This is a genomic window from Pseudomonas putida (assembly GCF_016406145.1).
In the GTDB taxonomy this organism is placed as follows: Bacteria; Pseudomonadota; Gammaproteobacteria; order Pseudomonadales; family Pseudomonadaceae; genus Aquipseudomonas; species Aquipseudomonas putida_E.
Genome location: NZ_CP066306.1, coordinates 4,625,409 through 4,739,886, shown reverse-complemented (window position 1 = coordinate 4,739,886; position 114,478 = coordinate 4,625,409). Strand labels below are relative to the sequence as shown.

Annotated in this window: 105 protein-coding genes and 1 pseudogene (2 of these 106 only partly in view); 53 read left to right on the top strand and 53 right to left on the bottom strand. The window is 62.4% G+C overall.

Going from position 1 to position 114,478, the window contains the following annotated elements:
* From JET17_RS21855 to JET17_RS21820, 8 genes are all read right to left on the bottom strand, one after another.
* On the bottom strand, positions 1–408 hold the 5' end (the start) of the coding sequence (locus tag JET17_RS21855; protein ID WP_012316110.1) for an ABC transporter ATP-binding protein. It extends 561 nt beyond the left edge of the window; only the first 408 of its 969 coding nucleotides appear in the window; its start codon is at positions 406–408; the stop codon falls past the left edge of the window.
* A 10-nt stretch (positions 409–418) separates the two neighbouring features.
* Entirely contained in the window at positions 419–1,345 is a 927-nt protein-coding gene (locus JET17_RS21850; RefSeq protein ID WP_012316109.1) for an ABC transporter permease subunit, read from the bottom strand.
* Positions 1,346–1,355: 10 nt separating this feature from the next.
* Positions 1,356–2,366: an ABC transporter permease subunit gene (locus JET17_RS21845; RefSeq protein ID WP_012316108.1), complete on the bottom strand. Its 1,011-nt coding sequence runs from the start codon at positions 2,364–2,366 to the stop codon at positions 1,356–1,358.
* 76 nt (positions 2,367–2,442) lie between these two features.
* Entirely contained in the window at positions 2,443–4,038 is a 1,596-nt protein-coding gene (locus tag JET17_RS21840) for an ABC transporter substrate-binding protein (protein ID WP_012316107.1), read from the bottom strand.
* Between the two features lie 73 nt (positions 4,039–4,111).
* On the bottom strand, positions 4,112–5,491 hold the full coding sequence (locus tag JET17_RS21835; protein ID WP_012316106.1) for an OprD family porin: 1,380 nt from the start codon (positions 5,489–5,491) through the stop codon (positions 4,112–4,114).
* A gap of 221 nt (positions 5,492–5,712) precedes the next feature.
* Positions 5,713–7,305 carry an ABC transporter substrate-binding protein gene (locus JET17_RS21830; protein ID WP_012316105.1) on the bottom strand — a complete coding sequence of 531 codons (1,593 nt, stop codon included), beginning with the start codon at positions 7,303–7,305 and terminating at the stop codon, positions 5,713–5,715.
* 135 nt (positions 7,306–7,440) lie between these two features.
* Positions 7,441–9,066 carry an ABC transporter substrate-binding protein gene (locus JET17_RS21825; RefSeq protein WP_012316104.1) on the bottom strand — a complete coding sequence of 542 codons (1,626 nt, stop codon included), beginning with the start codon at positions 9,064–9,066 and terminating at the stop codon, positions 7,441–7,443.
* A gap of 309 nt (positions 9,067–9,375) precedes the next feature.
* Positions 9,376–10,092: an SIMPL domain-containing protein gene (locus JET17_RS21820; protein ID WP_012316103.1), complete on the bottom strand. Its 717-nt coding sequence runs from the start codon at positions 10,090–10,092 to the stop codon at positions 9,376–9,378.
* A 202-nt stretch (positions 10,093–10,294) separates the two neighbouring features.
* Here JET17_RS21820 and JET17_RS21815 point away from each other — a divergent pair, with 202 nt between their 5' ends.
* The 4 genes from JET17_RS21815 (at position 10,295) to JET17_RS21800 (ending at position 14,674) form a co-directional block, all read left to right on the top strand.
* A complete protein-coding gene (locus tag JET17_RS21815; RefSeq protein WP_012316102.1) occupies positions 10,295–11,551 on the top strand; it encodes an ATP-binding protein in 1,257 nt (418 codons plus the stop codon).
* Positions 11,551–12,111: a response regulator transcription factor gene (locus tag JET17_RS21810; RefSeq protein WP_042111723.1), complete on the top strand. Its 561-nt coding sequence runs from the start codon at positions 11,551–11,553 to the stop codon at positions 12,109–12,111. Before JET17_RS21815 ends, JET17_RS21810 begins: the two co-directional genes overlap by 1 nt.
* 210 nt (positions 12,112–12,321) lie before the next feature.
* On the top strand, positions 12,322–13,263 hold the full coding sequence (locus JET17_RS21805) for an AEC family transporter (protein WP_012316100.1): 942 nt from the start codon (positions 12,322–12,324) through the stop codon (positions 13,261–13,263).
* A gap of 55 nt (positions 13,264–13,318) precedes the next feature.
* Positions 13,319–14,674 (top strand): amino acid permease, encoded by a 1,356-nt coding sequence (locus tag JET17_RS21800; RefSeq protein ID WP_012316099.1) that lies wholly within the window; start codon positions 13,319–13,321, stop codon positions 14,672–14,674.
* Between the two features lie 76 nt (positions 14,675–14,750).
* Here JET17_RS21800 and JET17_RS21795 read toward each other — a convergent pair whose 3' ends face one another.
* The 5 genes from JET17_RS21795 to gatC form a co-directional block, all read right to left on the bottom strand.
* Positions 14,751–15,794 (bottom strand): calcium/sodium antiporter, encoded by a 1,044-nt coding sequence (locus JET17_RS21795; RefSeq protein WP_039604108.1) that lies wholly within the window; start codon positions 15,792–15,794, stop codon positions 14,751–14,753.
* A gap of 60 nt (positions 15,795–15,854) precedes the next feature.
* Entirely contained in the window at positions 15,855–16,229 is a 375-nt protein-coding gene (locus JET17_RS21790; protein ID WP_042112109.1) for a septal ring lytic transglycosylase RlpA family protein, read from the bottom strand.
* A gap of 165 nt (positions 16,230–16,394) precedes the next feature.
* A complete protein-coding gene (gatB, locus tag JET17_RS21785; RefSeq protein WP_012316096.1) occupies positions 16,395–17,840 on the bottom strand; it encodes an Asp-tRNA(Asn)/Glu-tRNA(Gln) amidotransferase subunit GatB in 1,446 nt (481 codons plus the stop codon).
* Between the two features lie 11 nt (positions 17,841–17,851).
* Positions 17,852–19,303, bottom strand: a complete 1,452-nt coding sequence (gene gatA, locus JET17_RS21780; RefSeq protein ID WP_012316095.1) for an Asp-tRNA(Asn)/Glu-tRNA(Gln) amidotransferase subunit GatA — start codon at positions 19,301–19,303, stop codon at positions 17,852–17,854.
* A gap of 15 nt (positions 19,304–19,318) precedes the next feature.
* A complete protein-coding gene (gatC, locus tag JET17_RS21775) occupies positions 19,319–19,606 on the bottom strand; it encodes an Asp-tRNA(Asn)/Glu-tRNA(Gln) amidotransferase subunit GatC (RefSeq protein WP_012316094.1) in 288 nt (95 codons plus the stop codon).
* Positions 19,607–19,810: 204 nt separating this feature from the next.
* On the opposite strand from gatC, the gene mreB reads away from it, so the two are divergent.
* The 8 genes from mreB (at position 19,811) to tldD (ending at position 30,926) form a co-directional block, all read left to right on the top strand.
* Positions 19,811–20,848, top strand: coding sequence for a rod shape-determining protein MreB (mreB, locus tag JET17_RS21770; protein WP_003255163.1), 1,038 nt, complete (start codon positions 19,811–19,813; stop codon positions 20,846–20,848).
* 180 nt (positions 20,849–21,028) lie between these two features.
* On the top strand, positions 21,029–22,075 hold the full coding sequence (gene mreC / locus JET17_RS21765) for a rod shape-determining protein MreC (RefSeq protein WP_233100455.1): 1,047 nt from the start codon (positions 21,029–21,031) through the stop codon (positions 22,073–22,075).
* Positions 22,075–22,563, top strand: a complete 489-nt coding sequence (gene mreD, locus JET17_RS21760; RefSeq protein ID WP_012316092.1) for a rod shape-determining protein MreD — start codon at positions 22,075–22,077, stop codon at positions 22,561–22,563. The genes mreC and mreD overlap by 1 nt, the downstream gene beginning before the upstream one ends.
* A 33-nt stretch (positions 22,564–22,596) precedes the next feature.
* The gene (locus JET17_RS21755; protein ID WP_012316091.1) at positions 22,597–23,208 is read left to right on the top strand and encodes a Maf family protein; all 612 of its coding nucleotides are present in this window, start codon (positions 22,597–22,599) and stop codon (positions 23,206–23,208) included.
* A 54-nt stretch (positions 23,209–23,262) separates the two neighbouring features.
* The gene (gene rng / locus JET17_RS21750) at positions 23,263–24,720 is read left to right on the top strand and encodes a ribonuclease G (RefSeq protein WP_012316090.1); all 1,458 of its coding nucleotides are present in this window, start codon (positions 23,263–23,265) and stop codon (positions 24,718–24,720) included.
* Positions 24,721–24,802: 82 nt separating this feature from the next.
* A complete protein-coding gene (locus tag JET17_RS21745; protein WP_042111718.1) occupies positions 24,803–28,618 on the top strand; it encodes a YhdP family protein in 3,816 nt (1,271 codons plus the stop codon).
* A 14-nt stretch (positions 28,619–28,632) separates the two neighbouring features.
* On the top strand, positions 28,633–29,484 hold the full coding sequence (locus JET17_RS21740) for a carbon-nitrogen hydrolase family protein (protein WP_012316088.1): 852 nt from the start codon (positions 28,633–28,635) through the stop codon (positions 29,482–29,484).
* A 2-nt stretch (positions 29,485–29,486) separates the two neighbouring features.
* Positions 29,487–30,926 carry a metalloprotease TldD gene (gene tldD, locus JET17_RS21735; RefSeq protein ID WP_012316087.1) on the top strand — a complete coding sequence of 480 codons (1,440 nt, stop codon included), beginning with the start codon at positions 29,487–29,489 and terminating at the stop codon, positions 30,924–30,926.
* Positions 30,927–30,967: 41 nt separating this feature from the next.
* Here the strand turns inward: tldD and yjgA are convergent, their stop codons facing one another.
* Positions 30,968–31,489, bottom strand: coding sequence for a ribosome biogenesis factor YjgA (gene yjgA, locus JET17_RS21730; RefSeq protein WP_012316086.1), 522 nt, complete (start codon positions 31,487–31,489; stop codon positions 30,968–30,970).
* 155 nt (positions 31,490–31,644) lie between these two features.
* Between yjgA and pmbA the strand changes: the two genes are divergently transcribed.
* The 6 genes from pmbA to JET17_RS21700 all read left to right on the top strand — a co-directional run bounded on the left by pmbA (position 31,645) and on the right by JET17_RS21700 (position 36,896).
* A complete protein-coding gene (gene pmbA / locus JET17_RS21725) occupies positions 31,645–32,991 on the top strand; it encodes a metalloprotease PmbA (protein ID WP_012316085.1) in 1,347 nt (448 codons plus the stop codon).
* Between the two features lie 127 nt (positions 32,992–33,118).
* Positions 33,119–33,520 carry a FagA protein gene (locus tag JET17_RS21720; protein WP_190273316.1) on the top strand — a complete coding sequence of 134 codons (402 nt, stop codon included), beginning with the start codon at positions 33,119–33,121 and terminating at the stop codon, positions 33,518–33,520.
* On the top strand, positions 33,513–34,889 hold the full coding sequence (locus tag JET17_RS21715) for a class II fumarate hydratase (protein WP_012316083.1): 1,377 nt from the start codon (positions 33,513–33,515) through the stop codon (positions 34,887–34,889). The genes JET17_RS21720 and JET17_RS21715 overlap by 8 nt, the downstream gene beginning before the upstream one ends.
* 27 nt (positions 34,890–34,916) lie before the next feature.
* Positions 34,917–35,378 (top strand): hypothetical protein, encoded by a 462-nt coding sequence (locus JET17_RS21710; RefSeq protein WP_012316082.1) that lies wholly within the window; start codon positions 34,917–34,919, stop codon positions 35,376–35,378.
* A gap of 1 nt (position 35,379) precedes the next feature.
* Positions 35,380–35,991 (top strand): superoxide dismutase, encoded by a 612-nt coding sequence (locus JET17_RS21705; protein ID WP_012316081.1) that lies wholly within the window; start codon positions 35,380–35,382, stop codon positions 35,989–35,991.
* Positions 35,992–36,002: 11 nt separating this feature from the next.
* Positions 36,003–36,896, top strand: coding sequence for a ZIP family metal transporter (locus JET17_RS21700; RefSeq protein WP_012316080.1), 894 nt, complete (start codon positions 36,003–36,005; stop codon positions 36,894–36,896).
* 63 nt (positions 36,897–36,959) lie between these two features.
* Here the strand turns inward: JET17_RS21700 and JET17_RS21695 are convergent, their stop codons facing one another.
* The 10 genes from JET17_RS21695 to JET17_RS21650 all read right to left on the bottom strand — a co-directional run bounded on the left by JET17_RS21695 (position 36,960) and on the right by JET17_RS21650 (position 43,973).
* Positions 36,960–37,232: an HPr family phosphocarrier protein gene (locus JET17_RS21695; protein ID WP_012316079.1), complete on the bottom strand. Its 273-nt coding sequence runs from the start codon at positions 37,230–37,232 to the stop codon at positions 36,960–36,962.
* 20 nt (positions 37,233–37,252) lie between these two features.
* On the bottom strand, positions 37,253–38,107 hold the full coding sequence (gene rapZ / locus JET17_RS21690; protein ID WP_012316078.1) for an RNase adapter RapZ: 855 nt from the start codon (positions 38,105–38,107) through the stop codon (positions 37,253–37,255).
* Positions 38,108–38,109: 2 nt separating this feature from the next.
* On the bottom strand, positions 38,110–38,574 hold the full coding sequence (ptsN, locus tag JET17_RS21685; protein ID WP_012316077.1) for a PTS IIA-like nitrogen regulatory protein PtsN: 465 nt from the start codon (positions 38,572–38,574) through the stop codon (positions 38,110–38,112).
* Between the two features lie 11 nt (positions 38,575–38,585).
* Positions 38,586–38,894, bottom strand: coding sequence for a ribosome hibernation-promoting factor, HPF/YfiA family (gene hpf, locus JET17_RS21680; RefSeq protein ID WP_012316076.1), 309 nt, complete (start codon positions 38,892–38,894; stop codon positions 38,586–38,588).
* Between the two features lie 79 nt (positions 38,895–38,973).
* Complete coding sequence (locus JET17_RS21675; protein ID WP_012316075.1) at positions 38,974–40,467, bottom strand: RNA polymerase factor sigma-54; 1,494 nt, start codon at positions 40,465–40,467, stop codon at positions 38,974–38,976.
* Between the two features lie 174 nt (positions 40,468–40,641).
* Entirely contained in the window at positions 40,642–41,367 is a 726-nt protein-coding gene (lptB, locus tag JET17_RS21670; protein WP_012316074.1) for an LPS export ABC transporter ATP-binding protein, read from the bottom strand.
* Positions 41,368–41,892 carry a lipopolysaccharide transport periplasmic protein LptA gene (gene lptA / locus JET17_RS21665; protein ID WP_012316073.1) on the bottom strand — a complete coding sequence of 175 codons (525 nt, stop codon included), beginning with the start codon at positions 41,890–41,892 and terminating at the stop codon, positions 41,368–41,370. It abuts the gene before it with no gap.
* Positions 41,879–42,451, bottom strand: coding sequence for an LPS export ABC transporter periplasmic protein LptC (lptC, locus tag JET17_RS21660; RefSeq protein WP_012316072.1), 573 nt, complete (start codon positions 42,449–42,451; stop codon positions 41,879–41,881). Before lptC ends, lptA begins: the two co-directional genes overlap by 14 nt.
* 7 nt (positions 42,452–42,458) lie before the next feature.
* Entirely contained in the window at positions 42,459–42,983 is a 525-nt protein-coding gene (locus tag JET17_RS21655; protein WP_042111715.1) for a KdsC family phosphatase, read from the bottom strand.
* Between the two features lie 15 nt (positions 42,984–42,998).
* Complete coding sequence (locus JET17_RS21650) at positions 42,999–43,973, bottom strand: KpsF/GutQ family sugar-phosphate isomerase (protein ID WP_012316070.1); 975 nt, start codon at positions 43,971–43,973, stop codon at positions 42,999–43,001.
* A gap of 247 nt (positions 43,974–44,220) precedes the next feature.
* On the opposite strand from JET17_RS21650, the gene JET17_RS21645 reads away from it, so the two are divergent.
* The 14 genes from JET17_RS21645 to JET17_RS21580 all read left to right on the top strand — a co-directional run bounded on the left by JET17_RS21645 (position 44,221) and on the right by JET17_RS21580 (position 55,102).
* Positions 44,221–45,030, top strand: a complete 810-nt coding sequence (locus tag JET17_RS21645) for an ATP-binding cassette domain-containing protein (RefSeq protein ID WP_012316069.1) — start codon at positions 44,221–44,223, stop codon at positions 45,028–45,030.
* Complete coding sequence (mlaE, locus tag JET17_RS21640; protein ID WP_012316068.1) at positions 45,030–45,827, top strand: lipid asymmetry maintenance ABC transporter permease subunit MlaE; 798 nt, start codon at positions 45,030–45,032, stop codon at positions 45,825–45,827. The genes JET17_RS21645 and mlaE overlap by 1 nt, the downstream gene beginning before the upstream one ends.
* Positions 45,827–46,312 carry an outer membrane lipid asymmetry maintenance protein MlaD gene (gene mlaD / locus JET17_RS21635; protein ID WP_012316067.1) on the top strand — a complete coding sequence of 162 codons (486 nt, stop codon included), beginning with the start codon at positions 45,827–45,829 and terminating at the stop codon, positions 46,310–46,312. Before mlaE ends, mlaD begins: the two co-directional genes overlap by 1 nt.
* 9 nt (positions 46,313–46,321) lie before the next feature.
* Complete coding sequence (locus tag JET17_RS21630) at positions 46,322–46,975, top strand: MlaC/ttg2D family ABC transporter substrate-binding protein (protein WP_012316066.1); 654 nt, start codon at positions 46,322–46,324, stop codon at positions 46,973–46,975.
* On the top strand, positions 46,972–47,274 hold the full coding sequence (locus JET17_RS21625) for an STAS domain-containing protein (RefSeq protein WP_012316065.1): 303 nt from the start codon (positions 46,972–46,974) through the stop codon (positions 47,272–47,274). Before JET17_RS21630 ends, JET17_RS21625 begins: the two co-directional genes overlap by 4 nt.
* 118 nt (positions 47,275–47,392) lie before the next feature.
* Complete coding sequence (locus JET17_RS21620) at positions 47,393–47,632, top strand: BolA family protein (protein ID WP_003255121.1); 240 nt, start codon at positions 47,393–47,395, stop codon at positions 47,630–47,632.
* A gap of 23 nt (positions 47,633–47,655) precedes the next feature.
* Positions 47,656–48,921, top strand: coding sequence for a UDP-N-acetylglucosamine 1-carboxyvinyltransferase (murA, locus tag JET17_RS21615; RefSeq protein ID WP_012316064.1), 1,266 nt, complete (start codon positions 47,656–47,658; stop codon positions 48,919–48,921).
* A 90-nt stretch (positions 48,922–49,011) separates the two neighbouring features.
* Complete coding sequence (gene hisG, locus JET17_RS21610; RefSeq protein ID WP_012316063.1) at positions 49,012–49,647, top strand: ATP phosphoribosyltransferase; 636 nt, start codon at positions 49,012–49,014, stop codon at positions 49,645–49,647.
* Between the two features lie 126 nt (positions 49,648–49,773).
* Positions 49,774–51,099, top strand: a complete 1,326-nt coding sequence (gene hisD / locus JET17_RS21605; protein WP_012316062.1) for a histidinol dehydrogenase — start codon at positions 49,774–49,776, stop codon at positions 51,097–51,099.
* A 2-nt stretch (positions 51,100–51,101) separates the two neighbouring features.
* Positions 51,102–52,148 (top strand): histidinol-phosphate transaminase, encoded by a 1,047-nt coding sequence (gene hisC / locus JET17_RS21600; RefSeq protein WP_012316061.1) that lies wholly within the window; start codon positions 51,102–51,104, stop codon positions 52,146–52,148.
* Positions 52,149–52,260: 112 nt separating this feature from the next.
* Positions 52,261–52,911, top strand: coding sequence for a FadR/GntR family transcriptional regulator (locus JET17_RS21595; RefSeq protein WP_012316060.1), 651 nt, complete (start codon positions 52,261–52,263; stop codon positions 52,909–52,911).
* Positions 52,912–52,924: 13 nt separating this feature from the next.
* Entirely contained in the window at positions 52,925–54,205 is a 1,281-nt protein-coding gene (locus JET17_RS21590; RefSeq protein WP_012316059.1) for a CynX/NimT family MFS transporter, read from the top strand.
* A 102-nt stretch (positions 54,206–54,307) separates the two neighbouring features.
* Entirely contained in the window at positions 54,308–54,778 is a 471-nt protein-coding gene (locus JET17_RS21585; protein ID WP_012316058.1) for a nuclear transport factor 2 family protein, read from the top strand.
* Positions 54,779–54,814: 36 nt separating this feature from the next.
* Positions 54,815–55,102: a GIY-YIG nuclease family protein gene (locus JET17_RS21580; RefSeq protein ID WP_150105156.1), complete on the top strand. Its 288-nt coding sequence runs from the start codon at positions 54,815–54,817 to the stop codon at positions 55,100–55,102.
* Here JET17_RS21580 and yejK read toward each other — a convergent pair whose 3' ends face one another.
* Positions 55,103–56,110 carry a nucleoid-associated protein YejK gene (yejK, locus tag JET17_RS21575; protein ID WP_012316056.1) on the bottom strand — a complete coding sequence of 336 codons (1,008 nt, stop codon included), beginning with the start codon at positions 56,108–56,110 and terminating at the stop codon, positions 55,103–55,105. It lies immediately after the preceding gene.
* Between the two features lie 393 nt (positions 56,111–56,503).
* Here yejK and JET17_RS21570 point away from each other — a divergent pair, with 393 nt between their 5' ends.
* On the top strand, positions 56,504–56,785 hold the full coding sequence (locus JET17_RS21570; RefSeq protein WP_012316055.1) for an HU family DNA-binding protein: 282 nt from the start codon (positions 56,504–56,506) through the stop codon (positions 56,783–56,785).
* A gap of 51 nt (positions 56,786–56,836) precedes the next feature.
* Here JET17_RS21570 and rlmF read toward each other — a convergent pair whose 3' ends face one another.
* The 5 genes from rlmF to JET17_RS21545 form a co-directional block, all read right to left on the bottom strand.
* Complete coding sequence (gene rlmF / locus JET17_RS21565; protein WP_012316054.1) at positions 56,837–57,787, bottom strand: 23S rRNA (adenine(1618)-N(6))-methyltransferase RlmF; 951 nt, start codon at positions 57,785–57,787, stop codon at positions 56,837–56,839.
* A gap of 171 nt (positions 57,788–57,958) precedes the next feature.
* Positions 57,959–60,805 carry a valine--tRNA ligase gene (locus JET17_RS21560; RefSeq protein WP_012316053.1) on the bottom strand — a complete coding sequence of 949 codons (2,847 nt, stop codon included), beginning with the start codon at positions 60,803–60,805 and terminating at the stop codon, positions 57,959–57,961.
* A gap of 138 nt (positions 60,806–60,943) precedes the next feature.
* Positions 60,944–61,321, bottom strand: a complete 378-nt coding sequence (locus JET17_RS21555) for a hypothetical protein (protein ID WP_012316052.1) — start codon at positions 61,319–61,321, stop codon at positions 60,944–60,946.
* A gap of 5 nt (positions 61,322–61,326) precedes the next feature.
* Entirely contained in the window at positions 61,327–61,755 is a 429-nt protein-coding gene (locus JET17_RS21550) for a DNA polymerase III subunit chi (protein WP_012316051.1), read from the bottom strand.
* A gap of 51 nt (positions 61,756–61,806) precedes the next feature.
* Positions 61,807–63,300, bottom strand: a complete 1,494-nt coding sequence (locus JET17_RS21545) for a leucyl aminopeptidase (RefSeq protein ID WP_012316050.1) — start codon at positions 63,298–63,300, stop codon at positions 61,807–61,809.
* 289 nt (positions 63,301–63,589) lie between these two features.
* Between JET17_RS21545 and lptF the strand changes: the two genes are divergently transcribed.
* Together lptF and lptG are read left to right on the top strand one after the other, a co-directional pair.
* On the top strand, positions 63,590–64,705 hold the full coding sequence (gene lptF, locus JET17_RS21540) for an LPS export ABC transporter permease LptF (protein ID WP_012316049.1): 1,116 nt from the start codon (positions 63,590–63,592) through the stop codon (positions 64,703–64,705).
* Positions 64,698–65,759, top strand: a complete 1,062-nt coding sequence (gene lptG, locus JET17_RS21535; RefSeq protein WP_012316048.1) for an LPS export ABC transporter permease LptG — start codon at positions 64,698–64,700, stop codon at positions 65,757–65,759. The genes lptF and lptG overlap by 8 nt, the downstream gene beginning before the upstream one ends.
* 97 nt (positions 65,760–65,856) lie before the next feature.
* Here the strand turns inward: lptG and JET17_RS21530 are convergent, their stop codons facing one another.
* The 13 genes from JET17_RS21530 to arcD (JET17_RS21470) form a co-directional block, all read right to left on the bottom strand.
* Positions 65,857–66,345, bottom strand: coding sequence for an RDD family protein (locus tag JET17_RS21530; protein ID WP_012316047.1), 489 nt, complete (start codon positions 66,343–66,345; stop codon positions 65,857–65,859).
* 91 nt (positions 66,346–66,436) lie between these two features.
* A complete protein-coding gene (locus JET17_RS21525; protein ID WP_012316046.1) occupies positions 66,437–66,649 on the bottom strand; it encodes a cold-shock protein in 213 nt (70 codons plus the stop codon).
* Between the two features lie 355 nt (positions 66,650–67,004).
* Positions 67,005–68,126: a glycine cleavage system aminomethyltransferase GcvT gene (gcvT, locus tag JET17_RS21520; protein ID WP_012316045.1), complete on the bottom strand. Its 1,122-nt coding sequence runs from the start codon at positions 68,124–68,126 to the stop codon at positions 67,005–67,007.
* 27 nt (positions 68,127–68,153) lie between these two features.
* Positions 68,154–69,530 carry an L-serine ammonia-lyase gene (locus tag JET17_RS21515; protein WP_012316044.1) on the bottom strand — a complete coding sequence of 459 codons (1,377 nt, stop codon included), beginning with the start codon at positions 69,528–69,530 and terminating at the stop codon, positions 68,154–68,156.
* Between the two features lie 159 nt (positions 69,531–69,689).
* Positions 69,690–72,545 carry an aminomethyl-transferring glycine dehydrogenase gene (gcvP, locus tag JET17_RS21510; RefSeq protein ID WP_012316043.1) on the bottom strand — a complete coding sequence of 952 codons (2,856 nt, stop codon included), beginning with the start codon at positions 72,543–72,545 and terminating at the stop codon, positions 69,690–69,692.
* An 11-nt stretch (positions 72,546–72,556) separates the two neighbouring features.
* Positions 72,557–72,940, bottom strand: a complete 384-nt coding sequence (gcvH, locus tag JET17_RS21505; RefSeq protein ID WP_012316042.1) for a glycine cleavage system protein GcvH — start codon at positions 72,938–72,940, stop codon at positions 72,557–72,559.
* A 277-nt stretch (positions 72,941–73,217) separates the two neighbouring features.
* Positions 73,218–74,423, bottom strand: a complete 1,206-nt coding sequence (gltS, locus tag JET17_RS21500; RefSeq protein ID WP_012316041.1) for a sodium/glutamate symporter — start codon at positions 74,421–74,423, stop codon at positions 73,218–73,220.
* Between the two features lie 219 nt (positions 74,424–74,642).
* Positions 74,643–76,154: a sigma-54-dependent transcriptional regulator gene (locus JET17_RS21495; RefSeq protein ID WP_042111711.1), complete on the bottom strand. Its 1,512-nt coding sequence runs from the start codon at positions 76,152–76,154 to the stop codon at positions 74,643–74,645.
* Positions 76,155–76,301: 147 nt separating this feature from the next.
* Positions 76,302–76,670, bottom strand: a complete 369-nt coding sequence (locus tag JET17_RS21490; RefSeq protein ID WP_012316039.1) for a DUF5064 family protein — start codon at positions 76,668–76,670, stop codon at positions 76,302–76,304.
* A 56-nt stretch (positions 76,671–76,726) separates the two neighbouring features.
* A complete protein-coding gene (gene arcC, locus JET17_RS21485) occupies positions 76,727–77,656 on the bottom strand; it encodes a carbamate kinase (protein ID WP_012316038.1) in 930 nt (309 codons plus the stop codon).
* Between the two features lie 142 nt (positions 77,657–77,798).
* On the bottom strand, positions 77,799–78,809 hold the full coding sequence (locus JET17_RS21480) for an ornithine carbamoyltransferase (protein WP_012316037.1): 1,011 nt from the start codon (positions 78,807–78,809) through the stop codon (positions 77,799–77,801).
* Positions 78,810–78,877: 68 nt separating this feature from the next.
* Entirely contained in the window at positions 78,878–80,131 is a 1,254-nt protein-coding gene (gene arcA, locus JET17_RS21475; protein ID WP_012316036.1) for an arginine deiminase, read from the bottom strand.
* Between the two features lie 32 nt (positions 80,132–80,163).
* Positions 80,164–81,591, bottom strand: coding sequence for an arginine-ornithine antiporter (gene arcD, locus JET17_RS21470; protein WP_012316035.1), 1,428 nt, complete (start codon positions 81,589–81,591; stop codon positions 80,164–80,166).
* Positions 81,592–82,028: 437 nt separating this feature from the next.
* Between arcD (JET17_RS21470) and arcD (JET17_RS21465) the strand changes: the two are divergent.
* A pseudogene (arcD, locus tag JET17_RS21465) lies at positions 82,029–83,463 on the top strand (arginine-ornithine antiporter).
* Here arcD (JET17_RS21465) and JET17_RS21460 read toward each other — a convergent pair.
* The 6 genes from JET17_RS21460 to gap form a co-directional block, all read right to left on the bottom strand.
* On the bottom strand, positions 83,449–83,856 hold the full coding sequence (locus tag JET17_RS21460; protein WP_012316033.1) for a YbaN family protein: 408 nt from the start codon (positions 83,854–83,856) through the stop codon (positions 83,449–83,451). The pseudogene arcD (JET17_RS21465) and the gene JET17_RS21460 sit on opposite strands and share 15 nt — an antisense overlap.
* 54 nt (positions 83,857–83,910) lie before the next feature.
* Positions 83,911–84,504: a biliverdin-producing heme oxygenase gene (locus tag JET17_RS21455; protein WP_012316032.1), complete on the bottom strand. Its 594-nt coding sequence runs from the start codon at positions 84,502–84,504 to the stop codon at positions 83,911–83,913.
* 141 nt (positions 84,505–84,645) lie between these two features.
* Positions 84,646–87,234 (bottom strand): TonB-dependent receptor, encoded by a 2,589-nt coding sequence (locus JET17_RS21450; protein ID WP_012316031.1) that lies wholly within the window; start codon positions 87,232–87,234, stop codon positions 84,646–84,648.
* Positions 87,235–87,360: 126 nt separating this feature from the next.
* Positions 87,361–88,323, bottom strand: a complete 963-nt coding sequence (locus tag JET17_RS21445) for a FecR family protein (RefSeq protein ID WP_012316030.1) — start codon at positions 88,321–88,323, stop codon at positions 87,361–87,363.
* A 90-nt stretch (positions 88,324–88,413) separates the two neighbouring features.
* Complete coding sequence (locus JET17_RS21440; RefSeq protein ID WP_012316029.1) at positions 88,414–88,926, bottom strand: RNA polymerase sigma factor; 513 nt, start codon at positions 88,924–88,926, stop codon at positions 88,414–88,416.
* Between the two features lie 220 nt (positions 88,927–89,146).
* Positions 89,147–90,148 carry a type I glyceraldehyde-3-phosphate dehydrogenase gene (gene gap, locus JET17_RS21435; RefSeq protein ID WP_012316028.1) on the bottom strand — a complete coding sequence of 334 codons (1,002 nt, stop codon included), beginning with the start codon at positions 90,146–90,148 and terminating at the stop codon, positions 89,147–89,149.
* Between the two features lie 265 nt (positions 90,149–90,413).
* On the opposite strand from gap, the gene edd reads away from it, so the two are divergent.
* From edd to JET17_RS21380, 11 genes are all read left to right on the top strand, one after another.
* Positions 90,414–92,240 (top strand): phosphogluconate dehydratase, encoded by a 1,827-nt coding sequence (gene edd / locus JET17_RS21430; protein WP_012316027.1) that lies wholly within the window; start codon positions 90,414–90,416, stop codon positions 92,238–92,240.
* On the top strand, positions 92,237–93,196 hold the full coding sequence (locus JET17_RS21425) for a glucokinase (protein ID WP_012316026.1): 960 nt from the start codon (positions 92,237–92,239) through the stop codon (positions 93,194–93,196). Before edd ends, JET17_RS21425 begins: the two co-directional genes overlap by 4 nt.
* A 65-nt stretch (positions 93,197–93,261) precedes the next feature.
* On the top strand, positions 93,262–93,987 hold the full coding sequence (gene gltR, locus JET17_RS21420; protein WP_012316025.1) for a two-component system response regulator GltR: 726 nt from the start codon (positions 93,262–93,264) through the stop codon (positions 93,985–93,987).
* Positions 93,968–95,422, top strand: a complete 1,455-nt coding sequence (locus JET17_RS21415; RefSeq protein WP_012316024.1) for an ATP-binding protein — start codon at positions 93,968–93,970, stop codon at positions 95,420–95,422. Before gltR ends, JET17_RS21415 begins: the two co-directional genes overlap by 20 nt.
* Before the next feature lie 102 nt (positions 95,423–95,524).
* A complete protein-coding gene (locus JET17_RS21410) occupies positions 95,525–96,751 on the top strand; it encodes an AGE family epimerase/isomerase (RefSeq protein WP_012316023.1) in 1,227 nt (408 codons plus the stop codon).
* Between the two features lie 104 nt (positions 96,752–96,855).
* The gene (locus JET17_RS21405) at positions 96,856–98,142 is read left to right on the top strand and encodes an ABC transporter substrate-binding protein (protein WP_012316022.1); all 1,287 of its coding nucleotides are present in this window, start codon (positions 96,856–96,858) and stop codon (positions 98,140–98,142) included.
* 193 nt (positions 98,143–98,335) lie between these two features.
* Complete coding sequence (locus tag JET17_RS21400) at positions 98,336–99,244, top strand: carbohydrate ABC transporter permease (protein ID WP_012316021.1); 909 nt, start codon at positions 98,336–98,338, stop codon at positions 99,242–99,244.
* Entirely contained in the window at positions 99,237–100,082 is an 846-nt protein-coding gene (locus JET17_RS21395) for a carbohydrate ABC transporter permease (protein ID WP_012316020.1), read from the top strand. Before JET17_RS21400 ends, JET17_RS21395 begins: the two co-directional genes overlap by 8 nt.
* 3 nt (positions 100,083–100,085) lie before the next feature.
* On the top strand, positions 100,086–101,240 hold the full coding sequence (locus JET17_RS21390; protein ID WP_012316019.1) for an ABC transporter ATP-binding protein: 1,155 nt from the start codon (positions 100,086–100,088) through the stop codon (positions 101,238–101,240).
* 91 nt (positions 101,241–101,331) lie between these two features.
* Complete coding sequence (locus JET17_RS21385) at positions 101,332–102,624, top strand: carbohydrate porin (protein ID WP_233100454.1); 1,293 nt, start codon at positions 101,332–101,334, stop codon at positions 102,622–102,624.
* Positions 102,625–102,741: 117 nt separating this feature from the next.
* A complete protein-coding gene (locus JET17_RS21380) occupies positions 102,742–103,596 on the top strand; it encodes a D-hexose-6-phosphate mutarotase (protein ID WP_012316017.1) in 855 nt (284 codons plus the stop codon).
* Here JET17_RS21380 and hexR read toward each other — a convergent pair.
* Positions 103,589–104,452 (bottom strand): DNA-binding transcriptional regulator HexR, encoded by an 864-nt coding sequence (hexR, locus tag JET17_RS21375; RefSeq protein ID WP_174141604.1) that lies wholly within the window; start codon positions 104,450–104,452, stop codon positions 103,589–103,591. The two genes, JET17_RS21380 and hexR, sit on opposite strands and share 8 nt — an antisense overlap.
* A 211-nt stretch (positions 104,453–104,663) precedes the next feature.
* Here hexR and zwf point away from each other — a divergent pair, with 211 nt between their 5' ends.
* Genes zwf through JET17_RS21360 form a run of 3 tightly spaced genes read left to right on the top strand, consistent with a single transcriptional unit; the run spans position 104,664 to position 107,525 of the window.
* Complete coding sequence (zwf, locus tag JET17_RS21370; RefSeq protein ID WP_012316015.1) at positions 104,664–106,133, top strand: glucose-6-phosphate dehydrogenase; 1,470 nt, start codon at positions 104,664–104,666, stop codon at positions 106,131–106,133.
* A complete protein-coding gene (pgl, locus tag JET17_RS21365; RefSeq protein ID WP_012316014.1) occupies positions 106,120–106,833 on the top strand; it encodes a 6-phosphogluconolactonase in 714 nt (237 codons plus the stop codon). The genes zwf and pgl overlap by 14 nt, the downstream gene beginning before the upstream one ends.
* 17 nt (positions 106,834–106,850) lie before the next feature.
* Positions 106,851–107,525 carry a bifunctional 4-hydroxy-2-oxoglutarate aldolase/2-dehydro-3-deoxy-phosphogluconate aldolase gene (locus JET17_RS21360; RefSeq protein ID WP_012316013.1) on the top strand — a complete coding sequence of 225 codons (675 nt, stop codon included), beginning with the start codon at positions 106,851–106,853 and terminating at the stop codon, positions 107,523–107,525.
* 227 nt (positions 107,526–107,752) lie between these two features.
* On the opposite strand, the gene leuA is transcribed toward JET17_RS21360, so the two are convergent.
* From leuA to xseA, 3 genes are all read right to left on the bottom strand, one after another.
* Positions 107,753–109,426, bottom strand: coding sequence for a 2-isopropylmalate synthase (gene leuA, locus JET17_RS21355; protein WP_012316012.1), 1,674 nt, complete (start codon positions 109,424–109,426; stop codon positions 107,753–107,755).
* A 401-nt stretch (positions 109,427–109,827) separates the two neighbouring features.
* Positions 109,828–110,655 carry a peptidoglycan DD-metalloendopeptidase family protein gene (locus tag JET17_RS21350; RefSeq protein ID WP_012316011.1) on the bottom strand — a complete coding sequence of 276 codons (828 nt, stop codon included), beginning with the start codon at positions 110,653–110,655 and terminating at the stop codon, positions 109,828–109,830.
* Between the two features lie 3 nt (positions 110,656–110,658).
* Positions 110,659–112,038, bottom strand: a complete 1,380-nt coding sequence (gene xseA, locus JET17_RS21345) for an exodeoxyribonuclease VII large subunit (protein WP_042112106.1) — start codon at positions 112,036–112,038, stop codon at positions 110,659–110,661.
* 116 nt (positions 112,039–112,154) lie between these two features.
* Here xseA and JET17_RS21340 point away from each other — a divergent pair, with 116 nt between their 5' ends.
* The 3 genes from JET17_RS21340 to guaB all read left to right on the top strand — a co-directional run.
* Complete coding sequence (locus tag JET17_RS21340) at positions 112,155–112,910, top strand: sulfite exporter TauE/SafE family protein (protein ID WP_012316009.1); 756 nt, start codon at positions 112,155–112,157, stop codon at positions 112,908–112,910.
* Between the two features lie 46 nt (positions 112,911–112,956).
* Positions 112,957–113,514, top strand: coding sequence for a hypothetical protein (locus JET17_RS21335; RefSeq protein WP_012316008.1), 558 nt, complete (start codon positions 112,957–112,959; stop codon positions 113,512–113,514).
* Between the two features lie 86 nt (positions 113,515–113,600).
* A protein-coding gene (guaB, locus tag JET17_RS21330; RefSeq protein ID WP_008094438.1) for an IMP dehydrogenase crosses the window boundary here: on the top strand, positions 113,601–114,478 show its 5' portion. It continues 592 nt past the right edge of the window; 878 of the gene's 1,470 nt are visible here — the first part of the coding sequence; it begins with the start codon at positions 113,601–113,603; the stop codon falls past the right edge of the window.

The window sequence follows — 114,478 nt, the reverse complement described above, 5'->3', positions numbered from 1 at the left end:
CTTTTTCAGCAGCTCCAGGGCACGCTGGCGCGCGGCCTTGCCTTTGAGACCCAGGTGCTGGCGCAGCACTTCTTCGATCTGGTAGCCCACGGTGTAGCTGGGGTTGAGCGCGGTCATCGGGTCCTGGAAGACCATGGCGATGTCCTTGCCCACCACCTTGCGCCGCTGGCGGGGGCTGAGTTTGAGCATGTTGGTGCCGTCGAATGTGAGCGTATCGGCGGTGATGCGCCCGGGGGCATCGATCAGGCCCATCAGGGCCATCATGGTGACCGATTTGCCCGACCCGGACTCACCCACAATGGCCAGGATTTCACCGGCGTCCACCGCCAGGTCCAGGCCGTCCACCACAGGGATTGCATTGGCGTCGCCGAAGCGCACGCTCAGGTTGTTGATCTGCAACAGTGACATGGCGCTCTCCTCAGGCGGCGTTCTTGAGTTTCGGGTCCAGCGCATCGCGCAAGCCGTCGCCCATCAGGTTGATTGCCAGCACACTGAGCAGGATGGTCAGGCCGGGCAGGCTCACCACCCACCAGGCGCGCTCGATGTAGTCCCGGGCCGAGGCGAGCATGGTGCCCCACTCCGGGGTCGGCGGTTGTACACCCAGGCCCAGGAAGCCCAGCGCAGCGGCGTCGAGGATGGCCGAGGAGAAGCTCAAGGTGGCCTGCACGATCAGTGGCGCCATGCAGTTGGGCAGCACGGTGACGAACATCAGCCGTGGCAACCCGGCGCCAGCCAAGCGCGCGGCGGTCACGTAGTCGCGGTTCAGTTCACCCATCACCGCAGCGCGGGTCAGGCGCACGTAGGACGGTAGCGACACGATGGCGATGGCGATCACAGTGTTGATCAGGCCTGGGCCGAGAATGGCGACGATCGCCACGGCCAGCAGCAGCGATGGCAGGGCCAGCATCACGTCCATCAGGCGCATGATCGACGGGCCGAGGAAGTGCGGGAAGAAACCGGCCAGCAGGCCCAGCAGGATGCCTGGGATCAGCGACATCACCACCGACGACAGGCCGATCAGCAGCGACAGCCGGGCGCCCTGGATCAGCCGCGAGAGCAGGTCGCGGCCCAGTTCGTCGGTGCCGAGGATGAATTGCCAGGTACCGCCTTCGAGCCATACCGGCGGGGTCAGAAGGAAGTCACGGTACTGTTCGCTTGGGTCATGCGGCGCCACCCAGGGCGCGAACAGCGCACAGAACACCACCACGCACATGAAGGCCAGGCCCATCACCGCGCCCTTGTTGCGCGAGAAGGCATGCCAGAATTCTTTGTAGGGCGAGGGATAGAGCAGGCTTTGGTCCACCGGGCTGGCCGGCGTCACGGATTTCGGAATCGGGCTAGTCATGGCGAAGGCCTCAGCGCTGATGACGGATGCGTGGGTTGGCCAGGCCGTAGAGGATGTCCACGACGAAGTTGACCAGGATCACCAGGCAGGCGATCAACAGGATGCCGTTCTGGACCACGGGGTAGTCACGGGCACCGATGGCTTCGATCAGCCATTTGCCGATGCCCGGCCAGGAGAAGATGGTTTCGGTCAGCACCGCACCGGCCAGCAGCGTGCCGACCTGCAGGCCGAAGACGGTCAGCACCGGGATCAGCGCATTACGCAGGCCGTGCACGAACACCACGCGGGCCGGTGACAGGCCTTTGGCGCGCGCAGTGCGAATGTAGTCTTCGCGCAGCACTTCGAGCATGGACGAGCGGGTCATGCGGGCGATCACCGCCAACGGGATGGTGCCGAGCACGATGGCCGGCAGGATCAGGTGCATCACCGCATCCTTGAACGCGCCTTCTTCGTCACTGAGCAGGGTATCGATGAGCATGAAGCCGGTTTTCGGCTCGATGTCGTACAGCAGGTCGATGCGCCCGGAGACCGGAGTCCAGCCCAGGCTCACCGAGAAGAACATGATCAGGATCAGGCCCCACCAGAAAATCGGCATCGAATAGCCAGCCAGGGAGATACCCATGACCCCGTGATCGAACAGCGAGCCACGCTTGAGCGCAGCGATCACGCCGGCCAGCAGGCCGACGATGCCGGCGAACAGCAGCGCGGCAAAGGCCAGTTCCAGTGTGGCGGGGAACAGGGTGAGGAACTCGCTCCATACGCTTTCGCGGGTGCGCAGCGACTCGCCCAGGTCACCCTGGGCGAGCTTGCCCACGTAATCCAGGTACTGGACCGGCAGTGGCTTGTTCAGGCCCAGGCGCTCCATGGCCTGGGCGTGCATCTCGGGGTCGACCCTGCGCTCGCCCATCATCACTTCCACCGGGTCGCCGGGGATCAGGCGTATGAGCGCGAAGGTCAGCAAGGTGATGCCGAAAAACGTCGGTATCAGCAGGCCCAGGCGCCGGGCAATAAAACTCAACATTGTCAGGGTTACCTCATCAGCCGTTGTACGGCGGTGCCGCCGGTGCCCGTGTGGGTTGCCGGCGGTCGTTGTTGTTCTACTTCACCTGGGTGGTGGCGAAGTTGTTGTTGGTCAGAGGGTTGATCACATAACCCTCCACGTTGTCACGCATGGCAGTGAACATCTTCGGATGCGCCATGCTGATCCAGGGCTGGTCGTCATCGTACACCTTCAATGCCTCGGCATAGAGCCTGGCACGCTCGTCGTTGTCGATCACCTCACGGGCGCGGGTGATCAGGTCCTGAAACTTCGAGTTGCACCAGCGCGCGTAGTTCTCGCCACTTTTGACTGCATCGCAGCTGAGCAGGGGGCTGAGGAAATTGTCCGGGTCGCCGTTGTCGCCGGCCCAGCCGGTGGAGACCAGGTCGGCCTCGCCGTTTTTCGCCCGGCGCAGCATCTCGGCCCACTCCATCACACGGATGTCCAGCTTCAGGCCGATTTTGGCGAGGTCGGACTGGAGCATTTCCGCCGACAGCCGTGGGTTGGGGTTGGTCGCGCCGCCGCCATTGCGGGTGAACAGCGTGATGACCGTGCCTTGCGGCACGCCGGCCTGCTGGAGCAGTTCACGGGCCTTGGCCAGGTCACGGGGTGGGTTCTGGTTGGCACTGTTGTAGCCGATCATGGTCGGCGGATAAGGGTTTACCCCCACCAGCGCATTGCCCTTGCCGAACAGCTGGTCGACGTGGGTCTGGCGGTCGAAGGCCATGTTGATGGCTTTGCGCACGCGCACATCGCTGAGGTATTTGTGCTCGGTGTTCATGGCGATATAGCCGGTGACCAGGGCCTCGATCTCGGCGACCTTCAGCTTGGGATCAGCCTTGATCGACGCCACGTCGTCCGGTTTCGGGTAAAGCGCCACCTGGCATTCATTGGCGCGCAGCTTCTGCAGGCGCACGTTGCTGTCGGTGGCGATGGCGAAAATCAGCGAGTCGGCCGGCGGCTTGCCGCGGAAGTAGTCCGGGTTGGCCTTGAAGCGCACCTGGGCGTCCTTGTTGTAGCGCTGGAAGATGAACGCGCCAGTGCCCACCGGTTTGCTGTTGAGGTCGCCGGTCTTGCCTGCCTTGAGCAACTGGTCGCCGTATTCGGCGGAGTAGATCGAGGTGAAGCCCATGGCCATGTCACGCAGGAACGGTGCTTGCGGGCGGGTCAGGGTGATGACCACGGTGTGGTCGTCGGTCTTGTCCACCGATTTGAGCAGGTCCTTGAAGGCCATGCTCTCGAAATACGGGTAGCCGACGCTGGTCTTGTCGTGCCACGGGTGGTTAGGGTCGAGCTGGCGACGCAGGCTCCACAGCACGTCGTCGGCATTGAAATCGCGGGTCGGTTTGAAGTAACCGGTGGTGTGGAACTTCACCCCTTGGCGCAGGTGGAAGGTGTAGGTCAGGCCATCGGCCGAGATGTCCCAGCGTTCGGCCAGGGCTGGCTGGATGTCGGTGGTGCCGGGCTTGAAGTCGACCAGGCGGTTGAACACCGTCTCAGCCGAGGCATCGGCGGTGACCGCCGTGGTGTATTGAACGATGTCGAAGCCTTCCGGGCTGGCTTCGGTGCACACCACCAGCGGCTTGGCCGCCAGGTTGCCGGCGGCGCCGAGGATGACCGCTGCCAGGGCAGCGCGTAGCGGTAGCGATGTCATGTGTCCTCCTTGCTTGCAATGATTCCAGCGTAGCCGCCCGGGCCCGCGCTGAAGCGGACCTGGGCGTAAGCGGTCAGAGAATGTTGAACGGAATGGTGGTCACCACGCGGAACTCATCCAGGCTGCCATCGGCCTGTGCCTTGCTGGCGCGATGCGCGGTATAGGTAGCGCGGATGCTGGTGTCTTTCAGCGGCCCGCTCTGCACCGCGTAGCTGGTGCCGATACCCCACTCATAGTGGGTTTCGCCATCCAGGCCGTTCACGTCATAGGCCGTACCGCGGTAATGGGTGCCGTCGATGCCCCAGCCGCGGGCGTTGTACAGGTTGAACTTCAGGCCCGGCACGCCATACGGCGCCATGTTCAGCACGTAGGAAATCTGCAGGGATTTCTCGTTCGGGCCGTTGAAGTCCGAGAGCAGGGAGTTGGCCAGGTAGATGCCGTTGGTTTCGTGCAGGTAGTCGAAGTACTCGTTACCGTTGACCTGCTGCCACGAAGCGCTGAGGGTATGGGCCTGGTGGGTCAGGCCGAACGACAGGCTGTAGGTGTCGTTGTCGATCTCGCCCATCTTCTGGCTGCCTGCGTCCACGGTCTTGTAGTAGTTCAGGCCGGTGGTCAGGCTCAGCACCGTGCTGTCGCCCAGCACGTGGCTGGCGCCGAAGTAGTACTGGTTCCAGAAGTCGTCGACCTTGGTGGCGTACAGGCTGGTGGTCAGGCTCTTGAGCGGCTGGTAGTTGACCCCGGCGGTACTGGCGCGGTCGGTTTCCACGCCAGCGGCGCCGTACTCGCTGCGAAACTTGCTCAGGCTCTGTTCGGTGCGCGGCGAGACGCGGTCGAAGGTGCCCAGGTCGAATGACAGGTTGTCGAACTCGGCACTGTGCAGGAACGCGCCCTGGAAGCTGGAGGGCAAGGCACGGTTGCCGATGTACGCGATCATCGGCGTGTCCACGGACTGGCGGCCGACGGTGAGGGTGGTGTTGGACACCCGTGCCTTGACGTTGGCCAGGCCCATCTTGCTCCACTGGCCGACGGGGTCGCCATCGCTATGGGTCAGGGTACGGTTGTTCGGCCCTGCGACTGCGGCGCGGCCTTGCTCAAGGGCGATGGCGTTGTAGCCGGCTGCCTCCACGGCAAAACCCACGGTCCCCTGGGTGAAGCCCGAGCTGTAATTGAGGATGGTGCCCTGCAGCCAGTTGTCGCGGCTGTGGCTGTCGTGGCGTGTGCCGTCGCTTTTGTAGTACTTGAACAACGGCGCGCGGGTGGCGCGTTCGCGGGCGTACCAGTTGCGGGTACTGCCGGACAGGCTCTGGCCGTCGATGAAACCTTTGGCCTCATCCTGCTCGCTGGTGCCTTTGAGGCTGAACGGGACGTAGTCCTGGCTCTGGGTGTCGGCCTGGGCCACGGCGGCGAAGGAGGCGATGGATAACGCCAGTGTGGTGAACGTGAATAGTCTCAAAGTGAAAGCTCCCTTTCTGTTCTTTTAGTTATTGCCTGGCCTTGTGGGCCGGGTTGTTGCGGTGTTGCCAGGGTTGCCCGGGGTTACCGGGCCAATCAGGGGGCCAGTGCTGGCCCTTTCGCCGGCAAGCCGGCGCCCACAGGAATCAATAAAGATCCCCAGGCTTGTGCCATTTCTGTAGGAGCCGGCTTGCCGGCGAGAGGGCCGCTACCGGCTAACGCTCAATCAACGCTCACTCCGGAAAAATCATTTCGGCCAAAGGGGCTCACCTTGAAGCCGGCCACCTTGACGCTGAGCGGCTGGTTCACAGTGGAGTGAGCCACCGGCGTGATCGGCACCTGCTGTTTGAGGCGTTGCTGGGCCTGCTGGTAAAGCACCGTGCGCTGCTCACGGTCGGTTACCTGCTTGGCCTGCTTGACCAGGCTGTCGTACTGCCGGTCGCACCACAGCGAGTAGTTGTTGCTGCCGATGGCATCGCAGCTGTAGAGGGTGCCCAGCCAGTTATCCGGGTCGCCGTTGTCACCGGTCCAGCCGATCAGGGCGATGTCGTGCTCGCCGTTTTTCATGCGCTTGATGTACTCGCCCCATTCATAACTGACGATGCGCACATTGAAGCCGAGCTTGTTCCAGTCGGCCTGAAGTATCTCGGCCATGAGCTTGGCGTTGGGGTTGTACGGGCGCTGCACGGGCATGGCCCACAGGGTGACTTCGGTGCCTTCCTTGACCCCGGCCTGCTTGAGCAGCTGGCGGGCCTTCTCAGGGTCGTAGGGTGCGTCCTTGAGGCTGTCGTCATAGGACCATTGGGTTGGTGGCATGGCGTTGACTGCGCGTTGTCCGGAGTCCTGATACACCGCCTGCAGGATCGCCTGCTTGTTCACTGCCATGTCCATGGCCTGGCGTACCTCCAGGCGGTCGAACGGTGGGTGCTGGGTGTTGTAAGCGATATAGCCGAGGTTGAAGCCTGGTTGTTGCAGCACCTGCAGCTTGCTGTCTTGCTTGAGGGCTGGCAGGTCGGCCGGGCGTGGGTGCAGGGTGACCTGGCATTCGCCGCGGCGCAGCTTCTGGATGCGCACCGATGGGTCGGTGTTGATCGAAAACACCAGGTTGTCGAGTTTCACCTCGTCCGGCGCCCAGTAGTCCTTGTTGCCTTTGAAGCGGATCTGCGAATCCTTCTGGTAGCGCTGAAACACGAACGGGCCGGTACCGATAGGCTGCTGGTTGATGTCGCTGGGGCGCCCGCTCGCCATCAGATACTCGGCATATTCAGCCGAAAGCACCGAAGCGAAGCTCATCGCCAGGTTCTGTACGAAGGCGGCATCGACCTCGTTCAGGGTAAAGACAACGGTCATCGGGCCGGTCTTTTCGATGCCTGCGATGTTCTTGTCCAGGCCCATGCTGACGAAGTAGGGGAACTCGGTGGGGTAAGCCTGGCGGAACGGGTGCTCGCGGTCGAGCATGCGGTTGAAGGTGAACAGCACGTCATCGGCGTTGAAGTCGCGGCTAGGGGTGAATGCTTTGTTGGCGTGGAATTTCACGCCTTCGCGCAGGTGGAAGGTGTAGCGCAGGCCATCGTCGGATACTTCCCACTTCGTTGCCAGGGCGGGATGTACTGCCGTACCGCCGCGTTGGAATTCCACCAGGCGGTTGTAGATCGGTTCTGCCGCATCGTTGTCGGTGGCAGTTGTGTATTGGGCTGTGTCGAACCCAGCCGGGCTACCCTCGGAGCAGAACACCAGGTTACCGGCCTGAAGGGCCGATGCCTGGCTCAGCAGGCCAACGGCGAGCAGTGTGGAAAACAGTGTGGTGTGGCGCATGGCAAATCCTTTTTCCGTCCGTTTTTGCCGCTTCGGGATACGAAATGCGGCAACAGGGCCCCCAACCCCGGCGCGGGTAGCGTCGGGGGGAGTTCGAAGGGTGGAAGTGGGCGAGGGTGGTGCGTGTGCCCGGCGCTATTTCTCCACACTGACGCCGTAGAAGGCGTTCAGTGCGAACGGGCTGATCTTGAAGTCCTTCACCTTGGCACTCATCGGCTGGTAGACCGTGGAGTGGGCGATTGGCGTGATCGGTACCTGATCTTTGAGGATATGCTGCGCCTGTTTATACAGCTCGGTGCGCTTGGCCTGGTCGGAAGTGGCCTTGGCCTGCTTGATCAGGTCGTCGTAGGGCTTGTAGCACCACTTGGAGAAGTTGTTGCCTTCGATGGCATCGCAGCCATACAGGGTGCCTAGCCAGTTGTCCGGGTCACCGTTGTCGCCGCTCCAGCCGATCAGCATGGCGCCTTGCTCACCGCCTTTGGAACGCTTGATGTACTCGCCCCACTCGTAACTGACGATTTTCGCCTTGATGCCGACCTTGCTCCAGTCAGCCTGCAGCATCTCGGCCATCAGCTTGGCGTTGGGGTTATACGGGCGTTGCACCGGCATGGCCCACAGGGTGATTTCGGTGCCTTCCTTGATCCCGGCTTCCTTGAGCAGTTGCTTGGCTTTTTCCGGGTCGTACGGCACGTCCTTGATGCTTTCGTCGTAGGACCACTGGGTCGGCGGCATGGCATTGACGGCGAGCTGGCCGGCGCCCTGGTAGACCGATTCGATGATCTTCTGCTTGTCGACGGCCATGTCCAGTGCCTGGCGCACCTTCAGCTGAGCCAGCGGGTTGGGTTGGTCACTGCCCTTGAGCTTGTCCATCACGTTGTAGGCGATGTAGCCCAGGTTGAAACCGGCCTGGTGCGGCATCTGCAGCTTGTCGTTGGCCTTGAGCGGCTCGATATCGGCAGGGCGCGGGAACAAGGTCACCTGGCACTCATTTTTCTTCAGCTTCTGCATGCGCACCGAGGCATCGGTGGTGATCGCGAAGATCAGGTTGTCGATCTTCACGTCCTCGGGTTTCCAGTAATCCTTGTTGCCCTTGAAACGGATCTGGGCGTCCTTCTGGTACTTGCTGAACACGAACGGGCCGGTGCCGATCGGTTTCTGGTTGATGTCTGCAGCCTTGCCCTCTTTGAGCAACTGGTCGGCGTACTCGGCCGACTGTACGGAGGCAAAGCTCATCGCCAGGTTCTGGATGAACGCGGCGTCCACCTGGTTGAGTGTGAACTTGACGGTGTGGTCGTCGAGCTTCTCCACCTTGGCGATGTTGTTGTCCATGCCCATGTCGGTGAAGTAGGGGAACTCAGTGGGGTAGGCCTTACGGAAGGGGTGATTCTTGTCGAGCATGCGGTTGAAGGTGAACAGCACGTCGTCTGCGTTGAATTCGCGGCTTGGCTTGAAGTAATCGGTGGTGTGGAACTTGACCCCTTCGCGCAGGTGGAAGGTGTAGGTCTTGCCGTCGTCGGACACGTCCCATTTGGTCGCCAGGCCCGGGATGACCGCGGTGCCGCCACGTTCGAACTGGGTCAGGCGGTTGAATACGGTCTCGGCCGAGGCGTCGAAGTCGGTTCCGGTGGTGTATTGCCCCGGGTCGAAGCCGGCGGGGCTGCCTTCGGAGCAGAACACCAGGTTGGACGCGGCGTGGGCAAGCGGAGCGCCGGTCAGCAAGCCTGCGCCGAGCAGGAACGGAATGACTGCGTGTTTGAGCATGGTGGCCTCATTGTTGTCATTTTTCTGATTCGAGGTGGCCTCGTGAGCCGACCTGCGGATACTTATGCAGGGTGCGTTCCCAATGCAACACTGCGAAGGATAGTTGGCGTCAGAAAAGTAGTACGGCCGTACATGGATGTCGCATATGTATAACTTTCGAGGAAGTTGAACGTTTGCGAGGGCAAAATGATGGCTTTTTGCAGGATGTTTCGCGGGAGGGGATTTGTAGGAAGCACTATTTGAGTGCGTAGGAAATGTCTATAACTGTGCTGCTGGGGCGCAAAGCGCCCCTTGAATCGCCAGCGTTGATCAGGGCATCTGCACTTCGATCAGGCCGTCAGCGTTCATGCTGACTTCGCTGGTGCCTGCCTCGATATCTGGCGCCGGTGCTGCTTCGTCGGCACCCATGGCTTTCATGGCCATTGGCGCACTGCGCAGATAGGGGCGTGGGTAGCCACTGCTGTTGAGGTTCAGGCTGACCACTTTATAGCCCTTGCCACCCAGGGCTTCGGTTGCCAGTTGCGCGCGGGCCTTGAAGGCATTGACCGCATCCTTGAGCAAGGCGTCTTCGCTGGCCTTGCGCGTGGCCGGGGCGATGGAGAAGTCCATGCCGCCCATCTTAAGGTCCTGCAGCAGGTCGGCACTGAGTTGAGAGAGGGCCGGGAAGTCGGCGCTTTCCAGGCGCACTTCGGCACGCTCGCGCCAGCCGGTGATCTTCTGCCCCTTGCTGTCGTAGACCGGGTAGCTGTTGCGGCTGCCCTGGGTGATTTTCACGTCCTTGACCTGGCGGGCCTGCTGCACGGCCTTGTTCATGGTTTCGGTGATTTGTTTGGCAAGCTTGCCCGGGTCGCTGTTCTGCGCTTCGCTATAAAGGGTCACGACCATCAGGTCGCGGGGCACTTCCTTGCTGACTTCGGCACGCAGCGATACCTGGTTGTAGCGCGGCTCATCAGCCGCCAGAGCCGGCAGGCTGGCGAGCAGGCCGCAGGACAGGATCAGGGCAGCGCTGCGACGAGGGTTAGGCATGTGATACTCCTTGGCAATGAAAGGCGTGGGTTCTGGCCATCCATCCCACGCATGGCCCATCAGACCGGGATCAGTGTAGTGGGTTCAAAAGTGCCATCATGAACCTGTGACAAACTGTGGCGCTTTGCCGCATCGCTGCTGCTTGGCGTGCGGCTTCGGTATACTCCAACCGATTGTCCTGGAGCACTCATCAGGAGAGCTCATGCTCGCCGCTGCACAACCGCTGTCCGCTACCCGCCAGAACCTCTGGCGCCTGACTGTCATTCGCGTTCTGGTCCTGGCCGCTCAGGCAGGCTCGGTGGGTGTTGCCTACTGGACCGAACTGCTGCCGCTGCCCTGGTTTTCCCTGGCCGCGACCCTGGCCCTGTCGTCCCTGCTGTGCGCCTTCACCGCGTTGCGCTTGCGCCTGTCGCTGCCGGTCACCGAACTGGAATACGCGCTGCAGCTGGCCTGCGACCTGCTGATCCACAGCGCGCTGCTTTATTACTCGGGCGGCTCGACCAACCCGTTCGTCTCCTACTACCTGGTGCCGCTGGCCATTGCCGCCGTTACCTTGCCCTGGCTCTACTCGCTGATCCTTTCGGGTATCGCCCTGACCGCCTACAGCCTTTTGCTGGTGCAGTTCTACCCGCTGGAGGGGCTGCCGATGGCGCGGGACAAGATGCAGGTCTACGGCATGTGGTTGAGCATCGCGCTGGCGGCTGCGGTGATCACTTTCTTCGCTGCCCGCATGGCCGAAGAGCTGCGCCGGCAGGAAAAACTGCGCTCTGAACGGCGCGAAGAAAGCCTGCGCGACGAACAATTGTTGGCCGTGGCCACCCAGGCCGCGGGTGCCGCCCATGAACTGGGTACGCCGCTGGCGACCATGAGCGTGTTGCTCAACGAAATGCGCCAGGACCACGCCGACCCGCTGTTGCAGGAGGATCTGCAGATCCTTCAGGACCAGGTCAAATTGTGCAAGGAAACCCTGCAGCAACTGGTGCGTGCCGCCGAAGCCAATCGCCGCTTGGCGGTGGTGGAGCAGGACGTGACCGAGTGGCTAGATGAGGCGCTGAACCGTTGGCACCTGATGCGTCCGGAAGCCAGCTACCGCTTTCAGCGTCTGCGCGACGGCCAGGTGCCCCGCCTGACCCCGCCACCGGACCTGACCCAGGCGCTGCTGAACCTGCTGAACAATGCCGCCGATGCATGCCCTGACGACCTGGAGGTGCGCCTGGACTGGGACGCCCAGGACATCGTCATCAGCATCCGCGACCATGGCCCCGGCGTGCCGCCGGCCATTGCCGAAGCAATCGGCAAACCCTTCATTACCACCAAAGGCAAAGGCTTCGGCCTGGGCCTGTTCTTGAGCAAAGCCAGCGTGACCCGTGCGGGCGGTTCGGTGAAACTCTATAGTCATGAGCAGGGTGGCACCCTGACCGAACTGCGCCTGCCCCATGGCAAGCGAGGAGATGAATGATGAGCGAAGAAAACCAGGTCGAAAGCGAAGAGCTGCCGCACCTGCTGCTGGTGGATGACGATTCCACCTTTACGCGGGTCATGGCCCGTGCCATGAGCCGTCGCGGTTTCCGCGTGAGCACTGCCAGCTCCGCAGAGGAAGGCCTGGTCCTGGCGCAGAACGATCTGCCGGACTACGCCACGCTGGACTTGAAGATGGAGGGCGACTCCGGCCTGGTGCTGCTGCCCAAGCTGCTGGAACTGGACCCGGAAATGCGCGTGGTGATCCTCACCGGCTACTCAAGCATTGCCACGGCGGTCGAGGCGGTCAAGCGCGGGGCGTGCAACTACCTGTGCAAACCGGCCGACGCCGATGATGTGTTGGCCGCACTGCTCTCGGAGCATACGGACCTGGACACGCTGGTGCCGGAAAACCCCATGTCGGTGGATCGCTTGCAGTGGGAGCACATCCAGCGCGTGCTCAGCGAGCACGAGGGTAATATCTCCGCTACCGCGCGGGCGCTGGGTATGCACCGGCGCACGTTGCAGCGCAAGCTGCAGAAACGGCCTGTGCGGCGCTGAACTTATCCTGGCGTTACCGGCCCTATCGCCGGCAAGCCGGCTCCCACAGGTGCTCCACAGTATTCAGGCTTGGTGGGGACCTGTGGAAGCCGGCTTGCCGGCGATAGGGCCTGACAGAAATTTCTTTATATTGCAGCTGATCCCCGCAACTCCTGGCCTGTTGGCGTATCATTAGCCCCCTAACGGCAACCTCTTCAGGATCGCTAGCGCATGCTCGCCCTTCTTATCCAGACGCTGAACATCACGGCGCCAGTCTTCGCCATGCTGTTCCTGGGCGTGCTGCTCAAACGCATTCATCTGATCGACGACAATTTCAACCGTGTTGCCTCGCAACTGGTGTTCAACGTCTGCATGCCTGCGCTGCTGTTCCTTGGCATCTACCATGCCGACCTTGCAGCGGCGATCAAACCGGGTGTCATCCTCTATTTCGTCGCTGCCACCCTGGTCGGCTTCGCCGTGGCCTGGGGGCTGGCCATCTGGCGCAGCCCGCTGGCCGACCGCGGCATCTACACCCAGGGTGCGTTTCGCGGCAACAACGGCGTGATCGGCCTGGCCCTGGCCGCCAGCCTTTACGGGGACTACGGTATCTCGCTGGGGGCAGTGCTCGCAGGCCTGGTGATCCTCCTGTACAACTCGCTTTCAGCCATAGTGCTGGCGGTATACAGCCCGGACCTGAAATCCGACCCGTGGAGCATCTGCAAGAGCATTTTCAGCAACCCGCTGATCATCAGCGTGCTGCTGGCCACGCCCATGGCCTACGGCCAGGTACCCCTGCCCAACTGGTTGCTCACCTCGGGCGACTACCTCGCGCAGATGACCCTGCCGCTGGCGCTAATCTGTATTGGCGGCACCTTGTCGCTTAACGCCCTGCGCGACAGCGGCAAGTTGGCCATCGATGCCAGCCTGGTGAAGATGCTCTGGTTGCCGCTGTTCGGCACGCTCGGTGCCTGGCTCTGCGGTTTTCGCGGGGCCGAGCTGGGCATTCTGTTCCTGTACATCGGCAGCCCCACTGCGGCGGCCAGTTACGTCATGGCACGGGCAGCCAACGGCAACCACGAACTGGCGGCCTCGATCATCGTGATCACTACGCTAATGGCGGCGATCACCACCAATATTGGTATTTTCATCTTGCAGTGGGGCGGATGGATCTAGATCCTTGACTGCATACATCATAAAAACACTGCCTCACTGAGCTTAAGGACACTTCATGCAAGACCAGAGCACGCCCGAGCGGTTGCAGCGCGGGCTGAAGAATCGCCATATCCAGTTGATCGCGCTGGGCGGTGCCATCGGTACCGGGTTGTTCCTGGGTATCGCCCAGACCATCCAGCTGGCGGGCCCCTCCGTTTTGCTGGGCTATGCCATCGCTGGCCTGATGGCTTTCTTCATCATGCGCCAGTTGGGCGAAATGGTGGTCGAAGAGCCGGTAGCCGGCAGTTTCAGCCACTTCGCACATCAGTACTGGAGTGAGTTCGCAGGCTTCGTCTCGGGCTGGAACTACTGGGTGGTCTATGTGCTCGTGGGCATGGCCGAGCTCACCGCCGTGGGCATCTACGTGCAGTACTGGTGGCCGGAGTTTCCCACCTGGGCCACGGCGGCGATCTTCTTCGTGGTGATCAACCTCATCAACCTGACCCAGGTGAAGGTCTATGGCGAGATGGAGTTCTGGTTCGCCCTGGTCAAGGTGGTGGCCATCGTCAGCATGATCGGGTTCGGTGCCTGGCTGCTGAGCAGTGGCCACGGCGGCCCGGACGCCAGTGTGGCCAACCTGTGGCAATACGGCGGGTTCTTCCCCAATGGCGTCACCGGGCTGGTGATGGCGCTGGCGGTGATCATGTTCTCCTTTGGTGGCCTGGAGCTGGTGGGCATCACGGCTGCCGAAGCGGACAACCCGCGCCAGAGCATTCCGAAGGCAACCAACCAGGTGGTTTACCGCATCCTGATTTTCTACATCGGTGCGCTGGCGGTGCTGTTGTCGCTGTACCCATGGCAGAAGGTCGTTCAGGGTGGCAGCCCGTTCGTGATGATCTTCCACGAACTGGACAGCGACCTGGTGGCGACCATCCTCAATATCGTGGTGCTGACAGCTGCGCTGTCGGTCTACAACAGTTGCGTGTACGCCAACAGCCGCATGTTGTTCGGCCTGGCCAGCCAGGGCGACGCACCACGCCAGCTGCTCAAGGTCAGCCGCAGCGGTGTGCCACTGACTGCGTTGGGCGTGTCGGCTTTCGCTACGGGCATGTGCGTGGTGATCAACTACCTGATGCCAGGTGAGGCATTCGGCCTGCTGATGGCGCTGGCGGTGTCGGCGCTGGTGATCAACTGGGCGAGCATCAGCATTACCCACCTGAAGTTCCGCAAGGCCAAGCTGGCGGCAGGTATCAAGCCGTTCTACCAGAGCTGGGGGCACCCGTTCACCAACTACCTGTGCCTGGCATTTATCGTACTGATTCTGGTGGTGATGTACCTGACCCCGCCGATTCGTATTTCGGTGATGCTGATACCTGGGTGGATTGCGCTGCTTTGGGTGGCGTTCCGGTTGAAAAAAGCTAGGCAGGCTTGAGTTGGTGGGGCATGTCTTGAATGGCGCAGCGCGCCACCCAAGGCATGCACTCCACCGCGGCACGACTTTCCCGGCGTTAGTGCTGTCGCCGCCAGGCCCTCACAGTGGTGTACAGCAGCACCAGGCCGAGCACTGGCAATACATAGAACAGCATCAGCCGTTCCAGGCGGCCGGCCAGCGGCATGCCCGTGGTGAACGCTACCACGTGCAGCCCGTACACCAGATAAAGGCAGAGGAACACCAGCCCCTCGGCCCGGGTAATCCGGTAGCCGGAGTAGAACACAGGCAGGCTAAGCGCCGCGACGCCGAGCATCACCGGTAGGTCGAAGCCCAGTGCGTTTGGCGATATGGTCAGCGGCTCGGGGGTAGTCAGTGCGGTCAGGCCTAGCACCGCCAGCAGATTGAACAGGTTGCTGCCGATCACCGTGCCCACGGCGATCTCCCGTTCCCCTCGCAGGGCGGCAATCAGCGCCGCAGCCAGTTCGGGCAATGACGTGCACACCGCGACGACGGTCAGGCCGATGATGCGTTCAGACAAGCCCAGGTCGGTCGCGACTTCGACCGCCGCTTCCAGCAGCAAGTGGCCTGCCAGGCTGAGCAGGCCGAAGCCGAACGCCACTTGCAGCAGTGTGCCAGTCCAGAAGCGCCCGGCGCTGCTGGCCAGCGCACGCGGCGCAGGGTAGGTGCGGGCATAGTGGCGCGACTGGTGCCAGAGCATGACCAGGTAGCCCACGAGGCCTGATAGCAGCACCAACCCTTCCACCCGACCCAGGTGGCCGTTGGCGGCCAGCGCGTAGACCAGTGCACTGGCGAGGATCATCAGTGGAATGTCCAGGCGCACAAGTTGGCGCGAGACGCGTAGCGGGATGATCAATGCAGCCAGGCCAAGAATCACCAGAACATTGAAGATATTACTGCCGATCACGCTGCCCACGGCGACATCGGGCGCGCCCTGATAGGCGGCCTGCAGGCTGACGGTCAGCTGTGGTGCCGTACTGCCAAATGCCACCAGGCTCAGGCCTATGATCAGCGGCCGCACGTGTACACGCTGGGCCAGGCGAAGGGCGGCACGCACCAGCAGTTCGGCGCCGGCCACCAGCAACAGCAAGGCTATGCCCAGTTGCAGGAGGCTAAAGGTGGGGAGGGTGGCGAGGTCGAAAATGGTTGGAACTCCGTTGCGTCAGTCGCTTAGACCTTGTACCCGCACGCGCGCCGTTCCGCTACGGATCATGCCGATTTTTTCTGCTGCAGCGCGTGACAGGTCGATCAGCCGGCCGCGAGTGTGCGGGCCGCGGTCGTTGATGCGGACCACCACGCTGCGTTGGTTGGCGAGGTTGGTGACCAGCACCCGGGTGCCGAAGGGCAGGCTGCGGTGTGCTGCGGTCAGGCCGTGCTGGTTGAAGGCTTCGCCGCTGGCAGTGCGCTTGCCGTGGTGGCGGGCGCCGTAATAGGAGGCGGTGCCGGTCTGGTTATAGCCGCGGGGGTCGATGTCGTGGCTGGCGCAGCCGGCCAACAGGGAAAACAGGGCCAGGGTGCCGAGGGATCGTTTTAGCAAGGTGATGCTCCGGTGCTGCCATTGGGCGCGCTTGGCGGCGCGGTGGCTGTAGGAGCGGCCTTGTGTCGCGAAAGGGCCGCAGCGCGGCCCCATGGCCAGGTCACTGCATAAGCCTTTGGGGCTGCGTTGCAGCCCTTTCGCGACACGAGGCCGCTCCTACAAAGCTCACCCTTCGAGCTTGGCCTTGAGCAATTGGTTCACTTGCCCCGGGTTGGCCTTGCCCTTGGAGGCCTTCATCGCCTGGCCGACGAAGAAGCCGAACATCTTGCCGCGCTTGGCTTCATCGGCGGCGCGGTACTGTTCGACCTGCTCGGCGTTGGCGGCAAGCACTTCATCGAGCATCTTGTCGATCGCGCCGGTATCGGTGACCTGTTTCAGGCCTTTGCTCTCGATGATGCTGTCGGCATCGCCTTCACCGGCGGCCATGGCCTCGAACACGGTCTTGGCGATCTTGCCGCTGATGGTGTTGTCGCGGATACGCAGCAGCATGCCCCCGAGTTGCTCGGCACTGACCGGTGCCTGGTCGATCTCGATACCCAGCTTGTTCAGCAGGCTGCCCAGTTCGACCATGACCCAGTTGGCTGCCAGTTTGGCGTCGCCGCCAATCTTCACCACTTGCTCGAAGTAGTCCGCCTGCTCACGGCTGGAGGCCAGTACGTTGGCGTCGTAGGCCGACAGGCCATACTGGCTCTGGAAGCGCTCGACCTTCTGTGGTGGCAGCTCCGGCAAGCCGGTACGGATGGTTTCGAGGAAACTGTCCTCGATCACCACCGGCAGCAGGTCCGGGTCGGGGAAGTAACGGTAGTCGTTGGCTTCCTCCTTGCTGCGCATGGAGCGGGTCTCGTCCTTGTTCGGGTCGTACAGGCGGGTTTCCTGCACGACCTTGCCGCCATCTTCGATCAGGTCGATCTGGCGCTGGATCTCGCTGTTGATCGCGCGCTCGATGAAGCGGAACGAGTTGACGTTTTTGATCTCGCAGCGGGTGCCGAACTCGGCCTGGCCTTTGGGCCGTATCGAGACGTTGCAGTCGCAGCGCAGCGAGCCTTCAGCCATGTTGCCGTCGCAGATGCCCAGGTAGCGCACCAGCGCGTGGATCGCCTTGACGTAGGCCACGGCCTCCTTGGCGCTGCGCATGTCCGGCTCGGAGACGATTTCCAGCAGCGGGGTGCCGGCACGGTTCAGGTCGATACCGGTCGAGCCGCTGAAGTCTTCGTGCAGGCTCTTGCCGGCGTCTTCTTCCAGGTGCGCGCGGGTTACGCCGATGCGCTTTATGGTGCCGTCTTCCAGGGCGATGTCCAGGTGGCCCTTGCCGACGATCGGCAAGTCCATCTGGCTGATCTGATAGCCCTTGGGCAGGTCGGGGTAGAAGTAGTTCTTGCGCGCGAACACGTTGCGCTTGCCGATCTGGGCATCGATCGCCAGGCCGAACATGCAGGCCATGCGTACCGCTTCCTGGTTCAGCACCGGCAGTACGCCGGGCATGCCAAGGTCAACCAGGCTCGCCTGGGTGTTCGGCTCGGAGCCGAAGGTGGTGGCGCTGCCGGAAAAGATCTTCGACTGGGTGGCCAGCTGGGTATGGATTTCCAGCCCGATCACAACTTCCCATTGCATGTGTGAATTCCTCAGAAGCCGTTGGGGGCGCGGGTGTGCCAGTCGGTGACCTGCTGGTAGCGGTGCGCGACATTGAGCAGGCGGCCTTCCTGGAAGTACGGGGCCAGCAGCTGCACGCCGACCGGCAGGCCATCGACGAAGCCGGCTGGCATCGACAGGCCCGGCAGGCCCGCCAGGTTGGCGGTGATGGTGTAGACGTCTTCAAGGTACGCCGCGACCGGGTCGCTGCTCTTGGCGCCGAGCTTCCAGGCCGGGTTCGGCGTGGTCGGGCCAAGGATCAGGTCGACGCCTTCGAAGGCGGCCATGAAGTCGTTTTTGATCAGGCGGCGGATCTGCTGCGCCTTGACGTAGTAGGCGTCGTAGTAGCCAGCCGACAGGGCGTAGGTCCCAACCATGATGCGGCGCTGGACTTCGGCACCGAAGCCTTCGCCACGGGAGCGCTTGTACAGGTCGGTCAGGTCTTTGGGCTCGTCGCAGCGGTAGCCGAAGCGCACGCCGTCGAATCGCGACAGGTTGGAAGAGGCTTCGGCCGGCGCGATCACGTAATACGCAGGGATTGCGTGCTGCATGTTCGGCAGGCTGATTTCCTTGACCACTGCACCGAGCTTTTCCAGCTCCTTGACGCTGGCCTGTACCAGTTCGGCGATGCGCGGGTCGAGGCCGGCGCCGAAGTACTCTTTTGGCAGGCCGATGCGCAGGCCTTGCAGCGAGGCATTCAGGTTGGCGCTGTAGTCCGGCACCGGTTCGTCAATGCTGGTGGAGTCCTTGGCGTCGAAACCGGCCATGCCTTGCAGCAGCAGCGCGCAGTCTTCGGCGGTGCGGGCCAGCGGGCCACCCTGGTCGAGGCTGGATGCATAGGCGATCATGCCCCAGCGCGAAACACGACCGTACGTCGGTTTGAGGCCCGTGAGGTTGGTCAGTGCCGCCGGCTGTCGGATCGAGCCGCCGGTATCGGTGCCGGTGGTCGCGGGCAGCAGGCGGGCAGCCACGGCCGCAGCGGAACCGCCGGACGAGCCGCCTGGCACGTGCTCGAGGTTCCAGGGGTTCTTCACCGCGCCATAGTGGCTGGATTCGTTGGCAGACCCCATGGCGAATTCGTCCATGTTGGTCTTGCCCAGGGTGACCATGCCGGCCTCGGCCAGCTTGGCGACCACGGTGGCGTCATACGGCGCCTTGAAGTTGTCGAGCATCTTCGAGCCGCAGCTGGTGCGTACGCCGTTGGTGCAGAACAGGTCCTTGTGGGCGATTGGGGCGCCCAGCAGTGCGCCGGTTTCGCCGGCGGCGCGACGGGCGTCGGCGGCACGGGCCTGGCCCAGGGCCAGCTCCTCGGTGACGCTGATGAAGCTGTTGAGTTGCGGGTCGAGCTGCTGGATACGCGCCAGCAGGGCGCCGGTCAGCTCTTCGGAGGAAAACGACTTGTCGGCGAGCCCGCGGGCGATCTCGGCCAGGGTCAATTGATGCATGGCAGGCACTATCCCTTACTCGATGACTTTGGGAACCAGGTACAGACCGCTTTCGGTCTTCGGTGCGATAGCTTGGTAGGCATCACGCTGGTTGCTTTCGGTGACCTGGTCGGGACGCAGGCGCTGGCTGGCCTCCAGGGGGTGGGCCAGGGGCTCGATGCCGGTAGTGTCGACCGCTTGCATCTGGTCGACCAGCCCGAGAATGCTGTTCAGTGCATCGGTAATGCGTGGCAGTTCGCCTTCATTCAGGCCCAGGCGGGCCAGATGGGCGATCTTTTCCACGTCGCAGCGTTCAAGCGCCATGGGTATCTCCAGGGGAAACAAAGAACGGAATAAGGTCCGTGATGAGGAACATGTCGGCATTTTGGCGGTCATACGGCCGCGATCATCTGCTGGCGTGCTCGGAAAAACGACCAATTTAACATATTGGCTCCTTGCCCAAAATCCCTGCCATTGTTAGAGTTTGCCGCACTTTTTTACCCACGCTTTCCCCAGGGTCACTTTCCCATGTTCAAGAAACTGCGTGGCATGTTTTCCAGCGATCTCTCCATCGACCTGGGTACTGCCAACACCCTTATCTACGTGCGTGAGCGCGGTATCGTCCTGAATGAGCCCTCGGTAGTTGCCATCCGTACCCACGGCAACCAGAAAAGCGTCGTCGCCGTCGGTACCGAAGCCAAACGCATGCTGGGCCGTACGCCCGGCAACATTGCTGCCATTCGTCCGATGAAGGACGGCGTCATCGCCGACTTCAGCGTTTGTGAAAAAATGTTGCAGTACTTCATCAACAAGGTTCACGAGAACAGCTTCCTGCAGCCCAGCCCTCGCGTGCTGATCTGCGTGCCGTGCAAGTCGACCCAGGTAGAGCGCCGCGCCATTCGCGAATCGGCTCTGGGTGCCGGTGCCCGTGAAGTGTTCCTGATCGAAGAACCAATGGCCGCTGCCATCGGTGCGGGCCTGCCAGTCGAAGAAGCCCGTGGCTCGATGGTCGTCGATATCGGTGGTGGTACTACTGAAATCGCCCTGATCTCGCTCAATGGCGTGGTCTACGCCGAGTCTGTCCGCGTTGGCGGCGACCGCTTCGACGAGGCCATCGTCACCTATGTGCGCCGCAACTACGGCAGCCTGATCGGCGAATCCACTGCCGAACGCATCAAGCAGGAAATCGGTACCGCCTACCCGGGCGGCGAAGTGCGTGAAGTCGACGTGCGCGGTCGCAACCTGGCCGAAGGCGTGCCACGTGCCTTCACCCTGAACTCCAACGAAGTGCTCGAAGCCCTGCAGGAGTCGCTGGCGACCATCGTTCAGGCCGTCAAGAGCGCCCTGGAGCAGTCTCCGCCGGAGCTGGCCTCCGACATCGCCGAGCGTGGCCTGGTGCTGACCGGTGGTGGCGCGCTGCTGCGTGACCTCGACAAACTGCTGGCCCAGGAAACCGGCTTGCCGGTTATCGTTGCCGAGGACCCGCTGACCTGCGTGGCCCGTGGTGGCGGTCGCGCCCTGGAGATGATGGACAAGCACGCGATGGACCTGCTCTCCAGCGAGTGATCGAGCGCCCGGTTTACAGGTGGCACGCGCAGTGCTACCTGTATGCGTTGGGCTGGCGTCCGTTGGGGCGCCGCTTCCGTCAACCCGCAACCAGGCTGGTGCGTTGTCCCATGTCCAATGACTTCCTGAGTCGTCCACGAGGAACGGCCCATTAAACCGCTTTTCTCCAAGGGCCCTTCGCTGGGCGTTCGCCTGCTCGTATTGGTGGTGCTTTCGGTCGCGCTGATGGTGGTCGATGCGCGCTTTGACCTGCTCAAGCCCGTGCGCAGCCAGATGGGCCTGGTACTGATGGAATCGTACTGGATCACCGACTTGCCTCAGCGGATGTGGCAAGGCGTGGCGGGCCAGTTCGGCAGCCGTAACGAACTGATCGCGGAAAACGAGAAACTCAAGACCGAAGCCCTGCTGCTGCAGGGGCGCTTGCAGAAGCTGGCGGCCCTGACCGAGCAGAACGTGCGCCTGCGCGAGTTGCTCAACTCCTCCGCACTGGTCAACGAGAAGGTCGAGGTGGCCGAGCTGATCGGCGTCGACCCTAACCCGTTCACCCATCGTATCCTGATCAACAAAGGCGAGCGCGACGGTGTGTTCCTTGGCCAGCCGGTGCTCGATGCCCGCGGCCTGATGGGTCAGGTGGTCGAGCTGATGCCCTACACCGCACGAGTGTTGCTGCTGACCGACACCACCCACAGCATCCCGGTACAGGTCAACCGTAACGGCCTGCGCGCGATTGCCAGCGGTACTGGCAACCCGGAGCGTCTGGAGCTGCGCCATGTTGCCGACACGGCTGATATCAAGGAAGGCGACTTGTTGGTGAGCTCCGGCATGGGCCAGCGCTTCCCGGCCGGCTACCCGGTGGCCACGGTCAACGAAGTGATCCATGACTCCGGCCAGCCGTTCGCGATAGTGCGCGCCATTCCGACCGCCGCGCTCAATCGCAGCCGCTACATGTTGCTGGTGTTCAGCGACCGGCGCTCTCCGGAGCAGCGTGCCACCGACGCGGCGCTCGCCCAGGAAGAGGCAGACCGCAAAGACGCAGCGAGCCCTGCTCAGCCTGGTGCCAATGGCGAGCCCGCTGCCCCCGTTACGCCTGCACCTGCAACGCCTGCCCCGGCCACGCCCGCGGTCCCTGCCACAGCGGTACCGGCCCCGCCCGCTGCAGCACCGGCGGCGGCACCCGCCAGCCCTGCCGCAGCGCCTGCGGCACCTGCCCAGCCCCGGAGGCAATGATGGCCAAAACGCGCCGTAACCACGGGTGGGTCATCTGGCTGACCTTTGCCATTGGCCTGCTACTCAGCGTCTCGCCCATGCCACCGTTTCTCGAGGTGTTCCGGCCCATGTGGCTGGCGATGCTGGTGTCGTTCTGGACCCTCATGGTCCCGAACAAGGTCGGCATGACAACTGCATTCGTGCTGGGCCTGGCCGAGGACGTGCTGTACGGCACGCTGCTCGGGCAGAATGCCCTGGTCCTGACCCTGATCACCTTCCTGGTGCTGTCGCTGCAGCAGCGTCTGCGCATGTTCCCGATGTGGCAGCAGAGCCTGGTAATCCTGGTGATCTTCGGTATCGCCCAGCTGATCCAGTTGTGGCTCAGTGCGCTCACCGGCAACCGTTTGCCGACGCTGGCACTGGTCTGGTCGGCAGTCATCAGCGCCTTGCTCTGGCCGTGGATCAGCTTCGCCCTGCGTGATCTGCGCCGGCGTTTGCATATCAACTGACGGCACAGCCGCCACCGACAGGGAGATGTCTGCATGAAACCACTTTACCTGGCCTCCGGCTCGCCCCGTCGTCGTGAATTGCTGGCCCAGATCGGCGTGCCGTTCACCGTCACCAGCGCCCCCATCGATGAAACCCCGCTGCCAGATGAAAGCGCCGTGGCGTACGTCGAACGCCTGGCCCGGAGCAAGGCTGAGGCTGGCCTTGCCAGCCTTGCCGGCCCGGCCGTAGTGCTCGGCGCAGACACTGCGGTGGTGCTCGATGGTCGTATTCTCGGCAAGCCGGAAAACCGTGAAGATGCCTTGGCCATGCTGGCCGACCTCGCAGGGCGCGAACATCAGGTGTTGACGGCGGTGGCGCTGAGCGATGGCCAGTGCTGCCTCAGTGTCTGCGTCACCAGCAACGTACGTTTTCGCGCCATCGAGCCGGACGAAGCACAGCGCTATTGGGCCAGTGGCGAGCCGGTGGACAAAGCCGGCGGTTATGCCATCCAGGGCTTGGGGGCGGTATTCGTGACCGGCCTTCAGGGCAGCTATTCGGCGGTAGTCGGCCTGCCCCTGAGCGAGACGGCCGAGCTGCTCGCCCAATTCGGTATCGCCTGCTGGCAGGTGCCGGCGCTTTCTCCAGAGGTAACAAAGCAGCAGTAGCCAGCCCGGCGCCCGCGATCCATGATTACCGAAGACCTTTGACGAGAGCCTGCCATGAGTGAAGAGATCCTGATCAACATCACCCCGATGGAGTCGCGTGTGGCGGTGGTGGAAAACGGGGTGCTGCAGGAAGTGCACGTCGAGCGCACCCAGCGTCGCGGCATCGTCGGCAATATCTACAAGGGCAAAGTGGTGCGGGTGCTACCAGGCATGCAGGCGGCGTTCGTCGATATCGGCCTGGAGCGCGCCGCGTTCATTCATGCCTCGGAGATTTCCCAGCGCGAAGGTTCTGCCGTGGAGACCATCACTGCACTGGTACACGAGGGCCAGGCCCTGGTGGTGCAGGTGACCAAAGACCCCATCGGTAGCAAGGGCGCACGGCTGACCACCCAGCTGTCCATACCGTCGCGTTACCTGGTGTACATGCCGCGCAGCAGCCACGTCGGTATTTCCCTGAAGATCGAAGACGAAGCCGAACGTGATCGCCTCAAGCAGGTGGTCAGTGACTGCATGGACAGCGAAGACATCAAGAACGCTGGCGGTTTCATCCTGCGCACTGCTGCCGAGGGCGCACGGGCCGAAGAGATCCTGCAGGACATCCGCTACCTGCGCCGTCTGTGGGAGCAGATTGGCAGCCAGATCCAGACCTGCGGTGCCCCGACGGTCATCTACGAGGATCTTGGCCTGGCCTTGCGCACACTGCGCGACCTGGTCAACCCCAAGATCGAGAAGATCCGCATCGACTCCCGGGAAACCTTCCAGAAAACCACGCAGTTCGTTGCCGAACTGATGCCGGAGATCGCCGACCGCCTGGAGCACTACCCGGGCGAACGGCCGATCTTCGACCTGTATGGCGTCGAGGACGAAATCCAGCGCGCACTGGATCGCAAGGTGCCGCTCAAGTCCGGTGGCTATCTGGTGGTCGACCCCGCCGAGGCAATGACTACCATCGACGTCAACACCGGCGCCTTCGTCGGCCACCGCAACCTCGAAGAGACCATCTTCAAGACCAACCTCGAAGCGGCCACGGCAATCGCCCGGCAGCTGCGCCTGCGCAACATTGGCGGGATCATCATCATCGACTTCATCGACATGGAGGATGAGGACCATCAACGCCAGGTGCTGCGTACGCTGGAGAAGCAGCTTGAACGTGACCATGCCAAGACCAACATCATCGGCATCACCGAGCTGGGCCTGGTACAGATGACCCGCAAGCGCACGCGTGAGAGCCTGGAGCAGGTACTGTGCGAACCGTGCACCGCCTGCCAGGGGCGTGGCAAGCTGAAAACCCCGGAAACGATCTGTTATGAAATTTTCCGCGAGATCCTTCGTGAAGCCCGCGCCTATCAGGCAGAAGGCTATCGTGTACTGGCCAACCAGAAGGTGGTCGACCGCCTGCTCGATGAAGAATCCGGCAACGTGGCCGAGCTAGAAACGTTCATCGGTCGAACCATTCGCTTCCAGGTCGAGTCGATGTACTCGCAGGAGCAGTACGATGTGGTGCTGCTCTGAGGCTTTCTGATACCCAGTCCAAGGTGCTCGGGCTGGCAAAACCGCTGCTTCGAGCCATCATGGATAAACGACCTGGAGGGCCATGGCCATGGGACGTCTGACCCGCGTTCTTGTCGCCTTGACTCGTTGGGGGCTGGGCATCTGCGCCCTGCTGGCTGTGTTGGTGGCGCTCTATGTCAGCCTCGGCCGGGAGCTGGTGCCACTGGTGGCCGAATATCGCGCCGACCTTGAAAGCAAGGCAGAGCAGGCGTTGGGCCTGCCGGTGCATGTGGGGGCGCTTGAAGGGCGCTGGAGTGGCCTGGCGCCGGTGCTGCGGGTTCGTGACCTGCAGTTGGGCGAGGGTGCTTCGGCGTTGCGCCTGGATGACGTCAAGCTGGTGCCCGACTTGTGGGCCAGCCTCACTGCACGCGAAGTACGCCTGGCGCGTATCCAGTTGGCGGGCCTGCAACTTATCCTGCGTGAGAACGAGCAGGGCGGTTGGGCGCTTGAAGGCTTACCGAAAAAGGACGACGCGCCGCTGGACCCGGCCGAGGTGCTGCAGCGTCTGCAACAGTTGGGCCGTATCGACGCATTCGACAGCCAGGTCACCCTGCAGCCCTGGCAGCGTGATCCGTTGACTCTTACCTATGTCAGCTTTGGCCTGCAGGCCGGCGCTTCACGCCAGGCGCTGGACCTGCGTGCGACCCTGCCTGACGGTCAGCCGTTGGCACTGAACCTGCGCAGCCGGGTAACGCCCCAGGCCTGGCGCGACGGTAAGGCAGAGGCTTACCTGAGCCTGCCGCAGAGCGACTGGGCGCGTTGGCTGCCGCCACGCCTGCTCGGCCAGTGGCAGGCCCAAGCCCTGCGCGCCGGTGGTGAATTCTGGGTTGACTGGGGTGAGGGCCGGTTGCAGCAGGCGGTGGTCCGCCTCAATGCCCCTCAGTTGCGCGGCGCCTATGCCCAGCGCCAGGCGGTAACACTGGATAACCTGGCTTTGTCGGCCTGGTTCCAGCGTCGCGAGCAAGGGTTCGATGTGGTTGTCGATTCACTGGCTGCCAACATCGGCAAGACTCGCTGGGAGTCGAAGCTGCAGGTGCGTCAGAGCGCAGGTGAGGAACCCGCAGGGGAAAGCTGGCAGGTGCAAGCCGACCGCCTTGACCTTGCGCCGCTGACGCCTTTGATAGATGCACTGGCGCCACTGCCTGAAAAATTCATGACTGCGGTCGATGCGCTGAATGTGACCGGTGCCGTGCGTAACTTGCGCCTCGACTTGCGGCCCAAGGCCGAGGGTGATCAACGGCTGCAGTTCGCTGCCAATCTGGAAAAAGTGGGCTTTGACGCCTACCACGGCGCACCGGCTGCCGGCAATGTCAGCGGCAGTATCAGCGGAGACCTGGGCCATGGCGAGCTACGCCTGGATACCGACGCTTTCATGTTGCATCTGTATCCGATCTTCGCCAAACCTTGGCATTATCAGAAAGCCAACGCCCGTTTGACCTATACCCTCGACAAAGAGGGTTTCACCCTGGCTGCCCCCTACCTGAAAGTGCTGGGCGAAGAGGGCAAGATCGCCGGGGACTTCCTGATTCGCCTGCTGTTCAATGAAGGCAGCGAGAGCTACATGGACCTGCGCGTCGGCCTGACCGAAGGGGATGGGCGCTACACCGCCAAATACCTGCCTGAGGTGCTTAGCCCGGCGCTCGACGAATGGCTGCGCAGTGCCATCGTCAAGGGCAACGTCGATGAAGGCTACTTCCAGTACCAAGGTTCGCTGAACCACGGGGCCAGCCCCGAATCGCGCAGCATCAGCCTGTTCTTCAAGGTGCACGACGCCGCCCTGGACTTCCAGCCTGGCTGGCCACAGGTGCAAAACGTCGATGGCGATGTGCTGATCGAGGACAGTGGCGTGCGCATCATGGCCAATAAAGGCCTGTTGCTGGACACCCAGGTGACTGACGTCAGTGTCAACATTCCCCATGTGGACGGTGCCGAGCAAAGCCGCCTGTACCTTGATGGCAATTTCGACGGCAGCCTTGGCGATGGCCTGAGGATTCTCAAGGAAGCGCCTATCGGCACGGGGGAAATTTTCGCAGGATGGGAGGGCGAGGGGCCGCTCAAGGGCAAGCTCAAGCTCGACATCCCCCTGGCCCGAGGACAACGCCCGAAGGTACAGGTCGACTTTGCCACCTCCGATGCACGCCTCAAGGTTGCGCCGCCAAGCCTGGAGCTGAGCCGACTCAAGGGCGATTTCAGTTTTGATCTCGACAAGGGGCTGAGCGGGAAGAACATCGCCCTGCAGGCATTTGGCAAACCGGTGACCGCGCAGATCACTGCCGAGGGTCAGCCTGGGCAGATGCAGACGCGTATCAACGCAAATGGCCAGGTGTCGCTGCGGGCCTTGACCGACTGGCTGCAGGTCAAGCAGCCCTTGCCGGCGTCTGGCGACCTGCCCTATCAGTTGCAACTCAACCTTGGCAGCCGCGACAACAGTCTGAGCGTGAATTCGTCGCTCAAAGGCCTTGTAATCGATTTGCCTGCGCCGTTCGGCAAGGCCGCAGCAGATACCCGTGAGAGCCGATTCAGCATGACCCTGCAAGGGCCTGAGCGGCGTCTGGATGCTGCCTACGCCGACCTTGCCCGCTTTGCCTATGCAGCGCCCAGCCAAAACCTGGAGCAAGGTCGCGGCGAACTGCTGCTGGGGGCAGGGCAGGCGCAGGTGCCAGCTGGGCAGGGCCTGCGTGTACGGGGGCGCCTCGAGAGCCTGGACCTGGCGCCCTGGCAGGCCCAGATGACGCAGATGAGTGGCGACGATCCTGGCGCAAGTGCCCGGCAGACTCTGCAGAGCGTAGACCTGAGCATCGGCCAGTTGAAGGCCCTCGGCATGGACCTGAACCAGGCGGTCGTGCGTCTGGCCCGGGGAGGCCCTGCATGGGATCTGCGCCTGGACAGCAAGGAAGTCATCGGCAATGCGCGTTTACCCGATGCCAAGGGCGCACCGATGACCGTGCGCCTGCAGACCTTGCGCCTGCCACCAGCGGACCCGGCGCAAGCACAGGCCGAGGAAGGCCCTGACCCGCTGGCCTCTTTCGACCCACGCAAGGTACCGGCACTGGACCTGACCATCGACAAGCTGTACCGCGGCGACGACCTGTACGGCAACCTGGCGCTGAAGCTGCGCCCGACCGCTCGAGGCGTGGCAGCTCAGGATATCGACCTCGTCTTCAAAGGCCTGCACATCGACGGCCGGGGCGGCTGGGAAGGTGAAAGCGGTGCGACCAGTAGTTGGTACAAGGGGCGCCTGGATGGCAAGAACCTGGCCGACGTGCTTACGGCCTGGGGCTTCGCGCCTACGGTGACCAGTCGCGACTTTCGTCTGGATGTGGATGGCCGCTGGCCCGGTTCGCCTGCCTGGGTTGGCCTAAACCGCTTCTCGGGCAGCATGGATGCGGCGTTGCGCACGGGCCAGTTCGTCGAGGTGGAGGGCGGCGCGCAAGCCTTGCGGGTGTTCGGCCTGCTCAACTTCAACTCCATCGGTCGGCGCCTGCGCCTGGACTTCTCCGACCTGTTTGACAAGGGCCTGGCCTATGACCGGGTAAAAGGCTTACTGGTAGCCAGTGACGGCGTCTACGTGACCCGCGAGCCGATCAGCGTGACCGGGCCTTCGAGCAACTTCGAGCTCGACGGTACGCTGGACCTCGTTCGCGACCGGGTGGACGCCAACCTGCAGGTCTCCCTGCCTGTGACCAACAACCTGCCGCTGGCCGCGCTGATCGTCGGCGCACCGGCGGTCGGTGGCGCGCTGTTCCTGGTCGATAGGCTGATCGGTGACCGGGTATCGCGCTTCGCCAGCGTGCACTATCGCATCGAAGGGCCGTGGAAAGAGCCTAGAATCACCTTTGTGAAACCGTTCAACAAGTAGTGCCAGGAGTGCCCATGAAAGTAGCGGTGATCCAGATGGTCAGCCAGGACGATGTGCTGGCCAACTTGCAGCGTGCGGGTGCCTTGCTGGAACAGGCGGCATTCGGTGGCGCCAGGCTGGCGGTGCTGCCAGAAAATTTTGCCGCCATGGGGCGCAAGGACGCCGCTGCGATCGGCCGAGCCGAGGCCCTGGGTGAGGGTCCGATACTGCCCTGGTTGAAACGCACGGCCCGCGACCTCAGATTATGGATTGTTGCCGGCACCTTGCCGCTGCCACCTGCCGATCAGCCTGATGCCAAGGCGCATGCCTGCTCGCTTTTGATCGACGAGCACGGTGAGGTGGTGGCGCGCTACGACAAGCTGCACTTGTTCGACGTGGACGTGGCCGATAACCGCGGCCGTTACCGTGAATCCGACGACTATGCCCACGGCGCGCAAGTGGTGGTAGCCGACACGCCGGCAGGTCGCTTGGGCTTGACCGTCTGCTACGACCTGCGTTTCCCGGAACTGTACAGCGCGCTGCGCAGTGCCGGCGCGCAACTGATCACGGCACCAGCGGCGTTCACTGCGGTCACAGGCGCGGCGCATTGGGAAGTGCTGATTCGTGCCCGGGCCATTGAAACCCAGTGCTATGTGCTGGCCGCAGCACAGGGCGGTACCCATCCAGGCCCGCGGGAGACCTATGGGCACGCGGCGATCGTCGACCCCTGGGGGCGGATCGTCGCCGAACAGGCGCAAGGCGAAGCGGTATTGCTCGCCGAGCGCGACAGTGATGAACAAGCGTCCATTCGGGCGCGCATGCCGGTTGCCTCGCACCGGCGCTTTTTTTCGCAGGACGCCTTGCGGCCTGCGCACACCTCGGAGTGACTATGAGCCAGATGTTATCCACCGTCAGCGAGCAGCTCCTGGCCCCAGGCGGACTGACCCTGGACAGCCTGCAGGCTGTACTGGGCGAGTTGGCCGGGCCGGGCATCGACGCCGCCGACCTGTACTTCCAGGGCCAGATCTCGGAAACCTGGGCGCTGGAGGACGGCATTGTCAAAGAGGGCAGCTTCAACCTTGACCAGGGCGTGGGCGTGCGTGCCCAGTCGGGTGAGAAAACCGGTTTCGCCTACAGCAACGCGATCAACCTCGAGGCTCTGACTTCGGCAGCCCGTGCGGCGCGTTCGATTTCCCGCGCCGGCCAGAATGGCACTGTTCAGGCGTTCCGCAGCCAGGACGTGACGGCCCTGTATGCACCGGACAACCCGCTGGACGTGCTCAGCCGTGCTGAAAAGGTCGAGCTGCTCAAACGTGTCGATGCCGCCACGCGGGCGCTCGACCCGCGTATCCAGCAGGTCAGCGTGAGCATGGCCGGGGTTTGGGAGCGCATTCTGATCGCTGCGGCCGACGGCAGCCTGGCCGCTGACGTGCGGCCGCTGGTGCGCTTCAACGTCAGTGTCATCGTCGAGCAAAATGGTCGGCGCGAACGGGGCGGGCAGGGCGGCGGCGGGCGTACCGACTACCGCTTCTTCACCGAGGAACGGGTCATGGGTTATGCCCGTGAGGCGCTGCGCCAGGCCTTGGTGAACCTGGAGGCCATTCCTGCGCCAGCTGGTACCTTGCCGGTGGTGCTGGGTTCCGGCTGGTCGGGTGTGCTGTTGCATGAAGCGGTCGGCCACGGTCTGGAAGGCGATTTCAACCGTAAGGGCAGCTCGGCGTTCAGTGGCCGGATCGGCGAGAAGGTGGCTTCGAGCCTGTGCACTATCGTAGACGACGGCACCCTGGAGGGCCGCCGCGGCTCGCTGAGTGTCGACGACGAGGGCACGCCGACCGAATGCACCACGCTGATCGAGAACGGCGTGCTCAAGGGCTACATGCAGGACAAACTCAATGCACGCCTGATGGGGATGGCGGTGACCGGTAACGGCCGCCGCGAATCCTACGCCCACCTGCCGATGCCACGCATGACCAACACCTACATGCGTGCCGGGGAAAGCGACCCCCAGGAAATCATCGCTTCAGTGAAGAAAGGCATCTATTGCGCCAACCTTGGCGGTGGCCAGGTGGACATCACCAGCGGCAAGTTCGTGTTCTCGACCAGCGAAGCCTATCTGATCGAAGACGGGAAAATCACCGCGCCGGTCAAGGGCGCGACGCTGATCGGCAACGGGCCCGAGGCCATGAGCCGAGTGTCGATGGTGGGTAACGATCTTGCGTTGGACAGCGGTGTGGGCACGTGCGGCAAGGATGGGCAATCGGTGCCGGTAGGGGTTGGCCAGCCGACATTGAAGCTGGACGCGATCACCGTCGGTGGTACCGGCGCGTGATGCATGCCCCGGGGCTGCAGGGCAGCCCCAGGTGGCGGGGTTCAGCGCAGGCCGCGCTGAAGCTCGTCGAGGTCGCGGATGTACTTGAATACCTTGCGCGCAGCGGCAGGCGGCTTATTCCGCGCCTTCTCGTGCTGGGCGTGACGGATCAGCGAACGCAGTTGCTGACGGTCGGTGTCGGGGTATTCGTTGACGAAGCGTTCAAGGTCCTCGTCGTTACCGTCGATCAGGCGGTCCCGCCAGCGCTCCAGGTTGTGGAAGCGCTCGTTGTACTGGCGGCTGGAGCTGTCGATCTGCTCGAGTACCGCGTGGATGGCGTCCAGGTCCTGGTCGCGCATCAGCTTGCCGACGAACGACATATGCCGTTTGCGTGCGCCATGGGCGGTGTGCTTGCAGGCTTCGGCCAAGGCTTTGCGCAGCTCGTCGGTCAACGGCAGGCGCGCCAGGGTATCGGCCTTGACCGTGGTCAAGCGTTCGCCGAGTTCGACCAGCGCATGCAACTCGCGCTTGATCTGGGTTTTGCTTTTTTCGCCGTCGAAGGCGTCGTCGTATGAATCAACCATGGTGGCAGTCCGTTTAAGTTTTATGAAAAGTCGCCGCGCAGGCACTTTTCGTACAAGGCATAGAAATTGCCGCCATGATAACCACCCGGGGGCCGCTTGTCCGGCCCGGTCGTAGAATGACCCTCGCCGAACGCAGAATTTGAGTGGAGAAAACCATGAGTGCAGTCCAGAGCGTAGGCCCCAAGGACCTGCCAGCGTTGCAGGAGCAGGTCGAAGCGATCATCGCCGAGGCGAGCCGGCAGGGTGCCAGCGCCTGCGAAGTGGCGGTATCGCTGGAGCAGGGCTTGTCCACCACGGTGCGCCAGCGTGAGGTCGAGACGGTAGAGTTCAACCGTGACCAAGGCTTTGGCATCACCCTCTATGTTGGCCAGCGCAAGGGCTCGGCCAGCACCTCGGCCAGTGGGCCGGAGGCAATTCGCGAAACCGTTGCCGCCGCCTTGGCCATTGCCAGGCACACCTCCGAAGACGAGTGCTCGGGGCTGGCTGATGCGGCGCTGATGGCGCGCGAGATCCCTGACCTGGATCTTTACCATGACTGGGATCTGGAGCCCGAGAAAGCCATCGAGATGGCGCTGGCCTGTGAGGCTGCGGCATTCGACGCTGACCCACGCATTCTCAACGCCGATGGCACCACCCTCAATACCCATCAGGGTTGCCGTGTCTATGGCAACAGCCATGGCTTCATCGGCGGCTACGCATCGACCCGGCACAGCCTGAGCTGCGTGATGATCGCTGAAGGTGAAGGCCAGATGCAGCGTGATTACTGGTATGACGTCAACCGCCAGGGCCAGCTGTTGGCCGACCCGCGCAGCATTGGCCAGCGCGCGGCACTGCGAGCAGCCAGCCGACTCGGTGCGCGTCCGGTCAAGACCTGCGAAGTGCCGGTGCTGTTCTCCGCCGAACTGGCGGGTGGTCTGTTCGGCAGCTTCTTGTCGGCCATTTCTGGTGGCAACCTGTACCGCAAGTCGTCGTTCCTCGATGGTGCCATTGGCCAGCGTCTGTTCCCCAGCTGGCTGACGCTGGATGAGCGCCCACATATTCCGCGTGCCCTTGGCAGCGCGGCATTCGACGGTGATGGCCTGGCGACTTATGCCAAGCCGTTTGTCGATAAAGGGGAGCTGGTGTCTTACCTGCTGGGTACCTATTCCGGTCGCAAGCTCGGCTTGCCAAGCACGGCCAATTCCGGCGGCGTGCATAACCTGTATGTCACCCATGGCATCGAAGATCAGGCGGCACTGATCCGGCGCATGGGGCGCGGTTTGCTGGTGACTGAGCTGATGGGCCATGGCCTGAACATGGTCACGGGCGACTACTCGCGCGGTGCTGCAGGTTTCTGGGTTGAGAATGGCGAGATCCAGCATGCGGTGCAGGAAGTGACGATTGCCGGCAACATGAAAGACATGTTCCAGCAGATTGTGGCGATTGGCAGTGATCTTGAAACCCGTAGCAATATACACACGGGCTCGGTGTTGATCGAGCGGATGACCGTTGCAGGTAGCTGAATTGTCAACGCGGTAAGCAAAAACCTCGGAACCCGGCCACTGTGCCGGGTTTTTTTTGCTCAACCTGCGCTTGAAGTGATTAAGGTTATCATTTAATAATGAAAATCATTACCCAAGTGCTTTGGTGATGATGTTCATGAAACCTGCCCTGCGCGAACTGCCCTACCTGGAAAACTGGCGCTGGCTCAGCCGGCGCATCCGCTGCGCGCTCGAACCTGACGAGCCGCGCCTGATCGAGCACTACCTTGCCGAAGGCCGCTACCTGGTCTGCTGCACGGATACCTCGCCATGGACGGTGGCGCTGACCTCTTTCCGCCTGCTGCTGGATACCGCCTGCGATCGCATGCTGCCATGGCATTGGCGTTGCCAGTGCCTGGATCAGGCCTGGCGCCCCCTGCTTGAACTGCGCAACCTGGACCGCCTGGATCAGAACCAGCGCTGGCAACCCTACGCCCTGCAACTGGCCAATTGCCGGTTGCTGCCGTCCATTCCTCCCGATGAACTGATGCAAGGATTTGATGATGAGTGATACCCGTATCGAGCGTGACAGCATGGGTGAACTGCAGGTGCCGGCCCTGGCCCTGTATGGCGCTCAGACCCAGCGCGCGGTCGACAACTTCCCGATCAGCGGCCAACGTATGCCGGCCCAGTTCATTCGTGCTCTGCTGCTGGCCAAGGCTGCGGCAGCCAAGGCCAACATCGAGCTGGAGCAGATTTCCGCCGCCCAGGGCCAAGCCATCGTCAAGGCGGTCGAGCACCTGCTCGCCGAGGACTTCATCCAGCACTTCCCGGTGGACGTGTACCAGACTGGCTCCGGCACCAGCTCGAACATGAATGCCAACGAGGTGATCGCCACCCTGGCCAGCCGCCTGCTCGGTGAGCAGGTCAGTGCCATCGACCACGTCAACTGCGGCCAGAGCAGCAACGACATCATCCCGACCACCATCCATGTCAGTGCCGCACTGGCGCTGCATGAGCAGTTGCTGCCCGCCCTGGCTCACCTGGTTGAGGTGATCGAGGCCAAATCGGTGCAAGTGCATCAGTACGTGAAGACTGGCCGTACCCATCTGATGGATGCCATGCCGGTGCGCATGAGCCAGGTGCTCGATGGCTGGGCAGCACAGATCAAAGGCGCCAACGCGCACATCGAAGCGACCCTGCCGAGCCTTCAGGCCCTGGCCCAGGGTGGCACTGCCGTTGGCACCGGGATCAACGCCCATCCGCAGTTCGCCGCAAGCTTTGCCCGTCAGCTGAGCGGCCTCACCCAGGTCGAGTTCACCCGGGGACAGAACCTGTTCGCCCTGATCGGCTCCCAGGACACCGCCGTGGCGCTGTCCGGCCAGCTCAAGACCACTGCCGTGGCACTGATGAAAATCGCCAACGACCTGCGCTGGATGAACTCCGGCCCGCTCGCCGGCCTCGGTGAAATCGAACTGCAAGGCCTGCAGCCTGGCTCCTCGATCATGCCGGGCAAGGTCAACCCGGTGATCCCGGAAGCCACAGCCATGGTGGCCGCCCAGGTGATCGGCAACGACGCGACCATCGCCATTGCCGGCCAGTCGGGCAACTTCGAGCTCAACGTGATGCTGCCGGTGATTGCCCGCAACCTGCTGGAGAGCATCGAGCTGATGGCCAATGCCAGCCGCCTGCTGGCCGACAAGGCCATCTCCAGCTTCAAGGTCAATGAGGGCAAGCTCAAGGAAGCCCTGGCGCGCAACCCGATCCTGGTCACCGCGCTGAACCCGATCATCGGCTACCTCAAGGCCGCTGAGATCGCCAAGACCGCCTACAAACAGGGCCGGCCGATCATCGACGTGGCGCTGGAGCATACCGACCTGTCGCGCGATCAGCTCGAGGCGCTGCTGGACCCGGAAAAACTCACCGCTGGGGGCATCTGACCCCCGTCAGCGCCCAGGAGACATGTCATGCAGCACTGGAAACGCACCACCGAGGCCGCTAACTGCCTGTTCGAACAGGGCGAGCTGGTTGATGCCCGGGAGCTCTACCTGCAAGCCCTGGCTCTGGCCCAGGTGCTGTTCGAGCGCTGGCATGACGTCGATGAAGCGGTGGCGGCGTTCGTCATCGCGCATCACAACCTGGCCGACCTGCACCTGCGCCTGAACCAGCCGCAGGAGAGCGCCGACTACCTGTGCGCCGCTCACCAGCGCCTGCTCCAGGCCAGCCACGAAGCGCGCTTGCCGCAGGCGCTGCGTGATGCTGCGCTGCGTCACAGCGGGCGCACTTACACCCAATTGCTGAGCTTCATTGCCGAGTACGGCCAGTATCCGCGCACCGAGCGCCTGCTCGATCGCCAGGCGCCTTTGGCCAGTGAACTGGCTGCCCAGCCGGGCCTGCCGCCCCCAACCCCAGCTTACGGAATCCATTGATATGCCTCATACCTTGCCTGCGCTGCCTTATGCCTACGATGCGCTGGAACCGCACATCGATACCCAGACTATGGAGATCCACCACACCAAGCACCACCAGACTTACGTCAGCGGCCTCAATGCCGCGCTCGAAGGTACCGAGTGGGCTGAATGGCCGGTTGAAAAGCTGGTTGCTGCGGTCAAACAGTTGCCGGAGAACCTGCGAGGCGCGGTGACCAACCATGGGGGTGGTCACGCCAACCATTCGCTGTTCTGGAAGGTCATGTCGCCCATAGGCGGTGGCCAGCCACAGGGCCTGGTGGCCAAGGCCATCGAGTCTGAACTGGGTGGTTTCGAGGCGTTCAAGGAAGCTTTCACCAAAGCTGCGCTGACCCGCTTCGGCAGCGGCTGGGCCTGGCTCAGCATGACCCCTGAGCAGAAACTCGTGGTGGAAAGCAGCGGCAACCAGGACAGCCCACTGATGCATGGCAACACACCGATCCTCGGCCTGGATGTGTGGGAGCACGCCTACTACTTGAAGTACCAGAACCGTCGCCCGGAATACATTGGGGCTTTCTACAACGTAATTGACTGGGCCGAAGTGGAACGTCGTTATCTCGAAGCCAGCCAGTGAGTCGGACCGGTATGCGCTCAGAGGTGATGTCGGTCAGTAGTGTGCGTCTGTTCCGGCTGGCGCTGGGTACTTTGCTGCTCTTGGTTGGCACAGCCTTGCTGGTGGCCCGGGGTATCGCCTGGTTGGACCTGGACCCGCGCATGCTGCGCGCACTGGAGGGCGGCGCATTGTGCGCGCTGGGAACTGCACTGGGCGCGGTACCGGTGCTGGTGATTCGAAACATGCCGGTGGCCCTGGCCGATACCTTATTGGGTTTCGGTGCCGGTGTGATGCTGGCGGCCACCGCTTTCTCGCTGATAATCCCTGGGCTGGATGCCGCTCAGTCCATAGGTTTCAGCCCTTGGGGCGCGGGTGGCCTGATCAGTGCCGGTTTACTGTTCGGTGCGATGTGCCTGTTCGTGGTCGATCTTAAAGTCTCAGGTGCTTCGCCCGAGGCCTTGGTCGGCAACGAGAGGCAGCCGGTGATCGCGGCGCGAATCTGGCTGTTCGTGATCGCCATCATCGGCCACAACATTCCCGAAGGCATGGCTATCGGTGTGTCGGCGGGCGGTGGCATGGCCGACGCTGACAGCCTGGCCATGGGTATTGCCTTGCAGGATGTACCCGAAGGATTGGTCATTGCGCTGGTGCTGGCAGGGGCGGGGATGCCGCGGTTCAAGGCGTTTCTGATTGGTGCAGCGTCGGGGTTGGTGGAGCCACTGGCAGCGGTGATCTGTGCCTGGCTGGTGAATGTCGCCGAATTGCTGCTACCGCTGGGCCTGGCCTGTGCGGCAGGGGCGATGTTGTTGGTGGTGACCCAGGAAATCATCCCCGAGTCGCGCAGCAATGGGCATCACCGTTTGGCCAGCCTCGGGCTGTGCGTGGGTTTTTGCCTGATGATGGTGATGGATACGGCGATGTCTTGAATTGGTATTGACGGCCCTATCGCCGGCTTGCCGGCGATGAGGCCAGCCTGAATTTGAGGTGGCTTATTCGCCTTCGTCGAAGTAGTTGTTGATCAACGCCACCAGTGCGTCCAGCGCATCGCTGTCCTGCTCACCCTCGGTGTGCAGGTGCACCTGGGTGCCTTTGCCAGCCGCCAACATCATCACGGCCATGATGCTCTTGCCGTCCACCAGCTTATCGGGCGCGCGGCCCACCCGCACCTGGCAGGGGAACCGCCCGGCTACTCCGACGAACTTGGCGGCCGCCCGGGCATGCAGGCCCAGCTTGTTGATGATGGTGATTTCGCGGGCGGGCATCGTGGTGCGGATCCTGTGGGCTAGAGGTCGCGGTGGCGGACCTGGACGTTTTTCAGGGACTGTTGCAGCAGTTGGCCGAGGCGCTCGGTGATGTACACCGAGCGGTGGTGGCCACCTGTGCAGCCAATGGCGATGGTGACGTAGGCGCGGTTGCTGGCGGCGAAGCGGGGCAGCCATTTGAGCAGGTAGGTCGAGATGTCGGTGAACATCTCTTCGACATCCGGCTGTGCGGCAAGGTAGTCGATAACCGGCTGATCCAGGCCTGAATGCTCACGCAGTTCGGGCTTCCAGTACGGGTTGGGCAGGCAGCGCACATCGAAAACCAGGTCTGCATCGACCGGCATGCCACGCTTGAAGCCGAACGATTCGACCAGGAATGCAGTGCCGGGCTCGGGCTGATTGAGCAGGCGCAACTTGATCGAGTCGCGCAGTTGATAAAGGTTGAGGCTGGTGGTGTCGATCTTCAGGTCGGCGAGGTCGGAGATTGGCCCCAACAGTTCGCTTTCCACGCGAATCGCTTCGGCCAGTGAGCGATCCGCATTTGTCAGCGGATGACGCCGGCGCGTTTCGGAGAAGCGCTTGAGCAGCGTGTCCTCGTCGGCGTCGAGAAACAGCACATCGCACTGGATATGTCGGCCACGCGCTTCAGCGAGCAGTTCAGGGAAGCGTGACAGGTGGCTGGGAAGGTTGCGGGCATCAATGGACACTGCCACTTTCGGCTGCAGCAACTCTGTATGGATCAACGCGTTTTCCGCCAACTGCGGCAGTAAACCGGCAGGCAGGTTATCGATACAGTAAAAGCCGTTGTCTTCCAGCACATCGAGGGCGGTACTCTTGCCGGAGCCGGACCGGCCGCTGACGATGATCAGGCGCATGTTCAGTGCTCGTTCTGTGCGTCCAGGACTACCTGGTACAGGGCCTCGCTGCTGTTGGCGGCACGCAGGCGCTCGCGAACTTCCTTGCGATCCAGCATGCTGGCGATCTGGCGCAGCAGTTCCAGATGGGCGTCGGTGGCAGCCTCCGGCACCAGAAGGATGAACAGCAGGTCGACTGGCGCGCCATCGATGGCGTCATAGTCGATCGGAGCATCCAGGTGCAGCAGGGCACTGACGGGAGAAGTGCAGCCTTCGAGTCGGCAGTGGGGTATGGCGATGCCATTGCCGAAGCCTGTGGAACCGAGCTTTTCGCGACCGATCAGCTTTTCGAAGACGTCTTGCATCTCCAGCTCGGGTACTTGATCGTGAATAAGTTTGGCGACCGTTTCCAGGGCGCGCTTCTTACTGCCGCCCGGCACGTTCACCAAGGAACGGCCGGGGGTCAGGATGGTTTCAAGTCGGATCATGGATGAGGGGATCAGCGGGCGGCTGCACCTTGCAGCAGACTTTGCTGTTTTTCCTTGTGTTTTTTCAGTTGGCGGTCGAGCTTGTCGGCCAAGGCATCGATCGCTGCATACATGTCTTCGTGTTCGGCGTTGGCAACCACTTCACCGCCTGGAATCTGCAGGATCGCTTCGACCTTCTGCTGCAGCTTCTCGACTTTCATGATGACCTGCACGTTGGTGATCTTGTCGAAGTGACTTTCCACCCTGGCGAGTTTTTCAAGCACGTAATCGCGCAGCGGCTCGGTGACTTCTACATGCTGTCCACTGATATTGACTTGCATACAGCTTCTCCTTTGTTGCCCGTGCATAAAGAGGCAGGTCTTGCACCTGCCCCACAAACGCTGTGGCAGATCCGAGGGGCTACATCAGTCGCTTGCGTTCGCTCGACGGTGCGATGCCGAGAGACTCGCGGTACTTGGCGACGGTGCGACGGGCTACCTGGATGCCTTGTGCCTCCAGTAAACCAGCGATCTTGCTGTCACTCAATGGCTTTTTCTGATTTTCCGCCGCAACCAGTTTCTTGATGATCGCGCGGATTGCCGTGGACGAGCATTCTCCGCCCTCGGAGGTGCTGACATGGCTCGAGAAAAAGTATTTCAGTTCGTAGATGCCGCGTGGCGTGTGCATGAATTTCTGCGTGGTCACCCGCGAGATGGTCGACTCGTGCATGCCCACGGCTTCGGCGATGTCATGCAGTACCAATGGTTTCATTGCCTCGTCGCCGTGGTCCAGGAAGCCGCGCTGATGCTCGACGATCTGTGTGGCGACTTTCATCAGCGTTTCGTTGCGGCTTTGCAGGCTCTTGATGAACCAGCGTGCTTCCTGCAACTGGTTGCGCATGAAGGTGTTGTCGGCGCTGGTGTCGGCCCGGCGGACGAAACCGGCATATTGCGGGTTGACCCGCAGACGCGGGATCGCTTCCTGGTTCAGTTCGACCAGCCAGCGATCGCTGTCCTTGCGCACGATGACATCGGGCACCACGTATTCCGGCTCACTGGACTCGATTTGCGATCCCGGGCGCGGGTTGAGGCTCTGAACCAGTTCGATGACCTGGCGCAGCTCGTCCTCCTTGAGCTTCATGCGGCGCATCAGCTGGCTGTAGTCGCGCCCACCCAACAGGTCGATGAACTCGGTGACCAGGCGCTTGGCCTCGGCCATCCATGGAGTGCTTGCCGGTAGTTGGCGCAGTTGCAGCAACAGGCACTCACCCAGGTTGCGTGCACCGACACCTGCAGGCTCGAACTGCTGGATACGGTGCAGCACCGCTTCGACTTCGTCCAGCTCGATATCCAGCTCCGGATCGAAACCGGCGCAGATCTCTTCGATCGTGTCTTCCAGATAACCTTGGCCGTTGATGCTGTCGATAAGGGTGACTGCGATCAGACGGTCGGTATCGGACATCGGTGCCAGGTTCAACTGCCACAGCAGGTGGCTTTGCAGGCTTTCGCCGGCTGATGTGCGGGTGGTGAAGTCCCACTCGTCGTCATCGTTGCTCGGCAGGCTGCTGGCGCTGGTCTGGTAGATGTCTTCCCAGGCCGTGTCGACCGGAAGCTCATTGGGGATGCGCTCGTTCCACTCACCGTCTTCCAGGGTCTCGGCACTGGTGGTGCTTTCCTGAAAGCTGTTGTCCTGGACTTCGGCGGCCGGCTTGCTCTCGGCGTTGTCCGCCATCGGGTCGCTGTTGTCGAAGTCTTCGCCGTCTTCCTGACGTTCGAGCATCGGATTGGACTCCAGCGCTTCCTGGATTTCCTGCTGAAGGTCCAGGGTAGAGAGCTGGAGTAGGCGGATGGCCTGTTGCAACTGCGGGGTCATCGTCAGTTGCTGGCCCATTTTTAGGACGAGCGATGGTTTCATGGCAGGGGCTAATACCTTGTTCGCCGGCGCGCATGCGCCATCCACTACACGAGGGCGCCGGAGCGCCAATTTCAAGCAAGTTTTATGCCTTAAATTGTAGCGTTTGCCTAGAGCACTGTAACAACTTAAGCCCATTCAAGGCTGTAAAACCAGTGCTCCAGGCGCGTCCCTGAATCAGAGTCGGAACTCGTGGCCCAGGTAAACTTCCTTGACCAGTTCGTTGGCCAGGATGGTCTGCGCATCGCCCTCGGCGATCAGTTGCCCGTCATTGACGATATAGGCGGTTTCGCAGATGTCCAGGGTCTCGCGGACGTTGTGGTCGGTGATCAGTACGCCGATGCCCTTGGCCTTGAGGTGGTGGATGATCTGCTTGATGTCACCGACCGAAATGGGGTCGACGCCAGCGAAGGGTTCGTCCAGCAGGATGAACTTGGGGGCGGTTGCCAGGGCGCGTGCGATCTCGACACGGCGACGCTCGCCGCCGGAAAGGCTCATGCCGAGGTTGTCGCGGATGTGGCTGATGTGGAACTCCTGCAGCAGGCTTTCCAGCTCCTTGCGGCGGCCCTCACGGTCGAGCTCCTTGCGGGTCTCGAGGATGGCCATGATGTTGTCGGCCACCGACAGCTTGCGGAAGATCGAGGCTTCCTGTGGCAGGTAGCCGATGCCGGCGCGTGCGCGCCCATGCATGGGCTGGTGGCTGACATCGAGGCTGTCGATGAGTACGCGCCCCTGGTCGGCCTGTACCAGGCCGACGATCATATAGAAGCAGGTGGTCTTGCCGGCGCCGTTGGGGCCTAGCAGGCCGACGATCTGGCCGCTGTCGATCGACAGGCTGACGTCACGCACGACTTGGCGCCCTTTGTAGCTCTTGGCCAGGTGTTGGGCTTTGAGGGTTGCCATTTACTCGGCCTTCTTCTTCGGCTGGATCACCATGTCGATGCGCTGACGTGGCTGAGTCACGTTGCCGCCGCGACCGGCGGTCGCAACCTGGGACTTGGTGTTGTAGACGATCTTTTCGCCTTCGGTGGTGTTGCCTTCGTTTTCGACCTTGGCGCGGTCGGTGAGAATCACTGTGTCCTTTTGTGCCTGATACTGGATGGTCACGGCCCAGCCTTTCATCTTGTCAGGCTTTGCAGCGCTTTGCTGCTGCTCGAAATAGGCCAGGTTGCCCACCGAAGTGACCACGTCGATGTCACCGTTGGCGGCGCGGGTCATGGTCACGGTATTGCCTTTGATCATCATCGAGCCCTGAGTGATGATCACGTCACCGGTGTAGGTGGCTACGCCTTGCTTGTCGTCCAGGTGCGCGTTGTCGGCCTGGATGCGGATAGGCTGGTCACGGTCGGTCGGCAGGGCGAAGGCGCTCGCGCTTCCCAGTGCTGCGCTCAGGCTGAGCAAAAGGGGGAGGGTTTTAACGAGCCTCATACTGTCCTCTTACGTTAGAGAGCAGGTCCATCCTGCCTTCTTTCAAATACGCTTTCATTCCTTTGCCCGTAGTTGTGCCACCGGCGCCGTCGATTCTAACGGCTTGCTCGGTCTGCGCATATTGCTTCTGCGGGAACACGGTCATGCGTGAGCTGGTAATGATGGTCTCACGCTGCTTTTCATCGGTGCGGGCCACGCGCACCTTGTCGATCAGCTCGACTTCGGTGCCGTCCGGGTTGACCTCGGCGCGCACGCTCTGTATGTGCCAGGGGTATTCGGTGCCCCGGTACATATGCAGGTCGGGCGTGGTCACCAATGTGACCTCGGTGGCCTTGAGGTGTTCGACCTTGTCGGCGGTCATTTCATACTGCAACTTGCCATCGGGCAAGAACTGTACGCTGTGGGCGTTGATCGCATAATAGTCGATAGCGCTTTCGTCCACCGGTGCTACCGGCTTGTCGAGGAAGCTCTCGGGGCTGACATTCCAGTAGCCTATTGCCGCCAGCATGGCGGCGATTACCGCGAGCAGCGCAATATTGCGGGCTTTCTTGCTGAGCATGGGCAACCTACAGGTAGTTGGCGTTGGCAGCGTCCAGGGTGCCCTGGGCCTGCATGATAAGCTCACAGAATTCGCGAGCGGCACCCTCGCCGCCGCGTGCCTGGGTCACGCCGTCGGCATGCTGGCGAATGAAGTGCGCGGCATTGGCCACGGCCATACCCAGGCCGACCTTGCGAATGACCGGCAGGTCGGGCAGGTCGTCGCCCAGATAGGCGACCTGCTCATAGCTTAGGCCCAGTTCGGCGAGCAGGCCGTCGAGCACCACCAGTTTGTCTTCGCGGCCCTGAAACAGATGTGGAATGCCGAGGTTTTTCGCTCGACGCTCGACCACCGGGGTTTTGCGCCCGCTGATAATTGCCGTGGTCACGCCCGAAGCCATCAGCATCTTGATGCCTTGGCCGTCAAGTGTGTTGAACGTCTTGAATTCGCTCCCATCTTCGAGGAAGTAAAGGCGGCCATCGGTGAGCACACCGTCCACATCGAACACGGCAAGCTTGATGGCCTTGCCGCGCTGCATCAGGTTCTGGGTCATTTGCGTCGTTCTCATTTACATCACGCCTGCGCGCAGCAGGTCGTGCATGTTCAGGGCACCGACCGGGCGGTCGTCCTTGTCCACCACCACCAGGGCGCTGATCTTGTGGTCTTCCATGATCTTCAGTGCTTCGGCGGCGAGCATCTCGGCGCGGGCTGTCTTGCCGTGCACGGTCATGACTTGGTCGATCAGGGTGGTGTGCACGTCGATGTTGCGGTCCAGGCTGCGGCGCAGGTCACCGTCGGTGAAGATCCCGGCCAGCTTGCCGTCCGCTTCGGCGACCACGGTCATGCCCAGGCCTTTGCGGGACATTTCAAGGAGGGCGTCCTTGAGCAGTGTGCCACGTTGTACCTGGGGCAGCTCGGTGCCAGCGTGCATGACGTTCTCGACCTTGAGCAGCAGGCGACGGCCCAGTGCGCCACCGGGGTGCGAAAAGGCGAAGTCTTCTGCGGTAAAGCCGCGCGCTTCGAGCAGGGCAATGGCCAGGGCGTCGCCCAGCACCAGTGCTGCCGTGGTCGAGGAGGTGGGCGCCAGGTTCAGCGGGCAAGCCTCATGGGCGACACGGGCATCGAGGTTGACCTCGGCGGCCTGGGCCAGCGGGGAGTCGGGGTTGCCGGTCATGCTGATGAGCTCGATGCCAAGGCGCTTGATCAGCGGCAGCAAGGTGACGATTTCGGCAGTGCTGCCGGAATTGGACAGGGCCAGGATGATATCGCCACGGGTGATCATGCCCATGTCGCCATGGCTGGCTTCGGCTGGATGCACGAAAAACGCCGGCGTGCCGGTGCTGGCCAGGGTTGCGGCGATCTTGTTGCCGATGTGCCCTGACTTGCCCATACCGACCACCACGACGCGGCCCTTGCTCGCCAGGATCAGCTCGCAGGCCTTGACGAAGTTGGCATCGATGCTGGCCGTCAAGCCTTGTACGGCCTCGATTTCCAGGCGCAGGGTGCGCTGGGCGGACTGGATCAGCTCACTGGATTGGCTCATGTCGAAAAGCAATGCCTGATGAAAAGGCGGCGATTATAGCCGCAATGGAAGAAAGCCTCACCCTTTCGATTGAGCAATGAAAAGACATCGGAGCCTGTCGCTGGCCTGAACGACTCACTCCATGGCCTTGGGGCAGCCCTGTCAGCGGTGCTATAGTTCGCCGCTATTCGGCCCGCCAGGGGCGCGTGTGTCTTCAAGATGAGGGCCGGCGTCCATTAGGACATGGCTGTACTAGCAAGGAGTCTAGATGAGTGTGGATAGCGCCTACGCGGTCGAGTTGAAGGGCGTAACCTTCAAGCGCGGTTCGCGCAGCATTTTCAGCAATGTCGACATACGCATACCGCGTGGCAAGGTCACCGGCATCATGGGGCCGTCGGGTTGCGGCAAGACCACGCTGTTGCGCCTGATGGGCGCGCAGTTGCGCCCGTCCATTGGTGAAGTGTGGGTTGCCGGGCAGAACCTGCCGAGCTTGTCGCGCAGCGACCTGTTCGATGCGCGCAAGCAGATGGGAGTACTGTTCCAGAGCGGTGCCCTGTTCACCGACCTCGATGTGTTCGAGAACGTTGCCTTCCCGCTGCGCGTGCACACCCAGCTGTCGGACGAGATGATCCGCGACATCGTGTTGATGAAGCTGCAGGCCGTGGGCCTGCGCGGTGCCATCGACCTGATGCCCGACGAACTGTCCGGTGGCATGAAGCGGCGCGTGGCGCTGGCCCGGGCGATTGCGCTGGATCCGCAGATCCTCATGTATGACGAGCCGTTCGTCGGCCAGGACCCGATCGCCATGGGTGTACTGGTACGCCTTATCCGGTTGCTCAATGACGCACTGGGTATTACCAGCATCGTGGTATCCCACGATCTCGCCGAAACCGCCAGCATCGCCGACTATATCTACGTGGTTGGTGACGGCCAGGTGCTGGGCCAGGGTACGCCCGATGAGCTGATGGGCTCGGACAATCCGCGCATTCGCCAGTTCATGAAGGGCGATCCGGACGGCCCTGTGCCATTCCACTTCCCTGCGCCTGACTACCGCGCCGATTTGTTGGGGACGCGTTGATGCGCAGAAAATCCTTGCTTGAACGTATCCGCTTGTTCGGCCGCTCGGCAATCGACGTGTTGGCCGTGCTCGGGCGTTCCTGCCTGTTCCTGTTCCATGCACTGGTCGGCCGCGGCGGCATCGGCGGCGGCTTCCAGCTGCTGACCAAGCAGCTGTATTCGGTGGGCGTGCTGTCGCTGGCGATCGTCGCGGTGTCCGGTGTGTTCATCGGTATGGTGCTGGCGCTGCAGGGTTACAGCATTCTGACCAAGTATGGTTCGGAGCAGGCGGTGGGGCAGATGGTCGCCCTGACCCTGCTGCGCGAGCTGGGCCCAGTGGTCACTGCACTGCTGTTCGCCGGCCGGGCAGGCTCGGCGCTGACCGCCGAAATCGGCAACATGAAGTCCACCGAGCAACTGTCGAGCCTCGAGATGATCGGTGTCGACCCGCTCAAGTACATCGTTGCGCCACGCCTGTGGGCCGGTTTCATTTCGTTGCCGCTGCTGGCGCTGATCTTCAGCGTGGTCGGCATCTGGGGTGGCTCGTGGGTCGCTGTGGACTGGCTGGGCGTCTACGAAGGCTCGTTCTGGGCCAACATGCAGAACAGTGTTTCCTTTACCGACGACGTGCTCAACGGGCTGGTCAAGAGCCTGGTGTTCGCCTTCGTCACGACCTGGATCGCCGTATTCCAAGGGTATGACTGCGAGCCCACCTCAGAAGGGATCAGCCGTGCCACCACCAAGACCGTGGTTTATGCCTCGTTGGCTGTACTGGGTCTGGACTTTATTCTGACCGCCTTGATGTTTGGAGATTTCTGATGCAAAACCGCACCCTGGAAATCGGTGTCGGCCTGTTTCTGTTGGCCGGGATCCTGGCGTTGCTGCTGCTGGCTCTGCGTGTCAGCGGGCTATCGGCCAGCCCGAGCAGCGATACCTATAAAGTTTATGCCTACTTCGACAATATCGCCGGTTTGACGGTCAGAGCTAAAGTGACCATGGCCGGTGTGACGATCGGCAAGGTCACCGCCATCGATCTGGACCGTGATTCCTACACCGGCCGGGTGACCCTGCAGCTGGACGGAAAAGTCGACAATCTGCCGACGGACTCCACTGCTTCGATCCTGACCGCCGGTCTGCTTGGCGAGAAGTACATCGGCATCAGTGTCGGCGGTGAGGAAGAGGTGCTCAAGGAGGGCGCAACCATCCATGACACCCAGTCGGCGTTGGTACTGGAAGATTTGATTGGCAAGTTCCTGCTCAATACCGTGGGCAAGGAACCGAAAGAAGCACAACCGGCTAATTAAGGAGTTTCCATGATTTCGATCCTGCGACGTGGCCTGCTGGTCCTGCTGGCGGCCTTTCCCCTGCTGACAGTAGCGGCGCCCGGGCAGTCTCCGCACGATGTCGTGCAGGGCACGACCAATGAATTGCTGGGTGACCTCAAGTCCAACAAGGAGCAGTACAAGACCAACCCGCAGGCCTTCTACGATGCCCTCAACCGCATCCTTGGCCCGGTGGTCGATGCTGACGGTATCTCGAAAAGCATCATGACCGTGAAGTACTCGCGCAAGGCCACGCCCGAGCAGATGCAGCGCTTCCAGGAAAACTTCAAGCGCAGCCTGATGCAGTTCTATGGCAACGCCCTGCTGGAATACAACAACCAGGGTATTACCGTCGATCCGGCCAAGGTCGATGACGGCAAGCGCGCCAGCGTCGGCATGAAGGTGACTGGCAATAACGGCGCCGTCTATCCAGTGCAGTACACCATGGAAAACCTGGGTGGCGAGTGGAAGGTGCGCAACGTCATCGTCAACGGCATCAACATCGGCAAGCTGTTCCGTGACCAGTTCGCCGACGCCATGCAGCGTAACGGCAACAACCTGGACAAGACCATCGATGGCTGGGCCGGCGAGGTGGCCAAGGCCAAGCAGACTGCCGACACTTCGTCAGACAAGGCTGTGAAATGAGCGAGGGCGGCGTGAACATGGCCGAGCCGGGCGTGTTGCGCCTGGTCGGTGTGCTGGACTACCGCAGTGGCCCGGCCTTGCGCAAGCAAGGCAAGGCTCTGGTCGAGGCTTCCCGCGAGCCACGCCTGATAATCGATTGCACGGCGGTAGAAAAGTCTTCCAGTGTCGGCCTGTCGCTGCTGCTGGCGTTCATCCGCGATGGCCAGGCCGGCGGCAAGACCTGCGAGGTCCGCGGGATGCCCGACGACATGCGGGAAATTGCCGAGGTCTATGACCTCGATGAAGTGCTGGCGAGCTGATGGCTTGCCACTTATGGAGGCCCCTCGGTCAGCGCACGCCCTCGGTGGGCTTCGCAGGCGGGGGGCTTTTTTGTATGATGGCCGACCCGTGCGCATCGGGCGCCGATTGAGGTTGAGCATGCAGGCTGTAGAAGTTAAGAGCTTCCTTGAAGAAAAATTGCCGGGATCCCGGGTCGAAGTTGAAGGCGAAGGCTGCAACTTCCAGTTGAACGTGATCAGCGACGAGTTGGCTGGCCTGAGCCCGGTCAAGCGTCAGCAGGCGATCTATGCTCACCTTAATCCCTGGATCGCCAACGGTAGCATCCATGCGGTAACCATGAAATTTTTCAGCAGCGCAGCCTGGGCTGAGCGCACCTGAGCCAACTTGGCGGCGAGACTCCAATGGACAAACTGATTATTACTGGCGGCGCTCGCCTTGACGGCGAGATCCGCATTTCGGGCGCGAAGAACGCGGCCCTGCCGATTCTGGCGGCGACCCTGCTGGCTGACGGCCCGGTCACCGTGGGCAACCTGCCACACTTGCACGACATCACCACCATGATCGAGCTGTTCGGCCGCATGGGCATTGAGCCTGTGATCGACGAAAAGCTGGCGGTGGAAATCGACCCCCGTACCATCAAGACCCTGGTCGCGCCTTACGAGCTGGTCAAGACCATGCGCGCCTCGATCCTGGTGCTTGGTCCGATGGTTGCTCGTTTCGGCGAGGCCGAAGTGGCCCTGCCAGGCGGTTGCGCCATTGGTTCGCGACCGGTCGACCTGCACATCCGCGGCCTTGAGGCCATGGGTGCAAAGATTGAAGTCGAAGGCGGCTATATCAAGGCCAAGGCTCCTGAGGGCGGCCTGCGCGGTGCGCACTTCTTCTTCGATACCGTCAGCGTGACCGGTACCGAAAACATCATGATGGCTGCTGCCCTGGCCAAGGGCCGCAGCGTGCTGCAAAACGCCGCACGCGAGCCAGAAGTGGTCGACCTGGCCAACTTCATCAATGCCATGGGCGGCAACGTGCAAGGTGCTGGTACCGACACCATCACCATCGATGGCGTCGAGCGTTTGCACTCGGCCAGCTACCGAGTCATGCCCGACCGTATCGAGACCGGTACTTACCTGGTTGCCGCTGCCGTGACTGGTGGCCGCGTCAAGGTCAAGGACACCGACCCGACCATCCTTGAAGCCGTGCTGGAAAAGCTCAAGGAAGCGGGTGCCGACCTGACCACCGGCGAGGACTGGATCGAGCTGAACATGCATGGCAAACGGCCAAAAGCCGTCAACCTTCGTACCGCTCCGTACCCGGCGTTCCCGACCGACATGCAGGCACAGTTCATCTCGCTCAACGCCATTGCCGAAGGCACCGGCGCGGTCATCGAGACGATCTTCGAGAACCGCTTCATGCACGTGTACGAAATGCACCGCATGGGCGCGCATATCCAGGTCGAGGGCAACACCGCCATCGTCACGGGCGTGCCGGCACTCAAGGGTGCACCGGTCATGGCCACTGATCTGCGTGCTTCCGCCAGCCTGGTGCTGTCGGCGCTGGTCGCTGAAGGCGATACCTTGATCGACCGCATCTACCACATCGACCGTGGTTACGAGTGCATCGAAGAGAAACTGCAGATGCTGGGTGCGAAGATCCGTCGCGTACCGGGCTAATGCTCGTCGGCGCAAGGATGCGCCCATTGAATTGAACACGGCCGGGTCGATGACCGGGTCGGTTGTAGCCGCTTAAGGACCGACGTTCCAATGTTGACCATCGCGCTTTCCAAAGGCCGCATCCTCGACGATACCCTGCCATTGCTGGCCGAGGCCGGTATCGTGCCGACCGAGAATCCGGACAAGAGCCGCAAGCTGATCATTCCAACCACCCAGGACGACGTGCGTCTGCTGATCGTGCGAGCCACCGACGTGCCGACTTATGTCGAGCATGGTGCCGCCGACCTCGGTGTGGCGGGCAAGGACGTGCTGATGGAGTACGGCGGCCAGGGCTTGTATGAGCCGCTGGACCTGCAGATCGCCCGCTGCAAGCTTATGACCGCAGGCGTGGTCGGTGCTCCCGAGCCCAAGGGTCGCCTGCGCGTTGCAACCAAGTTCGTCAACGTAGCCAAGCGCTACTATGCCGAGCAAGGCCGTCAGGTCGACATCATCAAACTGTACGGTTCGATGGAGCTGGCACCGCTGATCAACCTCGCCGACAAGATCATCGACGTGGTCGACACCGGCAACACCCTGCGCGCCAATGGCCTGGAGCCCCAGGACCTGATCGCCACGATCAGCTCGCGCCTGGTGGTCAACAAGGCGTCCATGAAGATGCAGCATGCCCGCATCCAGAGCCTGATCGACACCCTGCGTCAAGCTGTCGAATCGCGACACCGCGGCTGACTCGAACGCGCGACCTCTGCTGTCGCGCCCGTCTATCCGCGTCATAGCCACTTTTCTCGGGTGCCCGCGCGGATGGACTGGTAGCCTAGGGCGCCTGAGCATTCGCTAATAATCGAGGCCCTCGCCATGACCGTGTCCACTGCAATCGCCCGTCTCAACGCCGCTGATCCGGATTTCGCCCGACATCTGGATCATCTGCTGAGCTGGGAAAGTGTGTCCGATGACGCGGTCAACCAGCGCGTGCTCGACATCATCAAGGCCGTGCGCGAGCGCGGCGATGCGGCGCTGGTGGAATTCACCCAGCGTTTCGATGGTGTAGGTGCCACGTCCATCAACGACCTGATCCTTGGGCGTGAACGCCTGGAACTGGCCCTGACCCGCATCACCGACGCCCAGCGCACAGCCCTGGAGAAGGCCGCCGAGCGCGTGCGTATCTACCACGAACGGCAGAAGCAGGACTCCTGGCAGTACACCGAGGCCGACGGTACCGTATTGGGCCAGAAGGTTACGCCGCTCGATCGCGCCGGCTTGTATGTACCTGGCGGTAAAGCGTCTTATCCGTCGTCGGTACTGATGAACGCCATCCCGGCCAAGGTAGCGGGCGTGGCTGAAGTGGTCATGGTGGTGCCTACGCCGCGCGGTGAAGTCAACGAGCTGGTCTTGGCTGCAGCCTGCATTGCAGGCGTCGACCGTGTGTTCACCGTGGGTGGTGCCCAGGCGGTCGCGGCCCTGGCATATGGCACCGAGAGCGTGCCGCAGGTAGACAAGATCGTCGGCCCAGGCAACATCTACGTGGCCACCGCCAAGCGCCATGTGTTTGGCCAGGTCGGTATCGACATGATTGCCGGCCCTTCGGAAATCCTCGTGGTGTGCGACGGCCAGACGGACCCCGACTGGATCGCCATGGACCTGTTCTCGCAGGCCGAGCACGATGAAGATGCCCAGGCCATCCTGGTCAGCCCGGATGCCGAATTCCTCGACCGTGTGGCTGCCAGCATCGACAAGCTGATGCCAACCATGGAGCGCGCCGAGATCATCGAGAAGTCGATCAATGGCCGTGGCGCATTGATACAGGTGCGCGACATGCAGCAAGCCATCGAAGTGGCCAATCGCATTGCCCCCGAACACCTGGAGCTGTCGGTCGCCGATCCGCAGGCCTGGCTGGGACAGATCCGTCACGCCGGCGCGATCTTCATGGGCCGTCACACCAGCGAAGCGCTCGGCGACTACTGCGCCGGTCCCAACCATGTACTGCCGACTTCCGGTACCGCGCGCTTCTCGTCGCCACTGGGTGTTTATGACTTCCAGAAGCGTTCGTCGATCATCTTCTGCTCCGAGCAGGGCGCATCCGAGCTGGGCCACACCGCCTCGGTCCTGGCCCGTGGCGAATCGCTGACCGCCCACGCCCGTAGCGCCGAATACCGTATCCTGACCCAAGACAAGGGGAACTGAGCATGAGTCGATTCTGGAGCCCCTTCGTCAAGGACCTGGTGCCTTACGTCCCCGGCGAGCAGCCCAAGCTGGCCCGGTTGGTCAAGCTCAATACCAACGAAAACCCCTATGGCCCGTCGCCCAAGGCGCTGGAGGCCATGCGCGGCGAGCTGAACGACAACCTGCGGCTGTACCCGGACCCCAATGGTGACCGGCTCAAGCAGGCGGTAGCCGAGTATTACGGCGTAACCACTGGGCAGGTGTTCGTAGGCAACGGCTCGGACGAGGTGCTGGCGCACATTTTCCACGGCCTGTTCCAGCACGGCGGCCCGCTGTTGTTCCCGGACATCAGCTACAGCTTTTACCCGGTGTACTGTGGCCTCTATGGCATCCCGTTCGAGCCTGTGGCGCTGGATGAACAGTTCCAGATCCGTGTCGAGGACTACCAGAAGCCTAACGCCGGGATCATCTTCCCCAACCCGAATGCGCCGACCGGTTGCCTGTTGCCGCTGCAGGCAATCGAGCAGTTGTTGCAGGCCAACCGCGACTCGGTGGTAGTGGTCGATGAAGCCTATATCGACTTTGGTGGCCAGACGGCTATCAGCCTGGTGGACCGCTACGACAACCTGCTGGTGACCCAGACCCTATCGAAGTCGCGCTCGCTGGCGGGCTTGCGGGTTGGCCTGGCGGTAGGGCACCCGGACCTCATCGAGGCGCTGGAGCGGATCAAGAACAGCTTCAACTCGTATCCGCTGGACCGTATGGCGATCGTCGGCGCCGCTGCGGCGTTCGAGGACCAGGCGTACTTCGAAGCCACCTGCCGCAAGGTGATCGACAGCCGTGAAGCACTGGTGGAGCAGTTGACTGCCAAGGGTTTCGAGGTGCTGCCATCGGCGGCCAACTTCATCTTCGCCCGCCACCCGCAGGAGGATGCGGCGCAGCTGGCGGCGCGTTTGCGTGAGCAAGGTGTAATTGTGCGCCACTTCAAGCAACAGCGGATTGCCCAGTTCCTGCGTATCACCATCGGTACACCAGAAATGAACCAGGCGCTGATTGATGCGCTGAGCTGATAATCAGTGGGGCCGCATAGCGGCCCCACTGATTTGGTTGGCGCGCTGATTTGATCTGCCATCCACGCTGACTTAACATACGCAAATTCGTCGGATGATTGGTTGATTAGGCATGGGCAGTGAATTGGCCAAGCGATCTTTGGTAGAGCTCGCTGTGGAGCGCATGCGCGAGCGCATCCTCCAGGGTGACTGGCGGGTAGGGCAGCGCCTGCCCACCGAGCCGGAGCTGGCCCTGGAGTTGGGCATCAGCCGCAATACCGTGCGTGAGGCCATGCGCGTGCTGGCCTTCAGCGGCCTGGTGGAAATCCGCCAGGGCGACGGCAGTTACCTGCGTACTTGCCAGGACCCGCTGCAGGCTGTACTGGCAATGTCCCGCTGCACGCTGGAACAGGCGAGGGAAACGCGGCACATCCTCGAAACCGAGGCGATAGGCTTGGCAGCACTGCGGCGTACCGATGACGACTTGCGTGCCCTGCGCATCGCGCTAAAGGGCAGCGCCGAGCATTTTCATGGTGATGTGGATGCTTATGTCAGTTGCGACCTGGCGTTTCACCAACGCCTGATCGACGCTGCACACAACCCGGCGCTTAGCGAGTTGTACCGCTATTTCTCGGGTGTCGTGGCTGCCGCGCTGCAGCACAACATGGCCACTGTTCCGCGCTGCCAGGCCACCTTCGATCTGCATGGTCAGATCCTCGACGCCATCGAACAACGCGATGCGGAGCGGGCCAAGTGCCTGAGCCGCACCCTCATCGAATCCTGACCACGAGAAGGCCATGGCTGAACCAATGACCCGTGACACACCTGCCCGCGAGCGCGAGCTGGATGAACTGCTGATTGATGCCGAAGCCGATGATGCGCAAGTGCAGGACCAGCCTGTGATGCTGCAGCGGCCTTGGTTGCTGTTGCTGGGCCTGGTACTGGTCGCCCTGAACCTGCGCCCGGCGCTGTCGAGCATGGCCCCGGTACTTGGCCTGGTCAGTGAAAGCCTGGGCCTTAGTGCCTCTCAGGCTGGGCTGCTGACGACCTTGCCAGTGCTCTGTCTTGGGCTGTTTGCGCCGCTTGCGCCGCTGCTTGCGCGGCGCTGGGGTAGCGAGAGGGTGATCCTCGGCATCTTGCTGACGCTGGCGCTAGGCATCGTTCTACGCAGTGCGATGGGTACAACCGGGGTATTTCTTGGCAGCATCATGGCCGGTGCCAGCATTGGCATCATCGGTGTGCTGTTGCCTGGCATCGTCAAGCGTGATTTTCCCAAGCATGCCGGCACCTTGACGGGTGTCTACACCATGGCCCTTTGCCTAGGCGCAGCCATGGCGGCAGGCGCCACGGTACCGTTGACCGAGCATTTGCACGGCAGCTGGGCCTTGGGCCTGGGTTTCTGGATGATCCCTGCACTGCTGGCCATGCTGGTCTGGTTGCCCCAGGCGCGCCAGGGGCATGGCCTGCACAAGGTGGCTTACCGAGTGAGAGGGCTGTGGCGCGATCCGCTGGCCTGGCAGGTGACCTTGTACATGGGGTTGCAGTCATCGCTGGCCTATATCGTGTTCGGCTGGTTGCCGTCGATCCTCATCGGCCGTGGTCTGAGCCCGACCGAAGCGGGCCTGGTGCTCTCCGGCTCGGTGATCGTGCAACTGGTCAGCTCGCTGAGTGCACCCTGGCTGGCCACGCGGGGCAAAGACCAGCGGCTGGCAATCGTGCTGGTCATGCTCATTACCCTGGCCGGCCTGTTCGGCTGCCTGTATGCGCCGCTGTCTGGCCTGTGGGGCTGGGCGGTGCTGTTAGGCCTGGGGCAAGGCGGTACTTTTGCCTTGGCGCTGACGTTGATCGTGCTGCGTTCCAAAGACGCCCACGTGGCGGCCAACCTGTCGAGCATGGCCCAGGGCGTGGGTTACACCCTTGCCTCCATGGGCCCCTTTGCGGTGGGCTTGGTACATGACATGACGGGCGGCTGGGCCGCAGTGGGCTGGATCTTTGCCGTATTGGGTGTGGGGGCCATCGTGTTCGGCCTTGGGGCAGGGCGGGCGCGGCATGTCAAAGTGAGTAGCGAAAGGCTCTGAAGTCTGCACTGATCCAGCCGGCATTCATGTTGCAAATGGGCATGGCATTGCCGGTGCCCACAGATTATCGTGCAGCTTTCCATTCCCAGGACGGGCCTGCCCATGAGCGACGCCAACCGTGACCTGATCACCCGCTTCTATCAGGCTTTCCAGCGTCTGGACGCCGAAGCGATGGTGGCTTGCTACAGCGAAGACATCGTCTTCAGTGACCCGGTTTTCGGTACCCTGCGCGGCCGTGATGCCGGTGACATGTGGCGTATGCTCACCACCCGGGCCAAGGATTTCTCCCTGACGTTCGACCAGGTCCATGCAGACGAGCGCAGCGCCTGTGCACATTGGGTGGCGACCTACCTGTTCAGCCAGACCGGCCGTACCGTGGTCAACGATATCCAGGCGCGCTTCGTCATCCGCGACGGGTTGATCTGCCAGCATGACGACAGCTTCGACCTGTGGCGTTGGTCGCGTCAGGCGTTGGGTGCACCCGGTGTGTTGCTGGGGTGGTCGCCCATGCTGCAGAACAAGGTGCGCCAGCAGGCGTTCAAAGGGCTGCGTGCGTTCCAGCAGGCGAACTGAGCGGTTAAGCTGTCGGCTTTGCAGCCAGGCACAAGCATCGTGAGCGACGTATCCGAGAACCCCATCTGCAAACCTTGGTATGTCTACCTGGTGAGGGCTGCCAATGGTTCGCTGTACTGCGGCATCAGTGATGATCCGCAGCGGCGTTTCGTAGCGCATCAGAAAGGGCAGGGGGCGCGGTATTTCAAGACCAGCCCGGCGCAGGCGCTGGTCTACGTCGAGCAATGGCCGGACAAGGGCGAGGCATTGCGCCAGGAGCGCCTGGTGAAGAAGTTGCGCAAGGCTGCGAAGGAGGCTTTGGTCGCCTCCTATACCAGCGGTTGATCAGTCCTTGCGACGCTTTAGCTGGTCTACCAGTTGCGTCGGCAGGCCTTTGATGATCAGTGTGCCCGCCACCTCGTCATACTCCACCTTGTCCCCCAGCAGGTGCGCTTCGAAGCTGATCGACAGGCCTTCGGCGCGCCCGGTGAAGCGGCGGAACTGGTTCAGGGTACGTTTGTCCGCCGGTATCTCGGGCGACAGGCCGTAATCCTTGTTGCGGATGTGGTCGTAGAAGGCTTTAGGCCGGTCTTCGTCGATCAGGCTGGACAGCTCTTCCAAGGTTACCGGCTCGCCCAGTTTGGTCTGGGTGGTAGCGTAGTCGACCAGGGTCTGGGTCTTTTCGCGTGCGGCTTCTTCTGGCAGGTCCTCGCTTTCAACGAAGTCGCTGAAGGCTTTGAGCAGGGTGCGGGTTTCGCCTGGGCCGTCGACGCCTTCCTGGCAGCCGATGAAGTCGCGGAAGTAATCCGAAACCTTCTTGCCATTCTTGCCCTTGATGAACGAGATGTACTGCTTGGAGTTCTGGTTGTTCTTCCACTCCGACAGGTTGATACGTGCCGCCAGGTGCAACTGGCCGAGGTCCAGGTGACGCGAGGGCGTCACATCCAGTTCGGCGTTCACCGCCACGCCTTCGCTGTGGTGCAGCAGAGCGATGGCCAGGTAGTCGGTCATGCCTTGCTGGTAGTGGGCGAAAAGGATGTGGCCGCCGGTGGAAAGGTTGGATTCTTCCATCAGCTTTTGCAGATGCTCGACGGCAACGCGGCTGAAGGCGGCAAAGTCCTTTTCCTGTTCCAGGTACTGCTTTAGCCAGCCGCTCAGCGGGTAGGCGCCGGATTCGCCGTGGAAGAAGCCCCAGGCTTTGCCCTGCTTGGCGTTGTAGCTGTCGTTAAGGTCGGCCAGCAGGTTTTCGATAGCGTCCGATGCGCCCAGCTCGGTATCCCGTGCATGCAGCACGGCGGGGCTGCCATCGGGCTTCTTGTCGATCAGGTGAACGATGCAATGACGGATTGGCATGGAATTCTCGGTCAGTCGTGGGCGGCCAGGCGCCGCGCTGCAAAAGTTGTGAAGTTTACCCCAGACGACAGGTGATGCAGTGGCCGGATGTTGGCAGAAATGCCGGTTGTTGTTTTTTTGTTCAATTTTTTGCGAATTTGGCTAAAACCCCCGAAAAACCTGCACTAAATTGAAGCGGGCAGCGGATATTTATCCATTCCTGTGGTAGCTTTGCGCGGTCTTGCGCACCTCGGGTGGCGCATTGCTGGCAGCGCGCTTGCTCCGTGTCGAACCAAACGCCGATTTACGCATCTACATGCCCGATTGGCGCGGCCCTCCAGACTTCAGGGGCTGGCCCGATAACGTCGTAGAGCGCTGCATAACCACTGAATTTGATAGGGAAGGAACACCACCATGGCATTGACCAAAGACCAACTGATTGCCGATATCGCCGAGTCGATCGCTCAGCCGAAAGCCACCGCCAAAAACGCTCTGGAGCAACTGGGCCAGATCGTTGCCGACCAGCTGGAAAACGGCGCTGAAATCACCCTGCCAGGCATCGGCAAGCTGAAAGTCTCCGAGCGTCCTGCCCGTACCGGCCGCAACCCTTCGACTGGCGCTGCCATCGAAATCGCTGCCAAGAAAGTCGTCAAATTCGTGCCGGCCAAGTCGCTGACCGACGCTATCAACAAGTAATTCGTTGATGCATTGACCAAACCGCGCCCGGCTTGCCCGGGCGCGGTTTTTTCATGCCTGTGATTTGCGTCGCTCGTTCCAGGCCTGCCGTTGGCTATGGTCGTGGAAGCTCCACGCGACCATACGGCTCTGTTTCTGCCCCTGGCCCATCTCAACGATACGTACGGCCTTGACGCCGGCTTTTTTCAGCGCCGCTTCGATGCCGGGCAGGTTGCTGGCCTTGGACACCAGGCTGGTGAACCACAACACCTGTACAGCGTACTGTAGGCTTTCGCCAACCAGCTGGCTGACGAAGCGGATCTCGCCACCTTCACACCACAGCTCGTTGTTCTGCCCGCCGAAGTTGAGCACGGGCAGCTTGCGCTTGGGGTCCTGTTTGCCGAGGTTCTTCCACTTGCGCTGGCTGCCACGGGTGGCTTCCTCGCGTGAGGCGTGGAAGGGCGGGTTGCACAAGGTCAGGTCGAAGCGTTCGTCTTCCTCGAGCAGGCCGCCGAGAATGAGTTTGGCGTTGTTCTGCTGGCGTAGTGCGATGGCTTTGCTCAGGCCATTGGCCTGAACGATTGCCTTGGCCGAGGCTAGTGCCACCGGGTCGATGTCCGAGCCGAGGAAGCGCCAGCGGTAATCGCAGTGGCCGAGCAGCGGGTAGATGCAGTTGGCGCCCACGCCAATGTCCAGGGCGCGCACCTGAGCGCCTTTGGGCACTTCGCCAGCGTTATCCTCGGCCAACAGGTCGGCGGCTACGTGGATGTAGTCGGCGCGGCCGGGTATCGGCGGGCACAGGTAATCTGCGGGAATGTCCCAGTGCTGGATGCCGTACTGGGCCTTGAGCAAGGCGCGGTTGAACACCCGCACGGCTTCGGGGTTGGCGAAATCGATGCTGGGTTTACCGTGGGGGTTAGTGATGGTGAAGCGAGCCAGGTCCGGGTGGGCCTTGATCAGGCTGGGGAAGTCGTAGCGCCCCTGATGGCGGTTGCGCGGGTGCAGGGTGGGTTTCTGGGTCATGCTTGAATCCAAATGGGCATCGCTGGCCTGGGGCCGCTGCGCGGCCCTTTCGCGACACAAGGCCGCTCCTACAGGATAGCGGTGCCGTTGAATCCGGCATCAAATCTGTAGGAGCGGCCTTGTGTCGCGATCGGGGGCTTAGCCCCCGCCGGTCAGTCAGCGATGTAACTGTTACAGCGCAGCGATCCGCGCATGCTGCTCGGTGAAGTTGGCCAGGGCCTGCTCGGACTCGGCCAGCTTGGCGCGTTCCTTCTCGATCACCGCAGGCGGTGCCTTGTCGACGAAGGCGGCGTTCGACAGCTTGCCGCCGACGCGTTGCACTTCACCTTGCAGGCGCTGGATTTCCTTGTTCAGGCGAGCCAGCTCGGCGTCCTTGTCGATCAGGCCGGCCATCGGCACCAGCACCTGCAGATCGCCCACCAGTGCGGTGGCCGAAAGCGGCGCTTCGTCGGCCTCGCCGAGCACGGTGAACGACTCGACCTTGGCCAGCTTCTTGAGCAGGGCTTCGTTTTCCTGCAGGCGGCGCTGGTCGTCGGCGTTGGCGTTCTTCAGGAACAGTGGCAGGGGCTTGCCCGGGCCGATGTTCATTTCGGCGCGGATGTTACGCAGGCCTACCATCAGTTCCTTGAGCCATTCGATATCGCCTTCGGCGGCGGCATCGATGCGGCTTTCGTTGGCCACTGGCCACGGCTGGAGCATGATGGTCTTGCCGTCGATGCCTGCCAGCGGCGCGATGCGCTGCCAGATTTCTTCGGTGATGAACGGCATGAACGGATGAGCCAGGCGCAGCGCCACTTCCAGCACGCGCACCAAGGTGCGGCGGGTGCCGCGGGCGCGCTCTACCGGAGCGTTTTCGTCCCACAGTACCGGCTTGGACAGCTCCAGGTACCAGTCGCAGTACTGGTTCCAGATGAACTCGTACAGGGCCTGGCTGGCTAGGTCGAAACGGAACTGCTCGAGCTGGCGGGTTACTTCGGCTTCGGTGCGTTGTAGCTGCGAGATGATCCAGCGGTCGGCCAGCGACAGCTCGTAGGCTTCGCCGTTCTGGCCGCAGTCCTCGCCTTTGTCCAGCACATAGCGGGCGGCGTTCCAGATCTTGTTGCAGAAGTTGCGATAGCCTTCGACGCGGCCCATGTCGAACTTGATGTCGCGGCCAGTGGAGGCCAGCGAGCAGAAGGTGAAGCGCAGGGCGTCGGTGCCGTAGCTGGCAATGCCTTCCGGGAACTCGGCCTTGGTCTGCTTGGCGATCTTCTCGGCCAGCTTGGGCTGCATCATGCCGCTGGTGCGTTTTTCCAGCAGGGCGTCCAGGGTGATGCCGTCAACGATGTCCAGCGGGTCAAGCACGTTGCCCTTGGACTTGGACATCTTCTGGCCCTGGCCGTCACGTACCAGGCCGTGCACATACACGGTCTTGAACGGAACCTGCGGGGTGCCATCCTCGTTCTTGATCAGGTGCATGGTCAGCATGATCATCCGGGCAACCCAGAAGAAGATGATGTCAAAGCCTGTGACCAGCACGTCGGTGGAGTGGAATTTCTTGAGGAATTCGGTCTGCTCCGGCCAGCCGAGGGTGGAGAAGGTCCACAGCCCCGAGCTGAACCAGGTGTCGAGCACGTCGTCGTCCTGGCGCAAGACCACGTCGGCGCCCAGGTTGTGCTTGGCGCGCACTTCGGCTTCGTTGCGGCCGACATAGACCTGGCCGGCCTCGTCGTACCAGGCCGGGATCCGGTGGCCCCACCACAGCTGACGGCTGATGCACCAATCCTGGATGTCGCGCATCCAGGAGAAGTACATGTTTTCGTACTGCTTGGGCACGAACTGGATGCGGCCATCTTCAACGGCAGCAATCGCAGGCTCGGCCAGCGGTTTGGTGGAGACGTACCACTGGTCGGTCAGCCATGGCTCGATGATGGTGCCGGAGCGGTCGCCCTTCGGTACTTTCAAAGCGTGGTCGTCGATGCTGACCAGCAGCCCCTGAGCGTCCAGGTCGGCGACGATCTGCTTGCGCGCGACGAACCGGTCGAGGCCGGCGTACTGGGCGGGCAGGCGGGTGTCGGCTTGCTCATTGACGCTGCCATCGAGGTTGAATGCCTGGGCGGCGGGCAGCACCAAGGCGTTCTTGTCGAAGATGTTGAGCAGCGGCAGGTTGTGGCGCTTGCCCACTTCATAGTCATTGAAGTCATGTGCCGGGGTGATCTTCACGCAGCCGGTACCGAACTCGGGGTCGCAGTAGTCATCGGCGATGATCGGGATGCGACGGCCGACCAGTGGCAACTCGACGAACTTGCCGATCAGTGCCTGGTAGCGCTCATCGTTCGGGTTGACCGCTACCGCAGCGTCACCCAGCAGGGTTTCCGGGCGGGTGGTGGCAACCACCAGGTAATCCTGGCCGTCGGCAGTTCTGGCACCGTCGGCCAGCGGGTAGCGTAGGTTCCACAGGTGGCCCTTCTCGTCATGGTTTTCCACTTCGAGGTCGGAGATGGCCGTGTGCAGCTTGGTGTCCCAGTTGACCAGGCGCTTGCCACGGTAGATCAGGCCGTCTTCGTGCAGGCGCACGAAGGCTTCCTTGACCGCTTCGGACAAGCCGTCATCCATGGTGAAGCGTTCGCGGCTCCAGTCTACCGACGAGCCCAGGCGACGGATCTGCCGGCTGATGTTGCCGCCAGACTGCTCTTTCCATTCCCAGACCTTGTCCAGGAAGGCGTCACGGCCGAGGTCGTGACGGTTCTGGCCCTTGGCTTCGAGCTGGCGCTCGACCAGCATCTGGGTGGCGATACCGGCGTGGTCGGTACCCGGCTGCCACAGGGTGTCGCGGCCCTGCATGCGACGGAAACGGATCAGGGCGTCCATGATCGCGTTGTTGAAACCGTGGCCCATGTGCAGGCTACCCGTCACGTTCGGTGGCGGGATCATGATGGTGTAGGACTCACCTGCACCTTGTGGAGCGAAATAGTTTTCGGACTCCCAGGTGTTGTACCAGGAAGTTTCGATGGCGTGCGGCTGGTAGGTCTTATCCATGCGCGGCGGGACCCTGTGCATTTATTCGGGAAAGCCGGGAAGTATAACGGAGCTGCGAGCTTCAAGCGACAAGCTGCAAGACCTATGGACACTCTTGGCGGGGTAAACCCGCAAAGAGTGCGCCGCGATTGTCAAGGCTTATTCAGAACGCTTGATCAGCCGCTCGATGCGTGCATCGAGCCGGCGCTTGATCTCGGTTTCGATATGCGGGGTGAAGTCGTTGATCACGTCCTGCATGATCAGCTGGGCGGCGGCGCGGAGCTCGGCTTCCAGGTGCAGCAGTGTGTCCTGGCGGCGGGTCTGCGGGTCTTCTTCGGGTTCTGCTTCGGCTGGTGCTGCAGCCGGTTCAGGTGCTGGCAGGGTGTTGCCGGCCGGGGTGTCGAGCAGCAGCGGAATCTGTTCCACCGTCTCGGTGAGCAGTGGTGGTTGCAGGTCGGCGTCGCCCAGCAGCTGGCGGATCGACTCAAGGTCGTCAAGCAGATGGGCGGAATCGGGTAGGGCGGAAGGCTTGTCCATCGTCGTCAAAGTCGCTGTAAGCGGTGGTCTTGCAGAGCATAGCCCTGTTCGCGGTAGAAACGGAATCGTTCGCGGGCCGATTGGCGGATATCCGCTTGCTCGACAACGATTTCGGCAACCCGCTCGAATTGCCCGACAAAGCCGGGCACATCAGCGCCCAGGTTTATCAGAAGGTCCCGATGCTCGCCGGCGTTGTCGGCCAGACCCAGGGCCACTGTGGCGTCGGCATGTGCCTCCGCCAGGTCGTGGGGTACGAACGCTTCGCCCTTGAAGCGCCACAGGCGTTGGTCCAGCTCGCTGCGCTGCTCGGCGTCCTGGCAATGCAGGTAGACCCGGTGGCCGAGGCGCCAGGCCTTTTCGCACAGCTTGCAGGCGAAATCCAGCCGTGCCGACAGCGAGTCGGTGGGCAGGATGTAGAAATCGACTTTACTCATGGTTCGCTCTGCCGGCCGGTGACGCCTTGGGGCGTCACCGGCCTCACGGCATCAGGCGCTGGCGCGGTCGAGCAGGTATTGGGTGAGCAGCGGCACCGGGCGGCCAGTGGCTCCCTTGTCCTTGCCCCCGCTGACCCAGGCGGTGCCGGCGATGTCCAGGTGCGCCCAGTTGTAGGCTTTGGCGAACCGCGACAGGAAGCAGGCGGCGGTGATGGTGCCGGCCTTCGGCCCACCGATGTTGGCGATGTCGGCGAACGGGCTGTCCAGCTGCTCCTGATACTCATCGAACAGCGGCAGCTGCCAGGCGCGGTCGTCGGCGCGCTTGCCGGCGTCGAGCAACTGGCCGATCAGCTCGTCGTTGTTGCCCAGCAGCCCTGCGGTGTGGCTGCCGAGGGCAACGATGCAAGCGCCGGTCAGGGTCGCGATGTCGATCACCGCCTGTGGCTTGAAACGTTCGGCGTAGGTCAGTGCATCGCACAGCACCAGGCGGCCTTCGGCGTCGGTGTTGAGGATTTCAACGGTCTGCCCGCTCATGGTGGTGACGATGTCGCCCGGCCGGGTGGCGTTGCCGCTCGGCATGTTCTCGGCGCAGGCCAGGATACACACCAGGTTGATCGGCAGCTTCAGTTCAAGCACGGCGCGCAGGGTGCCGAACACGCTGGCGGCGCCGCACATGTCGTACTTCATCTCGTCCATGCCGGCACCGGGCTTGAGGCTGATGCCGCCGGTGTCGAAGGTGATGCCTTTACCGACCAGCACGAACGGTTTGTCGCTCTTCTTGGCGCCCTGGTATTGCAGGACGATCAGGCGTGGCGGCTGTTCGCTGCCCTGGCCGACTGCGTAGAACGCGCCCATGCCCAGGTCCTTGATCTTCTTCTCGTCGAACACTTCGACCTTGAGGCCTTTGTGAGCCTTGCCCAGCTCCTTGGCCTGCTCGGCCAGGTAGCTTGGGTGGCAGAGGTTCGGCGGCAGGTTGCCCAGGTCGCGGGTGAAGGCCATGCCGGTGGCGATGGCGGTGGCGTGCCGTGCCGCGCGCTCCACTTCGGTCAGGCCGGCCTTGTCGGCCAGCAGGGTGATCTTTTTCAGGGCGCGTGGCTCGGCTTTCTGGCTCTTGAAACGGTCGAACACGTATTCGCCATCAAGCAGGGTTTCGGCCAGCAGGCGATATTTGCCGTAGTGGGCATCACGGTTGCTGACGGCGATGTCGTCCAGTGCCAGTACTGCGTCGCTGCCGTTGAGGCCTTTCAGCACGCCGGCAACGCTGGCGACCAGTTTGCGCCAGGCGCGGTCACCGAGGGCTTCGTCCTTGCCGCTGCCCACCAGCAGTACGCGCTCGGCCTTAAGGCCAGGCAGGTTTTGCAGCAGCAGCGTCTGGCCTGGCTTGCCGGCCAGGTCGCCACGCTTGAGCACGGCACTGATGGCGCCGTCGGTGGCCAGGTCGACAGCTTTGGCAACGGCGCCGAGCTTGCGCCCTTCGCCGACCGGTACGACCAGGGTGGCGGTTTTTACGGATGCAGCAGCTACGCTTTTTACAACCAGTTCCATGTCAGGGTCCCCGAATGATCTGTGCAGTTGGCGCTTTGAGTTCTTGCGCTCTGGGCGGGCCTGGCCGCGTGGTCGCGCGCCAGTGGAAAAGCTGCCAGTTTGAGCCTGCGGCAAGCGTGCTGACAACCCCGTTGTCAGCCTTGATGCGCGGCCAAGTGACAGGCGCGGCCATTCACAGGATAATGCGCGCACTTTACAAGGAGGTTCGCCCCCGGCGAACCGGCATTGGTCTTGGCTGTCGTAAGCCTTTGTTTGGCAGTCCGCCCCTGACAACCCAGGAGTGTCTGGTTTGATCGTCTTTCGTTATCTCTCCCGCGAGGTCCTGGTGACCTTGAGCGCCGTCAGCGCAGTGCTGCTGGTGATCATCATGAGCGGGCGTTTCATCAAGTACCTGGCCCAGGCGGCCCAGGGCGTGCTCGACCCGAGCGTGCTGTTCCTGATCATGGGCTTCCGCCTGCCCGGTTTCTTGCAACTGATCCTGCCATTGGGGCTGTTCCTCGGCATCCTTCTGGCCTATGGCCGGCTGTATCTGGAAAGCGAGATGACCGTGCTGTCGGCCACCGGCATGAGCCAGCAACGCCTGCTCGGCCTGACCATGGCACCTGCGGCACTGGTCGCCTTGCTGGTGGCCTGGCTGAGCCTGAGTCTGGCGCCGCTGGGCGTTGCCCAGGTGCAGCAGATCATTGGCCAGCAGGATGCCCTGACCGAGTTCGATACCTTGGTGCCGGGCCGCTTCCAGACCCTGCGCGACGGTTCGCGGGTGACCTACACCGAGGAGTTGACCGATGATCGCAGCAACCTCACCGGTGTATTCATCTCCGAGAAGCGCTTCAACCAGGACAAGACCAAGGACCGCGCACCGTCCGTGCTGGTAGCCGAAAAGGGCCACCAGGAAGTGCAGGCCGACGGCAACCGTTACCTGGTGTTGCAGAATGGCTACCGCTATGACGGCAACCCTGGCCAGGCCGATTACCGGGCGATCAAGTACGACACCTACGGGGTGCTGTTGCCCAAGCCTGAAGTCAGCGAGGAAGTGACCGAGCGTGAAGCCATTCCTACCTCCCAACTGATCGGCAATGCCGGGCTACGCGAACGTGCCGAGCTGCAATGGCGTATCTCCTTGCCGATCCTGGTATTCATCGTGACCCTGCTGGCAGTGCCGCTGTCCCGGGTCAATCCGCGCCAGGGCCGCTTCCTCAAGCTGCTGCCGGCGATTCTTCTGTACATGGCCTACCTGACGATGCTGATTTCCGTACGTGGCGCTCTGGAGAAAGGCAAGCTGCCGATCGCCCTGGGCATGTGGTGGGTGCATGGGCTGTTCCTGCTCATCGGCCTGGGCCTGATGTACTGGGAGCCGTTGCGCCTCAAGCGTGCCGCCCGTCGTGCGGAGGTGGCCCATGGTTAAGCTCGACCGCTACATCGGCCAGAGCGTGCTGATGGCCATCCTGGCCGTGCTGGGCATCATTCTGGGCCTGGCTTCGTTGTTCGCATTCATCGATGAGATGAGCGATCTGAGCGATACCTATACCGTCATGGATGCTGGCTGGTTCACATTGCTCACGGCGCCCCGCCGGCTCTACGACATGTTGCCGATGGCGGCACTGATCGGCTGCCTGATCGGCCTGGGCAGCCTGGCCAGCAGCAGCGAACTGACCATCATGCGTGCCGCCGGGGTTTCCATCGGGCGTATCGTCTGGGCGGTGATGAAACCGATGCTGGTGCTGATGCTGGTCGGCCTGCTGATTGGTGAGTACGTGGCGCCGATCAGCGAGAACAAGGCCCAGGCCGACCGTTCCCTGGCCCAGGGCGGCGGTGAGGCGCAGAGCTCCAAGCGCGGCATGTGGCACCGTCAGGGTGATGAGTTCGTGCATATCAACTCGGTGCAGCCCAATGGCCTGTTGCTGGGTGTGACCCGCTACCGCTTCGATGACGAGCGTAAGATCGTCACGTCGAGTTTCGCGCGCCGGGCGCGTTATGAGAACGATCATTGGGTACTCAGCGATGTCAGCACCACCTACTTCCGTGGCGATCACACCGAAGTGGTGAAGAGCTCGGAAGAACGCTGGGATGTCTCGGTGACCCCACAATTGCTCAATACCGTGGTGCTGGCCCCGGAGTCGCTGTCGATCACCGGGCTGTGGGACTACATCCACTACCTGTCCGACCAGGGCCTGAACAATGCCCGTTACTGGCTGGCGTTCTGGACCAAGGTGCTGCAGCCGGCGGTGACTGCGGCCTTGGTGCTGATGGCGATTTCGTTCATCTTCGGGCCGCTGCGTTCGGTAACCCTCGGCCAGCGTGTGTTCACTGGCGTGCTGGTGGGGTTTGTATTCCGTATTGCCGGCGACCTGCTTGGCCCTTCGAGCCAGGTGTTCGGCTTCCCGCCGCTGTTGGCGGTAGTGATCCCGGCTGGTGTGTGTGCACTGGCCGGCTTATGGTTGCTGCGCCGGGCGGGATGATGGCCTGATGATGCGAGAAAGCCGACCTCAGGGTTAATGCCAGTCAGGTAATCGTTTTGGGGCCGCAAAGCGGCCCTAACAACGCCAACTGACTGGCTTATTTCTTCTGTTTCGGTACCCGCACCAACTGTGTCTGCGAGTAAATGTCATGCCAGCCGCGCTTGCGCTTGTCGATCAGTGACCAGAAGAACCCCAGCCCCAGGCACAGCCATGAGGCGATCGACACGATAAAGCGCAGCAGCGCCTGCCACAGGCTGATTGCGCTGCCATCAAGGTTTTGCACGCGCACGCCCCATACCTGCATGCCCAGGGTCTGCCCGCCGTGGGTCCAGAACTTGGCAAAAAAACCGAACAGCGCAAACAGCAGGATTGTCGACAGCAGCGGGTCGCCGTCCAGCGCACCAGCCTCGGTCAGTTCGCGCATGCGTGCCTCGCCGATGATCGCCATCTGGATCATCTTGTAGGCCCCTGCGGTGACGATCAGCAAGGCCGTACACAACAGGAAGTCGTAGAACATCGCCGCCAGGCGCCGGCCCAGGCCGACCGGCGGGAAATCACCTTGGGGTGAAAGCAGAGGCTTGGGCATGCAGGACAGCTCCGAATGGCGAAGCCGCTATTCTACGGGCAAAAAAAAACCCCTGCACTGGGCAGGGGCTTTCTTCTAAGTCGCGACCGGCTTAGCCGAGGACTTGAACCTTGTCAGCCTGCAGGCCTTTTTGGCCCTGAACTGCTTCGAAGGTGACCTTCTGGCCTTCTTTCAGGCTCTTGAAGCCGTTGCCCTCGATGGCACGGAAGTGCACGAACAGATCAGCACCGCTTTCTGGGGTGATGAAGCCGTAACCTTTCTCGTCATTGAACCACTTGACGGTACCGTTCTGACGCTCAGCCATTGTCTTATTTCCTATGAAGCTTAAATTTTAATGACAGTTACTTTCACGTTATCAAAAGTGAAAGAGTACTGGGCTGGGTTGCAGGAAAGTAAGTCACGTCGAACGGGTTGTAGCAGATTGCGGCTACTGGCCCAGGTCACGAACTGTTGCGACCCATGCAAACACAGTGCAATGACTCTACGCCAACTCCCAAGAAAAAAACAAGCCCTTGGTCAGCTGGAAAATCGGGCTTTTTTCGATAACTGTACATTTCATCGCAAACGGCATGGCGCCTGGCCTGGCGCCATGTTCATAAGTTATGGGGCAGGTTCGGAAACGAATAAGTCGACCTGCTCGCAAACCTCATGTACCGCGTTCAACCGCGATAGTAACGTTGCGCCACAAAAGGCGTTTTGCTGACTTTCAGGGCAACCTTCTTGCCGCGCACCAGGGCAAACAGTGAAGTGTCCAGCGCGCCATGTTCGATCTCGACATAACCCATTGCAACCGGTGCGCCAAGTGTCGGGCCGAAGCCGCCACTGCTGACTTTACCTACGGGCTTGTCAGATGCATCGACAATCTCTGCGCCTTCGCGCACGGGCGTACGTTCCTGTGGCAGCAGGCCAACACGCTTGCGGGCCACGCCGGCTTGCTGCTGGGCAAAGACCACATCGGCACCAGGGAAGCCGCCAGCGCGCGCCCCGTCGGCGCGGCGGACCTTGGACACGGCCCAGAGCAGGCTGGCCTCGACCGGCGTGGTGGCGGTGTCCATATCGTGGCCATACAGGCACAGGCCCGCTTCCAGGCGCAGAGAGTCGCGCGCGCCCAAGCCGATCGGCTGCACTTCAGGCTCGGCCAGCAGGCGGCGGGCCAGTGCTTCGGCGGCCTTGGCCGGAACCGAGATTTCATAACCGTCTTCGCCGGTGTAGCCCGAGCGGCTGACGAAGCAGTCTTCGCCCAGCAGGCTGACTGGGCGCAACTGCATGAAGGTCATGCCGGCTACTTCCGGGGCCAGGCGCGCGAGCACGGTGACTGCGGCCGGGCCTTGCAGGGCGAGCAGGGCACGTTCCTCGAACAGTGGCTGAATCTGGCAACGGTCCCCGATATGCTGCTGCAGGTGGGCCAGATCCTGCTCCTTGCAGGCGGCATTGACCACCAGGAACAGCGTGTCGTCGCCCAGGTTGGCAACCATCAGGTCGTCGAGGATGCCACCTTGCTCGTTGGTGAACATGGCATAGCGCTGCATGCCCACTGGCAGGTCGATGATATCCACTGGCACCAGGCTTTCCAGTGCCTGGGCGGCATTCTTGCCACGCAGGATGATCTGGCCCATGTGCGAGACATCGAACAGGCCGGCCTGCTCACGGGTGTGCAGGTGCTCCTTGAGCACGCCCAGCGGGTACTGCACCGGCATGTCGAAGCCGGCGAATGGCACCATGCGCGCGCCCAGTTCCAGGTGCAGGGCGTGTAGCGGGGTCTTGTGCAGTGTTTCGGACATCGGTGACTCCTTGGTTTTGTTGTCGGGTCAACATTCAATGATGTTGACGGCCAGACCGCCGCGGGCGGTCTCCTTGTATTTGCTTTTCATGTCGGCGCCGGTCTGGCGCATGGTGCGGATGACCTTGTCGAGCGACACGTAGTGCTGCCCGTCGCCACGCAGGGCCATACGCACCGCATTGATGGCCTTGACCGAGCCCATCGCGTTGCGCTCGATGCAGGGCACCTGTACCAACCCTCCGATCGGGTCGCAGGTCAGGCCCAGGTTGTGTTCCATACCGATTTCGGCAGCGTTTTCCACCTGTTGCACGCTGCCGCCCATCACTTCGCACAAGGCGCCGGCTGCCATTGAGCAGGCCACGCCGACTTCGCCCTGGCAGCCGACCTCGGCCCCGGAGATCGAGGCGTTTTCCTTGTACAGGATGCCGATGGCCGCGGCCGTCAATAGAAAACGCACGACGCCGTCTTCACTGGCACCGGGGACGAAGCGCATGTAGTAGTGCAGTACTGCCGGGACGATGCCCGCGGCACCGTTGGTCGGTGCAGTGACCACGCGCCCGCCGTAGGCATTTTCCTCGTTGACCGCCAAGGCATAGAGGTTGACCCAGTCAAGTACCGACAACGCATCGCGCAGGTTGGCCTCCGGGTGCTGGCTGAGTTGACGGTACAGTGCCGGTGCCCGGCGTTTAACCTTCAGCCCACCCGGCAGGATGCCCTCGTGCCGGTAGCCGGCTGCGACGCAATCCTGCATTACCTGCCAGATCCGCAGCAGACCCGCACGGGTTTCGGCCTCGGGGCGCCAGGCCGCCTCGTTGGCCAGCATCACCTGGCTTACCGAGAGGTGATGGGCGGTGCAATGCCCGAGCAGTTGCTTGGCGGTCTTGAACGGGTAGACGAGTACGGTGCTGTCCTCGACGATGCGGTCTTGCCCGGCGGCCTCTTCGTCGACCACGAAACCGCCGCCCACCGAGTAGTACTCCCGGCTGCGGATTTGCAGGCCGGCGGCGTCGAAGGCGCGGAAGATCATGCCGTTGGGGTGGTACGCCAGTGGCTTGCGGATCATCGCCAGGTGCTGCTTCTCGATGAAGGCGATGGTGTGTTCACCGAGCAGGTGCAGATGGCCGCTTTCACGGATTGCCTGCAGACGGGCGGGAATGGCTTCGGTGTCGACGGTATCGGGGTGCTCGCCTTCCAGGCCAAGCAGCACCGCCTTGTCGCTGCCATGGCCTTTGCCCGTAGCACCCAGCGAGCCGTACAGCTCGGCCTTGACGCTGGCGGTGCTGGCCAGCAGGCCGTCACGGCGCAAACCTTCGGCGAAACGCGCGGCAGCGCGCATCGGGCCGACCGTGTGGGAGCTGGAGGGGCCGATGCCGATCTTGAACAGGTCGAAGACGCTCAGTGACATGGTGCTTCCTCCTGACATATCCGGTTAACCCTTTGGGGCTGCTGCGCAGCCCATCGCCGGCAAGCCAGCTCCCACAGGTTCAGCGCTGCTTCCACGACGGGTTGCAGTACCGGTGGGAGCCGGCTTGCCGGCGATGGGCCGCGAAGCGGCCCCAGGCGGTCAGGCGTCCTGATAGCTCTCGATCGACGGGCAGGCGCACACCAGATTGCGGTCGCCGAACACGTTGTCGACCCGGCCCACAGGTGGCCAGTACTTGCCTTCCACCAGGCTTGGCAGCGGGTACACCGCCTGTTCGCGGCTGTAGCCGTGGCCCCACTCGCCAGCCAGCTCGGCAGCGGTGTGCGGAGCGTTCTTCAGCGGGTTGTCATCCTTGTCCAGGCTACCGTTCTCCACGGCGCGAATCTCTTCGCGGATCTGGATCATCGCGTCGCAGAAACGGTCCAGTTCTTCCTTGGCCTCGCTTTCGGTCGGCTCGATCATCAGCGTACCGGCCACCGGGAAGGACATGGTCGGGGCGTGGAAGCCGAAGTCGATCAGGCGCTTGGCCACGTCGTCGACGCTGATGCCGCTGGTATCCTTGAGCGGGCGCAGGTCGAGGATGCACTCGTGGGCGACCAGGCCATTGCCGCCGGTGTACAGAACAGGATAGTGCTCTTCCAGGCGGCGGGCGATGTAGTTGGCATTGAGGATCGCCATCTGCGAGGCACGCTTGAGGCCGGCACCGCCCATCATGCGGATGTACATCCAGGTGATCGGCAGAATGCTGGCGCTGCCGAACGGTGCGGCGCATACCGCCCCGTCACGGTTCTGCAACTGAGCGTGGCCGGGCATGAACGGCGCGAGGTGCGACTTGACGCCGATCGGGCCGACGCCTGGGCCGCCACCGCCGTGCGGAATGCAGAAGGTCTTGTGCAGATTCAGGTGCGAGACGTCGCCGCCGAACTTGCCCGGTGCGCACAGGCCGACCATGGCATTCATGTTGGCGCCGTCGATGTACACCTGGCCGCCGTTGTCGTGAATGATCGCGCAGATCTCGCCGATCGCTTCTTCGAACACGCCGTGGGTCGACGGGTATGTGATCATGATCGCGGCCAGGCGCTCACGGTGCTCGATGGCCTTGGCGCGCAGGTCCTCGACATCGACGTTGCCACGCGCGTCACACGCGGTGACCACGACGCGCATGCCGGCCATGTGTGCGGTTGCCGGGTTGGTGCCATGAGCCGAGGAGGGGATCAGGCAGATGTCGCGATGGCTTTCGCCGCGGCTGCGGTGGTAGGCGCGGATGGCCAGGAGGCCCGCGTATTCGCCCTGGGAGCCGGCGTTAGGTTGCAGCGACACGGCGTCATACCCGGTGGCGGCGCAGAGCATGGCTTCCAGCTCGGTGGTCATCTGCAGGTAGCCCTGGCTTTGCTCGGCCGGCGCGAACGGGTGCAGGTTGCCGAACTCGGCCCAGGTCACCGGGATCATTTCACTGGCGGCGTTGAGCTTCATGGTGCACGAGCCCAGCGGGATCATGCTGCGGTCCAGCGCCAGGTCCTTGTCGGCCAGGCGGCGCAGGTAGCGCATCAGCTCGGTTTCGCTGTGGTAGCGGTTGAACACCGGGTGTTCGAGGATGGCCGACTGACGCAGCAGGGCGGCAGGCAGGCGCGAACCGGTGCTGGCGGCCAGGGCGGCGAAGTCCGGTTGTGCCTGTTGGCCACCGAACAGCTGCCACAGCGCCTCGACGTCAGCCTGGGTGCTGGTTTCGTCGAGCGACAGGCCCAGGTGGGCGGCGTCGATCTGGCGCAGGTTGATGCGCTGGGCGCGTGCCTTGTCGTGCAGGCCTGCGGTAGCGTTGCCGGTGGCCAGGGTCAGGGTGTCGAACGCGGTTTCTCCGACCACTTGCACGCCAAGGGTTTTCAGACCGGCAGCGAGGATCGAGGTCAGTGCGTGGGTGCGTTCGGCGATGCGCTTGAGGCCCGCAGGGCCGTGGTATACGGCGAACATGCTGGCAATGTTGGCCAGCAGCACCTGGGCGGTGCAGATGTTGCTGGTGGCCTTCTCGCGGCGGATATGCTGCTCGCGGGTTTGCATGGCCAGGCGTAGGGCAGTCTTGCCGAACCGGTCGATCGATACACCGACCAGGCGGCCCGGCATGTCGCGCTTGAATGCGTCGCGGGTGGCGAAGTAGGCCGCGTGCGGGCCGCCAAAGCCCAGCGGTACGCCAAAGCGCTGGGCGCTGCCGATGGCAACGTCTGCTTCGAACTCGCCCGGTGGGGTCAGCAGCGTCAGGGCCAGCAGGTCGGCGGCCACGGCGACAAGGGCGTTGGCGCCGTGCAGGCGCTGCACCAGCTCGCGGTAGTCGAACACCTCGCCATTGCTGGCCGGGTATTGCAGCAGTGCACCGAAGAAGGCGCTGACGTCATCGAGTTCACGCTCGTCGCCCACCACGATCTCGATACCCAGTGGTTCGGCACGGGTACGCAGGACGTCGAGGGTCTGCGGGTGGCAATGCACCGAGGCGAAGAAGGCATGGCTGGCCTTGTTCTTCGACAGGCGCTTGCAGAAGGTCATGGCCTCGGCTGCCGCGGTGGCTTCGTCGAGCAGGGAGGCGTTGGCGATCGGCAGGCCGGTCAGGTCGCTGATCAGGGTCTGGAAATTGAGCAAGGCTTCCAGGCGGCCTTGGGAGATTTCGGGCTGATAAGGGGTGTAGGCGGTGTACCAGGCCGGGTTTTCCAGCAGGTTGCGCAGGATCGGCGCCGGGGTGTGGGTGTTGTAATAACCCTGCCCGATATAGCTCTTGAACAGCTGGTTTTTACCGGCGATAGCTTTCAGCGCAGCGAGGGCATCGGCCTCGCTCTGGCCGTCTTCGGCGCCCAGTACGCTGGTGCCCTTGATGGTGTCGGGGATGACTGCGGCGGTCATGGCCTCCAGCGAGTCGAAGCCCAGGGTGGCCAGCATGGCCTGCTCGTCCGCGGCGCGTGGGCCGATGTGGCGGGCGATGAATTCGTTGGCGGTGCCGAGGTTGATGGTCATGGTCGGGTTCCTCAGGCGTCGTCGTTGGCTTTGATCAGGCGGTCGTAGGCGTCCTGGTCGAGCAGGGCAGCCACTTCGTTCATGTCGGCCGGAATGAAACGGAAGAACCAGCCTTCGCCCAGGGGGTCTTCGTTGACCAGCTCAGGGCTGTCGTTCAGGCCGTCGTTGATGGCGACCACTTCCCCGCTCAGGGGCATGTACACGCCGCTGGCGGCTTTGACCGACTCGACGGTGGAGGCTTCGGCACCTTTGTCGTATTGCTGCAGCTCCGGCAGTTGCACGAAGACCACATCGCCGAGGGCGTTCTGGGCGTAGGCGGTGATGCCTACGGTGACGCTACCGTCAGCTTCGACGCGCAGCCATTCGTGATCTTCAGTGAAACGCAACTCGCTCATGGGGAATCCTCGGGAAGCAGGGCGTTGGGCGCGGTGGGTTCGCGCTCTTGGGTTGGGATTCCCTTAGCAATAATGCGGCCACTCGTAAAAAAATCTTATAAAACAATAAGTTAAATATTGTTCGTCATCATTTTGCAATTTTTTTGGAATGAAAACGATACAGTTGGCGAGAAAGGAAAAAGAGTTTGGGGATCAAACCCTTGCACAGACGGATCTGAAGGGGTTTGTATTGATTTCAATACGGTGTATTGAAATCAATACAATGAGGCGTTTGGGCTTAGCCCGCAACGAAAAACGGCAATGCCAGGTACAGCTTGATGACGATGACATTGATGATGTCGATGAAGAATGCTCCCACCATCGGCACCACCAGAAACGCCAAATGCGAAGGCCCGAAGCGGTGGGTTACGGCTTGCATGTTGGCGATGGCGGTTGGCGTGGCACCCAGGCCGAATCCGCAATGCCCGGCTGCCAATACCGCTGCGTCGTAATTGCTGCCCATGACCCGGAAGGTGATGAAGATCGCGAACAGCGCCATGAGCAACGTCTGTGCGGCCAGGATAATCAGGAAGGGCAGGGCGAGTGCCGCCAGGTCCCACAACTTGAGCGACATCAGTGCAATGGCCAGGAACAGCGATAGGCTGACGTTGCCCAGCACTGAGATTTCACGCTCGAATACCTGATACAGACCCAGCGCTGAAAGCACGTTGCGTAACAACACCCCGACAAACAAGACGCAAACGAATGTTGGCAGTTCGAACGCCGTGCCCAGTAGTTGGCCATTCAACAGGGTGCCGCCGAGCAGGCTGACTGAAATCAGCGCTAAAGTCTCGATGAACGAGAAGGGTGTGATCAGGCGTTCTTTTTCGGGCTCTTCAAATCCCTTGGGCAAGTGAGGCGTTGCTTGGTCCACGCCAGGGATCTTCACACGCTTGATCAGCAGGCGGGCGACCGGGCCGCCGATCAGGCCGCCCAGCACCAAGCCAAAGGTGGCGGAGGCCAAGGCCAGCTCCGAGGCGGAGGCCAGGCCATATTTTTCGCTGAAGGTACTGCTCCAGGCCGCGCCCGTGCCGTGGCCGCCCGACAGGGTGATGGAGCCGGTCAGCAGGCCCATCAACGGGTCCAGCCCCAATGCCGTGGCCAGACCGATGCCCATGGCATTCTGCACCAGCAGCAAGCCGGTCACCACGACCAGGAAGATGCCGACCACGCGCCCGCCTTTTTTCAAACTGGCGAAGTCTGCGTTCAGTCCGATGGTGGCGAAGAACGCCAGCATCAACGGTGCTTGCAATGAAGTATCGAATTGCACTTGCAGGTCGAAGCTGCGTAACACGAGCAGGATCAGGGCAACGACCAGGCCGCCTGCAACAGGTTCGGGAATATTGTAGGTTCGCAGGACAACGACACGAGTCACCAGGCCATGGCCCAGTAACAGCACCAGGGAGGCGGCGACCAATGTGCCATAGAAGTCGAGTTCAAGCATGAGAGGCGCTCTCTCCATAACAAAGAAGAGCGTCATTTTCGCAGCAGTGCTTGTTGAAGTATTGGCTGCGCCCGTAGGACTAGTCTGAAACCTGATAACGTAAAGTTCTAATCCTTGCCCGGAATACCATGAAATGCGGGATGGAGAGTGGGAGCGGGCCGATCATTAGATTTAAAGCCCCTTCTCGGAGTAATCCGAGAAGGGGTGATGGTTGCATCATTAAATTTTCGCTTTGGGAATTCCATACTTACGCAACCGCTGGGCTATCGCGGTATGCGAAGTCTGCAAGCGCCCCGCCAGTTGCCGGGTCGATGGGTAGCTGGCATATAACCGTTGCAGCAGTTCACGTTCGAAATCCCCCACCGCCTGTTCCAGGCTCGCGACCTCGCCATCCTGGCCACGCGCCACCGATGTCCCGGCGATGTCCAGATCGCCGATGTCGACCAGGTTGCTTTCACAGATGGCGGCGGCACGGAAGATCACGTTTTGCAGCTGGCGCACGTTGCCCGGCCAAGGGTTGGCCAGCAATGCCGAGTGCGTAGCCGGGGTCAGTCGGCAGGCCGGGCGCTGGATCTGCGTGCAGGCCTGCTGCATGAAGTAGTGCGCGAGCATCAGAATGTCCTGGCCACGGTCGCGCAAGGGCGGCACCTGCAGGTTGAGCACGTTGAGGCGGTAGAACAGGTCTTCCCGGAAGGTGCCTTCGGCGACCATGCGTTCCAGGTCGCGGTGGGTGGCGCTGATGATGCGCACATCCACCTTCACCTCGCGGTCGCCGCCCACCCGGCGGAAGCTGCCGTCACTGAGAAAACGCAACAGCTTGGCTTGCAAGTACGGCGACATTTCGCCGATCTCGTCGAGAAATACCGTGCCCTGGTTGGCCAGCTCCATCAGCCCGGGTTTGCCACCGCGCTGGGCGCCGGTGAAAGCGCCTGGGGCGTAGCCGAACAGTTCGCTCTCGGCCAGGCTCTCGGGCAGCGCGGCGCAGTTGAGGGCCAGGAAAGGCGCCGCTTGCCGGCTGCTGATGGCATGGCAGGCACGGGCCACCAGTTCCTTGCCGGTGCCGGTCTCGCCATGTACCAGCAGGGGCGCATCCAGGGCCGCTACGCGCAGGGCGCGGGCCTTGAGGGTGCGGATCGCAGGGGACTCGCCGAGCAGCGCATCGAAGCCTTCGGCGTGGTCGTGGTGCAGGGCCGACAGGCGCTCGCCCATGCGGTTGGGCGGGTACAGGGTCAACAGGCCGCCGGCGTTGGTGATGGGCGTGGCATCGAGCAGCAGGCTCTGGCCGTTGAGCTGCATCTCGCGCATCGGCAGGTGGAAGTTGTTGTCCAGCAGCGCCTGCAGCAGGCCGGGGTCGCCGAACAGTTCGCCAACAGACCGCCCCGCTGACTCACGCCCGCACAGGGCGATCAGCGCGGGGTTGGCCAGCAGCACCAGGCCTGCGCTGTCGACGGCCAGCACCGGGTCGCTCATGGCGGCGAGCAGGGCATCGAGCTGCAGGTGGCGGCGCTGGCCAGGGAGGATATCGACCACGTCTACCGACTGTACCCCATGTACTTCGAACAGCGCGTCGTGCAGTTCTTCGAGTACGGCGGGGCTGAGGGTCGGAGCGTCGATGTAGACGTTCGGCGGCACCATCTCTACGGCGTCCAGGTTGAGGTTGCGGGCACCGAGCAGGGCGAGGACTTCCTGGGTGATGCCGACGCGGTCGATGAAGCTGACATGGATGCGCATGGGGAGGCGGGGGGTTATGGCCGGGGAGGGCAGTAGTATGCCTTGGGAGCAGTGGTAAACCCAATTGCCGGCAAGCCTGCCCACAGGTACTCCGCAGAACCTGAGACAGCGGGGTACCTGTGGGAGCCGGCTTGCCGGCGATTGGGTTTACTCTAAATGTTCAGGCTTGATCGAATCGCCGGACTTCACATCCAGTTTGGCGCGGATGTCCTCGAACATCTGGTCGTAAATCTTGTGCGGTGAACCGAGCGTTTCGAATTTCTTGTGCGGTGGCAGGTGTGACTGGGCCTTGCGGCTTAGCACCATCAAAAAGCTCGGCAACACCTGATCTTTGGGCAGGTAAAACTTTTCATCTACCGGCTTGCCTTCGATGCTGCCATGCAAGCGGAACTGGATACCCCGACCTTCCCTGGGATCCTGAGTCGCTTCGTACTCGATGTTGAGGTCGTAGCTGTGGTCATTGGCGTTCAGCGCAGTGCGCTCGATATGCACGTGACCAGGTTGGTACTGGGCCATGGCGGAATCCTCCGGAGGGTCGAAAATGGCGGGCGGCCTGCGCCCGCCTACTGCATTCAACGGTAGCTGATGCCTGGCTTGGCCGTTGAAACACGGGTGCCGGCGGTGCCTTTGACGATGTCCTCGATATTCTCCAGCGAGCTGATCACGGCGACCTTGCCGGTGGCGCGGGCGAAATCGCTTGCGGCCTGCACCTTCGGCCCCATGGAGCCGGCGGCGAAGCCCAGGCGTTCGAGTTCGTCGGGGTGGGCCTGGGCAATGGCTTTTTGCGTGGGTTTGCCCCAGTCAATGTAAGCCGCATCGACGTCAGTGGCGATTATCAGAAGGTCGGCTTCCAGTTGTTCGGCCAGCAGTGCCGAGCACAAGTCCTTGTCGATGACCGCTTCGATGCCTTTGAGCTTGCGGTTTTCATCGTACATGGTGGGGATACCGCCACCGCCTGCGCAGATCACGATGCTGTTTTTTTCCAGCAGCCACTTGATCGGGCGGATCTCGAAGATGCGCTTGGGTTTGGGGCTGGCCACCACGCGGCGGTATTTGTCGCCGTCGGCCTTGACCACCCAGCCTTTCTCCTTGGCCAGGCGTTCGGCTTCTTCCTTGCTGTAGACCGGGCCGATGAACTTGGTCGGGTCCTTGAAGGCCGGATCGTCGGCATCGACTTCGACCTGGGTCAGCAGGGTGGCGAACGGCACTTCGAACGCCAGCAGGTTACCCAGCTCCTGTTCGATCATGTAACCGATCATGCCTTCGGTTTCGGCACCGAGCACGTCCAGCGGGTAGGCTTCGTCGGGTTTGTACGACAGCGCCTGCAATGACAGCAAGCCAACCTGGGGGCCGTTACCGTGGGCGATGACCAGCTCGTTGCCGGGGTGAATCTTGGCGATCTGCTCGGTGGCGGTGCGGATATTGGCGCGCTGGTTGTCAGCGGTCATGGGCTCGCCGCGGCGCAGCAGGGCGTTGCCGCCCAATGCAACAACGATTCGCATGGGAATGTCCTTTGCGAAGATGGGGGGAGCGCCTCGTTTCTGTGTGGGAGCCGGCTTGCCGGCGATCACCGGCGCAGCCGGTGCCATGCACCGTGTTGCCTGCATCGCCGGCAAGCCGGCTCCCACACTACCGAGGTGCTTATCAGAGATCAGCCAGGGTCGACACCAGGATCGCCTTGATCGTGTGCATGCGGTTTTCCGCCTGTTCGAAGGCGATGCAGGCGGGCGACTCGAACACGTCGTCGGTCACTTCGATGCCATTGGCCAGGTCCGGATACTGTTCGGCGATCTGCTTGCCGACCTTGGTCTCGGAGTTATGGAAAGCCGGCAGGCAGTGCATGAATTTGGTCCGCGGATTGCCGGTGGACTTCATCAGCTCCGTGTTCACCTGATAGGGTTTGAGCTGCTTGATGCGCTCGCCCCAGGCTTCGATCGGCTCACCCATCGACACCCAGACGTCGGTGTGCACGAAGTCCACACCTTTGACCGCAGCTTTCGGGTCTTCGGTAAGGGTGATGCGTGCACCGCTTTCCTCAGCGTACTGCTTGCAGCGCTCGACCAGGTCGTCATGCGGCCACAGCGCCTTGGGCGCAGCGATACGCACGTCCATACCGAGCTTGGCGCCGATCAGCAGCAGCGAGTTGCCCATGTTGTTGCGGGCGTCGCCCAGGTAGGCATAGCTGATGTCGTGCAGCGGCTTGTCGCTGTGCTCACGCATGGTCAGTACGTCGGCGATCATCTGGGTCGGGTGGTACTCGTCGGTCAGGCCGTTGAACACCGGCACCCCGGCGAACTTGGCCAGCTCTTCGACGATTTCCTGCTTGAAGCCGCGATACTCGATGGCATCGTACATGCGCCCGAGTACGCGGGCGGTGTCCTTCATGCTTTCCTTGTGGCCAATTTGCGAAGAGTTGGGATCGATGTAGGTAACGTTTGCCCCTTGGTCATAAGCGGCCACTTCGAAGGCGCAGCGGGTGCGCGTTGAGGTTTTCTCGAAGATCAGGGCGATGTTGTTGCCTTTCAGGTGCTGCTGCTCGGTACCTGTGTACTTGGCACGCTTGAGGTCGCGGGACAGGTCCAGCAGGTACTTCAGCTCGCGGGTGCTGTGGTGTTCGAGGCTGAGCAGGTTGCGGTTATGGATGTTGAACGCCATGGTGATTCTCCTTGAGTTCGGTAATCGGCCCGGCCACCGCCTTGTGGGGGCAGCCGGGAAAATGGTCGTTAGTAATCGATGGGGTCACGCACGATCGGGCAGGTCATGCAGTGGCCGCCGCCACGGCCCCGGCCCAGCTCGCCGGCGCTGATGGTGATGACCTCGATGCCGGCCTTGCGCAGCAGGGTGTTGGTGTAGGTGTTGCGGTCGTAGCCGATGACCACGCCAGGTTCCACCGCCACCACGTTGTTGCCGTCATCCCACTGTTCGCGCTCGGCGGCGAAGCTGTTGCCGCCGGTCTCGACCACGCGCAGCTTGACGCCCAGTTGCTCGCCCACCACTTCGATGAACGACTTGTTCTCGCGGCGCACGTCCATGCCGTAGGGCTTGCTTTCGTCCGGGCGGATGATGAACGGCACGATTTCTTTCACCACTTCGGGGAAGACTGTGACCAGGTCGCGGTCGCAGAAGCTGAATACCGTGTCCAGGTGCATCGCCGCGCGGGACTTCGGCAGGCCGGCGACGATGACCTTTTCCACTGCGCCCTTGGCGAACAGGTTCTGCGCCAGTTGCCCGATGGCCTGGCGTGAAGTGCGCTCGCCCATGCCGATGAGCACGATGCCTTTGCCGATCGGCATCACGTCACCGCCTTCAAGGGTGGCGTTGCCGTGGTCTTTGTCCGGGTCGCCGTACCAGACCTGGAAGTCGGCACCGGTGAATTGCGGGTGGAATTTGTAGATGGCAGTGGTCAGCAGCGTTTCCTGGCGTCGCGCCGGCCAGTACATCGGGTTCAGCGTGACGCCGCCATAGATCCAGCAGGTGGTGTCGCGGGTGAACTGGGTGTTCGGCAGCGGGGGCAGAATGAAGCTGGAGTGGCCCAGGTAATCGTTGTACATCTTGACCACGTCGGCGCCTTCGCTCTGCGGCAGGTCCTGGCCGGCCACACCGCCGATCAGGAACTCGGCCAGGTGGCGCGGCTCGAGGCCTTCGAGCCAGCTGCGCACCTCGTTGGTCAGGCCGACACCTACGGTGTCAGGGGTGATCTTGCGGTCAAGAATCCACTTCAGCGCGTCTTTGTTCTGGACGATGTCGGTCAGCAGGTTGTGCATCTCAAGCACATCCACGCCGCGCTCGCGCATCTTGGTGACGAAGTCGAAATGGTCGCGTTTGGCCTGATCGACCCAGATCACATCATCGAACAGCAGTTCGTCGCAGTTGCTCGGGGTCAGGCGCTTGTGCGCAAGCCCAGGAGCGCAAACCATTACCTTGCGCAGCTTGCCGGCTTCGGAGTGCACACCGTACTTCTGTTTTTCAGCGGACATGGTTCTTTCCTCCAATTGAGCGAAGACGTGGGTCACAGGGTCAGGAAGCCGTCATACAGGCCATAGGCCGCCACCAGGGCGCCGATGACCACAGCCGCAAAGATCAGTTTTTCCACGTTGGTGAAGATCGGTTGGCCAATTTCACGCTTGGCCTTGGCAAACAGGATCACCCCGGGGGCATATAGCAGGGCGGAGAGCAGCAGATACTTCATGCCGCCGGCATACAGCAGCCAGATGGCATAGATCAGTGCAATGGCGCCGATGAGCAGGTCTTTGCTGCGTTCTCTGGCAGCCTGCTCGTAGGTTTCACCGCGCATGGCCAGCAGGAAGCCATAGGCCGCCGACCACAGATAGGGCACCAGGATCATCGAGGTGGCGAGGTAGATCAGTGACAGGTAGGTGCTGGCGGAGAACAATGTGATCACCAGGAAGATCTGCACCATGGCGTTGGTAAGCCACAGGGCGTTGGCCGGCACCTGGTTGGCATTCTCGCGGCGCAGGAACTCCGGCATGGTGTGATCCTTCGCAGCGGCGAACATGATCTCGGCGCACAGCAGCACCCATGAGAGCAGGGCGCCTAGCAGCGAGATGATCAGGCCGACGCTGATCAGCACCGCGCCCCAATGGCCAACCACATGCTCCAGCACGGCAGCCATCGACGGGTTCTGCAGTTTGGCCAGTTCCGGTTGAGTCATCACACCCAGCGACAACACGTTGACCAGCACCAGGAACAGCAACACGGTGATGAAGCCAATGACCGTGGCCTTGCCCACATCGGCGCGTTTTTCCGCCCGTGAGGAGAAGATGCTCGCACCCTCGATGCCGATGAACACCCAGACGGTGACCAGCATCATGTTGCGCACCTGGTTCATCACGCTGCCCAGTTCCGGCGTGCCGGTGGCCCAGATGTCGGCAGTGAAGATGTCGAGCCTGAAGGCGAATACGCAGATCAGCGCAAACAGTACCAGCGGCACAACCTTGGCCACTGTGGTGACCAGGTTGATGAACGCCGCTTCCTTGATGCCGCGCAGAACCAGGAAGTGCACCGCCCACAGCAGCACCGAGGCGCCGATGATGGCGGCCGGGGTGTTGCCTTCACCGAAGATGGGGAAGAAGTAGCCGAGGGTACTGAACAGCAGCACGAAGTAACCGACGTTGCCCAGCCAGGCGCTGATCCAGTAGCCCCAGGCCGAGGAGAAGCCCATGTAGTCGCCGAAGCCGGCCTTGGCGTAGGCGTATACCCCGCCGTCCAGGTCAGGCTTGCGGTTGGCCAGGGTCTGGAACACGAAGGCCAGGGTCAGCATGCCCACTGCGGTGATTGCCCAGCCGATCAGCACGGCGCCAACCCCTGCGCTGGCGGCCATGTTTTGCGGCAGCGAGAAGATACCGCCGCCAATCATCGAACCGACGACGAGTGCAACGAGTGCGCCGAGTTTTAGTTTTCCGGAAGAATCAGCCATTTAACAACTCCGTACCAGGAGAACGTTGACGACAGAATAAATCCGTCGCCGGGGCCATGATCTGACATGGATCAGTTCATGGCGTTGTGAAGTAGGAAATTTCCTTCACTTGACTCCTGGAGAGTGCCGACAGCCCTGTTGCAGGCCCTGTACCCTGGCACCTCCATGTACAACCAGAACAAACGCCCTGTTCAGCCTGCGAACTCTGAAGCTAGTCGTTTTTGCCGTTTTCGCAAACTTTTCTCAATAAATTCCACGGATCATCGAGGTGGTTAAAGTTGCACGTCGGACAAGCGTTTATCTCGGTCGGCCGGTATAGACAAAAGAGTTATGAGTGCTATAGCTTTAATGGCTTTGTCTATTATAAGTGGCCCTATTTATATGCAGATAAAGCTGTTTCAGCGTTGTGACAACACGCACAAAAGACGAGGAATCGCATGAGCGAACCAGGACAGAAACTGCGCCTAGGCGCGTTGATCGCACTGGTGGTCGGTTCGATGATTGGCGGCGGCATCTTCTCGTTGCCGCAGAACATGGCGGCGCGCGCGGATGTCGGTGCCGTGCTGATCGGCTGGGGTATCACCGCAGTGGGCATGCTGGCGCTGGCTTTCGTGTTCCAGACCTTGGCCAACCGCAAGCCTGAACTGGATTCAGGGGTGTATGCCTATGCCAAGGCAGGTTTTGGCGATTACATGGGCTTCTCCTCGGCGTGGGGGTACTGGATCAGCGCCTGGCTGGGCAACGTGGGGTACTTCGTGCTGCTGTTCAGTACCCTGGGTTTCTATTTTCCGGTGTTCGGCGAGGGCAATACGCCCATTGCCATCGGCTGTGCCTCATTGCTGCTGTGGTCGGTGCACTTTCTGGTGCTGCGTGGCATCAAGGAAGCGGCGTAAAAACCTCATCAACCAGGTGACCACCGTGGCCAAGGTTGTGCCGCTGCTGATATTCATCGTCATCGCCGCCTTCGCCTTCCGCGCCGACATCTTTACCCGGGATATCTGGGGCGTGAGCAACCCGCAGTTCGGTAACGTGCTGGACCAGGTGCGCAACATGATGCTGGTCACCGTATTCGTGTTCATCGGTATCGAAGGCGCCAGTGTCTATTCAGGACGGGCTCTGCGCCGTACCGATGTGGGCAAGGCCACGGTGATCGGCTTTCTCGGGGTATTGGCGCTGCTGGTGCTGGTCAACGTGCTGTCGCTGGGCGTAATGACCCAGCCGGAACTGGCCGGGCTGCAGAACCCCTCACTGGCATCGGTGCTTGAGCACATCGTCGGGCCCTGGGGCGCGTTGCTGATCAGCATCGGCCTGGCGGTTTCGCTACTCGGCGCTTTGCTCTCGTGGGCACTGCTGTGCGCCGAAATTCTCTTCGCCACGGCACGGGACAAGACCATGCCGCGTTTTTTGGCCAAGGAAAATGCCAACCATGTGCCGGCCAATGCCCTGTGGCTGACCAACTGCATGATCCAGGGGTTCTTGCTGATCACCCTGGTTTCGGCGGGTACCTACACCAGCCTGATCTACCTGGCGTCGTCGATGATCCTGGTGCCGTACCTGTGGTCAGCCGCCTACGCGGTGCTTTTGGCACTGCGCGGGGAGAGTTATGCCGGGCAAGAGGCGCTGCGCCGCAAGGACCTGTTGGTGGCGTTGGTGGCGCTGGTGTATGCGCTGTGGCTGCTGTATGCCGGTGGGCTCAAGTACCTGCTGCTGTCGGCATTGCTGTATGCGCCAGGGGTGATCCTGTTCGCCCGGGCCAAGCATGAGCAAGGCCAGGTGCTGTTCACCACGTGGGAGAAGTTGATCTTTGCGGCGGTGCTGATTGGCGCGGCTCTGGCAGCTTATGCGCTGTATTCAGGGCTACTGAGCCTGTGACGCGGGCGGGCATGCCTGCTCTGGCCGTGACCAGATCCACAGGTTGCCCAGGGTCATGCCGGCGATGGCCAGAAATACCGGCCAGTGATGGTCAAGGAAGGCCAGCATCAGGCCTGCGCACACCAGCATGCTGAGGGTTGCGCTGACCTTTGCCCGGCGCTGGATCACCTTGCCATTGCGCCAGTTGAACAGGATAGGCCCGAACAGCCGGTGGTTCTCCAGCCATGCCGACAGGCGCGGCGAGCTGCGTGTCGCTGCCCAGGCGGCCAGAAGGATGAACTCGGTGGTCGGCAGGCCAGGAATGACTATGGCGACCAGGCCGATACCCAGGCTTACGTAAGCCAGGATGCCATACAGCAGGCGCGACAGTTTCGAGCGGGCAGGTCGGGTCATGGTCTCACTGCGAAAAACGGTCCGGCCACCGGAAGGGCGGCCGGGTTAAGCGTATCAGGCCAGCGCGCTGTCGGCGGCGTAGGCATGTTTGAGCAGTTCGGTGAAGCGCTCGAACGCGGCAACTGCGCCGCGTTCGGCAGCAGCGTCTTCTTCGGCGGACAGCGCCAGGCCATCGAGGATTCGGGTGAACTGCTTCCAACCCTCGGCGCGGCCACCGGCTGGTTCGCCCAGGTGGCGGGCGCCAAAGCTGTCGGACAGTTCCAGGGCCACGGCCCGCTTGATCAGAAACGCGGCGCCCAGTTTGGAGCCTTCGGAGACGAAGATCCAGCCCAACGCCTCTGCCAGGCTTGGGTCGTGCAAGGCGCCGGATACTGCAGCTGGAACTTCGGTATTGAGGTCGGCGAGGTCCAGGCGGGCTTGATCGGCGCGGCAGCGCTGGGCCAGGTCAGGCACGATGGCGATCAATTTCGGGTCGTTGTACAGGGCCTGAAGTTCGGACTGGAACAGGTACTGGGCGACGACGAAACGGGCGAAACTCTCGCGACTGTCGAACGGTGCGTGGGATTTGACCAGGGCGTCGAGCTCGGTGTGCGGGGCGTGGGTGACCTGGTTGAGGCGTTGCGAGCGCAGGGCTGGGCGGTCGGTCATGGGGTGTCCTTGGGGATTGGGGGCGTCTAGTGACAAGACGAAACAGTGGGGTGGGGAGAGTAAAAAAACCGGGCCTTTGTGTTGTCGGTTCCGGCCCTGTCGCCGGCTTGCCGGCGATAGGGCCAGTACCGATCAGCTCAGTCAGATATCCCAAACCACATTGATGGCGAAGTTGCGCCCTGGCATGGTCAGGCGGTCGAGGTTGGCAGGCTGGGTCACACCCGCTTCACCCTGGCCGTCGTAGCCGCGCACGTCATCCCATTGCCAGTACTTCTTGTCGGTGAGGTTGTATAGCCCGGCATTGACCGTGACATCGTCGGTCACCTTGTAGAAGCCGCTCAGGTCCAGCACACCGTAGCCGGGCGTGCGGAACTGCGAGCTTGCGCCGTCGGGGGCAAAGAAGGTGGTGTCGTCGACGCGGGTCTTGCGCTTGACCAGGGTCCAGCTCAACAGGCCACCGTAGTTTGGCTGCTCATAACCCAGGCCGAACACGCCGGTCAGTGGGTTGACGCTGTTCAGCGGCTGGCCGTTGTCGTCGTTGCGGCCGTTGGCGTAAGCGATCGAACCCTGGGTGTACAGGCCTTCTGGCGCACCGAAGTGGTCGAGGTTGAGGCGGCCCTTGACCTCGGCGCCCTTGATGGTGGCGTGCTTGATGTTGTGGGCCTGGAAAGTGGTTTCCAGGTTGGCCGACTGCACGGCGTCTTCGTCGATGAAGTCGCGGTACTTGTTGTAGAAGACCGCAGCGCTGAAGTTACCGGCATCGAAGTTGCCACGCAGGCCGGTCTCGTAGCTCTTGCTCTTCTCCGGCTCAAGCCCGGGGTTGCCCTGCACGCTGTAGCCCAGTGTCGGGTTCTCGAAGCGGCCGTACATCGACTTGGCTGTCGGCGTGCGGAAGCCTTCGGCGTACTGGCCGTACCAGGTGTAGTTGTCGTTGAAGGCGTAGGTCAGGCCGAACTTGGGCGACACGCGGTGCCACTTCTTGTCCGAGTCGTCGAGGGCGCCTGGCGCTGCGCCCGAGCCCTGAATGCCACGCAGGAACGCGTCGGTGAACTTGGGCTCCATGCGCGTGTAGTCGTAGCGGGCACCTGGCAGGAAGGTCCAGTTGTTCCAGCGGATTTCATCCTGCACGAACAGGCTGTAGGTGTTGATGGTCGGGTCCGGGAAATCGCTGACCAGGGCCTGGCCGTCGCGCGAGCTGTCCTGGCCGATGGCGGTGCAGCTACCGCCAATGGCCACACAGGTGCCGGAGCCGCTGCGTGAGCCGGTCACTTCTTCATGCTTTATGGTGGTGCCGTAGGTCAGCAGGTGATCGGTCTGGCCGATGCTGAAGGCTTTGTCCAGCTGGGCATCGAACACCCATTGGCGGTCCTTGTAGGTGGTCTGGCGGTCGCGCAGCACTTGCCGCCCCGACGCGACATACAGCTCATCGGTGCGCTGGTCGGTCTTGGCGATCTGGTAGTTCAGGCTCCATTTCACGTGGTCGGCGACCAGGCTGTCGAGGCCGAACTCGTGGTTTATGCCGAAGCGCTCGCGGGTGACGGTGTCGTTGCCCTGGCGCATGCGGTAGGAGTTCATGGCACCAAAGCCTGGAATGAACGGACCGCCCACGGCGCTTAGGATGTTCTGGTCACGGTCATCCTTGTAGCGTTCATAGGTGAAGCCCAGGCGCGCGTCGTCGGCGTAGTTCCAGCCAAGCTTGGCCAGCACGTTGGTGGTGCGCACGTCTTCCGGGTTGGCTTCGGTACGCGACAGGCCGGTGCCGCCGTCTTCACCGTAGGATTCGGTTTCGTGGCCGTTGCGCTGGCTCACGTGCAGCAAGCCATCGAAATCGCCCTGGCGGCCGGCCACGGTGGCGGAGGTCAGCCAGCTGTCGTCGGCCGAGCTGTAGCCGGTCTTCAGCCGCGCGCCGACATCCTTGCCGGGCTTGATGATGTCGTCCGGGTCGAGGGTGAAGTAGCTCACCGCACCGCCGATGGCATTACTGCCGTACAGCACCGAGGCCGGGCCGCGCAGGATTTCCACGCGCTTGACGATCTCGGGATCGACGTAGTTGCGCTGTGTCTGGGCGTAGGGGCCGTAGAAGAAGCTGTCGGGGATCGACACACCGTCGATCTGGGTGAGGATGCGTTCGCCGTCGATACCGCGGATGTTGTAACCGTTCAGGCCGCTGCGCTGGCCAACGCCGCCGACCGACACGCCAGGCTCGTAGCGCACCAGTTCCTTGATGCTGTTGACGTTCTGCCGGTCCAGCTGTTCGCGGGTCTGTACGCTCACGGTGCTGGGTACCTGGCTGACGTCCTGGGCGCTACGGGTGGCGCTGACGGTCAATTGCTGCAGGGCAATGGCATTGCCCGCCGTCTGGCGCTCCAGCACCACATTGCCGTTGCTGATCTTGCGATAGCCCAGGCCGGTACCTTGCAGCAGTTGTTTCAGTGCCGCTTCCGGAGGCAGCGAGCCGTGGACACCTGGCGAAGCCACACCGTCGGCCAGTTCGGCGCTGAAACCCACCTGCCAGCCGGTCACCTGGCTGAAGGCGTTGATTGCCTCGACCAGGGGCTGCTGGGTGATGCTGAAGCGGTAGTCGCCCATGCGCGGGCTTGTCGCCTGCGCAGGTTCTGCGGCCAGCGCCGGCAAGCCGCAGGCGCCACTGGCGAGCAGGGCCAGGGTCAGCAGGGACAGCTGGCCGGTACGGCGGGGAAGAGGGGACGGGCTAGTTGGACCTGTGGACATCGAAAGCGCTCCCTGACGCGCGAACTGTTATAGATGATTACCGTTCCTGTTATCAAACAAGAATCAGTTGCATTGGCTATAACGAGACGGGCGGGGTGGGGCGATCGCGTAAAAATAGTTTTCAGGTCAGTTGAGGATGACCACGGCGGGGTATTCGTGCAGTTGCGCAGAGGTGATATGGGCCAGCGCGCGCAAGGTCTCCAGCGGCTGATCGAGGCGGTAGTTGCCGGTTACCGCCATATCGTCCAGGTGGGCGTTGCGGTTGATGATCCAGCCCGGGTAATAGCGCCGCACTTCGGCCAGCACCTGGCTAAGCGGGCAGTTCTCGAACACCAGGCGCCCATCGACCCAGGCCAGGTCCTTGTGCATGTCCGGGCGCTGGCGCTGGCCGAAGCCTTGCGGGCCGACGCTGATGCTGTCACCCGCGCTCAGGCGGATACGCTGGTCGCTGGCGGCCTGCAGATCGACGTCGCCGCGCTGCACACGAACCTGCGCCTCGCCATCGAGGTAGCGCACGGCAAAATCGGTGTCGCGCACCTGCGCCCGCAGCGGGCCGGCCTGCACTTCCAAGGGCAGCTGTGCACCACCTGGTACCTGGAAAAACGCCTCGCCTTGCAGCAGGCGCGCCACCTGGCGGCCTTCACGCACGTCGCTGGCGAAAGCCGAGTTGGTGTTGAGCAGCACCTTGGCCCCGTCATCGAGCTGCAGGCGCTGGCGTTCGCCCACCACGGTCAGGTGGTCGGCCTGCAGGCGCATCGGCAAGTTGCCCACGGTGAACAGCCCGACCAGCAGTACTGCGGCGGTCGCCAGGGGTTTCCAGTGAGCCCGCAGACGCCCGCGTACAGAGCGGCGCCGCTCCTGATGCATTTGCGTGGCGGCCTGGCGCACCGGCGTGCCGTTCCACAGGGCTTCGGCTTCGACGTAGGCCACGGCGTTTTCCGGCGCGGCGCTCAGCCACTGCTCGAAGGCCAGCGTGTCCGCTTCGGTGGCGCATTGCAGGCGGACCAGCCAGTCCAGCGCCTCGTCCATCGCACGGGCGCGGGCGTCGGGCCCTGCGGTCGGCGGGCGAGGGGCGGGGCTGTCGGTCACGGTGAATCCTTGAAATGATTTTCCCGAATGATCAAGGCTAAGACGGGGCGTGGCAAGCGCTTCGCCGAGCTCGGGTGGCCAGCGGTCGTCTTACTTCAGGCGTTCGGCCACACCCATGCAGATTGCCATGATCAGTTTCAGCTCCTTCTGGACCGTGCTGGCCGAGACATTGAGTTGCTCGGCAATTTCCAGGTAGCTGGCACCGTGCAGGCGGCTGAGGATGAAAATGCGCTGCTGACGCTCACTCAACTGGTTGAGGCTGACGCTCAGGTGCTTGAGTAGTTGCTCGGCGTGTGCGGCATCTTCGCTACTGCTCAGCGGCGCGGCGACGTTGTGCAGGATTTCTTCGGGCACATCGTCGACCAGCATGCGCGATTGCACCCGGCGCGTGCGCAGATGGTCCAGGGCCAGGTTTCGCGCGGTCTGGAAGACGAAGGGCTCGAGGTGTTCGATGGGCCGCTCCCCCAGAGCGCGGGACACCCGCAGGTAGGTTTCCTGAAGCAGGTCCTCGGCGGTGCTGGGGTTGCCCACCATGCGTTGCAAGGTTCGCAATAGGGGGAGGCGCTGAACGAGGAAGACAGAGTTGAACCGGGACTGACTCACAGGGGGACCTGGCCGACGAAAGGTTAATGATAATGCTTATCATCTTGCCTGAAGGTCAAGCCTGGAAGTGTTAGGAAAAGGTAAAGATTGTCGGTAGGAGCGGCCTTGCGTCGCGAAAGGGCCGCGCAGCGGCCCCAACTGTAGCGCTCAGAATACCCTGGGGCTGCTCTGCAGCCCTTTCGCGACGCAAGGCCGCTCCTACCCCAGCAAGCGCCTGCGCTCAGCGGGCGCTGCACAATGCCAGGCAGTTATCCAGCATGCGGTTGGAGAACCCCCACTCATTGTCATACCAGGCCAGCACCTTGAGCATCCTGCCGTTGGCGCGGGTATGGTTGGCATCGAATATCGATGACAACGGGTTGTGATTGAAGTCGCATGAGACCAGCGGCAGGGCGTTGTAGCCGAGCACCTTGGAATGCCGGCTGGCTTCGAGGAACAACTGGTTCACCTGCTCGGCAGTGGCCTCACGCTTGAGGTTGACGGTGAGGTCGACCAGCGACACGTTGATCACCGGTACCCGTACCGCCATGCCGGTCAGCTTGCCGGCCAGTTCCGGCAACACCAGGCCCACGGCTTCGGCGGCGCCGGTCTTGCTCGGGATCATCGACTGGGTCGCCGAGCGCGCACGGTACGGGTCGCTGTGGTAGACGTCGGTCAGCACCTGGTCGTTGGTGTAGGCATGGATGGTGGTCATCAGCCCCTGCTCGATGCCGAACTCGCGGTCCAGCACCTGGGCGATCGGCGCCAGGCAGTTGGTGGTGCAGGAGGCGTTGGAAATGACCTGGTGCGACGCACGCAGAATGTCATGATTGACGCCGTACACCACGGTGGCGTCGGCGCCCTTGGCCGGTGCCGAGACGATCACCTTGCCAGCCCCGGCTGCCAGGTGCGCCGCAGCCTTGGTGCGGTCGGTGAACAGCCCGGTGCACTCGAACACCACGTCGATCGCCTCGGCCTTCCAGGGCAGCTCGGCCGGATTGCGGATGGCGCTCACCGCGATACGGTCACCGTTGACCGTCAGGCTCTCGTGGTCGGCTTCCACCGATGCATCGAAAGCACCGTGTACGCTGTCGTATTTGAGCAGGTGGGCATTCATGGCGCTGTCGCCCAGGTCGTTGATGGCGACGACCTGCAGGTCGTGGCGGTAGCCTTGGGTATACAGTGCGCGCAGGACATTGCGACCAATGCGGCCGAATCCGTTGATGGCGATACGTAGTGTCATGGCAGTACCTCTGGCAGTTCGAGTGAAACCGGTGGCACAAATGAAGCTTCACTGAAACGGTTTTGTTGTTGGAATTACAAGATTATTCACTGAGCGATAGAAAACAAGCCTTTTTACTGGCAGTATTTTGTTTAAATATACAACGAGTGGTCGGGCAAGCCGCCGCCTCGATGCGCAGGGTCTCTTACACAGGAGCCTAGGCCGCAATCGTTTGGAGGGGAAATGCCTGGTAAACCGCCCTTACCGCTAGCCTGGAGTCCAGTACATGCACCCGCGCATCCTTGAGGTCACCCAACGGCTGATCGAACGCAGCCGTGCCACCCGTGAACGCTACCTGCAGCTGATTCGCGGCGCGGCCAGTGACGGACCCATGCGGGCCAGCCTGCAGTGCGCCAACTTCGCCCATGGCGTGGCCGGGTGTGGCGCCGACGACAAGCAGAGCCTGCGCCTGATGAATGCCGCCAACGTGGCCATCGTCTCGGCCTACAACGACATGCTCTCGGCGCACCAGCCGTATGTGCATTTCCCTGAGCAGATCAAGAAGGCCCTGCGCGAAGTTGGCTCCGTCGGCCAGTTCGCTGGCGGTGTGCCGGCCATGTGCGATGGTGTGACCCAGGGGGAGCCAGGCATGGAACTGGCCATCGCCAGCCGTGAAGTGATCGCCATGTCCACTGCGGTGGCGCTGTCGCACAACATGTTCGACGCTGCGCTGATGCTGGGTATCTGCGACAAGATCGTCCCCGGCTTGATGATGGGCGCGCTGCGCTTCGGTCACCTGCCCACCATTTTCGTGCCGGGCGGGCCAATGGTTTCCGGCATCTCCAACAAGCAGAAGGCCGATGTGCGCCAGCGCTATGCCGAGGGCAAGGCCAGCCGTGAGGAGCTGCTGGAGTCGGAGATGAAGTCCTACCACAGCCCAGGCACTTGCACCTTCTACGGCACCGCCAACACCAACCAGCTGGTGATGGAAGTGATGGGCCTGCACTTGCCGGGAGCTTCGTTCGTCAACCCCTATACGCCGCTTCGCGACGCGCTTACCGCCGAGGCCGCGCAGCAAGTGACGCGCATGACCAAGGCCAGTGGCAGCTTCATGCCGCTGGGCGAGATCGTTGACGAAAAATCGCTGGTAAACTCCATCGTCGCCCTGCATGCCACCGGGGGCTCGACCAACCACACCCTGCACATGCCGGCGATCGCCCAGGCGGCAGGCATCCAGCTCACCTGGCAGGACATGGCCGACCTGTCCGAAGTGGTGCCGACGCTGTCCCACGTCTACCCCAATGGCAAGGCCGACATCAACCACTTCCAGGCCGCCGGTGGCATGTCCTTCCTGATCCGTGAGCTGCTCGATGCCGGCTTGCTGCACGAAGACGTCAACACCGTCGCCGGCCACGGATTGCGCCGTTATACCCAGGAACCGTTCCTGGACAACGGCAAGCTGGTCTGGCGCGAAGGCCCGCAGCAGAGTCTGGACGAGACCATCCTGCGCCCGGTGGCACGGCCGTTCTCGGCCGAAGGCGGCCTGCGGGTGATGGAAGGCAACCTTGGGCGTGGCGTGATGAAAGTGTCCGCAGTGGCCCCTGAGCATCAGGTCGTCGAGGCCCCGGCCCGGGTGTTCCAGGACCAGCAGTCGCTGGCCGATGCGTTCAAGGCCGGCGAACTGGAGTGCGACTTCGTGGCAGTGGTGCGCTTCCAGGGGCCGCGTTGCAACGGCATGCCGGAGCTGCACAAGCTGACGCCGTTCCTCGGTGTGCTGCAGGACCGCGGCTACAAAGTCGCACTGGTCACCGATGGGCGCATGTCAGGCGCATCGGGCAAGATCCCGGCCGCCATCCACGTGTGCCCTGAAGCCTTTGATGGTGGACCGCTGGCGCGGGTGCGCGATGGTGATATCGTGCGGGTCGATGGTGTCGAAGGCACGCTGCAGCTCAAGGTGTCGGCCGAGGAATTGGCCAGCCGCGACCTGCCGCCTGCGCCACAGGGCAACGACCTGGGCTGTGGGCGCGAGCTGTTCGGCTTCATGCGCATGGCGTTCAGCTCGGCCGAGCAGGGCGCCAGCGCCTTTACCTCGGCCCTGGAGAACCTCAAATGACGGACCTGCTGGTTGGCGACATCGGTGGCACCAATGCCCGTTTTGCGTTGTGGCGTGACAACCAGCTGCACCAGGTGAAGGTCTTCGCCACTGCTGACTACACCAGCCCGGAGCAGGCCATCGAAGCTTACCTGCACGGCCAAGGCATCGCCCGTGGCGGGCTGTCGGCGGTGTGCCTGGCGGTGGCCGGGCCGGTCGACGGTGATGAGTTTCGCTTTACCAACAATCATTGGCGGCTGAGCCGCAGCGCATTCTGCAAGACGTTGCAGGTTGAACAGTTGCTGCTGATCAATGACTTCACGGCGATGGCCTTGGGCATGACCCGCCTGCAAGAGGACGAGGTGCGCCAGGTCTGCCCCGGCAAGGCCGACCCGGCGCGACCTGCACTGGTGATCGGCCCGGGTACCGGCCTTGGCGTCGGCAGCCTGCTGCGCCTGGGTGAGCAGCATTGGCTGGCGCTGCCCGGTGAGGGAGGGCATGTCGACTTGCCGGTGGGCAATGCCCGTGAAGCGGCGATCCATCAGCAGATTCATGGGCAGATTGGCCATGTCAGCGCTGAAACCGTGCTCAGCGGTGGTGGCCTCGTGCGTTTGTACCAGGCTATCTGTGCGTTGGACGGTGATACCGTACGGCACAAGACACCAGCAGAAATTACCGATGCCGCCCTGAGTGGTGAGCCACGGGCATTGGCAGTGATCGAACAGTTCTGCCGCTTCCTGGGGCGCGTGGCAGGTAACAATGTACTGACCCTGGGTGCACGCGGTGGGGTTTATATTGTTGGCGGCGTGATTCCGCGGTTTACCGAACTGTTCATGCGTAGCGGGTTCGCTGCAAGTTTTGCCGACAAGGGCTGCATGAGCGGGTACTTCGCGGATGTGCCGGTGTGGCTGGTGACGGCAGAGTTTTCTGGACTGCTGGGCGCCGGCGTGGCATTACAGCAGGCTCTGGATCATTGATAGGGGGCCGCTTTGCGGCCCTCACAGCAGGCAAAAGACCTGTGACAACAAGAGGGCGGGATACCTTGAGCACTGCCGGAAAATCGATCCTGATGGCCGACGACGATCAGGAAATCCGCGAGCTGTTGCAAACCTACCTGAGTCGCGCCGGTTTCCAGGTGCACGCCGAAGCCGATGGCCAGGGTTTTCGCCACGCTCTGGAAAACACTCACTGCGATCTGGTCATTCTCGATGTGATGCTGCCCGACGAGGACGGCTTCAGCCTGTGTCGCTGGGTGCGCCAGCACCCGCGCCAATCGCGGGTGCCGATCATCATGCTGACCGCCAGCTCCGACGAGGCCGACCGGGTCATCGGTCTTGAGCTCGGTGCGGACGATTATCTGGGCAAGCCGTTCAGCCCGCGGGAACTGCAGGCGCGAATCAAGGCGCTGCTGCGTCGAGCGGAATTCGGCCAAGCCGCCCCAGCCAGCGCGGTACTGGCCTTCGACGACTGGCGCCTGGACACGGTCAGCCACCGCCTGTTCCACCGCGATGGCGAAGAGGTGATCCTCTCCGGTGCCGATTTTGCCTTGCTCAAGCTGTTTCTCGATCACCCTCAGCAGATCCTCGACCGCGATACCATCGGCAACGCTACCCGTGGCCGTGAGCCAATGCCGCTGGACCGTATCGTTGACATGGCGGTCAGCCGCCTGCGTCAGCGTCTGCGCGACACCGACAAACCGCCACGGCTGATCCGCACTGTGCGTGGCAGTGGCTACCTGCTGGCTGCGCATGTCTGCTGTGCTTCCTGAGCGGCGCTGGCGCCTGCTGCCGCGCTCGCTGCTGGGGCGTATGCTGCTGCTGACCTTGCTGGTGGTGCTGCTGGCGCAGGGCTTGTCCAGCGTCATCTGGGTCACGCAGTTACGTGCCAGCCAGCTGCAAGGCTTGCGTGCCAGTGCCGGCAGCCTGGCCCATTCGATGAGTGCCAGCGTCAGTTATTTCCGTTCTTTGCCGGTGGCCTATCGGCCGATGGTACTGGACCAGTTGCGCAGCATGGGCGGTACGCGTTTTTTCGTGTCGCTCAACGACAAGCCGCTGGACATGCCGGTATTGCCAATCACGCCGCGCAAGCAGGCAGTGATTGATGTGTTCCAGCAGGTACTGCATGAGCGGCTGGGCGCGCAGATGGATATTTCCGTCGAGTTCGTCGCCCCCGATGACCTGCGCATCTTCAACAGCGGCCTGAAGCTCGATGAGCTGCCGCGTTCCTGGGCGCATTACTCGCTGACCCTGGAGCCACTCAACCCGCCTGTACTGGTCACGCAGCTTCGCCTGGGCGAGGGCGAGTGGCTGTACATCGCTTCGTTGCTGCCTGAGCCTTACACCAGCCTTGAAGCCGAGCGCCTGCCACGCCAGCAGATCGGCTTCATCGTCCTGACCACCGCTTTGCTGCTGCTGTTCATCGGCCTGCTGGTGCACTGGCAGAGCTGGCCACTCAAGCGCTTGGCGCGGGCCGCGCGGGATCTGTCGCTGGGCGCCGATGTGGCTCCAGTGCCCGAGGGCGGTGGCAGCGAGGTGGTCGAGGTCGGGCGTGCGTTCAACAGTATGCGTGAACGTATCAGCCGCTACCTCACCGAGCGCAGCCAGTTGTTCAGCGCCATTTCCCATGACCTTCGCACGCCCATTACCCGGCTGCGGCTACGTGTTGAACTGCTGGAAGATGAGCGCATGCAGGCCAAGTTCAGCCAGGATCTGGATGAGCTGGAGCTGTTGGTCAAAGGCGCTTTGCAATGCGTGAAAGACACTGACATCCACGAGAATATCGAGCCGGTCGATCTCAACCAGGTATTGGAGATTCTCGCCGAGCCGTATCTGGGGGATGGCCGCATCACCGTCGAAGGCCAGGCCCTGGCGCCGTACCCCGGCAAACCACTGGCCTTGCGCCGCTGCATCGGCAACCTGATAGACAATGCCATCAAGTACGGCAAGCGGGCTCGTCTGCGCATCATCGACAGCGCGGAGGGCTTTGTCCTGCAGGTGGACGACCACGGGCCGGGTGTGCCACAGCAGCGGCTTGAGCAGGTGTTCGAGCCGCATTTCAGGCTGGCCGGGCAGCAGCAGGGGTATGGCTTGGGCTTGGGGATTGCACGCAACATTGCCCATAGTCACGGTGGTGAGGTGAGCCTGCTCAATTTGCGCGAGGGTGGGTTACGCGTGACTCTTCATCTGCCGCGCGGCACTGAGTGAACGTGTGTCACTGATCGGTGACATAACCCCAAGCCTTCGTGACATCCCAGCCAGGACGGCTGGCTAGAATCTGCAAACCTCACACAGGGAAGAAGCAGGAGCATGGACTACATCGATTCCCCGGAACATAACGCCTGGCTCACAAGCGAGGGCCAGCGGCTGCTCTCCTTCGCCAAAGCCTCGCAAGTCGCCGAAGGTTTCAGCAATCTCGACGCCCGTGGCAAGCTGCCCCCCACGGCTGTCGCTGAAACCATGAACACCGCGCGCATGACCCACAGCTTCGCCCTGGCCCACCTTAATGGGGAGCCAGGCTGCCTGGGATTGGTGGAGCATGGTGTGCAGGCCTTGTGCGGGCCTTTGCGCGACGCCAGGTACGGCGGTTGGTTCGCCCGCCCATACGGCCTGGGCGACAGCGGCAAGGCGGCTTACCTGCATGCCTTCGTCGCGCTTGCCGCCAGCTCTGCCGTAGTGGCGGGCGCTTCGGGAGCACAGGGGTTGCTGGCGCAGGCGATACGGGTCATCGAGGAGCGTTTCTGGAGTGAGGAAGAGGGTGCGATGCGCGAGTCCTTCTCCAGCGACTGGCAGCAGCCTGAAGCCTATCGCGGCGCCAATAGCAACATGCACGCCACTGAGGCCTTCCTCGCCCTGGCAGATGTGACGGGCGATGTACTTTGGCTGGAGCGCGCCCTGCGTATCGTCGAGCGCATCATTCACGGCCATGCTGGCGCCAGTGGTTACCAGGTGGTCGAACATTTCGATGTGCACTGGCAACCACTGCCCGACTACAACCAGGACAATCCCGCAGATCACTTCCGCCCATACGGCACAACGCCTGGCCATGCGTTCGAGTGGTCCCGACTGGTCCTGCACCTTGAGGCTGCGCGACGTCAGTCAGGGCTTCCTGCCCCGGCATGGCTGCTGGCCTGCGCGCGGGGCCTGTTCGCCAACGCCTGCAAGCATGCCTGGAGCATCGATGGTGCCGAGGGCATCGTCTACACCTTGGGCTGGGACAATCAGCCCAGAGTGCGCGAGCGCCTGCACTGGGTGCATGCCGAAGCCTGCGCCAGCGCCGCAGCGCTGCTGCGGCGAACCGGCGAGCAGCAGTACGAGCAATGGTACCGGCGCTTCTGGACGTTCATCGGCACTCATTTCATCGACCGCGCAGCCGGAAGCTGGCACCACGAACTCGACCCGGACAATCAGCCCGCGGCGACGATCTGGGCAGGCAAGCCAGACCTCTATCACGCCTTCCAGGCTGTACTGCTGCCAACGCTGCCCCTGGCGCCCAGCCTGGCGAGCGCACTGGCGCGCAATGTAACCAAACGATGACATTCACGCATCGCTTCGTTACCTGACGCAGCGGGCACTCTGATTAGACTCCATGCAATGCAAGCGCTCGACTTGCCCGGCATAACAACAAGAAAGGTATTCCGATGAATTCGACTCTCCGCCTCGCTGCCGCGATCTCCTTCGCCTCCCTGTTCCCGCTCAGTGCCTTCGCCGCCGACTCCAAAGGCAGTGTCGAAGTGGTTCACTGGTGGACATCCGGTGGTGAAAAAGCGGCAGTCGATGTGCTCAAGGCCCAGGTCGAGAAGGATGGCTTCACCTGGAAGGATGGTGCGGTTGCCGGCGGTGGTGGCGCCACGGCCATGACCGTGCTCAAGAGTCGCGCCGTGGCCGGTAACCCGCCTGGCGTTGCCCAGATCAAGGGGCCGGACATTCAGGACTGGGCTGCCACCGGCCTGCTGGACCCGGATGTGCTCAAGGATGTGGCCAAGCAAGAGAAGTGGGATTCGTTGCTCGACAAGAAAGTCGCCGACACCGTCAAGTACGAAGGTGACTACGTGGCCGTGCCGGTGAACATCCACCGCATCAACTGGCTGTGGATCAACCCCGAAGTGTTCAAAAAGGCTGGCATCGACAAGGCGCCGACCACCCTCGACGAATTCTACGCCGCCGCCGACAAACTCAAGGCCGCCGGCTTCATCCCGCTCGCCCACGGCGGCCAGCCATGGCAGGACAGCACGGTGTTCGAGAGTGTGGTGCTGTCGGTGATGGGGGCAGACGGTTACAAGAAAGCGCTGGTCGACCTCGATGAAGCCACGCTGACCGGGCCGCAGATGGTCAAGTCGCTGACCGAGCTGAAGAAGGTCGCCACCTACATGGACCCTGACGGCAAAGGCCAGGACTGGAACCTGGAAGCGGCCAAAGTCATCAATGGCAAGGCCGGCATGCAGATCATGGGCGACTGGGCCAAGAGCGAGTGGACCTTGGCCAAGAAGACCGCCGGCAAGGACTACCAGTGCGTCGCGTTCCCAGGCACCGACAAGGCCTTCCTGTACAACATCGACTCGCTGGTGGTGTTCAAGCAGAACGACGAGGGCACGGCCGCTGGCCAGCAGGACATCGCCAAAAAGGTGCTTGGCCAGGACTTCCAGAAGGTCTTCAGCATCAACAAAGGCTCCATTCCCGTGCGTAACGACATGCTCGCGGACATGGGCACCTATGGCTTCGACGCTTGCGCCCAGACTTCTGCCAAGGACTTCATGGCCGACGCCAAAACCGGCGGCCTGCAGCCGAGCATGGCGCACAACATGGCCACCACGCTGGCCGTGCAGGGCGCTTTCTTCGATGTGGTCACCAACTACATCAACGATCCCAAGGCCGACCCTGCCGATGCAGCGAAAAAGCTGGCGGCGGCGATCAGATCGGCCAAGTAACCAAGCTCAAGGCAGGCACGATTGCTCTTGTAGGAGCGGCCTTGTGTCGCGAAAGGACCGCGAAGCGGTCCCCAGGCCTGCAAGCCAGGTTCGACGGTCTGTCTTTATTCTCGAGCCCCTGGGGCTGCTGCGCAGCCCTTTCGCGACGCAAGGCCGCTCCTACAGCAGATGGGCAGTGCCTTCAAGGTGAATCATGACTACAGCAACCGCCCGACTGCGGGCCTCTCCCCTGGACGCGCTGCAGCGCTGGCTACCCAAGCTGGTGCTGGCACCAAGCATGTTCATCGTCCTGGTGGGCTTTTACGGCTACATCCTGTGGACGTTCGTCCTGTCATTCACCACCTCGACCTTCCTGCCAACTTACAAGTGGGCGGGCCTTGCGCAATACGCCAGGCTGTTCGACAACGACCGCTGGTGGGTAGCCAGCAAGAACCTGCTGGTGTTCGGCGGGCTGTTCATCGGTATCAGCCTCGCCATCGGCGTACTACTGGCGGTGCTGCTCGACCAGCGCATCCGCCGCGAAGGTTTCATCCGCACGGTCTACCTGTACCCGATGGCCTTGTCCATGATCGTCACCGGTACCGCCTGGAAGTGGCTGCTCAACCCTGGCATGGGGCTGGACAAGCTGTTGCGTGACTGGGGCTGGGAGGGGTTTCGCCTGGACTGGCTGATCGACCCCGACCGAGTGGTGTACTGCCTGGTGATCGCCGCCGTTTGGCAAGCCTCGGGCTTCATCATGGCGATGTTTCTGGCCGGCCTGCGCGGGGTCGACCAGTCGATTATCCGTGCTGCGCAGATGGATGGCGCAAGCCTGCCACGCATCTACTGGACTGTCGTGCTGCCAAGCCTGCGCCCGGTGTTCTTCAGTTCGCTGATGATCCTCTCGCACATTGCGATCAAGAGCTTCGACCTGGTGGCCGCAATGACCGCTGGTGGCCCGGGCTACTCGTCCGACCTGCCGGCGATGTTCATGTATTCGTTCACCTTCAGCCGCGGCCAGATGGGCATGGGCTCGGCCAGCGCCATCCTCATGCTCGGGGCGATCCTGGCGATCCTCGTGCCTTACCTGTACTCGGAGCTGCGGAGCAAACGCCATGCATAGCCCTGTCGACAAACCGGTGCCGAGCATCAGCCGCATCGCCATTCACACTGTGTTGCTGATGGCCGTGCTGCTTTACCTGGTGCCCTTGGTGGTGATGCTGCTGACCAGCTTCAAGACCCCGGAGGACATCAGTACGGGTAACCTGCTGAGCTGGCCGACCGTAGTCAGCGGCATCGGCTGGGTCAAGGCCTGGGGCACGGTCAGCGGGTACTTCTGGAACTCGATCATGATCACCGTACCGGCGGTGCTGATTTCGACCGCCATCGGTGCGCTCAACGGCTATGTGCTGTCGATGTGGCGTTTCCGCGGGTCGCAGCTGTTTTTTGGCCTGCTGCTGTTCGGTTGCTTCCTGCCGTTCCAGACCGTGCTGCTGCCAGCATCGTTCACCCTTGGCAAGTTGGGCCTGGCCAGCACCACCAGTGGCCTTGTGCTGGTGCATGTAGTCTACGGCCTGGCCTTCACCACGCTGTTCTTCCGCAACTTCTACGTGAGTATTCCCGATGCGCTGGTCAAGGCCGCACGCCTTGACGGTGCCGGGTTCTTCACCATTTTTCGCCGCATCATCCTGCCGATGTCGACACCGATCATCATGGTCTGCCTGATCTGGCAGTTCACCCAGATCTGGAACGACTTCCTGTTCGGCGTGGTGTTCTCCAGCGGCGACTCGCAACCGATCACCGTGGCCCTGAACAACCTGGTCAACACCAGTACCGGGGCCAAGGAATACAACGTCGACATGGCGGCGGCGATGATCGCCGGCCTGCCAACCCTGCTGGTCTATGTGGTGGCAGGCAAGTATTTCGTTCGCGGGCTCACAGCCGGCGCCGTCAAGGGGTAAGTCATGGCAACGCTTGAACTTCGTAATGTGAACAAGACCTACGGCAGCGGCCTGCCGGACACCCTAAAGGACATCCAGCTGTCGATCAAAGACGGCGAATTCCTGATATTGGTCGGCCCTTCGGGTTGCGGTAAATCGACTTTGATGAACTGCATCGCAGGCCTTGAGAACATCACCGGTGGCGCGATTCTCATCGATGACCAGGATGTCAGCGGCATGAGCCCCAAGGATCGTGATATCGCCATGGTGTTCCAGTCCTACGCGCTGTACCCGACCATGAGCGTGCGCGAGAACATCGAATTTGGCCTGAAGATCCGCAAGATGCCCCAGGCTGCCATCGACGAGGAAGTGGCGCGTGTGGCCAAGCTGTTGCAGATCGAACACCTGCTTTCACGCAAGCCGGCGCAATTGTCCGGTGGCCAGCAGCAGCGGGTGGCGATGGGCCGCGCGTTGGCGCGGCGGCCGAAGATCTATCTGTTCGACGAGCCGCTGTCCAACCTCGACGCCAAGCTGCGCGTCGAGATGCGCACGGAAATGAAACTGATGCACCAGCGACTCAAGACCACCACGGTGTATGTCACCCACGACCAGATCGAGGCCATGACCCTGGGCGACAAGGTTGCGGTGATGAAGGACGGCATCATTCAGCAGTTCGGTACCCCGCAGCAGATCTACAACGACCCGGCCAATCAGTTCGTTGCCAGCTTCATCGGCTCGCCGCCAATGAACTTCATACCGGTACGCCTGGCCAGGCAGGATGGGCGCCTGCTGGCCCTGCTCGACAGCGGCCAGGCGCGTTGCGAGCTGCCGTTGGGCGTGGCCGGTGACGAGCTGGACGGGCGCGAGATCATCCTTGGTATCCGCCCGGAGCAGATCAGCCTGGGTACGGGGGAGGGCAACGGCCTGCCGGGCATTCGCGCCGAGGTCCAGGTAACCGAGCCCACCGGGCCGGACCTGCTGGTGTTCGTCACCCTGAACCAGACCAAAGTGTGCTGCCGCCTGGCGCCGGATGTGGCGTGCCGGGTCGGTGACAGCCTGAACCTGCAGTTCGACCCGGCACGGGTGCTGCTGTTTGACGCCGCCAGCGGCGAACGCCTGGACTTGAATACTGCCAACGCTTCAGTGAAGGACAACGTGACTCACCTCAAGAGCCGTTGAAACGTCGATACCATCAATAAGAAAAAGAGGACGCAAAGGGATGGAACAGCGCAATCGCATAAGGACCTTGGGCTCGCTGGCCCTGCTGGCCATGGTTGGGAGTAGCGGGGTGCAGGCCGCCGAGGCCTTCTCCAGCGAGTCGAAATGGATGACCGGCGACTGGGGCGGTACTCGCACCGAACTGCTGGAAAAAGGCTATGACTTCACCCTCGACTATGTGGGCGAGGTCGCCGGTAACCTCAATGGTGGCTACAACGACGACAAGACCGCACGCTACAGTGACCAGTTCGCCCTCGGCGCGCACCTGGACCTGCAGAAGATCTTTGGCTGGCACGATGCCGAATTCAAGCTGGCAATCACCGAGCGCAGTGGCCGCAACCTCTCCAATGACCGCATCAGCGACCCCCGTGCCGGGCAGTTCAGTTCGGTGCAGGAGGTATGGGGGCGCGGCCAGACTTGGCGTCTTACCCAGATGTGGGTCAAGCAGAAGTACTTTGACGGTGCCCTGGATGTGAAATTCGGCCGTTTCGGCGAGGGCGAGGACTTCAACAGCTTCCCTTGCGACTTCCAGAACCTGGCCTTCTGCGGATCGCAGGTGGGCAACTGGGTCGGCGGCATCTGGTACAACTGGCCGGTCAGCCAGTGGGCGCTGCGGGTCAAGTACAACATCACGCCAGAGTTCTTCGTGCAGGTCGGCGCGTTCGAGCAGAACCCCTCCAACCTGGAAACCGGCAACGGCTTCAAGCTCAGCGGCAGCGGCACCAAGGGTGCGATCCTGCCGGTGGAGGCAGTCTGGTCGCCCAAAGTCAACGGCCTGCCGGGCGAGTACCGCCTGGGCTATTACTACAGCACGGCTGATGCCGAAGACGTCTACGAGGACGTCAATGGCAACCCGCAAGGGATCAGCGGCGCCGGCTTCAAATCACACTCCAGCAAGCACGGCTGGTGGGTGGTTGCGCAGCAGCAAGTCACCGCCCACGGCGGCGACGTCAGCCGCGGTCTCAGCTTGTTCGCCAACTTCACCGTGCACGACAAGGCCACCAACGTGGTCGACAACTACCAGCAGGTGGGGTTGGTCTACAAAGGTGCCTTCGATGCCCGGCCCAAGGATGATATCGGCTTTGGTGTCGCCCGCATTCACGTCAACGATGATGTGAAGAAGCGCGCCGAACAGCTTAACGCCCAGAGCGGCATCAATGACTACGACAACCCGGGCTTCGTGCCTTTGCAGCGCACCGAGTACAACGCCGAGCTCTATTACGGCTTCCATGTGACCAACTGGCTGACCGTGCGCCCGAACCTTCAGTACATCAAGAGCCCGGGTGGCGTGGATGAGGTGGACAACGCGCTGGTCGCAGGGTTGAAGATTCAGTCGTCATTCTGAGCACATTTGTTGTAAATTTACGCCAATCCAAAAACGGCTCCCGGCATCCACTGGCTTGCAGTGGTTGTCGGGGATAGGCCGAGACAGCGCTATCTCAAACAACAAGAGCCTGGAACCATGCCTGAACATCCGCTACATCGCTTCTTTTCCGCACAGAGGCCCAGGCCGACATTCGAGTGGGAGCGTTACCAGCAGCGCGATGTGCTGATCATTGACCACCCCCGTTGCCAGGCGGTGTTCAGCCGCCAGGGCGCACAGTTGCTGCACTTCCAGCCGGCCGGTGAGCGTCCCTGGTTGTGGTGCGCCGAGCAGTGGCCGCAGGTGGGGGCAATCCGTGGCGGCGTGCCGGTGTGCTGGCCGTGGTATGGCCGCCACCCCAGCGAGGACCTGTGGCCTGCCCACGGCTGGGCGCGGCTGCTGGATTGGAAGCTGGTGGACAGCCGGGAGGACGAGGAGGGCGTGAGCCTGAAGTGGCGCCTGGACTTGTGCGACTGGCAGGTCGATCTGCATGCCCGTCTGGGCAGCCGCATGGAGCTGAGCCTGAGTACCGAGCACCAGGACAGCGAACCATGCCAGTTGAGCCATGCACTGCTGGCCTACTGGCGTATCAGTGACGTTTCCGAGATAGCGCTGTCCGGGCTTGAAGATATTGAGGGCTATGACCGTCTGAGCCGGCAAGCCTGCCGCGAGGAGGGTGCATTGAAGCTCAAGGGCGGCTGCCAGAAAGTCTACCCCGGCACGCCGCGCGTGCAGTTGCAGGACCCGGCCTGGCAGCGTGAACTGTGCATCGATACGGGTGACAGTGACGATACCGTGGTGTGGCACCCAGGCAACCGCCCCTTGATGGGTGTGAGCGGGCGCGAGAGCCAGGGCTTCGTTTGCGTCGAGGCGGCCAGCGGCAGTGGCGAAGGCTTGAGCCTGGCGCCGGGGCAGCGCGCTCATTTACGGCTGCAGGCACACCGGCTCAGCTGAGTTCGTCATCCTCGATCGGGTAGCGGCTGGCGTTGAGGCTTTCCTTGATCTTGCGCAGGTGGGGCTGGAAGTCCACACCACGGCGCAGGGTCATCCCCGTGGCCAGCACGTCGAGCACGGTAAGCTGGATGATCCGCGACGTCATCGGCATGTAGATGTCGGTGTCTTCCGGCAGCGGGATGTGCAGGCTCAGGCTGCACGCCTGGGCCAAGGGTGAGCCGGCGGCGGTCAGGCCGAGCACCGAGGCGCCGTTCTCACGGGCCAGGCGCGCCACCTCCACCAGTTCGCGGGTGCGCCCGGTGTAGGAGATGATCACGAACAAATCGCCCGTGTGAGCCACCGAAGCCAGCATGCGCTGCATCAGCACGTCGGCGTGGGCCGAGACGGCGAGGTTGAAACGGAAAAACTTGTGTTGGGCGTCCAGGGCTACCGGGGCAGAAGCGCCAAGGCCGAAGAAGTGGATCTGCCGGGCCTGGATCATCATGTCCACGGCGCGGCTCACCTGCTGCGGGTCAAGCTGCTGGCAGGCGCTGTCGAGCGAGGCGATGGCACTGGCAAAGATTTTCTGGGTGTAGGCTGCAGGATCGTCATCGGCCTCGACGGCGCGGCTCACATAGGCAGCGCCACTGGCCAAACTCTGCGCCAGTTGCAGCTTGAGCTCGGGGTAACCGCTGACACCGAACGAGCGGCAGAAACGGTTCACGGTCGGTTCGCTGACCTTGGCCGCCTGGGCCAGTGCGGCAATGCTGAAACGGGTGGCTTGTTGCGGGTTGAGCAGGATGACTTCGGCGACTTTGCGTTCGGCCTTGTTCAGCTCGTCGAGGCGTCCCTGGATCTGCTCCAGGAGGTTTCGCACGCGGTCCATGGGTGTGTCCTTGGGTCGGGAAGACAGCCGGCTGGCGAAGCAGCAGGCTTTTTGCACGGTCGTCTATCGTACTGTCGGTACGGGTGGCGCACCACTTATCTGTAACGTTTGTGTGTAATGTTGTGGTTTTTACTACATTTTCTCTTGAAAACCGTATGTGAAAGCGGTATTCCTAGGCCAACTTTAGGAAAGAACCAACATCATGGCTGCGATCAGTGTTGAACCTTGCACCTTTGCCCTGTTCGGCGCCTTGGGCGACCTGGCATTGCGCAAGCTGTTTCCTGCGCTCTACCAGCTCGACCGCGCCAATTTGCTGCATGCCGATACTCGCTTGCTGGCGCTGGCCCGCGAGCCTGGCAGCGTGCAGGAGCACCTGAATACCATCGAGGCTCATCTGCGCAAACACGTGGCGGAGGCCGATCTGGAGCCTGCGGCGCTGGGGCGTTTTCTGGCGCGTCTGAGTTACCAGCACCTGGACTTCCTGCAGCCTGAGGGCTACCAGGCCCTGGCCGAGCAGGCACCTGCCGAGCTGCCGTTGATTGCCTATTTCGCCACCGCGGCGGCCGTGTATGGCGCGATATGCGAAAACCTCGACAAGGCGGGCCTCGCTGCGCGCACCCGGGTGGTGCTGGAAAAGCCCATCGGGCACGATCTTGAGTCATCGCGCCGGGTGAACGACGCCGTGGCGCGGTTCTTCCCGGAAAGCCGTGTTTACCGCATCGACCATTACCTGGGCAAGGAGACGGTGCAGAACCTGATCGCCCTGCGCTTCGCCAACAGCCTGTTCGAAACCCAGTGGAACCAGAACTCCATCTCCCACGTGGAAATCACCGTGGCCGAGAAGGTCGGCATCGAAGGCCGCTGGGGCTATTTCGACAAGGCCGGGCAGCTGCGCGACATGATTCAGAATCACCTGCTGCAGCTGTTGTGCCTGATCGCTATGGATCCGCCCAGCGAGCTGTCGGCCGACAGCATCCGCGATGAGAAGGTCAAGGTGCTCAAAGCCCTTGCGCCGATCACCGGCGAGGGCTTGAGTACCCGCGTGGTGCGCGGCCAGTACATTGCCGGCTACAGCGACGGCAAGCCGGTGCCGGGTTACCTGGAAGAAGACAACGCCAACGCCCAGAGCGACACGGAAACTTTCGTCGCCCTGCGTGCCGACATTCGTAACTGGCGCTGGTCGGGCGTACCGTTCTACCTGCGTACCGGTAAGCGCATGCCGCAGAAGCTGTCGCAGATCGTCATCCACTTCAAGGAGACGCCGCACTATATCTTCGCCCCGGAGCAACGTTTGCAGGTCGGCAACAAACTGATCATCCGCCTGCAACCGAGTGAAGGCATTTCTTTGCGGGTGATGACCAAGGAGCAGGGCCTGGACAAAGGCATGCAACTGCGCAGCGGCCCCTTGCAATTGAATTTTTCCGACACCTGGCGCACCGCGCGGATTCCGGATGCCTACGAACGCCTGCTGCTCGAGGTGATGCGCGGCAACCAGAACCTGTTCGTGCGCAAGGATGAAATCGAATATGCCTGGAAGTGGTGCGACCAGTTGATCGCGGGCTGGCAAAGCGCCGGCGATGCGCCCAAGCCGTATGCGGCTGGGTCCTGGGGGCCGATGAGCTCGATCGCACTGATTACACGGGATGGGAGGGCGTGGTATGGGGATATCTGAATTGAATTTGCCGACATCGGTCAAGGCGCATCAGCTGAATGATGCCCGCGTACTTTCGGCAACATTGGCGGCTGATGTGGCCGAGCGCTTGCGCGCAGCCATCGCCGCGAAAGGGCGGGCTTGCCTGGTGTTGTCCGGTGGCCGCAGCCCGGTGCCGTTCCTGGAGAAGCTGGCGACCGAGGCCCTGGACTGGTCCAAGGTCACCGTCAGCCTGGCCGACGAGCGTTGGGTGCCGGTGGAGCACGCCGACAGCAATGCCGGTTTGCTGGCCCGCCATCTGTTCCAGGGGGGCGCTGCCAAGGCTCGTTTTGTCGGGCTGTATCAGCAGGCCGAGAACCTCGACGCGGCGGCCGCCCAAGCCGACCAGGCATTGGCCGATCTGCCGGCCATCGACGTGCTGGTACTGGGCATGGGCGACGATGGTCATACCGCTTCGCTGTTCCCCGGCAGCCCGAATCTGGCCGAAGGCCTGGACCTGAACAGCACGCGCCGCTGCCTGCCGTTGCTGGCGCCGAGCGTGCCGCACCAGCGCCTTTCGCTAACCCGTTCCCTGCTGGCCAGCGCCGCGTTCATCGCGCTGTCCGTGCAGGGCCCGGGCAAACTCGCTACCCTGCGCGCCGCGCTGGCGGGCAACGACCTCAATGAAATGCCGATTCGCGCCTTTCTTCACGACCCCTTGGACATCTACTGGTGCCCATGAGCAAAGGATCCACTGTCATGACCACCCTTGAACGCCCCCAGCCTCTGCTCTCGATGGCCGAGAAAGCCGCCCGGATCGATGCGATCTGTGGGGCGGCGCGCATCCTGCCGGTGATCACCATCGCCCGTGAGGAAGACATCCTGCCGCTGGCCGATGCCCTGGCCGCTGGTGGTATCCGCACCTTGGAAGTAACCCTGCGCTCGCAGTATGGCCTGAAGGCTATCCAGGTGCTGCGTGAGCAGCGTCCGGAACTGTGTGTCGGCGCCGGCACCGTGCTCGATCGCAGCATGTTTGCAGCGGTTGAAGCCGCTGGCGCGCAGTTTGTCGTTACCCCGGGGATCACCCAGGACATCCTCGAGGCTGGGGTGGACAGCGATATCCCATTGCTGCCGGGCATCAGCACGCCTTCGGAAATCATGATGGGTTATGCGCTGGGTTATCGCCGCTTCAAGCTGTTCCCGGCGGAAATCAGTGGCGGCGTGGCAGCGATCAAGGCCTTTGGTGGCCCGTTCGGTGATATTCGATTCTGCCCTACCGGTGGCGTCAACCCGGCCAACGTGCGCAACTACATGGCGCTGCCTAACGTGATGTGCGTGGGTGGGACCTGGATGCTCGACAGCAGCTGGATCAAGAACGGTGACTGGGCGCGGATCGAAGCATGCAGCGCCGAGGCGATGGCTTTGCTGGACTGAAACTGAATTTGTTGTGTGCTTTACGGCTTATGGGGCGCTTGGTCGGCGCCCTTTTTTTTGCCTGCAGATTTTGTGCTGCTTATGCGGCCCCTATCGCCGGCAAGCCGGCTCCCACGAAGTCATGGGCAGCTCAGATCTTTGTAGGGGGCGGCTTGCCGGCGATAGTGGCCGCACAGGCGAAAAAAAGCCCGCATCAGGGATGCGGGCTCTTGGTCATAAACCTCAGCTTACGCAGCCTTGGCCTCTTGCTGGCTCAGGGAGCGGTTCAGTGCACTGAACAGCGCCTTGAAGCTGGCAGTGGTGATGTTCTCGTCGATGCCTACGCCGTGTACCGGGCGGCCACCGGCCACGCGCAGCTCGATGTAGGCAGCGGCCTTGGCATTGGTGCCGGCACCAATGGCGTGCTCGTTGTAGTCCATGATCTCCACGGCAATCGGCAGGCCGGCTACCAGGGCTTCGAGGGCACCATTGCCCTTGCCGCGCCAGTGCAGGGTAGTCTCGCCTTCACCGGCGACTTCTACTTCCACGGCGCTGTGGCCGTTTTCTTCCTGCAGGCGGTGGCTGACCAGCGCATACGGGCTGTTGGCCTGGAGGTATTCCTTGTGCAGCAGGCTGTAGATCTGCTGCGCGGTCATTTCCAGGCCAAGGCGGTCGGTTTCACCCTGTACCACCTGGCTGAATTCGATCTGCATGCGGCGCGGCAGGCTGATGCCGTACTCCTGCTCGAGCAGATAGGTGATGCCGCCTTTGCCTGACTGGCTGTTGACGCGGATAACCGCCTCGTAGCTGCGGCCGATGTCGGCCGGGTCGATCGGCAGGTACGGCACTTCCCACAGCTCACCGTCCTGCTGCTTGGCGAAGCCCTTGCGGATGGCGTCCTGGTGCGAGCCGGAGAATGCGGTGTGGACCAGGTCGCCGACATACGGGTGACGCGGATGCACCGGCAACTGGTTGCATTCTTCGACCACTTTGCGCACGCCGTCGATGTCGGAGAAGTCCAGTTGCGGGTCGATGCCCTGGGTGTAGAGGTTCAGCGCCAAGGTCACCAGGTCGACGTTGCCGGTGCGCTCGCCGTTGCCGAACAGGCAACCTTCGGCACGGTCGGCGCCGGCCATCAGGCCCAGCTCGGTGGCAGCGATGCCGGTGCCACGGTCGTTGTGGCAGTGCAGGCTGATGATCACGCTGTCGCGGCGGCTGATGTTGCGGCAGAACCACTCGATCTGGTCGGCGTAGATGTTCGGCGTGGCAACTTCCACGGTGGCCGGCAGGTTGAGGATGACCTTGTGCTCAGGCGTCGGGTTCCACACTTCGATGACCGCGTCGCAGACTTCCTTGGCGAACTCAAGCTCAGTGGCGCTGAAGGTTTCCGGCGAGTACTGGAACGTCCACTGGGTTTCCGGCTGCTGGGCGGCGTATTTGACGAACAGTTTGGCCGCGTTCACCGCGATGTCTTTCACGCCTTGCTTGTCCTGGTTGAAGACGATGCGGCGGAACGACGGGCTGGTGGCGTTGTACAGGTGGACGATGGCCTTCTTGGCCCCGCGCAGCGATTCGAAGGTGCGCGCGATCAGGTCTTCACGGGCCTGGGTGAGCACCTGAATGGTGGTGTCGTCCGGGATGTGGCCATCTTCGATCAAGGTGCGCACGAAGTCGAAATCGGTCTGGGAGGCGGACGGGAACGAGGCTTCGATTTCCTTCACGCCAACCTGCACCAAAGTCTTCCAGAACCGCAGCTTCTTCTCCGAGTCCATCGGCTCGATCAGCGACTGGTTGCCATCACGCAGGTCCGAGCTGCACCAGATCGGCGCTTCGGTGATGGTCTTCGACGGCCAGGTACGGTCTGGCAGCTCGATGGTCGGGAAGGCGCGGTACTTCTTCGAAGGGTCTTTGAGCATGGTCATGGAAGCAATCCTTTTGTGTGCGGCCGAGATCGGGCCTGCCGAGCGATAACGAGATGAAGAGGCGAGGCGACGCGATCAGCCTGGTAGTCGGGCGCTGACCAGGCAGAGGCTGCGATGTTGTCGGAGCAGGATGAGGGTGCTGAAGGTTTTCATGCCTTCAACCCTAACCAGTGGGGTGAGGGATGGCAAGCGCTCGCGAAAAATTGAGATAAATGCTTAAAAAAAACCAAATTGCGAGATTTTATGGCTGATATTCATTCGAGGCTTTCAGCTTGTTGCGCTGTATTTTTTGATTGCGCAAATCGAGTTAACGGGGGCGAGTGTGTTGGCCTTCATCGCCGGCAAGCCAGCTCCCAGAAGGGCGAGGGAGCCGGCTTGCCGGCGATGAAGGCGCTACGGCATCAGGGCTGGAACGCACCAATGAAGATCGCCGGATCCACCCGCGCATCATTCAGGCTGACATTCCAGTGCATGTGCGGCCCGGTCGCCCGCCCGGTCGAGCCGACCCTGCCCACCACATCGCCGCGACGCAGTTGCTGCCCCACGTTCACATCAATCTTCGACATATGGCAGAACATACTGATGAAGCCCTGCCCATGGTCGACGAACACCGTGCGGCCGTTGAAGAAATAATCGCCCACCAGAATCACCTTGCCATTGGCCGGTGTCTTGATCGGCGTGCCCGCAGGCACCGCGAAATCCAGCCCCGCATGCGGGTTGCGCTCTTCACCGTTGAAGAAGCGCCGTACGCCGAACTTGCTCGACAGCGGGCCGCTGACCGGCTTGTCGAGGACCAGGTTGCTTGGCAGGTTAGGGCTGAAGCTGCGGTAGGCCTTGATCTGCTCTGCCAGTTCACGGTCGATGCGCTTGAGGTCGGCTGGGTCGGGGTTGACCTGGCGCTTGTTTTTCAGGGTGATGTGCTGCTCGGGGTACTTCTTGTTGCCCACGCTGAAGGGCAGGCTGCGCCCGCCCTGGGACAGCACGGCCGGGCCGGGCTTGTGCGTCAGCGGAATGCCGACGATGGCCAGCCAGGTGTCCTGCTCTTTCACCACCAGCACCGGCTTGCCGTCGAAGCGCGCGCTCGGCGCCGTGGCCGCCGGGCCCAGATCGACCACGGCAACGCCGCCCGGGACGGGCTTGTTCAGAGTGCGGGTGATGTAGCTGGCCTGGGCACCGCCGGCCAGCAACAACAGGGATAGGGCAAGCAGAGGGGCGAACAGGCGGGGCATGTGTCAGTCCAGTAGGGAAAGGGTGACCGGAGTCAGGTGGTTGTCCTCGACCCGCACCTGCAATTCGCCTTCATTCAGGCGGGCAGTCAGGCGCTGGCCATTGCGGGTTTGCTCGGCACTGCGTATGGCCTGGCCACGCTCATCGAGAAGGATGCTGTAGCCGCGTGCCAGGGTCGCCAGCGGGCTAACCACCTGCAGCGTCTGCAACTGGGCCTGAAAGCGCTGGCGGCGGTCTTTGAGCACCTCGCGCATGGCCCGCGGCAGCCGCTCGGCGAGGCTGTCCAGGCGTTGGCTGAGCAGTTTCAGCGTACGCCCCGGATGCTGCGCGGCCAGGCGTGTGTCGAGGCGCGCCAGGCGTTCGCGGCGCTGGTTGAGGCTCTGCAGGAAGGCGCGGCGCAGGCGCATGTCCAGGTCGTCCAGGCGCTGGGCCTGCTGGCGCAAGCGCTCGCCGGGGTGGCGCAGGCGCCGGGTCAGCGATTCCAGGCGCAGGCGATCGTGGGCCAGGCGGTTCTGCATGCGTAGCAGCAGGCGCCGCTGCAATCCTTCAAGGCGCTGCTGCAGCCCGCTGCTGTCGGGGGCCAGTAGCTCGGCGGCGGCAGAGGGCGTAGGGGCGCGGACATCGGCGACAAAATCGCTGATCGATACGTCGGTCTCATGGCCCACAGCGCTGACGATCGGCGTGACGCAGGCCGCTATTGCACGCGCTACGGCTTCTTCGTTGAAGCACCACAGGTCTTCCAGCGACCCGCCGCCACGGGCCAGGATCAGGGCATCGAAACCGAGGCTGTCGGCCAGGCGGATGGCGCGCACGATCTGCGCAATGGCTTCGCGGCCCTGTACCGCTGTGGGGACCAGGTTCAGTTCGACCTGCGGGGCGCGGCGGCCGAACACGCTGATGATGTCGCGGATGACCGCGCCGGTGGGCGAACTGATGATACCGATGCGCTGCGGGTGGGCGGGCAGCGGCCTCTTGCGTTCGGCGCTGAACAGGCCCTCGGCGCCGAGCTTTTCCTTCAGCGCCTCGAATGCCAGGCGCAGGGCGCCGTCACCGGCTGGTTCAACGGTGTCGAGAATCAGTTGGTAGTCGCCGCGGCCTTCGAACAGCGAGACCTTGCCGCGCACACGCACTGCCAGGCCATCACGCAGAGCCTGGCGGACACGTGTGGCGTTCTGCCGGAACAGCGCGCAGCGCACCTGAGCGCCACTGTCCTTGAGGGTGAAGTACATGTGGCCGGAGGCCGGGCGGGCGAGGTTGGATATCTCGCCTTCCACCCAGACGCTGCGGAACACGTCTTCCAGCAGCACACGGGCGCGGCCGTTGAGCTGGCTGACGGTGAGGACCTCGCGGTCCAGGCCGAGTCGTTCGAAGGGGTCTCTGATCATGCCGGGCATCATAAATGACTCGATGCCTGGTTGTCTGTTCTGGCCTCATCGCTGGCAAGCCGGCGCTGAGGCCAGAACAGGCTACCCTGTGCCGGTCTATCACCGGAAATCGCACAATGCTCGCCCAGCTTTCCTTGTCTGTCATCGACTGGCTCCCCATCCTGCTCGCCGTCGCCGCAGCCTACATCGTCTTCGGCATCGCCGGCTTCGGCACCGCGCTGGTCGCCGGCCCGGTCCTCATCCATTTCATGCCGCTGTCACGCATCATCCCGCTACTGGTCCTGCTCGATTTCGTCGCTGCCTTCGGCAACCTGCTGCCGTCGCGCCGCGACGTGGTGCGCGGCGAATTGTTGCGCCTGCTCCCGTGCATGGCCGTTGGCTGCACCCTGGGTGTAGTGTTCCTGCTACACCTGAAATCCGACTTGTTGCTTTTGCTGATGGGCCTGTTCGTCACCGCCTACGCAATTTATGGCCTAGCGGTAAAAGTACGGCCAGCCAGGCTTTCTGGTTTCTGGGCAGTACCGATGGGCACGATCGGCGGCTTGTTCGGTGCATTGTTCGGCAGCGGCGGTTTCCTCTATGCCATTTACCTGAGTGCGCGGCTGGAGGCAAAGGAGCAGGTGCGCGCGACCCAGAGCGCGCTGATCAGCTGCAGCACGGTGGTGCGCCTGTCGTTGTTCCTGATCGCCGGCGTCTATGCCGATACCAGCCTGCTGCTGCTCGCCGCCTGCCTGCTGCCGGTGATGTTCATCGGGCTCTGGGTGGGCCGTCGGCTGACCCTCAAACTGTCGCGCGAAGCATTCGTGCGCCTGGTCACCTGGCTGGTACTGGCCAGCGGCCTGGCGCTGATTGGTCGCTACCTGAGCGCGTGAGCGGTAGAATTACCCGATTACCGCAGTTGGCAGGCCTGTTTGATCCATGAACACCCAGAGCATCATCGTCCCTAAACTTTCCACCGTACCTGTGCACGAGGCCCGCGCCCGGGCCATCCTGCGCTGGCTGGTGCGGGAAAAAGTGGTCGAGGAGCAACTGACCACCTGTGGTCGCACCGGCAACCGCATGGGCCATGCCCTGGCCGAAGGTGCGCGCAAAATCGCCCTGCACCCGCAAAAGCTGCCGTTCGGCGTGCCGGTCAACGGCCTGGAAGTGATGCTCAAGCGCTGCATCTATACCCCCACCGAGGGTTTCCTCGAAGAAGCCGGCTGCCCCGAGTGCCGGCGCGAGGTGGGCGAACCCTTGTTCGAAAGCCTGGAAGAGTGGATGCCGGGGGTGAGTGACAACTTCACCTGCCCGTTGTGCGGCTTCGAGGACGACATCAATGGCTTCATTTACCTGCAGTCATGTGCCTTTTCCAACCTGGGGTTCATCTTCAACAACTGGGGCGAGGCCGGGTTTACCCAGGCCTTTCTCGACAGCTTCGCCGACTGGCTGGACCAGCCGGTGGCGGTGGTGCAGGTAAAACTGCCAGAACGCTGACCGAAGGCCCTTATTTTGCATTGAGCGGCGCGCCGTGGATGAGTATAATGGCGCGCTTCCATTTTTCCCGCCCGGGAGCCCCCGCGATGCTGCGTATCAGCCAAGAAGCCCTGACTTTCGACGATATCCTCCTTGTACCTGGCTACTCCGAGGTACTGCCCAATGAAGTCAGTCTCAAGACCCGTTTGACTCGTGGCATCGAGCTGAACATCCCTCTGGTTTCCGCCGCCATGGATACCGTGACCGAAGCGCGCCTGGCCATTGCCATGGCTCAGGAAGGCGGCATCGGCATCATCCACAAGAACATGACCATCGAACAGCAGGCCGGCGAAGTACGCAAGGTCAAGAAGTTCGAGGCTGGCGTGGTCAAGGACCCGATCACCATCGAAGCCGACGCCACCGTGCGCGACCTGTTCGACCTGACCCGCCTGAACAACATCTCGGGTGTTCCGGTACTGGAGAACGGCGACCTGGTCGGTATCGTCACTTCCCGTGACGTACGCTTCGAAACCCGCCTGGATGCCAAGGTGCGCGACGTGATGACGCCCAAAGAGCGCCTGGTCACCGTGCGCGAAGGCGCCGACAAGAACGAAGTCCGCGAGCTGCTGCACAAGCACCGCCTGGAAAAAGTCCTGATCGTCGACGACAAGTTCAGCCTCAAGGGCATGATGACCGTCAAGGACATCGAAAAAGCCAAGGCCTACCCGCTGGCCAGCAAGGACGACCAGGGTCGCCTGCGCGTCGGCGCTGCCGTCGGCACCGGCAAGGACACCGGCGAGCGCGTCGCCGCCCTGGTAGCTGCTGGCGTTGACGTGGTTGTCGTCGACACTGCCCACGGCCACTCCAAAGGTGTGATCGACCGCGTTCGCTGGGTCAAGGAAACCTACCCGCAAGTTCAGGTGATCGGCGGCAACATCGCTACCGGCGCTGCGGCCAAGGCCCTGGCAGAAGCCGGCGCTGACGC

Coding starts and splice junctions, on each gene's coding strand:
- lptB (WP_012316074.1), bottom strand. CDS start 41,367: ATGGCAACCCTCAAAGCCCAACACCTGGCCAAGAGCTACAAAGGGCGC.
- JET17_RS21830 (WP_012316105.1), bottom strand. CDS start 7,305: ATGCGCCACACCACACTGTTTTCCACACTGCTCGCCGTTGGCCTGCTG.
- JET17_RS21390 (WP_012316019.1), top strand. CDS start 100,086: ATGGCAACGCTTGAACTTCGTAATGTGAACAAGACCTACGGCAGCGGC.
- JET17_RS21525 (WP_012316046.1), bottom strand. CDS start 66,649: ATGGCTGAGCGTCAGAACGGTACCGTCAAGTGGTTCAATGACGAGAAA.
- mreB (WP_003255163.1), top strand. CDS start 19,811: ATGTTCAAGAAACTGCGTGGCATGTTTTCCAGCGATCTCTCCATCGAC.
- JET17_RS21385 (WP_233100454.1), top strand. CDS start 101,332: ATGGTTGGGAGTAGCGGGGTGCAGGCCGCCGAGGCCTTCTCCAGCGAG.
- JET17_RS21740 (WP_012316088.1), top strand. CDS start 28,633: ATGAAAGTAGCGGTGATCCAGATGGTCAGCCAGGACGATGTGCTGGCC.
- JET17_RS21550 (WP_012316051.1), bottom strand. CDS start 61,755: ATGAGTAAAGTCGATTTCTACATCCTGCCCACCGACTCGCTGTCGGCA.
- JET17_RS21340 (WP_012316009.1), top strand. CDS start 112,155: ATGCTCGCCCAGCTTTCCTTGTCTGTCATCGACTGGCTCCCCATCCTG.
- JET17_RS21415 (WP_012316024.1), top strand. CDS start 93,968: ATGTCTGCTGTGCTTCCTGAGCGGCGCTGGCGCCTGCTGCCGCGCTCG.
- JET17_RS21530 (WP_012316047.1), bottom strand. CDS start 66,345: ATGCCCAAGCCTCTGCTTTCACCCCAAGGTGATTTCCCGCCGGTCGGC.
- JET17_RS21695 (WP_012316079.1), bottom strand. CDS start 37,232: ATGCCCGCCCGCGAAATCACCATCATCAACAAGCTGGGCCTGCATGCC.
- rapZ (WP_012316078.1), bottom strand. CDS start 38,107: ATGCGCCTGATCATCGTCAGCGGCCGGTCCGGCTCCGGCAAGAGTACC.
- JET17_RS21820 (WP_012316103.1), bottom strand. CDS start 10,092: ATGCCTAACCCTCGTCGCAGCGCTGCCCTGATCCTGTCCTGCGGCCTG.
- xseA (WP_042112106.1), bottom strand. CDS start 112,038: ATGATCAGAGACCCCTTCGAACGACTCGGCCTGGACCGCGAGGTCCTC.
- JET17_RS21715 (WP_012316083.1), top strand. CDS start 33,513: ATGAGTGATACCCGTATCGAGCGTGACAGCATGGGTGAACTGCAGGTG.
- hisC (WP_012316061.1), top strand. CDS start 51,102: ATGAGTCGATTCTGGAGCCCCTTCGTCAAGGACCTGGTGCCTTACGTC.
- JET17_RS21480 (WP_012316037.1), bottom strand. CDS start 78,809: ATGGCGTTCAACATCCATAACCGCAACCTGCTCAGCCTCGAACACCAC.
- JET17_RS21560 (WP_012316053.1), bottom strand. CDS start 60,805: ATGGATAAGACCTACCAGCCGCACGCCATCGAAACTTCCTGGTACAAC.
- JET17_RS21850 (WP_012316109.1), bottom strand. CDS start 1,345: ATGACTAGCCCGATTCCGAAATCCGTGACGCCGGCCAGCCCGGTGGAC.
- lptC (WP_012316072.1), bottom strand. CDS start 42,451: ATGCTCAGCAAGAAAGCCCGCAATATTGCGCTGCTCGCGGTAATCGCC.
- gltS (WP_012316041.1), bottom strand. CDS start 74,423: ATGCTTGAACTCGACTTCTATGGCACATTGGTCGCCGCCTCCCTGGTG.
- arcD (WP_012316035.1), bottom strand. CDS start 81,591: ATGGCTGATTCTTCCGGAAAACTAAAACTCGGCGCACTCGTTGCACTC.
- JET17_RS21460 (WP_012316033.1), bottom strand. CDS start 83,856: ATGACCCGACCTGCCCGCTCGAAACTGTCGCGCCTGCTGTATGGCATC.
- leuA (WP_012316012.1), bottom strand. CDS start 109,426: ATGACCATGCTCAAAGACCCTTCGAAGAAGTACCGCGCCTTCCCGACC.
- pgl (WP_012316014.1), top strand. CDS start 106,120: ATGGGGATATCTGAATTGAATTTGCCGACATCGGTCAAGGCGCATCAG.
- JET17_RS21545 (WP_012316050.1), bottom strand. CDS start 63,300: ATGGAACTGGTTGTAAAAAGCGTAGCTGCTGCATCCGTAAAAACCGCC.
- JET17_RS21360 (WP_012316013.1), top strand. CDS start 106,851: ATGACCACCCTTGAACGCCCCCAGCCTCTGCTCTCGATGGCCGAGAAA.
- JET17_RS21590 (WP_012316059.1), top strand. CDS start 52,925: ATGGCTGAACCAATGACCCGTGACACACCTGCCCGCGAGCGCGAGCTG.
- JET17_RS21630 (WP_012316066.1), top strand. CDS start 46,322: ATGATTTCGATCCTGCGACGTGGCCTGCTGGTCCTGCTGGCGGCCTTT.
- JET17_RS21720 (WP_190273316.1), top strand. CDS start 33,119: ATGATGTTCATGAAACCTGCCCTGCGCGAACTGCCCTACCTGGAAAAC.
- JET17_RS21675 (WP_012316075.1), bottom strand. CDS start 40,467: ATGAAACCATCGCTCGTCCTAAAAATGGGCCAGCAACTGACGATGACC.
- gatC (WP_012316094.1), bottom strand. CDS start 19,606: ATGGCGCTTGAACGCTGCGACGTGGAAAAGATCGCCCATCTGGCCCGC.
- zwf (WP_012316015.1), top strand. CDS start 104,664: ATGGCTGCGATCAGTGTTGAACCTTGCACCTTTGCCCTGTTCGGCGCC.
- JET17_RS21710 (WP_012316082.1), top strand. CDS start 34,917: ATGCAGCACTGGAAACGCACCACCGAGGCCGCTAACTGCCTGTTCGAA.
- gcvH (WP_012316042.1), bottom strand. CDS start 72,940: ATGAGCGAGTTGCGTTTCACTGAAGATCACGAATGGCTGCGCGTCGAA.
- JET17_RS21745 (WP_042111718.1), top strand. CDS start 24,803: ATGGCCATGGGACGTCTGACCCGCGTTCTTGTCGCCTTGACTCGTTGG.
- JET17_RS21515 (WP_012316044.1), bottom strand. CDS start 69,530: ATGTCACTGAGCGTCTTCGACCTGTTCAAGATCGGCATCGGCCCCTCC.
- JET17_RS21650 (WP_012316070.1), bottom strand. CDS start 43,973: ATGAGCCAATCCAGTGAGCTGATCCAGTCCGCCCAGCGCACCCTGCGC.
- hisD (WP_012316062.1), top strand. CDS start 49,774: ATGACCGTGTCCACTGCAATCGCCCGTCTCAACGCCGCTGATCCGGAT.
- JET17_RS21810 (WP_042111723.1), top strand. CDS start 11,551: ATGAGCGAAGAAAACCAGGTCGAAAGCGAAGAGCTGCCGCACCTGCTG.
- lptG (WP_012316048.1), top strand. CDS start 64,698: ATGGTTAAGCTCGACCGCTACATCGGCCAGAGCGTGCTGATGGCCATC.
- lptA (WP_012316073.1), bottom strand. CDS start 41,892: ATGAGGCTCGTTAAAACCCTCCCCCTTTTGCTCAGCCTGAGCGCAGCA.
- JET17_RS21570 (WP_012316055.1), top strand. CDS start 56,504: ATGGCATTGACCAAAGACCAACTGATTGCCGATATCGCCGAGTCGATC.
- JET17_RS21450 (WP_012316031.1), bottom strand. CDS start 87,234: ATGTCCACAGGTCCAACTAGCCCGTCCCCTCTTCCCCGCCGTACCGGC.
- mreD (WP_012316092.1), top strand. CDS start 22,075: ATGGCCAAAACGCGCCGTAACCACGGGTGGGTCATCTGGCTGACCTTT.
- JET17_RS21825 (WP_012316104.1), bottom strand. CDS start 9,066: ATGCTCAAACACGCAGTCATTCCGTTCCTGCTCGGCGCAGGCTTGCTG.
- JET17_RS21335 (WP_012316008.1), top strand. CDS start 112,957: ATGAACACCCAGAGCATCATCGTCCCTAAACTTTCCACCGTACCTGTG.
- JET17_RS21845 (WP_012316108.1), bottom strand. CDS start 2,366: ATGTTGAGTTTTATTGCCCGGCGCCTGGGCCTGCTGATACCGACGTTT.
- JET17_RS21380 (WP_012316017.1), top strand. CDS start 102,742: ATGCCTGAACATCCGCTACATCGCTTCTTTTCCGCACAGAGGCCCAGG.
- gatB (WP_012316096.1), bottom strand. CDS start 17,840: ATGCAATGGGAAGTTGTGATCGGGCTGGAAATCCATACCCAGCTGGCC.
- JET17_RS21455 (WP_012316032.1), bottom strand. CDS start 84,504: ATGACCGACCGCCCAGCCCTGCGCTCGCAACGCCTCAACCAGGTCACC.
- hpf (WP_012316076.1), bottom strand. CDS start 38,894: ATGCAAGTCAATATCAGTGGACAGCATGTAGAAGTCACCGAGCCGCTG.
- JET17_RS21425 (WP_012316026.1), top strand. CDS start 92,237: ATGACGGACCTGCTGGTTGGCGACATCGGTGGCACCAATGCCCGTTTT.
- JET17_RS21815 (WP_012316102.1), top strand. CDS start 10,295: ATGCTCGCCGCTGCACAACCGCTGTCCGCTACCCGCCAGAACCTCTGG.
- yjgA (WP_012316086.1), bottom strand. CDS start 31,489: ATGGTTGATTCATACGACGACGCCTTCGACGGCGAAAAAAGCAAAACC.
- JET17_RS21400 (WP_012316021.1), top strand. CDS start 98,336: ATGACTACAGCAACCGCCCGACTGCGGGCCTCTCCCCTGGACGCGCTG.
- JET17_RS21645 (WP_012316069.1), top strand. CDS start 44,221: ATGAGTGTGGATAGCGCCTACGCGGTCGAGTTGAAGGGCGTAACCTTC.
- JET17_RS21555 (WP_012316052.1), bottom strand. CDS start 61,321: ATGGACAAGCCTTCCGCCCTACCCGATTCCGCCCATCTGCTTGACGAC.
- pmbA (WP_012316085.1), top strand. CDS start 31,645: ATGAGTGCAGTCCAGAGCGTAGGCCCCAAGGACCTGCCAGCGTTGCAG.
- ptsN (WP_012316077.1), bottom strand. CDS start 38,574: ATGATCCGACTTGAAACCATCCTGACCCCCGGCCGTTCCTTGGTGAAC.
- JET17_RS21805 (WP_012316100.1), top strand. CDS start 12,322: ATGCTCGCCCTTCTTATCCAGACGCTGAACATCACGGCGCCAGTCTTC.
- JET17_RS21625 (WP_012316065.1), top strand. CDS start 46,972: ATGAGCGAGGGCGGCGTGAACATGGCCGAGCCGGGCGTGTTGCGCCTG.
- tldD (WP_012316087.1), top strand. CDS start 29,487: ATGAGCCAGATGTTATCCACCGTCAGCGAGCAGCTCCTGGCCCCAGGC.
- gcvP (WP_012316043.1), bottom strand. CDS start 72,545: ATGACCATCAACCTCGGCACCGCCAACGAATTCATCGCCCGCCACATC.
- JET17_RS21705 (WP_012316081.1), top strand. CDS start 35,380: ATGCCTCATACCTTGCCTGCGCTGCCTTATGCCTACGATGCGCTGGAA.
- JET17_RS21350 (WP_012316011.1), bottom strand. CDS start 110,655: ATGCCCCGCCTGTTCGCCCCTCTGCTTGCCCTATCCCTGTTGTTGCTG.
- arcC (WP_012316038.1), bottom strand. CDS start 77,656: ATGCGAATCGTTGTTGCATTGGGCGGCAACGCCCTGCTGCGCCGCGGC.
- JET17_RS21495 (WP_042111711.1), bottom strand. CDS start 76,154: ATGCGCATCCATGTCAGCTTCATCGACCGCGTCGGCATCACCCAGGAA.
- mlaE (WP_012316068.1), top strand. CDS start 45,030: ATGCGCAGAAAATCCTTGCTTGAACGTATCCGCTTGTTCGGCCGCTCG.
- JET17_RS21405 (WP_012316022.1), top strand. CDS start 96,856: ATGAATTCGACTCTCCGCCTCGCTGCCGCGATCTCCTTCGCCTCCCTG.
- edd (WP_012316027.1), top strand. CDS start 90,414: ATGCACCCGCGCATCCTTGAGGTCACCCAACGGCTGATCGAACGCAGC.
- murA (WP_012316064.1), top strand. CDS start 47,656: ATGGACAAACTGATTATTACTGGCGGCGCTCGCCTTGACGGCGAGATC.
- gcvT (WP_012316045.1), bottom strand. CDS start 68,126: ATGTCCGAAACACTGCACAAGACCCCGCTACACGCCCTGCACCTGGAA.
- hisG (WP_012316063.1), top strand. CDS start 49,012: ATGTTGACCATCGCGCTTTCCAAAGGCCGCATCCTCGACGATACCCTG.
- JET17_RS21410 (WP_012316023.1), top strand. CDS start 95,525: ATGGACTACATCGATTCCCCGGAACATAACGCCTGGCTCACAAGCGAG.
- mlaD (WP_012316067.1), top strand. CDS start 45,827: ATGCAAAACCGCACCCTGGAAATCGGTGTCGGCCTGTTTCTGTTGGCC.
- yejK (WP_012316056.1), bottom strand. CDS start 56,110: ATGCCAATCCGTCATTGCATCGTTCACCTGATCGACAAGAAGCCCGAT.
- JET17_RS21700 (WP_012316080.1), top strand. CDS start 36,003: ATGCGCTCAGAGGTGATGTCGGTCAGTAGTGTGCGTCTGTTCCGGCTG.
- JET17_RS21395 (WP_012316020.1), top strand. CDS start 99,237: ATGCATAGCCCTGTCGACAAACCGGTGCCGAGCATCAGCCGCATCGCC.
- gatA (WP_012316095.1), bottom strand. CDS start 19,303: ATGCATCAATTGACCCTGGCCGAGATCGCCCGCGGGCTCGCCGACAAG.
- gap (WP_012316028.1), bottom strand. CDS start 90,148: ATGACACTACGTATCGCCATCAACGGATTCGGCCGCATTGGTCGCAAT.
- arcA (WP_012316036.1), bottom strand. CDS start 80,131: ATGTCCGCTGAAAAACAGAAGTACGGTGTGCACTCCGAAGCCGGCAAG.
- JET17_RS21800 (WP_012316099.1), top strand. CDS start 13,319: ATGCAAGACCAGAGCACGCCCGAGCGGTTGCAGCGCGGGCTGAAGAAT.
- JET17_RS21755 (WP_012316091.1), top strand. CDS start 22,597: ATGAAACCACTTTACCTGGCCTCCGGCTCGCCCCGTCGTCGTGAATTG.
- rlmF (WP_012316054.1), bottom strand. CDS start 57,787: ATGACCCAGAAACCCACCCTGCACCCGCGCAACCGCCATCAGGGGCGC.
- JET17_RS21840 (WP_012316107.1), bottom strand. CDS start 4,038: ATGACATCGCTACCGCTACGCGCTGCCCTGGCAGCGGTCATCCTCGGC.
- JET17_RS21620 (WP_003255121.1), top strand. CDS start 47,393: ATGCAGGCTGTAGAAGTTAAGAGCTTCCTTGAAGAAAAATTGCCGGGA.
- JET17_RS21490 (WP_012316039.1), bottom strand. CDS start 76,670: ATGGCCCAGTACCAACCTGGTCACGTGCATATCGAGCGCACTGCGCTG.
- JET17_RS21655 (WP_042111715.1), bottom strand. CDS start 42,983: ATGACCCAGAACCTGATGCAGCGCGGCAAGGCCATCAAGCTTGCCGTG.
- JET17_RS21595 (WP_012316060.1), top strand. CDS start 52,261: ATGGGCAGTGAATTGGCCAAGCGATCTTTGGTAGAGCTCGCTGTGGAG.
- JET17_RS21585 (WP_012316058.1), top strand. CDS start 54,308: ATGAGCGACGCCAACCGTGACCTGATCACCCGCTTCTATCAGGCTTTC.
- rng (WP_012316090.1), top strand. CDS start 23,263: ATGAGTGAAGAGATCCTGATCAACATCACCCCGATGGAGTCGCGTGTG.